Source organism: Plantactinospora sp. WMMB782 (assembly GCF_049179135.1).
GTDB lineage: Bacteria > Actinomycetota > Actinomycetes > Mycobacteriales > Micromonosporaceae > Plantactinospora.
This window is the reverse complement of the sequence record NZ_JBMHMC010000005.1, coordinates 1-98,285: the sequence shown is the minus strand read 5'-3', so window position 1 is coordinate 98,285 and position 98,285 is coordinate 1. Positions and strand designations below refer to the sequence as shown.

Annotated in this window: 175 protein-coding genes and 2 pseudogenes; 47 read left to right on the top strand and 130 right to left on the bottom strand. The window is 68.3% G+C overall.

The features are described from left to right. Positions 1 to 6: 6 nt before the first annotated feature. The 20 genes from ACN28A_RS01290 (at position 7) to ACN28A_RS01195 (ending at position 6,698) form a co-directional block, all read left to right on the top strand. Positions 7 to 237 (top strand): hypothetical protein, encoded by a 231-nt coding sequence (locus tag ACN28A_RS01290; RefSeq protein WP_421391581.1) that lies wholly within the window; start codon positions 7 to 9, stop codon positions 235 to 237. Between the two features lie 15 nt (positions 238 to 252). Continuing rightward, on the top strand, positions 253 to 429 hold the full coding sequence (locus tag ACN28A_RS01285) for a hypothetical protein (RefSeq protein ID WP_421391579.1): 177 nt from the start codon (positions 253 to 255) through the stop codon (positions 427 to 429). Positions 430 to 455: 26 nt separating this feature from the next. Then, positions 456 to 800, top strand: coding sequence for a hypothetical protein (locus ACN28A_RS01280; RefSeq protein WP_421391578.1), 345 nt, complete (start codon positions 456 to 458; stop codon positions 798 to 800). Positions 801 to 805: 5 nt separating this feature from the next. Beyond that, positions 806 to 1,168 carry a GNAT family N-acetyltransferase gene (locus ACN28A_RS01275; protein WP_421391576.1) on the top strand — a complete coding sequence of 121 codons (363 nt, stop codon included), beginning with the start codon at positions 806 to 808 and terminating at the stop codon, positions 1,166 to 1,168. Between the two features lie 2 nt (positions 1,169 to 1,170). Further along, positions 1,171 to 1,443, top strand: a complete 273-nt coding sequence (locus tag ACN28A_RS01270; RefSeq protein ID WP_421391574.1) for a hypothetical protein — start codon at positions 1,171 to 1,173, stop codon at positions 1,441 to 1,443. Positions 1,444 to 1,458: 15 nt separating this feature from the next. Further along, complete coding sequence (locus tag ACN28A_RS01265; RefSeq protein ID WP_421391573.1) at positions 1,459 to 1,671, top strand: hypothetical protein; 213 nt, start codon at positions 1,459 to 1,461, stop codon at positions 1,669 to 1,671. A 111-nt stretch (positions 1,672 to 1,782) separates the two neighbouring features. Further along, positions 1,783 to 2,085 (top strand): hypothetical protein, encoded by a 303-nt coding sequence (locus tag ACN28A_RS01260; RefSeq protein ID WP_421391572.1) that lies wholly within the window; start codon positions 1,783 to 1,785, stop codon positions 2,083 to 2,085. Positions 2,086 to 2,168: 83 nt separating this feature from the next. Beyond that, on the top strand, positions 2,169 to 2,462 hold the full coding sequence (locus ACN28A_RS01255) for a hypothetical protein (protein ID WP_421391571.1): 294 nt from the start codon (positions 2,169 to 2,171) through the stop codon (positions 2,460 to 2,462). Between the two features lie 407 nt (positions 2,463 to 2,869). Beyond that, positions 2,870 to 3,310, top strand: a complete 441-nt coding sequence (locus tag ACN28A_RS01250; RefSeq protein WP_421391569.1) for a hypothetical protein — start codon at positions 2,870 to 2,872, stop codon at positions 3,308 to 3,310. Positions 3,311 to 3,315: 5 nt separating this feature from the next. After that, positions 3,316 to 3,699 carry a hypothetical protein gene (locus ACN28A_RS01245; RefSeq protein ID WP_421391567.1) on the top strand — a complete coding sequence of 128 codons (384 nt, stop codon included), beginning with the start codon at positions 3,316 to 3,318 and terminating at the stop codon, positions 3,697 to 3,699. Between the two features lie 3 nt (positions 3,700 to 3,702). Further along, a complete protein-coding gene (locus tag ACN28A_RS01240) occupies positions 3,703 to 3,966 on the top strand; it encodes a hypothetical protein (protein WP_421391566.1) in 264 nt (87 codons plus the stop codon). 49 nt (positions 3,967 to 4,015) lie between these two features. Continuing rightward, positions 4,016 to 4,174 (top strand): hypothetical protein, encoded by a 159-nt coding sequence (locus ACN28A_RS01235; protein ID WP_421391565.1) that lies wholly within the window; start codon positions 4,016 to 4,018, stop codon positions 4,172 to 4,174. Between the two features lie 2 nt (positions 4,175 to 4,176). Beyond that, complete coding sequence (locus ACN28A_RS01230; protein ID WP_421391563.1) at positions 4,177 to 4,446, top strand: hypothetical protein; 270 nt, start codon at positions 4,177 to 4,179, stop codon at positions 4,444 to 4,446. 6 nt (positions 4,447 to 4,452) lie between these two features. Continuing rightward, on the top strand, positions 4,453 to 4,701 hold the full coding sequence (locus ACN28A_RS01225) for a hypothetical protein (RefSeq protein WP_421391561.1): 249 nt from the start codon (positions 4,453 to 4,455) through the stop codon (positions 4,699 to 4,701). A gap of 2 nt (positions 4,702 to 4,703) precedes the next feature. Beyond that, positions 4,704 to 4,985 (top strand): hypothetical protein, encoded by a 282-nt coding sequence (locus ACN28A_RS01220; protein WP_421391560.1) that lies wholly within the window; start codon positions 4,704 to 4,706, stop codon positions 4,983 to 4,985. Positions 4,986 to 4,995: 10 nt separating this feature from the next. Continuing rightward, positions 4,996 to 5,490, top strand: a complete 495-nt coding sequence (locus ACN28A_RS01215) for a hypothetical protein (RefSeq protein ID WP_421391558.1) — start codon at positions 4,996 to 4,998, stop codon at positions 5,488 to 5,490. After that, positions 5,483 to 5,800, top strand: a complete 318-nt coding sequence (locus tag ACN28A_RS01210) for a hypothetical protein (RefSeq protein WP_421391556.1) — start codon at positions 5,483 to 5,485, stop codon at positions 5,798 to 5,800. The genes ACN28A_RS01215 and ACN28A_RS01210 overlap by 8 nt, the downstream gene beginning before the upstream one ends. Next, on the top strand, positions 5,793 to 6,056 hold the full coding sequence (locus tag ACN28A_RS01205) for a hypothetical protein (protein ID WP_421391554.1): 264 nt from the start codon (positions 5,793 to 5,795) through the stop codon (positions 6,054 to 6,056). Before ACN28A_RS01210 ends, ACN28A_RS01205 begins: the two co-directional genes overlap by 8 nt. Beyond that, a complete protein-coding gene (locus ACN28A_RS01200; protein ID WP_421391553.1) occupies positions 6,049 to 6,249 on the top strand; it encodes a hypothetical protein in 201 nt (66 codons plus the stop codon). The genes ACN28A_RS01205 and ACN28A_RS01200 overlap by 8 nt, the downstream gene beginning before the upstream one ends. 146 nt (positions 6,250 to 6,395) lie before the next feature. Beyond that, positions 6,396 to 6,698, top strand: a complete 303-nt coding sequence (locus tag ACN28A_RS01195; protein ID WP_421391551.1) for a hypothetical protein — start codon at positions 6,396 to 6,398, stop codon at positions 6,696 to 6,698. Between the two features lie 8 nt (positions 6,699 to 6,706). Here the strand turns inward: ACN28A_RS01195 and ACN28A_RS01190 are convergent, their stop codons facing one another. From ACN28A_RS01190 to ACN28A_RS01180, 3 genes are all read right to left on the bottom strand, one after another. Further along, positions 6,707 to 6,913, bottom strand: coding sequence for a hypothetical protein (locus tag ACN28A_RS01190; protein WP_421391549.1), 207 nt, complete (start codon positions 6,911 to 6,913; stop codon positions 6,707 to 6,709). Between the two features lie 62 nt (positions 6,914 to 6,975). Next, the gene (locus tag ACN28A_RS01185) at positions 6,976 to 7,344 is read right to left on the bottom strand and encodes a hypothetical protein (protein ID WP_421391547.1); all 369 of its coding nucleotides are present in this window, start codon (positions 7,342 to 7,344) and stop codon (positions 6,976 to 6,978) included. 110 nt (positions 7,345 to 7,454) lie between these two features. After that, complete coding sequence (locus ACN28A_RS01180; RefSeq protein ID WP_421391546.1) at positions 7,455 to 7,823, bottom strand: helix-turn-helix domain-containing protein; 369 nt, start codon at positions 7,821 to 7,823, stop codon at positions 7,455 to 7,457. Between the two features lie 194 nt (positions 7,824 to 8,017). Here ACN28A_RS01180 and ACN28A_RS01175 point away from each other — a divergent pair, with 194 nt between their 5' ends. From ACN28A_RS01175 to ACN28A_RS01130, 10 genes are all read left to right on the top strand, one after another. Beyond that, a complete protein-coding gene (locus tag ACN28A_RS01175) occupies positions 8,018 to 9,115 on the top strand; it encodes a hypothetical protein (RefSeq protein WP_421391545.1) in 1,098 nt (365 codons plus the stop codon). Between the two features lie 152 nt (positions 9,116 to 9,267). Continuing rightward, positions 9,268 to 9,444: a hypothetical protein gene (locus ACN28A_RS01170; protein WP_421391544.1), complete on the top strand. Its 177-nt coding sequence runs from the start codon at positions 9,268 to 9,270 to the stop codon at positions 9,442 to 9,444. A 26-nt stretch (positions 9,445 to 9,470) separates the two neighbouring features. Further along, complete coding sequence (locus tag ACN28A_RS01165; protein ID WP_421391542.1) at positions 9,471 to 9,740, top strand: hypothetical protein; 270 nt, start codon at positions 9,471 to 9,473, stop codon at positions 9,738 to 9,740. After that, positions 9,740 to 9,943, top strand: a complete 204-nt coding sequence (locus ACN28A_RS01160; protein WP_421391540.1) for a hypothetical protein — start codon at positions 9,740 to 9,742, stop codon at positions 9,941 to 9,943. Before ACN28A_RS01165 ends, ACN28A_RS01160 begins: the two co-directional genes overlap by 1 nt. 137 nt (positions 9,944 to 10,080) lie before the next feature. Beyond that, on the top strand, positions 10,081 to 10,401 hold the full coding sequence (locus tag ACN28A_RS01155; RefSeq protein ID WP_421391539.1) for a hypothetical protein: 321 nt from the start codon (positions 10,081 to 10,083) through the stop codon (positions 10,399 to 10,401). Between the two features lie 5 nt (positions 10,402 to 10,406). Further along, a complete protein-coding gene (locus ACN28A_RS01150; protein WP_421391537.1) occupies positions 10,407 to 10,826 on the top strand; it encodes a hypothetical protein in 420 nt (139 codons plus the stop codon). Between the two features lie 2 nt (positions 10,827 to 10,828). After that, positions 10,829 to 11,839: a hypothetical protein gene (locus tag ACN28A_RS01145; RefSeq protein ID WP_421391536.1), complete on the top strand. Its 1,011-nt coding sequence runs from the start codon at positions 10,829 to 10,831 to the stop codon at positions 11,837 to 11,839. Positions 11,840 to 11,949: 110 nt separating this feature from the next. After that, positions 11,950 to 14,313, top strand: coding sequence for a hypothetical protein (locus ACN28A_RS01140; protein WP_421391534.1), 2,364 nt, complete (start codon positions 11,950 to 11,952; stop codon positions 14,311 to 14,313). After that, the gene (locus ACN28A_RS01135) at positions 14,310 to 15,041 is read left to right on the top strand and encodes a hypothetical protein (protein WP_421391533.1); all 732 of its coding nucleotides are present in this window, start codon (positions 14,310 to 14,312) and stop codon (positions 15,039 to 15,041) included. Before ACN28A_RS01140 ends, ACN28A_RS01135 begins: the two co-directional genes overlap by 4 nt. Positions 15,042 to 15,124: 83 nt before the next feature. Next, complete coding sequence (locus ACN28A_RS01130; protein WP_421391532.1) at positions 15,125 to 15,370, top strand: hypothetical protein; 246 nt, start codon at positions 15,125 to 15,127, stop codon at positions 15,368 to 15,370. 112 nt (positions 15,371 to 15,482) lie between these two features. Here the strand turns inward: ACN28A_RS01130 and ACN28A_RS01125 are convergent, their stop codons facing one another. Further along, entirely contained in the window at positions 15,483 to 15,692 is a 210-nt protein-coding gene (locus tag ACN28A_RS01125; protein ID WP_421391530.1) for a helix-turn-helix transcriptional regulator, read from the bottom strand. 76 nt (positions 15,693 to 15,768) lie between these two features. Here ACN28A_RS01125 and ACN28A_RS01120 point away from each other — a divergent pair, with 76 nt between their 5' ends. From ACN28A_RS01120 to ACN28A_RS01100, 5 genes are all read left to right on the top strand, one after another. Next, positions 15,769 to 16,992, top strand: coding sequence for an RNA-guided endonuclease InsQ/TnpB family protein (locus tag ACN28A_RS01120; protein ID WP_421391529.1), 1,224 nt, complete (start codon positions 15,769 to 15,771; stop codon positions 16,990 to 16,992). Between the two features lie 109 nt (positions 16,993 to 17,101). After that, positions 17,102 to 18,016, top strand: a complete 915-nt coding sequence (locus ACN28A_RS01115; RefSeq protein ID WP_421391528.1) for a helix-turn-helix domain-containing protein — start codon at positions 17,102 to 17,104, stop codon at positions 18,014 to 18,016. Between the two features lie 11 nt (positions 18,017 to 18,027). After that, positions 18,028 to 18,258 (top strand): DUF397 domain-containing protein, encoded by a 231-nt coding sequence (locus ACN28A_RS01110; protein WP_421391527.1) that lies wholly within the window; start codon positions 18,028 to 18,030, stop codon positions 18,256 to 18,258. A gap of 315 nt (positions 18,259 to 18,573) precedes the next feature. After that, positions 18,574 to 18,996 carry a hypothetical protein gene (locus tag ACN28A_RS01105; RefSeq protein ID WP_421391526.1) on the top strand — a complete coding sequence of 141 codons (423 nt, stop codon included), beginning with the start codon at positions 18,574 to 18,576 and terminating at the stop codon, positions 18,994 to 18,996. 233 nt (positions 18,997 to 19,229) lie between these two features. Beyond that, positions 19,230 to 19,430 (top strand): hypothetical protein, encoded by a 201-nt coding sequence (locus ACN28A_RS01100; protein ID WP_421391524.1) that lies wholly within the window; start codon positions 19,230 to 19,232, stop codon positions 19,428 to 19,430. Positions 19,431 to 19,943: 513 nt separating this feature from the next. Here the strand turns inward: ACN28A_RS01100 and ACN28A_RS01095 are convergent. From ACN28A_RS01095 to ACN28A_RS00950, 30 genes and pseudogenes are all read right to left on the bottom strand, one after another. Then, a complete protein-coding gene (locus ACN28A_RS01095) occupies positions 19,944 to 20,096 on the bottom strand; it encodes a hypothetical protein (RefSeq protein ID WP_421391523.1) in 153 nt (50 codons plus the stop codon). Between the two features lies 1 nt (position 20,097). Next, positions 20,098 to 20,472, bottom strand: a complete 375-nt coding sequence (locus ACN28A_RS01090; protein ID WP_421391521.1) for a hypothetical protein — start codon at positions 20,470 to 20,472, stop codon at positions 20,098 to 20,100. An 85-nt stretch (positions 20,473 to 20,557) separates the two neighbouring features. Next, entirely contained in the window at positions 20,558 to 20,899 is a 342-nt protein-coding gene (locus ACN28A_RS01085) for a hypothetical protein (protein WP_421391519.1), read from the bottom strand. A 97-nt stretch (positions 20,900 to 20,996) separates the two neighbouring features. Next, complete coding sequence (locus ACN28A_RS01080; protein WP_421391518.1) at positions 20,997 to 21,227, bottom strand: hypothetical protein; 231 nt, start codon at positions 21,225 to 21,227, stop codon at positions 20,997 to 20,999. A 33-nt stretch (positions 21,228 to 21,260) separates the two neighbouring features. Next, a complete protein-coding gene (locus ACN28A_RS01075; RefSeq protein WP_421391516.1) occupies positions 21,261 to 22,079 on the bottom strand; it encodes a hypothetical protein in 819 nt (272 codons plus the stop codon). After that, entirely contained in the window at positions 22,079 to 23,017 is a 939-nt protein-coding gene (locus tag ACN28A_RS01070; RefSeq protein ID WP_421391515.1) for a hypothetical protein, read from the bottom strand. Before ACN28A_RS01070 ends, ACN28A_RS01075 begins: the two co-directional genes overlap by 1 nt. A gap of 17 nt (positions 23,018 to 23,034) precedes the next feature. After that, positions 23,035 to 24,687 (bottom strand): hypothetical protein, encoded by a 1,653-nt coding sequence (locus ACN28A_RS01065; RefSeq protein ID WP_421391514.1) that lies wholly within the window; start codon positions 24,685 to 24,687, stop codon positions 23,035 to 23,037. Further along, complete coding sequence (locus ACN28A_RS01060) at positions 24,684 to 26,159, bottom strand: carbohydrate binding domain-containing protein (protein WP_421391513.1); 1,476 nt, start codon at positions 26,157 to 26,159, stop codon at positions 24,684 to 24,686. Before ACN28A_RS01060 ends, ACN28A_RS01065 begins: the two co-directional genes overlap by 4 nt. A gap of 384 nt (positions 26,160 to 26,543) precedes the next feature. Next, complete coding sequence (locus ACN28A_RS01055; RefSeq protein WP_421391512.1) at positions 26,544 to 29,891, bottom strand: phage tail protein; 3,348 nt, start codon at positions 29,889 to 29,891, stop codon at positions 26,544 to 26,546. A gap of 18 nt (positions 29,892 to 29,909) precedes the next feature. Beyond that, entirely contained in the window at positions 29,910 to 30,230 is a 321-nt protein-coding gene (locus tag ACN28A_RS01050) for a hypothetical protein (protein ID WP_421391511.1), read from the bottom strand. A 65-nt stretch (positions 30,231 to 30,295) separates the two neighbouring features. Further along, the gene (locus ACN28A_RS01045) at positions 30,296 to 30,730 is read right to left on the bottom strand and encodes a hypothetical protein (RefSeq protein WP_421391510.1); all 435 of its coding nucleotides are present in this window, start codon (positions 30,728 to 30,730) and stop codon (positions 30,296 to 30,298) included. Beyond that, positions 30,723 to 31,121 carry a hypothetical protein gene (locus ACN28A_RS01040; protein ID WP_421391509.1) on the bottom strand — a complete coding sequence of 133 codons (399 nt, stop codon included), beginning with the start codon at positions 31,119 to 31,121 and terminating at the stop codon, positions 30,723 to 30,725. Before ACN28A_RS01040 ends, ACN28A_RS01045 begins: the two co-directional genes overlap by 8 nt. A gap of 89 nt (positions 31,122 to 31,210) precedes the next feature. After that, complete coding sequence (locus tag ACN28A_RS01035; RefSeq protein WP_421391508.1) at positions 31,211 to 31,777, bottom strand: hypothetical protein; 567 nt, start codon at positions 31,775 to 31,777, stop codon at positions 31,211 to 31,213. A gap of 109 nt (positions 31,778 to 31,886) precedes the next feature. After that, positions 31,887 to 32,525, bottom strand: coding sequence for an HNH endonuclease (locus ACN28A_RS01030; protein WP_421391637.1), 639 nt, complete (start codon positions 32,523 to 32,525; stop codon positions 31,887 to 31,889). Positions 32,526 to 33,039: 514 nt separating this feature from the next. Beyond that, complete coding sequence (locus ACN28A_RS01025) at positions 33,040 to 33,429, bottom strand: hypothetical protein (RefSeq protein WP_421391507.1); 390 nt, start codon at positions 33,427 to 33,429, stop codon at positions 33,040 to 33,042. Between the two features lie 3 nt (positions 33,430 to 33,432). After that, positions 33,433 to 33,738, bottom strand: a complete 306-nt coding sequence (locus ACN28A_RS01020; protein ID WP_421391505.1) for an HK97 gp10 family phage protein — start codon at positions 33,736 to 33,738, stop codon at positions 33,433 to 33,435. Positions 33,739 to 33,747: 9 nt separating this feature from the next. Continuing rightward, a complete protein-coding gene (locus tag ACN28A_RS01015; protein ID WP_421391503.1) occupies positions 33,748 to 34,494 on the bottom strand; it encodes a hypothetical protein in 747 nt (248 codons plus the stop codon). A gap of 1 nt (position 34,495) precedes the next feature. Further along, on the bottom strand, positions 34,496 to 35,740 hold the full coding sequence (locus tag ACN28A_RS01010) for a hypothetical protein (protein WP_421391502.1): 1,245 nt from the start codon (positions 35,738 to 35,740) through the stop codon (positions 34,496 to 34,498). Between the two features lie 13 nt (positions 35,741 to 35,753). Beyond that, the gene (locus tag ACN28A_RS01005; RefSeq protein ID WP_421391501.1) at positions 35,754 to 36,107 is read right to left on the bottom strand and encodes a phage tail fiber protein; all 354 of its coding nucleotides are present in this window, start codon (positions 36,105 to 36,107) and stop codon (positions 35,754 to 35,756) included. Beyond that, a complete protein-coding gene (locus ACN28A_RS01000; protein ID WP_421391500.1) occupies positions 36,095 to 37,471 on the bottom strand; it encodes an NTP transferase domain-containing protein in 1,377 nt (458 codons plus the stop codon). Before ACN28A_RS01000 ends, ACN28A_RS01005 begins: the two co-directional genes overlap by 13 nt. Beyond that, positions 37,468 to 38,799 (bottom strand): FkbM family methyltransferase, encoded by a 1,332-nt coding sequence (locus ACN28A_RS00995; RefSeq protein ID WP_421391498.1) that lies wholly within the window; start codon positions 38,797 to 38,799, stop codon positions 37,468 to 37,470. The genes ACN28A_RS01000 and ACN28A_RS00995 overlap by 4 nt, the downstream gene beginning before the upstream one ends. Further along, a complete protein-coding gene (locus ACN28A_RS00990) occupies positions 38,796 to 39,734 on the bottom strand; it encodes a glycosyltransferase family protein (protein WP_421391497.1) in 939 nt (312 codons plus the stop codon). The genes ACN28A_RS00995 and ACN28A_RS00990 overlap by 4 nt, the downstream gene beginning before the upstream one ends. A 23-nt stretch (positions 39,735 to 39,757) precedes the next feature. After that, positions 39,758 to 40,258 carry a hypothetical protein gene (locus tag ACN28A_RS00985; RefSeq protein ID WP_421391496.1) on the bottom strand — a complete coding sequence of 167 codons (501 nt, stop codon included), beginning with the start codon at positions 40,256 to 40,258 and terminating at the stop codon, positions 39,758 to 39,760. A 2-nt stretch (positions 40,259 to 40,260) separates the two neighbouring features. Further along, positions 40,261 to 41,193 (bottom strand): hypothetical protein, encoded by a 933-nt coding sequence (locus ACN28A_RS00980; RefSeq protein WP_421391495.1) that lies wholly within the window; start codon positions 41,191 to 41,193, stop codon positions 40,261 to 40,263. 124 nt (positions 41,194 to 41,317) lie between these two features. Further along, positions 41,318 to 41,680 (bottom strand): hypothetical protein, encoded by a 363-nt coding sequence (locus ACN28A_RS00975; protein WP_421391493.1) that lies wholly within the window; start codon positions 41,678 to 41,680, stop codon positions 41,318 to 41,320. A 1-nt stretch (position 41,681) separates the two neighbouring features. Further along, positions 41,682 to 43,085 carry a head maturation protease, ClpP-related gene (locus tag ACN28A_RS00970; protein ID WP_421391492.1) on the bottom strand — a complete coding sequence of 468 codons (1,404 nt, stop codon included), beginning with the start codon at positions 43,083 to 43,085 and terminating at the stop codon, positions 41,682 to 41,684. Further along, complete coding sequence (locus tag ACN28A_RS00965; protein ID WP_421391635.1) at positions 43,085 to 44,296, bottom strand: phage portal protein family protein; 1,212 nt, start codon at positions 44,294 to 44,296, stop codon at positions 43,085 to 43,087. Before ACN28A_RS00965 ends, ACN28A_RS00970 begins: the two co-directional genes overlap by 1 nt. Before the next feature lie 135 nt (positions 44,297 to 44,431). Next, on the bottom strand, positions 44,432 to 45,484 hold the full coding sequence (terL, locus tag ACN28A_RS00960) for a phage terminase large subunit (RefSeq protein WP_421391634.1): 1,053 nt from the start codon (positions 45,482 to 45,484) through the stop codon (positions 44,432 to 44,434). A gap of 12 nt (positions 45,485 to 45,496) precedes the next feature. Continuing rightward, positions 45,497 to 47,113: pseudogene (locus tag ACN28A_RS00955) on the bottom strand (hypothetical protein); the annotation flags it as partial. Positions 47,114 to 47,425: 312 nt separating this feature from the next. Beyond that, entirely contained in the window at positions 47,426 to 48,031 is a 606-nt protein-coding gene (locus tag ACN28A_RS00950; protein ID WP_421391491.1) for a hypothetical protein, read from the bottom strand. Positions 48,032 to 48,282: 251 nt separating this feature from the next. Between ACN28A_RS00950 and ACN28A_RS00945 the strand changes: the two genes are divergently transcribed. Continuing rightward, complete coding sequence (locus tag ACN28A_RS00945) at positions 48,283 to 48,630, top strand: MmpS family transport accessory protein (RefSeq protein ID WP_421391490.1); 348 nt, start codon at positions 48,283 to 48,285, stop codon at positions 48,628 to 48,630. Position 48,631: 1 nt separating this feature from the next. Here ACN28A_RS00945 and ACN28A_RS00940 read toward each other — a convergent pair whose 3' ends face one another. The 8 genes from ACN28A_RS00940 to ACN28A_RS00905 all read right to left on the bottom strand — a co-directional run bounded on the left by ACN28A_RS00940 (position 48,632) and on the right by ACN28A_RS00905 (position 52,544). Then, positions 48,632 to 48,838, bottom strand: coding sequence for a hypothetical protein (locus tag ACN28A_RS00940; RefSeq protein WP_421391488.1), 207 nt, complete (start codon positions 48,836 to 48,838; stop codon positions 48,632 to 48,634). Between the two features lie 68 nt (positions 48,839 to 48,906). Next, positions 48,907 to 49,317: a hypothetical protein gene (locus tag ACN28A_RS00935; protein WP_421391486.1), complete on the bottom strand. Its 411-nt coding sequence runs from the start codon at positions 49,315 to 49,317 to the stop codon at positions 48,907 to 48,909. After that, complete coding sequence (locus ACN28A_RS00930; protein ID WP_421391484.1) at positions 49,314 to 50,096, bottom strand: hypothetical protein; 783 nt, start codon at positions 50,094 to 50,096, stop codon at positions 49,314 to 49,316. The genes ACN28A_RS00935 and ACN28A_RS00930 overlap by 4 nt, the downstream gene beginning before the upstream one ends. A 114-nt stretch (positions 50,097 to 50,210) precedes the next feature. After that, positions 50,211 to 51,083, bottom strand: a complete 873-nt coding sequence (locus ACN28A_RS00925; RefSeq protein ID WP_421391483.1) for a hypothetical protein — start codon at positions 51,081 to 51,083, stop codon at positions 50,211 to 50,213. A 276-nt stretch (positions 51,084 to 51,359) separates the two neighbouring features. Next, entirely contained in the window at positions 51,360 to 51,539 is a 180-nt protein-coding gene (locus ACN28A_RS00920; RefSeq protein WP_421391482.1) for a hypothetical protein, read from the bottom strand. After that, entirely contained in the window at positions 51,536 to 51,919 is a 384-nt protein-coding gene (locus tag ACN28A_RS00915) for a DUF6221 family protein (protein ID WP_421391481.1), read from the bottom strand. The genes ACN28A_RS00920 and ACN28A_RS00915 overlap by 4 nt, the downstream gene beginning before the upstream one ends. Then, positions 51,916 to 52,356 carry a hypothetical protein gene (locus ACN28A_RS00910; RefSeq protein ID WP_421391480.1) on the bottom strand — a complete coding sequence of 147 codons (441 nt, stop codon included), beginning with the start codon at positions 52,354 to 52,356 and terminating at the stop codon, positions 51,916 to 51,918. Before ACN28A_RS00910 ends, ACN28A_RS00915 begins: the two co-directional genes overlap by 4 nt. Beyond that, complete coding sequence (locus tag ACN28A_RS00905; protein WP_421391478.1) at positions 52,353 to 52,544, bottom strand: hypothetical protein; 192 nt, start codon at positions 52,542 to 52,544, stop codon at positions 52,353 to 52,355. The genes ACN28A_RS00910 and ACN28A_RS00905 overlap by 4 nt, the downstream gene beginning before the upstream one ends. A 325-nt stretch (positions 52,545 to 52,869) precedes the next feature. Between ACN28A_RS00905 and ACN28A_RS00900 the strand changes: the two genes are divergently transcribed. Next, complete coding sequence (locus tag ACN28A_RS00900) at positions 52,870 to 53,181, top strand: hypothetical protein (RefSeq protein ID WP_421391477.1); 312 nt, start codon at positions 52,870 to 52,872, stop codon at positions 53,179 to 53,181. 40 nt (positions 53,182 to 53,221) lie between these two features. Here the strand turns inward: ACN28A_RS00900 and ACN28A_RS00895 are convergent, their stop codons facing one another. The 13 genes from ACN28A_RS00895 to ACN28A_RS00835 form a co-directional block, all read right to left on the bottom strand. Beyond that, a complete protein-coding gene (locus ACN28A_RS00895) occupies positions 53,222 to 53,800 on the bottom strand; it encodes a dATP/dGTP pyrophosphohydrolase domain-containing protein (RefSeq protein ID WP_421391476.1) in 579 nt (192 codons plus the stop codon). Positions 53,801 to 53,852: 52 nt separating this feature from the next. Continuing rightward, positions 53,853 to 54,029 carry a hypothetical protein gene (locus ACN28A_RS00890; protein ID WP_421391475.1) on the bottom strand — a complete coding sequence of 59 codons (177 nt, stop codon included), beginning with the start codon at positions 54,027 to 54,029 and terminating at the stop codon, positions 53,853 to 53,855. Beyond that, positions 54,026 to 54,196 (bottom strand): hypothetical protein, encoded by a 171-nt coding sequence (locus ACN28A_RS00885; protein ID WP_421391473.1) that lies wholly within the window; start codon positions 54,194 to 54,196, stop codon positions 54,026 to 54,028. The genes ACN28A_RS00890 and ACN28A_RS00885 overlap by 4 nt, the downstream gene beginning before the upstream one ends. Before the next feature lie 65 nt (positions 54,197 to 54,261). Continuing rightward, positions 54,262 to 54,579 carry a hypothetical protein gene (locus tag ACN28A_RS00880; protein WP_421391472.1) on the bottom strand — a complete coding sequence of 106 codons (318 nt, stop codon included), beginning with the start codon at positions 54,577 to 54,579 and terminating at the stop codon, positions 54,262 to 54,264. A 44-nt stretch (positions 54,580 to 54,623) separates the two neighbouring features. Further along, complete coding sequence (locus ACN28A_RS00875; protein ID WP_421391470.1) at positions 54,624 to 54,815, bottom strand: hypothetical protein; 192 nt, start codon at positions 54,813 to 54,815, stop codon at positions 54,624 to 54,626. 349 nt (positions 54,816 to 55,164) lie between these two features. Next, on the bottom strand, positions 55,165 to 55,605 hold the full coding sequence (locus ACN28A_RS00870; protein ID WP_421391468.1) for an SsgA family sporulation/cell division regulator: 441 nt from the start codon (positions 55,603 to 55,605) through the stop codon (positions 55,165 to 55,167). After that, positions 55,595 to 55,993 (bottom strand): helix-turn-helix domain-containing protein, encoded by a 399-nt coding sequence (locus ACN28A_RS00865; protein WP_421391466.1) that lies wholly within the window; start codon positions 55,991 to 55,993, stop codon positions 55,595 to 55,597. The genes ACN28A_RS00870 and ACN28A_RS00865 overlap by 11 nt, the downstream gene beginning before the upstream one ends. Then, on the bottom strand, positions 55,990 to 56,220 hold the full coding sequence (locus ACN28A_RS00860) for a hypothetical protein (RefSeq protein ID WP_421391465.1): 231 nt from the start codon (positions 56,218 to 56,220) through the stop codon (positions 55,990 to 55,992). Before ACN28A_RS00860 ends, ACN28A_RS00865 begins: the two co-directional genes overlap by 4 nt. Beyond that, complete coding sequence (locus ACN28A_RS00855) at positions 56,210 to 56,653, bottom strand: hypothetical protein (protein WP_421391463.1); 444 nt, start codon at positions 56,651 to 56,653, stop codon at positions 56,210 to 56,212. Before ACN28A_RS00855 ends, ACN28A_RS00860 begins: the two co-directional genes overlap by 11 nt. Before the next feature lie 211 nt (positions 56,654 to 56,864). Further along, positions 56,865 to 57,650, bottom strand: coding sequence for a DnaB-like helicase C-terminal domain-containing protein (locus ACN28A_RS00850; RefSeq protein WP_421391461.1), 786 nt, complete (start codon positions 57,648 to 57,650; stop codon positions 56,865 to 56,867). 13 nt (positions 57,651 to 57,663) lie between these two features. Further along, positions 57,664 to 59,001 (bottom strand): replicative DNA helicase, encoded by a 1,338-nt coding sequence (locus ACN28A_RS00845; protein ID WP_421391460.1) that lies wholly within the window; start codon positions 58,999 to 59,001, stop codon positions 57,664 to 57,666. Then, positions 58,998 to 59,663 carry an ATP-binding protein gene (locus ACN28A_RS00840; RefSeq protein WP_421391458.1) on the bottom strand — a complete coding sequence of 222 codons (666 nt, stop codon included), beginning with the start codon at positions 59,661 to 59,663 and terminating at the stop codon, positions 58,998 to 59,000. The genes ACN28A_RS00845 and ACN28A_RS00840 overlap by 4 nt, the downstream gene beginning before the upstream one ends. Then, positions 59,650 to 60,516, bottom strand: coding sequence for a hypothetical protein (locus ACN28A_RS00835; RefSeq protein ID WP_421391457.1), 867 nt, complete (start codon positions 60,514 to 60,516; stop codon positions 59,650 to 59,652). The genes ACN28A_RS00840 and ACN28A_RS00835 overlap by 14 nt, the downstream gene beginning before the upstream one ends. 71 nt (positions 60,517 to 60,587) lie before the next feature. Between ACN28A_RS00835 and ACN28A_RS00830 the strand changes: the two genes are divergently transcribed. Beyond that, a complete protein-coding gene (locus ACN28A_RS00830; RefSeq protein WP_421391456.1) occupies positions 60,588 to 60,893 on the top strand; it encodes a hypothetical protein in 306 nt (101 codons plus the stop codon). Between the two features lie 2 nt (positions 60,894 to 60,895). Here ACN28A_RS00830 and ACN28A_RS00825 read toward each other — a convergent pair whose 3' ends face one another. The 16 genes from ACN28A_RS00825 to ACN28A_RS00750 all read right to left on the bottom strand — a co-directional run bounded on the left by ACN28A_RS00825 (position 60,896) and on the right by ACN28A_RS00750 (position 68,300). After that, positions 60,896 to 61,081 (bottom strand): hypothetical protein, encoded by a 186-nt coding sequence (locus ACN28A_RS00825; RefSeq protein WP_421391455.1) that lies wholly within the window; start codon positions 61,079 to 61,081, stop codon positions 60,896 to 60,898. A gap of 154 nt (positions 61,082 to 61,235) precedes the next feature. Beyond that, positions 61,236 to 61,835, bottom strand: coding sequence for a DUF5662 family protein (locus ACN28A_RS00820; protein ID WP_421391454.1), 600 nt, complete (start codon positions 61,833 to 61,835; stop codon positions 61,236 to 61,238). A 214-nt stretch (positions 61,836 to 62,049) separates the two neighbouring features. Next, positions 62,050 to 62,877 carry a hypothetical protein gene (locus ACN28A_RS00815; RefSeq protein WP_421391452.1) on the bottom strand — a complete coding sequence of 276 codons (828 nt, stop codon included), beginning with the start codon at positions 62,875 to 62,877 and terminating at the stop codon, positions 62,050 to 62,052. Then, positions 62,877 to 63,401: a single-stranded DNA-binding protein gene (locus ACN28A_RS00810; protein ID WP_421391450.1), complete on the bottom strand. Its 525-nt coding sequence runs from the start codon at positions 63,399 to 63,401 to the stop codon at positions 62,877 to 62,879. The genes ACN28A_RS00815 and ACN28A_RS00810 overlap by 1 nt, the downstream gene beginning before the upstream one ends. Position 63,402: 1 nt before the next feature. Continuing rightward, positions 63,403 to 63,888, bottom strand: a complete 486-nt coding sequence (locus tag ACN28A_RS00805; RefSeq protein ID WP_421391448.1) for a helix-turn-helix domain-containing protein — start codon at positions 63,886 to 63,888, stop codon at positions 63,403 to 63,405. After that, a complete protein-coding gene (dcd, locus tag ACN28A_RS00800; protein ID WP_421391446.1) occupies positions 63,885 to 64,463 on the bottom strand; it encodes a dCTP deaminase in 579 nt (192 codons plus the stop codon). Before dcd ends, ACN28A_RS00805 begins: the two co-directional genes overlap by 4 nt. Beyond that, positions 64,463 to 65,167, bottom strand: a complete 705-nt coding sequence (gene thyX, locus ACN28A_RS00795; RefSeq protein ID WP_421391444.1) for an FAD-dependent thymidylate synthase — start codon at positions 65,165 to 65,167, stop codon at positions 64,463 to 64,465. Before thyX ends, dcd begins: the two co-directional genes overlap by 1 nt. Beyond that, positions 65,164 to 65,379 (bottom strand): hypothetical protein, encoded by a 216-nt coding sequence (locus tag ACN28A_RS00790; RefSeq protein WP_421391442.1) that lies wholly within the window; start codon positions 65,377 to 65,379, stop codon positions 65,164 to 65,166. The genes thyX and ACN28A_RS00790 overlap by 4 nt, the downstream gene beginning before the upstream one ends. Continuing rightward, a complete protein-coding gene (locus ACN28A_RS00785) occupies positions 65,376 to 65,633 on the bottom strand; it encodes a WhiB family transcriptional regulator (RefSeq protein WP_421391440.1) in 258 nt (85 codons plus the stop codon). Before ACN28A_RS00785 ends, ACN28A_RS00790 begins: the two co-directional genes overlap by 4 nt. Beyond that, complete coding sequence (locus tag ACN28A_RS00780; RefSeq protein ID WP_421391439.1) at positions 65,633 to 65,905, bottom strand: hypothetical protein; 273 nt, start codon at positions 65,903 to 65,905, stop codon at positions 65,633 to 65,635. The genes ACN28A_RS00785 and ACN28A_RS00780 overlap by 1 nt, the downstream gene beginning before the upstream one ends. Further along, positions 65,905 to 66,228: a DUF4326 domain-containing protein gene (locus ACN28A_RS00775; RefSeq protein ID WP_421391437.1), complete on the bottom strand. Its 324-nt coding sequence runs from the start codon at positions 66,226 to 66,228 to the stop codon at positions 65,905 to 65,907. The genes ACN28A_RS00780 and ACN28A_RS00775 overlap by 1 nt, the downstream gene beginning before the upstream one ends. Then, on the bottom strand, positions 66,228 to 66,506 hold the full coding sequence (locus ACN28A_RS00770) for a hypothetical protein (RefSeq protein WP_421391436.1): 279 nt from the start codon (positions 66,504 to 66,506) through the stop codon (positions 66,228 to 66,230). The genes ACN28A_RS00775 and ACN28A_RS00770 overlap by 1 nt, the downstream gene beginning before the upstream one ends. Beyond that, positions 66,503 to 67,441 (bottom strand): DUF5131 family protein, encoded by a 939-nt coding sequence (locus ACN28A_RS00765; protein WP_421391435.1) that lies wholly within the window; start codon positions 67,439 to 67,441, stop codon positions 66,503 to 66,505. Before ACN28A_RS00765 ends, ACN28A_RS00770 begins: the two co-directional genes overlap by 4 nt. Next, positions 67,434 to 67,757 carry a hypothetical protein gene (locus tag ACN28A_RS00760; RefSeq protein WP_421391434.1) on the bottom strand — a complete coding sequence of 108 codons (324 nt, stop codon included), beginning with the start codon at positions 67,755 to 67,757 and terminating at the stop codon, positions 67,434 to 67,436. Before ACN28A_RS00760 ends, ACN28A_RS00765 begins: the two co-directional genes overlap by 8 nt. Next, positions 67,750 to 68,028 carry a hypothetical protein gene (locus ACN28A_RS00755; protein WP_421391433.1) on the bottom strand — a complete coding sequence of 93 codons (279 nt, stop codon included), beginning with the start codon at positions 68,026 to 68,028 and terminating at the stop codon, positions 67,750 to 67,752. Before ACN28A_RS00755 ends, ACN28A_RS00760 begins: the two co-directional genes overlap by 8 nt. Then, positions 68,025 to 68,300 (bottom strand): hypothetical protein, encoded by a 276-nt coding sequence (locus ACN28A_RS00750; protein ID WP_421391432.1) that lies wholly within the window; start codon positions 68,298 to 68,300, stop codon positions 68,025 to 68,027. The genes ACN28A_RS00755 and ACN28A_RS00750 overlap by 4 nt, the downstream gene beginning before the upstream one ends. Before the next feature lie 135 nt (positions 68,301 to 68,435). Between ACN28A_RS00750 and ACN28A_RS00745 the strand changes: the two genes are divergently transcribed. Further along, positions 68,436 to 68,657, top strand: a complete 222-nt coding sequence (locus ACN28A_RS00745) for a helix-turn-helix transcriptional regulator (RefSeq protein ID WP_421391430.1) — start codon at positions 68,436 to 68,438, stop codon at positions 68,655 to 68,657. A gap of 4 nt (positions 68,658 to 68,661) precedes the next feature. On the opposite strand, the gene ACN28A_RS00740 is transcribed toward ACN28A_RS00745, so the two are convergent. The 21 genes from ACN28A_RS00740 to ACN28A_RS00640 all read right to left on the bottom strand — a co-directional run bounded on the left by ACN28A_RS00740 (position 68,662) and on the right by ACN28A_RS00640 (position 77,930). Then, positions 68,662 to 69,072 (bottom strand): hypothetical protein, encoded by a 411-nt coding sequence (locus ACN28A_RS00740; protein ID WP_421391429.1) that lies wholly within the window; start codon positions 69,070 to 69,072, stop codon positions 68,662 to 68,664. Beyond that, on the bottom strand, positions 69,069 to 69,506 hold the full coding sequence (locus ACN28A_RS00735; protein WP_421391632.1) for a RusA family crossover junction endodeoxyribonuclease: 438 nt from the start codon (positions 69,504 to 69,506) through the stop codon (positions 69,069 to 69,071). The genes ACN28A_RS00740 and ACN28A_RS00735 overlap by 4 nt, the downstream gene beginning before the upstream one ends. A gap of 5 nt (positions 69,507 to 69,511) precedes the next feature. Then, complete coding sequence (locus tag ACN28A_RS00730) at positions 69,512 to 69,955, bottom strand: hypothetical protein (protein WP_421391428.1); 444 nt, start codon at positions 69,953 to 69,955, stop codon at positions 69,512 to 69,514. A gap of 154 nt (positions 69,956 to 70,109) precedes the next feature. Next, the gene (locus ACN28A_RS00725; protein WP_421391427.1) at positions 70,110 to 70,460 is read right to left on the bottom strand and encodes a hypothetical protein; all 351 of its coding nucleotides are present in this window, start codon (positions 70,458 to 70,460) and stop codon (positions 70,110 to 70,112) included. A gap of 113 nt (positions 70,461 to 70,573) precedes the next feature. Beyond that, complete coding sequence (locus ACN28A_RS00720; protein WP_421391426.1) at positions 70,574 to 70,753, bottom strand: hypothetical protein; 180 nt, start codon at positions 70,751 to 70,753, stop codon at positions 70,574 to 70,576. 10 nt (positions 70,754 to 70,763) lie between these two features. Next, a complete protein-coding gene (locus ACN28A_RS00715; RefSeq protein WP_421391425.1) occupies positions 70,764 to 71,297 on the bottom strand; it encodes a hypothetical protein in 534 nt (177 codons plus the stop codon). Then, a complete protein-coding gene (locus ACN28A_RS00710; RefSeq protein WP_421391424.1) occupies positions 71,294 to 71,812 on the bottom strand; it encodes a hypothetical protein in 519 nt (172 codons plus the stop codon). The genes ACN28A_RS00715 and ACN28A_RS00710 overlap by 4 nt, the downstream gene beginning before the upstream one ends. Continuing rightward, positions 71,809 to 72,207, bottom strand: coding sequence for a hypothetical protein (locus tag ACN28A_RS00705; RefSeq protein ID WP_421391422.1), 399 nt, complete (start codon positions 72,205 to 72,207; stop codon positions 71,809 to 71,811). The genes ACN28A_RS00710 and ACN28A_RS00705 overlap by 4 nt, the downstream gene beginning before the upstream one ends. Then, the gene (locus ACN28A_RS00700; protein ID WP_421391421.1) at positions 72,204 to 72,419 is read right to left on the bottom strand and encodes a hypothetical protein; all 216 of its coding nucleotides are present in this window, start codon (positions 72,417 to 72,419) and stop codon (positions 72,204 to 72,206) included. Before ACN28A_RS00700 ends, ACN28A_RS00705 begins: the two co-directional genes overlap by 4 nt. Continuing rightward, the gene (recT, locus tag ACN28A_RS00695) at positions 72,416 to 73,336 is read right to left on the bottom strand and encodes a recombination protein RecT (RefSeq protein WP_421391420.1); all 921 of its coding nucleotides are present in this window, start codon (positions 73,334 to 73,336) and stop codon (positions 72,416 to 72,418) included. Before recT ends, ACN28A_RS00700 begins: the two co-directional genes overlap by 4 nt. A 5-nt stretch (positions 73,337 to 73,341) precedes the next feature. Beyond that, entirely contained in the window at positions 73,342 to 74,310 is a 969-nt protein-coding gene (locus ACN28A_RS00690; protein ID WP_421391630.1) for a YqaJ viral recombinase family protein, read from the bottom strand. 11 nt (positions 74,311 to 74,321) lie between these two features. Next, on the bottom strand, positions 74,322 to 74,615 hold the full coding sequence (locus tag ACN28A_RS00685) for a hypothetical protein (RefSeq protein ID WP_421391419.1): 294 nt from the start codon (positions 74,613 to 74,615) through the stop codon (positions 74,322 to 74,324). Further along, positions 74,612 to 74,827 carry a hypothetical protein gene (locus ACN28A_RS00680; RefSeq protein ID WP_421391417.1) on the bottom strand — a complete coding sequence of 72 codons (216 nt, stop codon included), beginning with the start codon at positions 74,825 to 74,827 and terminating at the stop codon, positions 74,612 to 74,614. The genes ACN28A_RS00685 and ACN28A_RS00680 overlap by 4 nt, the downstream gene beginning before the upstream one ends. Next, positions 74,824 to 74,967 (bottom strand): hypothetical protein, encoded by a 144-nt coding sequence (locus ACN28A_RS00675; RefSeq protein WP_421391415.1) that lies wholly within the window; start codon positions 74,965 to 74,967, stop codon positions 74,824 to 74,826. Before ACN28A_RS00675 ends, ACN28A_RS00680 begins: the two co-directional genes overlap by 4 nt. Beyond that, positions 74,964 to 75,176 (bottom strand): hypothetical protein, encoded by a 213-nt coding sequence (locus tag ACN28A_RS00670; protein ID WP_421391414.1) that lies wholly within the window; start codon positions 75,174 to 75,176, stop codon positions 74,964 to 74,966. Before ACN28A_RS00670 ends, ACN28A_RS00675 begins: the two co-directional genes overlap by 4 nt. Continuing rightward, the gene (locus ACN28A_RS00665) at positions 75,173 to 75,403 is read right to left on the bottom strand and encodes a hypothetical protein (RefSeq protein ID WP_421391412.1); all 231 of its coding nucleotides are present in this window, start codon (positions 75,401 to 75,403) and stop codon (positions 75,173 to 75,175) included. Before ACN28A_RS00665 ends, ACN28A_RS00670 begins: the two co-directional genes overlap by 4 nt. Continuing rightward, complete coding sequence (locus tag ACN28A_RS00660; RefSeq protein ID WP_421391410.1) at positions 75,400 to 75,756, bottom strand: hypothetical protein; 357 nt, start codon at positions 75,754 to 75,756, stop codon at positions 75,400 to 75,402. Before ACN28A_RS00660 ends, ACN28A_RS00665 begins: the two co-directional genes overlap by 4 nt. Next, positions 75,753 to 75,986 carry a hypothetical protein gene (locus tag ACN28A_RS00655; RefSeq protein WP_421391408.1) on the bottom strand — a complete coding sequence of 78 codons (234 nt, stop codon included), beginning with the start codon at positions 75,984 to 75,986 and terminating at the stop codon, positions 75,753 to 75,755. Before ACN28A_RS00655 ends, ACN28A_RS00660 begins: the two co-directional genes overlap by 4 nt. Continuing rightward, positions 75,983 to 76,180, bottom strand: coding sequence for a hypothetical protein (locus ACN28A_RS00650; protein ID WP_421391406.1), 198 nt, complete (start codon positions 76,178 to 76,180; stop codon positions 75,983 to 75,985). Before ACN28A_RS00650 ends, ACN28A_RS00655 begins: the two co-directional genes overlap by 4 nt. A gap of 437 nt (positions 76,181 to 76,617) precedes the next feature. Then, complete coding sequence (locus ACN28A_RS00645) at positions 76,618 to 77,106, bottom strand: hypothetical protein (protein WP_421391404.1); 489 nt, start codon at positions 77,104 to 77,106, stop codon at positions 76,618 to 76,620. Then, the gene (locus ACN28A_RS00640; RefSeq protein WP_421391402.1) at positions 77,103 to 77,930 is read right to left on the bottom strand and encodes a hypothetical protein; all 828 of its coding nucleotides are present in this window, start codon (positions 77,928 to 77,930) and stop codon (positions 77,103 to 77,105) included. Before ACN28A_RS00640 ends, ACN28A_RS00645 begins: the two co-directional genes overlap by 4 nt. Positions 77,931 to 78,011: 81 nt before the next feature. On the opposite strand from ACN28A_RS00640, the gene ACN28A_RS00635 reads away from it, so the two are divergent. Further along, complete coding sequence (locus ACN28A_RS00635) at positions 78,012 to 78,209, top strand: hypothetical protein (protein WP_421391400.1); 198 nt, start codon at positions 78,012 to 78,014, stop codon at positions 78,207 to 78,209. 5 nt (positions 78,210 to 78,214) lie between these two features. Here ACN28A_RS00635 and ACN28A_RS00630 read toward each other — a convergent pair whose 3' ends face one another. The 15 genes from ACN28A_RS00630 to ACN28A_RS00560 all read right to left on the bottom strand — a co-directional run bounded on the left by ACN28A_RS00630 (position 78,215) and on the right by ACN28A_RS00560 (position 84,820). Next, a complete protein-coding gene (locus tag ACN28A_RS00630) occupies positions 78,215 to 78,394 on the bottom strand; it encodes a hypothetical protein (RefSeq protein ID WP_421391398.1) in 180 nt (59 codons plus the stop codon). Then, the gene (locus tag ACN28A_RS00625; protein ID WP_421391396.1) at positions 78,391 to 78,624 is read right to left on the bottom strand and encodes a hypothetical protein; all 234 of its coding nucleotides are present in this window, start codon (positions 78,622 to 78,624) and stop codon (positions 78,391 to 78,393) included. The genes ACN28A_RS00630 and ACN28A_RS00625 overlap by 4 nt, the downstream gene beginning before the upstream one ends. A 258-nt stretch (positions 78,625 to 78,882) precedes the next feature. Next, positions 78,883 to 79,185 (bottom strand): hypothetical protein, encoded by a 303-nt coding sequence (locus tag ACN28A_RS00620; protein WP_421391394.1) that lies wholly within the window; start codon positions 79,183 to 79,185, stop codon positions 78,883 to 78,885. Further along, the gene (locus ACN28A_RS00615) at positions 79,160 to 79,459 is read right to left on the bottom strand and encodes a hypothetical protein (RefSeq protein WP_421391392.1); all 300 of its coding nucleotides are present in this window, start codon (positions 79,457 to 79,459) and stop codon (positions 79,160 to 79,162) included. The genes ACN28A_RS00620 and ACN28A_RS00615 overlap by 26 nt, the downstream gene beginning before the upstream one ends. Further along, positions 79,456 to 80,001: a hypothetical protein gene (locus ACN28A_RS00610; RefSeq protein WP_421391390.1), complete on the bottom strand. Its 546-nt coding sequence runs from the start codon at positions 79,999 to 80,001 to the stop codon at positions 79,456 to 79,458. Before ACN28A_RS00610 ends, ACN28A_RS00615 begins: the two co-directional genes overlap by 4 nt. Then, positions 79,998 to 80,240: a hypothetical protein gene (locus ACN28A_RS00605; RefSeq protein ID WP_421391388.1), complete on the bottom strand. Its 243-nt coding sequence runs from the start codon at positions 80,238 to 80,240 to the stop codon at positions 79,998 to 80,000. The genes ACN28A_RS00610 and ACN28A_RS00605 overlap by 4 nt, the downstream gene beginning before the upstream one ends. Then, complete coding sequence (locus tag ACN28A_RS00600) at positions 80,237 to 80,458, bottom strand: hypothetical protein (RefSeq protein WP_421391387.1); 222 nt, start codon at positions 80,456 to 80,458, stop codon at positions 80,237 to 80,239. The genes ACN28A_RS00605 and ACN28A_RS00600 overlap by 4 nt, the downstream gene beginning before the upstream one ends. A gap of 123 nt (positions 80,459 to 80,581) precedes the next feature. After that, entirely contained in the window at positions 80,582 to 81,463 is an 882-nt protein-coding gene (locus ACN28A_RS00595) for a hypothetical protein (protein WP_421391385.1), read from the bottom strand. A gap of 47 nt (positions 81,464 to 81,510) precedes the next feature. Continuing rightward, positions 81,511 to 81,858: a hypothetical protein gene (locus ACN28A_RS00590; RefSeq protein ID WP_421391383.1), complete on the bottom strand. Its 348-nt coding sequence runs from the start codon at positions 81,856 to 81,858 to the stop codon at positions 81,511 to 81,513. Positions 81,859 to 82,137: 279 nt separating this feature from the next. Further along, on the bottom strand, positions 82,138 to 82,608 hold the full coding sequence (locus ACN28A_RS00585) for a hypothetical protein (RefSeq protein WP_421391381.1): 471 nt from the start codon (positions 82,606 to 82,608) through the stop codon (positions 82,138 to 82,140). Continuing rightward, positions 82,605 to 82,754, bottom strand: coding sequence for a hypothetical protein (locus ACN28A_RS00580; protein ID WP_421391380.1), 150 nt, complete (start codon positions 82,752 to 82,754; stop codon positions 82,605 to 82,607). The genes ACN28A_RS00585 and ACN28A_RS00580 overlap by 4 nt, the downstream gene beginning before the upstream one ends. A 162-nt stretch (positions 82,755 to 82,916) precedes the next feature. Beyond that, entirely contained in the window at positions 82,917 to 83,456 is a 540-nt protein-coding gene (locus ACN28A_RS00575; protein ID WP_421391378.1) for a hypothetical protein, read from the bottom strand. Then, complete coding sequence (locus tag ACN28A_RS00570) at positions 83,453 to 84,250, bottom strand: helix-turn-helix domain-containing protein (protein ID WP_421391376.1); 798 nt, start codon at positions 84,248 to 84,250, stop codon at positions 83,453 to 83,455. Before ACN28A_RS00570 ends, ACN28A_RS00575 begins: the two co-directional genes overlap by 4 nt. A 214-nt stretch (positions 84,251 to 84,464) precedes the next feature. Further along, positions 84,465 to 84,659 carry a hypothetical protein gene (locus ACN28A_RS00565; protein WP_421391374.1) on the bottom strand — a complete coding sequence of 65 codons (195 nt, stop codon included), beginning with the start codon at positions 84,657 to 84,659 and terminating at the stop codon, positions 84,465 to 84,467. Further along, on the bottom strand, positions 84,659 to 84,820 hold the full coding sequence (locus ACN28A_RS00560; protein WP_421391372.1) for a hypothetical protein: 162 nt from the start codon (positions 84,818 to 84,820) through the stop codon (positions 84,659 to 84,661). The genes ACN28A_RS00565 and ACN28A_RS00560 overlap by 1 nt, the downstream gene beginning before the upstream one ends. A 336-nt stretch (positions 84,821 to 85,156) precedes the next feature. Between ACN28A_RS00560 and ACN28A_RS00555 the strand changes: the two genes are divergently transcribed. Next, a complete protein-coding gene (locus tag ACN28A_RS00555) occupies positions 85,157 to 85,564 on the top strand; it encodes a helix-turn-helix transcriptional regulator (protein ID WP_421391370.1) in 408 nt (135 codons plus the stop codon). Here the strand turns inward: ACN28A_RS00555 and ACN28A_RS00550 are convergent. Then, positions 85,565 to 85,759 (bottom strand): annotated as a pseudogene (locus tag ACN28A_RS00550) (MBL fold metallo-hydrolase); the annotation flags it as partial. A 23-nt stretch (positions 85,760 to 85,782) separates the two neighbouring features. Here ACN28A_RS00550 and ACN28A_RS00545 point away from each other — a divergent pair. Next, complete coding sequence (locus ACN28A_RS00545; RefSeq protein ID WP_421391368.1) at positions 85,783 to 87,324, top strand: recombinase family protein; 1,542 nt, start codon at positions 85,783 to 85,785, stop codon at positions 87,322 to 87,324. Here the strand turns inward: ACN28A_RS00545 and ACN28A_RS00540 are convergent. The 15 genes from ACN28A_RS00540 to ACN28A_RS00470 all read right to left on the bottom strand — a co-directional run bounded on the left by ACN28A_RS00540 (position 87,286) and on the right by ACN28A_RS00470 (position 93,548). Further along, positions 87,286 to 87,714 carry a hypothetical protein gene (locus ACN28A_RS00540; RefSeq protein WP_421391366.1) on the bottom strand — a complete coding sequence of 143 codons (429 nt, stop codon included), beginning with the start codon at positions 87,712 to 87,714 and terminating at the stop codon, positions 87,286 to 87,288. The genes ACN28A_RS00545 and ACN28A_RS00540 overlap by 39 nt on opposite strands. A gap of 683 nt (positions 87,715 to 88,397) precedes the next feature. Continuing rightward, on the bottom strand, positions 88,398 to 88,805 hold the full coding sequence (locus tag ACN28A_RS00535; RefSeq protein WP_421391364.1) for a GntR family transcriptional regulator: 408 nt from the start codon (positions 88,803 to 88,805) through the stop codon (positions 88,398 to 88,400). Positions 88,806 to 88,944: 139 nt separating this feature from the next. After that, the gene (locus ACN28A_RS00530) at positions 88,945 to 89,124 is read right to left on the bottom strand and encodes a hypothetical protein (RefSeq protein ID WP_421391362.1); all 180 of its coding nucleotides are present in this window, start codon (positions 89,122 to 89,124) and stop codon (positions 88,945 to 88,947) included. After that, positions 89,121 to 89,354, bottom strand: coding sequence for a hypothetical protein (locus tag ACN28A_RS00525; RefSeq protein ID WP_421391360.1), 234 nt, complete (start codon positions 89,352 to 89,354; stop codon positions 89,121 to 89,123). The genes ACN28A_RS00530 and ACN28A_RS00525 overlap by 4 nt, the downstream gene beginning before the upstream one ends. Continuing rightward, complete coding sequence (locus ACN28A_RS00520; protein ID WP_421391359.1) at positions 89,347 to 89,547, bottom strand: hypothetical protein; 201 nt, start codon at positions 89,545 to 89,547, stop codon at positions 89,347 to 89,349. The genes ACN28A_RS00525 and ACN28A_RS00520 overlap by 8 nt, the downstream gene beginning before the upstream one ends. A 2-nt stretch (positions 89,548 to 89,549) precedes the next feature. Then, on the bottom strand, positions 89,550 to 90,155 hold the full coding sequence (locus ACN28A_RS00515; RefSeq protein ID WP_421391357.1) for a hypothetical protein: 606 nt from the start codon (positions 90,153 to 90,155) through the stop codon (positions 89,550 to 89,552). A gap of 165 nt (positions 90,156 to 90,320) precedes the next feature. After that, positions 90,321 to 90,635 (bottom strand): hypothetical protein, encoded by a 315-nt coding sequence (locus ACN28A_RS00510; protein ID WP_421391355.1) that lies wholly within the window; start codon positions 90,633 to 90,635, stop codon positions 90,321 to 90,323. After that, positions 90,628 to 91,245, bottom strand: coding sequence for a hypothetical protein (locus ACN28A_RS00505; protein WP_421391353.1), 618 nt, complete (start codon positions 91,243 to 91,245; stop codon positions 90,628 to 90,630). The genes ACN28A_RS00510 and ACN28A_RS00505 overlap by 8 nt, the downstream gene beginning before the upstream one ends. Positions 91,246 to 91,249: 4 nt before the next feature. Then, positions 91,250 to 91,501: a hypothetical protein gene (locus tag ACN28A_RS00500; protein WP_421391351.1), complete on the bottom strand. Its 252-nt coding sequence runs from the start codon at positions 91,499 to 91,501 to the stop codon at positions 91,250 to 91,252. Between the two features lie 281 nt (positions 91,502 to 91,782). Continuing rightward, positions 91,783 to 92,241, bottom strand: a complete 459-nt coding sequence (locus tag ACN28A_RS00495) for an AAA family ATPase (RefSeq protein WP_421391349.1) — start codon at positions 92,239 to 92,241, stop codon at positions 91,783 to 91,785. A 3-nt stretch (positions 92,242 to 92,244) separates the two neighbouring features. Next, positions 92,245 to 92,469 (bottom strand): hypothetical protein, encoded by a 225-nt coding sequence (locus ACN28A_RS00490; RefSeq protein WP_421391347.1) that lies wholly within the window; start codon positions 92,467 to 92,469, stop codon positions 92,245 to 92,247. 3 nt (positions 92,470 to 92,472) lie between these two features. Then, on the bottom strand, positions 92,473 to 92,757 hold the full coding sequence (locus tag ACN28A_RS00485) for a hypothetical protein (protein ID WP_421391345.1): 285 nt from the start codon (positions 92,755 to 92,757) through the stop codon (positions 92,473 to 92,475). A gap of 11 nt (positions 92,758 to 92,768) precedes the next feature. After that, positions 92,769 to 93,038, bottom strand: coding sequence for a hypothetical protein (locus tag ACN28A_RS00480; protein WP_421391343.1), 270 nt, complete (start codon positions 93,036 to 93,038; stop codon positions 92,769 to 92,771). 1 nt (position 93,039) lies between these two features. After that, positions 93,040 to 93,261 carry a hypothetical protein gene (locus ACN28A_RS00475; protein WP_421391341.1) on the bottom strand — a complete coding sequence of 74 codons (222 nt, stop codon included), beginning with the start codon at positions 93,259 to 93,261 and terminating at the stop codon, positions 93,040 to 93,042. After that, positions 93,258 to 93,548, bottom strand: coding sequence for a hypothetical protein (locus tag ACN28A_RS00470; protein WP_421391339.1), 291 nt, complete (start codon positions 93,546 to 93,548; stop codon positions 93,258 to 93,260). Before ACN28A_RS00470 ends, ACN28A_RS00475 begins: the two co-directional genes overlap by 4 nt. 113 nt (positions 93,549 to 93,661) lie before the next feature. Here ACN28A_RS00470 and ACN28A_RS00465 point away from each other — a divergent pair, with 113 nt between their 5' ends. The 3 genes from ACN28A_RS00465 (at position 93,662) to ACN28A_RS00455 (ending at position 94,836) form a co-directional block, all read left to right on the top strand. Further along, positions 93,662 to 94,042: a hypothetical protein gene (locus tag ACN28A_RS00465; RefSeq protein ID WP_421391337.1), complete on the top strand. Its 381-nt coding sequence runs from the start codon at positions 93,662 to 93,664 to the stop codon at positions 94,040 to 94,042. A 23-nt stretch (positions 94,043 to 94,065) separates the two neighbouring features. Next, positions 94,066 to 94,380: a hypothetical protein gene (locus tag ACN28A_RS00460; protein WP_421391335.1), complete on the top strand. Its 315-nt coding sequence runs from the start codon at positions 94,066 to 94,068 to the stop codon at positions 94,378 to 94,380. Positions 94,381 to 94,566: 186 nt separating this feature from the next. Then, on the top strand, positions 94,567 to 94,836 hold the full coding sequence (locus ACN28A_RS00455) for a hypothetical protein (protein ID WP_421391333.1): 270 nt from the start codon (positions 94,567 to 94,569) through the stop codon (positions 94,834 to 94,836). Positions 94,837 to 95,006: 170 nt separating this feature from the next. On the opposite strand, the gene ACN28A_RS00450 is transcribed toward ACN28A_RS00455, so the two are convergent. Together ACN28A_RS00450 and ACN28A_RS00445 are read right to left on the bottom strand one after the other, a co-directional pair. Beyond that, on the bottom strand, positions 95,007 to 95,321 hold the full coding sequence (locus ACN28A_RS00450; RefSeq protein WP_421391331.1) for a hypothetical protein: 315 nt from the start codon (positions 95,319 to 95,321) through the stop codon (positions 95,007 to 95,009). A gap of 102 nt (positions 95,322 to 95,423) precedes the next feature. Next, the gene (locus ACN28A_RS00445) at positions 95,424 to 95,702 is read right to left on the bottom strand and encodes a hypothetical protein (protein WP_421391329.1); all 279 of its coding nucleotides are present in this window, start codon (positions 95,700 to 95,702) and stop codon (positions 95,424 to 95,426) included. Between the two features lie 211 nt (positions 95,703 to 95,913). Here ACN28A_RS00445 and ACN28A_RS00440 point away from each other — a divergent pair, with 211 nt between their 5' ends. After that, on the top strand, positions 95,914 to 96,306 hold the full coding sequence (locus ACN28A_RS00440; protein ID WP_421391328.1) for a hypothetical protein: 393 nt from the start codon (positions 95,914 to 95,916) through the stop codon (positions 96,304 to 96,306). Positions 96,307 to 96,490: 184 nt separating this feature from the next. Here the strand turns inward: ACN28A_RS00440 and ACN28A_RS00435 are convergent, their stop codons facing one another. From ACN28A_RS00435 to ACN28A_RS00420, 4 genes are read right to left on the bottom strand one after another with little or no spacing between them, the layout of a single operon-like run. Next, positions 96,491 to 96,796: a hypothetical protein gene (locus ACN28A_RS00435; RefSeq protein ID WP_421391326.1), complete on the bottom strand. Its 306-nt coding sequence runs from the start codon at positions 96,794 to 96,796 to the stop codon at positions 96,491 to 96,493. Beyond that, positions 96,789 to 97,133: a hypothetical protein gene (locus ACN28A_RS00430; RefSeq protein ID WP_421391324.1), complete on the bottom strand. Its 345-nt coding sequence runs from the start codon at positions 97,131 to 97,133 to the stop codon at positions 96,789 to 96,791. Before ACN28A_RS00430 ends, ACN28A_RS00435 begins: the two co-directional genes overlap by 8 nt. Next, a complete protein-coding gene (locus tag ACN28A_RS00425; RefSeq protein WP_421391322.1) occupies positions 97,130 to 97,606 on the bottom strand; it encodes a DUF6292 family protein in 477 nt (158 codons plus the stop codon). Before ACN28A_RS00425 ends, ACN28A_RS00430 begins: the two co-directional genes overlap by 4 nt. Further along, the gene (locus ACN28A_RS00420; protein ID WP_421391321.1) at positions 97,603 to 97,830 is read right to left on the bottom strand and encodes a hypothetical protein; all 228 of its coding nucleotides are present in this window, start codon (positions 97,828 to 97,830) and stop codon (positions 97,603 to 97,605) included. Before ACN28A_RS00420 ends, ACN28A_RS00425 begins: the two co-directional genes overlap by 4 nt. 61 nt (positions 97,831 to 97,891) lie before the next feature. On the opposite strand from ACN28A_RS00420, the gene ACN28A_RS00415 reads away from it, so the two are divergent. Beyond that, positions 97,892 to 98,074, top strand: coding sequence for a type II toxin-antitoxin system Phd/YefM family antitoxin (locus ACN28A_RS00415; protein WP_421391318.1), 183 nt, complete (start codon positions 97,892 to 97,894; stop codon positions 98,072 to 98,074). A 3-nt stretch (positions 98,075 to 98,077) separates the two neighbouring features. Here ACN28A_RS00415 and ACN28A_RS00410 read toward each other — a convergent pair. Continuing rightward, the coding region (locus ACN28A_RS00410) for a hypothetical protein (protein ID WP_421391316.1) at positions 98,078 to 98,285 on the bottom strand (208 nt) is incomplete at its 5' end.

Genomic DNA, 98,285 nt, shown 5'->3' with positions numbered 1-98,285 from the left:
GCAGACATGCAGGGCATCGACATCAGCAACGCACCGGCCTCCCTCATCGAAGCCACCAAAGCAGCGATCCTCCGCTGCTGGACCGACTCCCGCAGCCTCGACGAAGCGATCCTCGAAGCCGCCTCCGACACCTACGACACCGCCATCGCCAAAGGCTGCAACAACGAGCAGGCCGAAGTGCTCGGCATGTTCGTCGTCACCGTCGGCGCCCACATGCGGTCCAACGCCCACATCTGACGAACGGAGAACCCCATGAGCGGCGAACTGGTCTACGTCGGCGAGGTCATCGACGGTGAACTGGTCGACGAGTGTGCCTGCGGCAACCCGGGCCAGTTGATGGCGGACCCGTTCGACGCGGACGTCAACAACGGCGACGCCGAGATCGTGCTCTGCGGCGACTGCGCCAACGACCTGTTCCTCGACATCTGACCGCCGCCGACGAGAGGGGCACTGCAATGTCCACCGACCTGACCTTCCCCGGCACGGGCGCCCTCACCGGCGATGTCCACGCCTCCCCGGCCAGCTCCTACACCTACGGCAGCGACCTCGACTGGGTGCTGGAGCAGATCGACGGCATCGACCCGGTCGACCTGGAGACCGTGGAGATCACCGAGACGATGCGGGTCGCGCACCGCGCCCTCGCGCAGGTGCGGGCCGAGATTCTGCGCCGCAAGGCCGTTCAGGCGGGATCGCAGCAGGTCGACTACTGCGGCGTGGACGGCGACTACGGCCGGGCGTGTGGGCCGGACTTGGGCCTGCCGTCGTGCGCCTACCACTCCCGTATCGCGATCGAAGGGTGACGCTGATGCTGACCGCCACCAACCTGCACACCCGGATCGCCGCCGAACTTGACCAGTGGGGGCGCGGCGAGTACGAGTTCGACGTCACCATCGACGGCTGCGAGCTGCGGATTGCCGATGACGGGCTCGCCTGCCACGTCGAACACATCGCGGTCCCCGGCAGCGCCGAAGGGCGGGGTTACGGGTCGGCGATGCTGTCGGCGGTGACCGCGTGGGCGGACCGGGAGCAGGTGACGGTCCGGTTGCACGCGTCGGAGGAGTTCGGCACCGACCGGGCGGCCCTTGCCCGCTTCTACGCCCGGCACGGGTTTGTGCCAGCCAACCGGATCGGCGGCATGGTCCGCCACCCGCACGGACAGGAGAACTGACCATGCCCCGCACGAAGAAGCCCGCCTACTGCGGCGACTGCTGCGCCGAGTTCGGCCCCAGCGTTCAGCCCGGCCGGATTCCCGGCCTGTGTGACGGCTGCTCCCCGCTGCACCTGGTGCACATCGCCCTAGCCGGTGACTTCGCCACCTACTGCGGCAAGCCGATGCGGGAAGTGAAGGACGACGACGTGCAGGACGTGGTGTTCGACGAGGTGACGAGCGACGTCAACTGCACCCGCTGCCACGACGCCTACAGCAACCGCAGCTCGTACTGACCCTTGGAGGATCTGATGGCGACCGCGACCGTGAACCTTGCCGACTACGTGATCGGCGACGGCCCGTGCACCGTGTACCGCTTCCCGAACGGGCACACCGCCTCCGTGCATCGTGCCAGCGCCGGTCGGTGGACCATCTGGCGCGAGGCGCTGGCCGACGACACCATGGTTCCGCTCAACGCGGACGGTGTGACCGGCCTGCTGACCCAGATCTACAACCTGCCCTGACCGTTCCGCACCCTTCGGGGCGCCGACCTCGGATCGTGTAGGCGCACCAGCGGGGTTCGACTCCCCGACGATCCGCTTCCAGAGACCATGCCGAGCAGCGAGGAGAACGATATGCCCGACCTCGACCCCTACGACCCGGACCAGAGCCACGACGACCCGGCCGTTCAGATCCTCATCCACGAAGGCTGGCTTGGCGTGTGGGACCACCCGATCGGCGTGACCGATCTGGAGAACGGCGTCCGGCAGGTCCGCACCGCTGACATCGTCAACGGCCGCACCGAGTCCCTCGTCGCGCTGGCCGAGTGGCTGGTGATGCTGGACGACCCCGAGGGCCCGGGTGCCGTCGCCCGACGCTCGGTAACGATGAACCAAATCATCCAGCGGGCTCGCGTCGCGCTGGACCGCAAGTCCTGACCACCTGAGCCCTCGCCCAGCCGTGAGGTGCCGGATCGAAACCGGCCGAGGGCGCCAACCCCGACCAGCCCAAGGAGATCGCGGTGTCTCAGTCTGTTGAGGTGACCGCCGTCGGTGTGACCGGACCGGAGGCGGTGGAGGTGCTGCACGCTCACGCCGACCGGGTGGACGCCCTACGGCGGCGGGCCGGAGTGGTGCTGGCCGGGATCGACCTCGACCATCCTGCGCGTGACATCGTGGCCGTCGACCAGCTCCGGCACGCGGGGGAGGCGGACGGGTTCGGGTTGGCGGATCTGATCGAGGCGGTGAGTTGGGCCGACCGGCAACCGCTGCCGGTTCCGGACGTGCGCGACCTGTGCTGGCAGGACGAGCCGTGAAGCCCGGAAGCGGCGCCTTGCAACTTTCGGGCGGTAACCTGTGCGGTATGCCAAGGAAGAATCGTGGTGCCAAGCTGACCGTTGCCGAGGTCGCCGAGCGGGTGGGGGTCACTCCCTCGACGTGGCGGACGTACCTGTTCAAGGCGCGTCAGGCTCGCGCTGCGGGCAAGGTGACGCCGAGCTTGGCGCCGGAGCCGGATGGGCAGTACGACGGGCGGACGCCGTGGTGGTGGGAGTCGACCATTGCGGAGTACATGAGTTCCCGTCGGGGGCAGGGATGGCGGGCGGGTTCCGCTAAGTAGCAGCAGCTCAGATGACGTTTATGCCACTATCCGAAACGCCTTGACGTTGCAACTTTATCGCCGTAACGTAGAGGATGAGAAGACATCGACCAGGGGAGCGGAATGATGACCGAGCAGACCGACACCGAGATCAGGGCCTCCGACGCCGCACCCGGCGATGTCCTGCTCCAACTCTCCTACCCGCAGTCCAGTGACGGCCAGCGAGCGCGCCTCACCATCACCGACCAGATGTCCGACGTCGTCCTCGCGAGCGTCAACCTGACCGCCGAACAGCTCATGAGCTTCATGTCGACGACCGCCACCCGGGTAGGCGGAGCCCACCTGCCGAGGCGCCCCGAGCTGATCGGCCGCCGGCAGGAAACCACCAAGACGAATGTGGACCGAAACAGCGACCGGACTGCCGAGCAGGTGCGTGACGAGTACATCGCCGCCGGCTGGGAGTCGGTGCAGATCCAGTCGACGAACTTCGGCTGCCGGGTGGTTGCCCGCCGGTGGGTCGCCGACGACGACATGGCCAACGCCCGACGTGTGGCTGAAGGGAAGTGACCCTGATGACCGAGACCGACTGGATCGTCAATGGCGCACGGATCGCTGTCGTCGTCGAGAGCGCCCGTGGTGACAGCGTCCGGTTCGACACCATCACCGGCCTCACCGAGCGGTACGTGACCACCGGGAAGTGCGGCAAGTTCCTACGTCGCAACCTCTGTCCCGTCGGGCAGGGTGAGTATGACCCCACCATCGTCCGCGTGCTGCCCCCGGACGACCCGTACGTTGCTCTCGCGCTGGCCCGGATCCGTGTTCGGAAGGTGGGGCGCATGGCAGACAAGGCCGCCAGTGGCTTCCGGGGTGACGGGGCCGAGGCACTGGCGGTGCTGGACGAGATCGAGCAGGCGGTTCGTGCCGCCCGTCAGGCCATCACCGGCAAGGAGGCGTGACCGATGGCGAAGAAGCTGACCCCCACCCAGATCGAGGTGCTGCGCCTCGTCGCCGTCGACAAGGTTTACCGCAGCGAGAAGACCGGCACCCTGTACAAGTCGTACCGGCGGGACAACCACCGGGACGTGAGCCGGCAGGTCGACGTGCTGGCCGAGTCCGAGCCGCCGCTGATCCGAATCGGTGAGCGGGGTCCGTGGTCGCGGCCGTGGCACATCACCAAGGACGGAACCGAACTGCTGACCGCGCTCGACGCGAAGAAGGCGTGACCGATGGACACCAAGTCTGCAAAGGATCTTCCCACTCGACCAGCCGCAGGTGCTCTACGTCGGCCACGACCGGCCCGACATCGCCGACCGGGACTGGTGGAAGCCACTCCTCGCCGCCGGACTGATCGCTCTACCGACACCGGGCCAGCAGCGTTGCACCGTCACCGACGACGGACGCGCAGCCATCGCCGCCTACGGAGAGGCGTAACCATGGCCGCCCTGACCGCCACCCCCACCCTCGCCGATGCTCTCCGCGCCGCTGACCGCAACGACCTGTGGCAGGAAGACGACCAGCGGACCACGCACGAGTACATCCAAGAGGTATTCGGCCTGTCCGACCCGTGGCAGGACGTCACCGAACAAGCCGACGCCGCCGCCCGCGACGGGCTGATCCGACTGCATGTGAGCAACCTCGGGGCGCGTCGGTGGGAGCTGACCGAGGCCGGTGCCAAGGTGCTCGCCGACCTGGACAAGGAGTAACCCGCCATGGCCGCCATGAATCCGCAGCCCGTCACGCTGTCGCCGACTCAAGCCCGGATCCTGCGGGAAGCCGCCGCCAACGGTGGACTGCTGCACATCGGCGAGTGGATGAAGCCGAAGGAGCGGAAGGCCGCCGACGGGCTCGTCCGCATGGGCGTGCTGTCTCCTGGCAGCGGGCTACGTGGCGTTTCGGCTCGGCACATCACTGGACACGGCCGGCGGGTGCTCGCCGACCTGGACGCGAAGGAGCAGTAGCCGTGGCCGCCACGACTGACGTCGCGTACACAACTGCCGCAGCGTTCCTTTCCGCCCACGGAGCCCCGCCAGCCAGCATCGACTTGGTAGCCGAACGCGTCGCCCGATTCGTTGCCGACATGTCACCCGACATGCTTACCCGCGTAGCCGAGATGCCCGTTTTCAGCCCGCTCACGGTCACCGCCGATGAGACCCGGCTACGCGGGATCGTGCCATCAACCGCGATGACCGCCGCCGCGATTCAAGCCGCCGCTGCCGCCGTCGCCGACACCCCAACCACCTGAGGAGCCAACCATGCCCGACACCGAAGCCCCACTGAACCTGACGCCCGGCAGGATTCGCCGCGAGGTGACCGCCATTGTCGAGCGAACCTTCCCCGTGCCGCGCGGCGAGAACTGCATGCCGGTCAGCGAAATGGAACGGGCACTGGTCGACTACGTCAACGACCTCGTACACGCCATCTACGCCGAGGAGAAGACCCGCCACGGTGACTACTCCATCGGCCCGGCCCGCGTCGAGTGGGCGGCCGAGGCGCACTACTACGACGGCACCGTAAAGCACTCCGTAGCCGAGGACGAGAACCACGCAGCCCTGCTCGCCGACAGTATCGCGACGCACCTCGCGAGCCTGAACGAGCCGACCCGGCGACACAACGGGGTCGAGTCGGTCGCGATCGTCAACCGCGAGGTCCGGGTGTTCGGCGACGGCACGCAGGTGATCTCGCCGTGGCGGAAGGTCCGCGACGGTCGGGTGCCGGAGTTCGGCGACGAGGAGGCAACTCATGCCTGACCAGACCGCCACCTTCGAGCCTGCCGCCAACTACTACGTCACCCGTCGCCACTACAGCTTCAACCTGGCCGCAGGAATCGGCAGCGGAAGGCGTGGCACAGCGATCTGCCGCCCCGGTGGACAACCCGTCGAGGTGTACGACCAGGAGTGGGTCACCCACAAAGACCTGCGGTACCGGCCGGGCAAGGCACCTCGCAGGATCGCGGACCTGCCGGAGTGCAAGGCGTGCGCGCGGGCCAAGGCGAAGCAGGAAGCTGAGGCAGCGGACCGGCTGATCGACGCGATCCTCGCGGAGGGCGACCGTGGCTGACCAGACCGCTACCCGTCTGCCGCTGGCCTGGCGTGCCGGGGACCCAGAGCCCGACAACCGGGTCACCGAGGTCCGCACCGGCTACGGCGAGACGTGGACCCGCGTCCGATCCGACCGCGAACACCCCGACTACCGGTGGTGGAACGGCGACAAGATCCGCACCTGGGACATGCTTACCCACAACCGGGGACCGCTGTACAACGCGGCGAGGTTGCGGCGGCTCCACAGCGCGTACCGGGGGCGTCGTCGTGGCTGACCGTCGCCTGCCGTACGCGCGCACGCTCGCCGTCCTCCGGGTCCTGTCCTGGCCCTACCGGTACCCGCCGCTGTCGTGGCTGTCCGCGTTCATCGACTGGATCGCCGGCAGCAAGCGACGGTTCGTCGCCAACATCATCGTGTGCCTGCTGGTCATCGTCGGCGCGACCGTGTGGGAGGTCACCCGTGGCTGAGCAGACCGTTGGTGAGCGCCCGGCCGCCGTCAACGACCTCGTCGGCCGGCTCGCCGCCGTCAGGACCAAGCACACCCCGGACCCACACCTGTCAAAAGAGTGACCTAAGCAGGCAACACAAGCGCACCGGCTACGACAATCCGTCGATGACCACGTGGACGTACGGCTACCTCGCCACCGTTGTGCTCTGGACCGAGGACGTTACCAATCCTCGCTATCGGTTCGTTGCGTTCATCGAAGACGGCGACGGCGTCCGGCCGCTACCCGGGAGCAACTTCCTGGCCGCCGCCAACGAGGCAGGCGCCGAGGGATGGATGCTGATGGACGGTTTCGGTCAGAGCGGGCATCCGCATCCGCATTGGTTGCCGAGCCAGGTGGGACAGCACTACTCGGAGACCCCCAGGGTTCATCAGTATTCGGCGACTTTCATGCGTCGACAGGTCTCCTGAGCCAACCGCTACTCGCATCCGTCGGTGTCGCCGCGCCCGTACCCCTCGCAGCAGTCCGGCTGATGCCCGTACACCCGCAACTCGGCGCCCTTGACCCGCTGGTAGTCGCCTGTCCGCTCATAGAGGCAGGCCCGCCACACCACCGTCGGGCCGGACGCCTCCACCTGCTGCCCGCCACCCGGACCACCCTGCAACACCACCAGCTCCCCGGCCATGCCGGGCAGGGTAGCGGGGTGGGCGACGTTTCCGCAGGTCAGGGCAGAATGTTTGTGATCTACTACTTGCCGGTCACGCGAAGGTAGTGCTTCGCCAACTCCAACGCCAACCCTTCCTCGTCGAGGAGCGGCGGCTCAACGAGGGTCTTCTGTGGCACCTTGTATGAGGGTCCGCGAGGGATTGGTACCTGCCAGGCGTCTGGATCGAGGTACTTGGTGACCTCGACGTAGATGTACCAGTCACCGAACGGGCCGAGGTAGTAAACGTAACCGTTCGGGAACGTTCCGATCATCCAGACACCCGAGGTCGCATCGGGTTTGACGCCTGCCTTCTCCAAGCGTTTCACATGCTCCTGGGTGATCTCCCGCAGGCGGACACGCTTCTCCGCTTCCTCGCGCGCCGCCGCGTCGTACTTGCTCCAGTCGACCACGCCATCCTCCCGCTGATAGTCCCGGTGACGGTAGCAACGCGAACCGTGATCACGAAGGCCACGACATGCGGCTGTCGGGAACGCGACCGGGGCGACTCCTCGTGGCCGAACTACGGCAGCTCGCCGGCCTCCCGGAGCCGTTGCACCTCGGCCTCAACAAGCGGGGTGACCACGGAGGCCATCGTCACGCCCCGCGCCTCGCAGTACCTGGCGAGCGCATCCCACGCCTGCCCGTCGGCATCGTGACGAGCCTGGTTCCGTAGCCGCAGCGCCTCCATCTCGGCGTCCCGCTCCGGCCCTTCCGGCATCTCCAACACCCGCGCCAACTCCCGCACCGACCCGGCGTCGTAGCGGCGATGCCCGCCGGGGGTGCGGGTCGTCCGCAGCAGGCCGCCCTTCGTGTGGGCGATCACCGTTGACGCGGACACGTCAAGCACGGCGGCAACCTCGTCGGTTCGTAGCCGTCCGCGCTCGCTCATGTCTCCTCGCCGTCCTGTCGGTCTTCTGGGTCCCACACAGCATGGCAGACCTGCTGATCCTTGCGCGACAGCCGAACGTGCAGATTCCATGAAACTTATTAAACCCCCTGTAGCTGTTGAACCTGTCAATCCTGTGGCACACTGTACGGAGGAACGCCCAACAACGCCACGTCCACGAGTGGAAGGGGATGCGAGTGACCGACCGGGCCAAGCTGGCAGCCGAGCTGGACGACGTGCGCCGCACCACGCGCATCGTCGGCCTCATCGTCTGGGCTGTCGCAATCGCCGTCATGGTCTACGGCATCCCGATCGTCTACACGCTCCTCGTCGACCACGACATCCCCCGAGGAATCGCCTGGCTCCTCAGCCCGATCGTTGACGGCGCCCTCGCCGTCGGCCTCGTCGCCACCGGCGTCCTCGCCCGCTACAACCTCCCCTACGGCTGGGTTGGTGCGATCCGCTGGGTTGCCGGCTTCACCACCTGGGCGCTCGCGACCGCCGGCCCGTGGACCCACCCCGGCGGCATCGACTGGCTCGGCGTCGGCACCCACTCTGCCGGCCCGATCATCCTGTTCTTCACCGTCGAAGCCGCCGCCCAGTTCCAGCACAAGATGGGCAAGGTCATCGCCGCCAAGGAGGCGGCGGTGAAGGCGCTCGACGACAAGGCGAAGTCGGAGCAGGCGCAGATTGCCGAACTCACCGACCGGGTCAAGCGACTCACCGCAGACCTCAAGGCCGCCGACGTTCGTGAGGCCGAGTACACCGAACGGGCCGCAACGTTGACCGCCAACCTTGACGAGTTGCGGATGGAGTTGGACACCGTCCGGACTGCCCTCAACGAAGCCAACGAACGAGCCGACGTTGAACTCAAGGCAGCCGTTGACGCGCTCAAGGTCAAGCACAACGAGCAGATGGCTCGGGTGCGGGCCGAGGCGTCAACGGTGAGCCTCAACAACTACCGGTCCAGCCGGTCCCGCAAGGCGGCGGACGCACCCAAGGTTGGTGGCCCCGGACGGCCCCGGCTTGATGACGAAGAAGCACTTCAGAAGCTCCTTGCGGAGCATCCGGAGCCCGACTTTCCGTGGTCTCAAGCGAAGGTCCGCAAGGTGCTCGGCGGCGGCGGTTGGGACATGGCCGCCCGGCTGGTTGAGGCCATCAACCAGCACCACCGCAAGGTGTCCGGCTTGAGCGGCGGCCGGGGTGCCGAGGGCCGCAACGTTGAGCCTCACGGTGACCTCTCCGACGACGACAAGGAGGACAGCCGTGGCCTCGCCGCAGCCCTCACCGGATGACGCGAACGGGATCCGCGAGGAAGCGAAGGCGTGGTTGCGGAGGGTCCTCGACGACCCGAACGAGCCGAAGAACCCGAGGAGGACGAGATGGACGTGACGTACGGATGTCCGTGGTCGGACCCGATGCCGACCGGGCCGAAGAAGGAGGAGATGTGACCACTACCGACCTGGTGCGGCGGCCGAGTGCCGCCGTGGACGTACCCCAGACCGCCCGCCAGACCGTGCGGGCGCCGATGCCGAAGCCGCGCCTGAGTGTCGGCATGTTCTTGGCCCTGTTCCTGCTGGCGCTGGTCGGCGTCTTCTTCGCCGGCTTCCTGCTCAGCGTGTGACCTGCGCAAACACTATGGAGACGACTGTGGCAGCCCAGATTTTCGAGATCAAACTCTATCGAGAAGGCAGGGAAGTTCGCGGCAGCGAGCCGTTCCTGACCGGGCTCGACCTGGACGCTGCTGAAGTCACCGCACCGATGCTGAACGGGCACCTGCTCGGGGCGGTGCTCCGCTCCGGTGGCCGCCGGGACCAGGTGCACATGTACCACCTGGAGGCGAAGCAGGTCGACCGGTACGGCAAAGGTGCAGGTCAAGTGCTGTTTCGGTGGGTGTTGCCGGCGCCGGAGGACGCGTGATGGCGACCCGGGCGCAGAAATCGCAGCAGCGCAGGCAGGCGTGGCATGAGGGCCGGATCGAGCAGGCGGACACGCCGAAAGCCCGGCTGTGGGCGGCGTGCGGCTGGCTGGTCGCGGAGGCGTGGCGGCGCGGCCGGATCGAGGAGGCGACGGAGGTCGTGTTGACCACGGTTCACGAGATCAGAGAGGAGCAGATGTCATGACCGCTACGGCTACGCGGAGTGAAATTCGATCCCCGCACAACGGGAGGGTGCCGGATCTGGACAGCCCGGCTGTGTCGACGCGCGCGCGCGCGAGAATACCGAACACGAAGAGTGACCGCAAATCGTCTCGTGTTCGGGTGTCCGGGCTGCTCGTCTCGGCCCGAATCGGTGCCCGCCGCTGGTGGGTGTGGACCGCCCGGCCGTCGTCGCTGCGGGCCGCGTGGCGGCTCTCGGCGGTCGACGAGAAGCGGATCCCCGGCAAGTCGGGTGCCCTGCGCACCCTGTGGAAGATCTCGAACTGGTCGGACCGGCTGGCCATGTTCGTCCTCGTGATGCTCGCCCCCACGTGGGTGTCGGGGCCGCTGCGGTGGATCGGCGCCCGGCCCACCCGTCGATGGGGGTTCTACATCGTCCTGGCGGCGGGTGCCGTCGCTATCTATCTCAACGGAAGGAGTTGATCGTCATGTTTGGAATCGGTGCCCGACTCGGCACCTTGGCCATCGCCGCATCCCTGCTGTACGTCGCCTACCTACTGCACCGGTCCCGGAAGCCTGCGGCTCGGCACGCGGGGGTCGCGATGTCGTTTGTCGCCGGCTTGGCGTTCCTGGTCACGTTCGTCGGCGAGTGGATGAGCAAGGCCGACTGGCTGGGTGGCTTCGCCGTCGCCGGTCTCATCGTCTGCCTCGCGATCGTCGCCGTCGACTGGCTGTGGGACAAGAAGCCCGACAAGCCGGCGTTCTGGGCGGCGTTCGCGCTGGCGCTGTTCATCGTTCTCGGCTCGACGAACATGAGCGACGTCGGCAGCAACATCTCCGACGGCGGGAAGCTCGTCGGTGAGCAACTGGAAAAGATTGACGACCAGCCCAAGCCGGCGGCGAAGTAGTCATGGGTTGGGACGTCGTCATCGGATGCGTCTTCGTCTACTGGCTGATGAAGGCTGGCCCGCAGATGGTCAGCGAAGCCATGGCGGAGTTCGCGTACGCCCTTCGGGGTGAGGAGTCTCCGACGGCGAAGGCCCGACGCGAACGCTTGGAGGAGGTCGGGGTGGACCCGGCATCCGGTGGGGCGTTCCGCCAGTATGCGGGGAACGCGTGGCGGAACTTCTGGCTGGACAAGGACGCGGATCGGCGAAAGGCCCGCGCCGAGCGTGGGGCGGCTGAGGCTGCGGAGGAGTCCCGGTCGTGGTGGGGGCGCATGCAGGATCGCCTGGACGACGAGGTGACCCGGCTCGCCGACCGGTGGCGTGCCCGGCAAGACGACGAGCCGACACCACCCGGGGCGGACAACGGCGGCAGCACCGGCGACGGTGGGGGTGCTGTGCCGCACGTCGACCCGCCGGCACCCGGGCCGACGCCGCCACCCCGGCCGACTGCCGGACCGGACGAGCCAGGCTGCGAGCAGTCCACCGTCCACGACAGCGACGAGTGCACCGACGGGCCGTTCGACCCGCCAACTCATGACCCCGAGCCGGAACCCGTCCGGCCTCCGATCCGGGTCACCGCGACCGTCGGTGACCCGCTCGACCGGCCCACCCGGGCCACAGCACCAACCGAACCAGCAGCAATCACAGCAGGAGGAACCATGACCATCGTTGCCCAGCAGGAAGTAACTGGTGTTGTCTCCGGCGCCAACGAGGCCCGCGCGATTCAGCGGCAGATCGAGGCCGCTACCGCCGAGTACGTCGCCCAGCTCGCGAAGGTCCGGGCGCGGATTCACGCGCTCGGTGAGCAGACGCTCGGCACTGTGCAGATGGCCACCTACTCGCAGGTGGTGGCGCTGACCGGGAACGCGGCCGAGTCGGCGGCGGCGGCGCAGGCGGCGGCGAAGTCGTGCAGCGCCGAGGTCGGCCCGCTGATGGGGTCGGTCGCGCGCGCGTTCGACCGGATCAACAGCTAACAGGAGGTTGTGAGGTGGCAGTGACGACACACCGCCCCGTGCCGCTGCCACACGCAACGGCGAAGGACGATCCCGTAGCCGTACTCCGGCATCAGGGACAGAAGAGGTTCGTGCCCGAGGGTGCGGCGAAGATGCAGCCCTGGTACATCGACGCAGCCGGCATGCGGCGCAGGATGCCGTACGAGGTGCCGGTCACCGCAGACGACGAGCGGACTGCGCATTTGCGGTGCCAGTGCCCGAAGACGCGGGTTGTCAACGGCGGTGGCCGGGAGCGGTGCGCCTATGTCGAGTGGTTGATGCCGGGCGTGACCCGGTACTGCCCCGACCACGGGGATGTGCTGTTGCCGCCGAAGACCGGTAAGGATGCCCGGTTCGGCGCTGTGCTGCGGGACGTGCGCCGCATGTACGGGCGGGCGGCGCTGCCGTGGACGGTGCCCGCCGCCGGGCTGGCCGCCGACGTCAGCATGTCGCTGGGCCAGGTTGCGGCGGTGGATGCGATCCTGGCCGCGCCCGCGCTCGCCGGGGCCGGCTACGTGGCGGCGAAGAAGATCCTGACAGCGCGGGCGGTGAAGGCGAACCGGATCGAGCGCCGGCAGAAGACGGGCCGCCGGGTGCGGGAGATTGAGCGCCGCGCCCGCCGCATCGCGGCTCTCGGCGGTGAGGTGTCGTTGTGGGCGGCTGCGCTCGCGGCAACGGATCTGTCTACGTGGCCGGGCCGGATCGTCGCCGCTGCCGGGATGGTGCGGTGGGCGGTCGGGTTCAAGCCGTGGTGGGATCGGGTGGAGGCCCGCAGGCTTCGTGACGTGCCCGCCCCGGTGAAGGTGGAGACTCCGGCGGCCGAGACGACGGAGGCGCCGGATCCGATCCGGTTGCGGGCGTTGACGACGTGGGCGACGCTGATCGGCTGCGCAGCCGGGCCGCTCGCCGGCACCGAACTCGTCGACTTTCAGCGGCTGCCGAATTGTGAGGTTCGGGTCGCCGAGCGGACCCTGTTGCCGAACTGGTCGGCGAAGGTCGTTGCGAAGATCCCCGGGTCGATCAACATGCGGGAGAACCGGCCGACGCTGCTGGGCAGGATCGCCGCCGCCTACCGGTGTACGTACGCGGACGTGTCGTTCGCCGCCGACGAGTCGGATCTGTCGGTGGCGTGGCTGCGGGTGCAGCCGGACAACCCGCTGGCGGAGACGAAGATGTGGGCTGGCCCCACCTCGTCGGACTGGCGGCGCGGTATCTCCCGGGTGGGCCGGTTCGACGACGGTTGGGACATCATCTACCAGTGGTGGACGAAGACCGGTGCCGCCCACGACCTGATCTCCGGCTGTACCGGGTCGGGTAAGAGCGAGTTCGTCGCCCAACTCCTACTCGCGTCCCTGCACTCGAACGGGCTAGTCCTCGACTGGGTCGGGGATCCGCAGGGCGGGCAGTCCTACGGGGCATTGAAGGACGCCGTCGACTGGTTCGCCCGCGACAAGTCAGAGATCACGCTCATGCTGCTGGCCGCGCTGAAGGAGATGCTGCGCCGCAACGACGAGCTGGCGAAACACAACATCAAGACGTGGCAGCCGACAAAGGCGATGCCGCTGCTGGTCATCACCCTTGACGAGGTGCAGTCGTACATCGACGACCCGGCGATCCTGGAGTTGGTGGAGAAGCTGGTCGGGCAGGGCCGCAAGTGTGGGATCAAGATGCGGCTCATCACGCAGATCCCGGCGGCGTACAACCTGGGCGGGTCGACGTACATCAAGGAGCAGTTGAAGGCCGGTCAGACGGTGATCTTCCGGGCGATGACGGATGTCGCCGGCCGGTCCGCCGTGGAGGGTGACTGCCCGGTCGACCCGACCGCCCTGCCGGAGCGGTGGGGCAAGAACACGTGCGCGGCGGGGGAGACGACCGCTGGTCTGATGTTCCTGCAAGGGATCAACGGCCGGGACGTGTACGGACGTGCTGATTTCACCGGCGACGACATGACGGTGTGGCTCACTGACGAGGAGGGCGCTTCGACGACCACGCCGGGCGGGTTCAGTCCGGCGGCACAGCAGGTGTCGGGCGTGTTGTGGGGGGACCGGAAGGAACGCGCCCGCCGACTGATCGAGGCCGGACGGTCGGATGAGGATCTACTTCGTAACGGTGCCGCTGTCGAGCTGATCGCCGCCGCCGCTGAGGCTGCCGCGTCGAAGACCGTAGTCCGCCTGTCCGGCCAGAGGCCACCAGAGGTCGACGCGAACGGCAAGGGTCCTCGGGCGCGGGATGTGGTGTTGGCTGCCGCGCAGGAGCACGCCGACGGGCGGGGGATGGTGGACCGGGAGGCGCTGGTTAAAGCGGCGGAGGGACAGATGGCGCCGGGCACCCTGAACAAGGCGCTGTCGGATCTTGTAGCGGACGGCGCCCTGCGACGGGTCAAGAACGGCCTGTATGAGGTGCCGGGTGCGGCGAAGGAGCCGGTTCCGGCCGAGGGTCAGGGGCGTCTGCTGTGACGTACTCGCCGGAGCGCCCCCGCCCGGCCGCCGAGGTGCGTCGTCGCGGCGCCGTGTACGGCATCCCGTGCTGGGCGGTCGACGAGCACGGGATGCCGATCGTCGGCCAAGTGGTCGTCGGCTATGTCGGCCAGTCTCGGCAGACGGTGAAGCAGCGGGAAGGGCAACACCGCGACTGCCAGCCGTTTTCCGACGTCATCGTCGGCGGCTCGTGGACGATCGAGGAGGGCCGGTGGACGGACGCGGAGATGGACGAGCGTGAGCGGTACTACATCCGCAACGGCGTGGTGCTCACCCCCGGTCAGGTGCCGCAGCGCCCGGTCTACAACTACGAGTTCAACACGGACAACCCGGGCCGGATCGAGATTTGGCGTGCGATCAAGCACCGGCAGCGGCGTGAGTCGGGCTGGATGCCGCCGCCGAAGGACAGCAGGGTTCCACGCCCGAGGCGTGCCGGCGGGCCGCAGGTGCCGGTCCGTGCTTCTCGGTCCCGGTTGGCCCGGTGGTGGGAGCGTCGCCGCTGGTGGGTGTGCGGCCTGGCCGTCCTCTGGCTGGCGTTCTTCGCGGCCGGGCTGCGCGGGTCGTGGCTGTTGTGGGATGCGGTGCGCGTTGGCCCGGCTGCCGTGACGGCGTCGGCGCCGTTTATGGCGGTGTGGGGGTCGATCGGCTATCTGCGGGTGCGCCGCTGGTGGCGTCGGGTGACCCGGCCGAGGCGGCGTCGCAGGTGAGCGCATGTCACGGGGGATCCACCGTTTGGGAGTGGCGGGTCCACGGCCGGCGCGGCGAAGTACACACGTACGGCACCCTGACTGTGCCCGGCACCCCGCAGGAGCAACGCGAGTGGGCCGAGCGGTTCGCGGTCGAGAAGATAGCCCTGCTGCTGTGGGACGTTGAGCCTGACTGGGAGCGGCTGGCCGGCTGGCGGGTTCGGGTGTGGTGCGGCGACGTGGAGGTTGTGTCGTCCGCCGACGAGTTCCTGGAAACGCTGCGGTCCGGGCCGCTGGCCCGGAGGCGTGACCGGGCCGAGCTGCTGCCGGTGCGGACAAGAAAGGCTTGAGGGACCCCGGAGACGCGTACCAGGGTCCCTCACCGTTGCGCTTCTTGCCGTGTCCTGCCGTCAAGGATAGCGGTAAATGCACCACCGATCTGACGCAAAGCGTGCTGCCTCCTTAGGAGGTGGGTGAATCACGTCGATGTCTACGACGGGCAGGGTGACGCTCCCGCCATGCGTCGAGACCCAAGACGGGCCAGAGCAATGTCCGCCCGACTCGGAGCGGCGCAGGGAAATCATCGCGGGTCTGGGCGAGGTTATAGAGGGTCTGCCTCGCAATGCCGAGATGCACGGCAGCCTCATCCGAGGTCAGATGCCCTTCAAGCATGAGCCGAGCATACCTCCTGTGGTAGCTCAGTTGTGATAGCCTTATAGTAAGTGAGTTACCCGAAGGGGGTGCTGGGGTGATCCGCAGGTATTCGTTTCGGCTCTACCCCACCTCCCGTCAACGTGACGCACTGACGGCGATGCTTGCCGCGCACTGCGAGCTGTACAACGCCGCACTTCAAGAACGCCGCGACGCATGGCGCAAAGCAGGCGCGACCATCCGGGCGGCACAACAGATGGCGCAGCTGACCGACATCCGCACGGCACGCCCCGACCATGCAGCGTGGTCGTTCACTTCGCAGCAGCAGACTCTCCGCCGCCTCGACAAGGCGTTCGCCGCGTTCTTCCGACGGATCAAGGCCGGCGAGAAGCCCGGCTATCCGCGTTTCCGGTCCGCGCATCGATTCGACTCGGTCGACTTCCGGCACGGCGATGGCATTAAGTTCAGCACCGAAAACTGCACGCCCGGCCACGCCGCCCTCCGCGTGCAGGGCGTCGGCACGGTCAAGGTGCGACTGCACCGGCCGATACCCGACGGCGCGAAACTCGGCCAGGTGTCCGTCAAGCGGGAAGGCTCCGGCCCGCATGCCCGCTGGCACGTCGTCATACCCATCGAGGTCGACTGCGATCCGCTTCCGAAGACCGGGCGCGCGGTCGGCGTCGACTTCGGCGTTGCGCACCTACTCACCGCTAGCGAACCTGTCCCCGGACTCACCGACCAGGACGGGCACGCCGCCAACCCCAGGCACACTGCAAGTGCAGCGGAACGCCTCGCCAACGCGCAACGTGCTCTGGCCCGCTGCAAGCGGGGGTCGAACCGGCGCAGCAAGGCCCGGAACCGGGTTGGCCGCCTTCATGCACTGGTTCGCCGGCAGCGCGTCGATACCGTCCGCAAAACCGCGCTCGCGCTCGTCCGGCACGCGGACGTGATCGTGCTCGAAAACCTGCGAACCGCCAACATGGTCCGCCGCCCCAAGCCCAAACCCGACGACGCTGGGGGTTTCCTGCCCAACGGGGCTGCCGCCAAGGCGGGCCTGAACCGTTCGATCCTTGACGCGGGTTGGGGGGTGTTGATCGGTGCGGTGCTTGCCAAAGCGGAAGAAGCTGGGCGGGAAGTCGTGCTGGTCGACCCCGCGAACACGTCCCGCCGCTGCGCCCGCTGTGGGCACACTGCGGCCGGAAATCGTGTCAGCCAAGCCAAGTTCCGATGTCAGTCGTGCGGTCACGTTGATCACGCTGACCGGAACGCGGCCATCAACATCCTTCGGGCAGGAACTGCCCGTCGCCAAGTGGACACTTGACGAAAAGCCCCCGCCTTCAGATGGGGGATGTTCACTACCTCACGGGCTGTACCCGTCGGTACGATGTGCGTTGCCCACGGGGGAATCTCCAATCGGAAACGGGGGTCTCATGGCTGGTAATCCTCTGTCCAGACGCATCCGACTCGCCCGCGAACTCGGCCGGCTGCGGGCCGAGCGCGGCCACACACTCGCGGAGCTTGCCGCCCTGTCGGGTGTCAGCAAGTCGCTGGTCGGCCGGTTGGAGCAGCCGGCCGAGAACCTGACCCGGCGAACGAACCTCACCCTCGCACGGAAGATCATTCGTGCGCTTGGGGTGGAACGCGGCAGCGACCTGTGGGATCTACTCGACGCGTGCGCCGAGGACGGCGCAGAGGGCGGCTGGTGGGATCGGCCGGAGTACGCGTTCATGGGCGGCCCGGACCCGGCGAGGAACCGACAGCGGCCGTTCGCGATGGCCGAATATCAGGCCGCTCTGATCCTGGACTACGGTGCGGCGCTGCTGCCCGGCCCGGTACAGACGGAGGACTACGCCCGCTACCGGGCGCAGGTCGGCACCGACGGGCAGAACGTGGACGTGGACGCGGTTGTCGCCGGCCGGCTCCGGCGCCAGCAAGACATCTTCAACGTCGTCGGCGAGAAAGAGCGGTACGCGGTGGTGTTGGAGGAGCAGACGGTTCGCCGCTGGCCGGTGCCGCCCGTCGTCATGCTCGACCAGCTTCATCACCTGCTCGACTTGGCGAAGCGCCCGGATGTGAGTGTTCAGGTGTTGCCGGTGGATGCGCAGGTCGCGAACGGGATCGGCGCGGCACCTCGATCTCCTTACACCATCTACTCGTACGCTGACCCAGACGATCCCACGATCGTCATCGTTGACACGGTGACGGCCGATCTTCTGATCACGGACGGCGCCGAGGTCGACGGGTATACGCAGTTGCATGAGCGGCTGCGCGGGGCTGCCCTGTCTGACGCGGGCAGTGTGGCCCTGATCGGTGAGGTGGCCGAGAAGTTGGCTGCCTTGGTCTAGGAGGTTGTGCCGTGTCCAAGTTCAGTAACACGAGTGATCCACGGTTTCGTCGCTGGGTGAAGGGCTCCACCTCGGGTGGGAGTGACGGGTGCCTGTTCGTGGCGTCGGCCGAGGACGGGTCGGGTGATGTGGCCATCGCCGACAGCAAGGCCGGTCCGGCGGCTGCGGTGCAGGTGTTCAACCGGCGGGAGTGGGCGGTGTTCCTCGCGGGGGCGAAGGCTGGCGAGTTCGACCACATCTGATCCGTTTCGCGTTTGAAGGTCCGGCGTCTTCGGGCGCCGGATCTTCCCTTTTTGCTGGCCAATAGCCGTGCGGCCACTTGTGACCTTGGTCGATGAGTGCCACTGTGGAATTGCCGGTGGGGGAATCCCCGGCAGATGGCGTGACGGTTCGCTGCCGGGGAGGGCGCGGACTGTTGCAGCCCCTCGATGGTGTGCGGCGGCCGGGTCATCCCCAGCACCCGGCCGCCGCACACCACACACTCTCGGGAGGTGTCCGTGGGCTGGTGGGGATGGTCGTGGCGGGCACATGTGCCGGCCGACCCGGGAGATGTGGCCGTGCCCGCCTCCAGCTACCTCGGCATGGCCGGCGCCTACGGCTCCAACCTCCCCGACCCGCTGCCCGACGACCAGCCGACCGAGCGGCGACGCAACCGGTCCCGGCGCTTCCCCGCCGAGCCGGGCGGGGACCGTGGACGTCCCGCCCACATCATTCCGTCGTCACCGGCGCTTCCGGACCCGCACCTGCTGGTCGGACGGCGGTTGTACCTCGCCCCGGGGGAGTGGTCACACGCTCAGGGCCGGATGCCGAGTGAGTATGTGCTGCTGCGGGTGGCGCGGGTGTTGCCGGATGAGCCGCGCGTGGATGACCGGATGGTGTGGCTCGCCGGCCACCGTGTCGGGTGTCGGGACTGCGCGGAGCCGTGCGTGGTGCTGCTGGCGTCGGTGGAGGCGTTGTGGAGGGCGGTGGGGGGTCGGTGACGTCGTGGACGGCGCTGCGGATCGGTGCGGATCTGGTGGTGGCGCAGCATGAGCCGGTGGCCCGGGTGTCGGGGTCGGGCCGGTGTGCGCAGTGCGGGCCGGACGGAGCCTGTCGGATGCTGACGTGGGCGGAGCGGACGCGGGCCGGGGAGTTGGTGCCGTATCCGGGCGGGCCGGTCACGCCGCTGGATCTACGGGCGGCCTGAATTGCACCTCGGCGGGTAGTCCCGTAGGTGCGTGTGTGGCTGACCCCGTACGACGTCGAGCGCTGCCGGTGGCGGATCGAGATCTGGCCGGACGGCCGGGTGCTGGTGTGGCGGGTGTCGGATTCGTGGGTCGCGTCGGCGCCGCAGCGTCACCCTCGGGACATCGGCGAGCTGGGGGAGTGGCTGGTCGAGCGCGGGATTGACCCGGACGAGCCGACCGCTCGCTGATCACTACTAGAGCCCGCTATCGCCTGGCCCGACGTCTCCACTCTCGCTCTCGACGCTTCCTCTTCGCTTCCCGACTGTTCGCCCACGGGCGGACGATCAAGACGGCGACGAAGACGGCCACGATCGGGCCGACGGGGAACGTCAACGCGAGCAGCGGCAGGCCCACGAACACGACGGCTACCGTCACCCCTGTCCAGAGCAGCACCCGGCGGCCGGTGAACCGGCGCGGTAGTGGCTGGCTGGCACCCCACGTGCCCCGCCTCGGCGGCGGCGGTCCGTTTCGATGGTTCACGCTGCCGCACCTCCCTGCCGGGCAACTCAACCCGCACCGGGCACGGCACGGGAGGGGCGTGTCGTGCTCCGGACACAGAAAGGCCGCCCCCACCCGCCTGCGTGGCCCCGATGGGGTAGACCACGGAAGGCGGGTGGGGGCGGTGGAGGGCGCCGTACCAGGCTGGGGAGCGAGGATTTCGGGCGCCGGTTTCCTCCCCTCGGGGGGTGTGAGGGGTGGTCTCAGACGGCCGTGAGGGCGGGTAGCGCCCACACGGCGGCGATGACACAGGCGACAGCGAGCCAGCCGAGATGCACCCGCCCGCCGGCCCCGAACGCGTGCGCTGCGGCGAGGATGACGGCGGCGACGAGCAGCAGCAGGATGACGACCGCCATGTCAGGCCGTCTCGCCGTCGATGGTGCGCGGTTGGGTGTTGGCGACGCCGTTGTCCGACACGGCCGGGGTCACACCCACGCCGAGGACCGTCAGGGCGGCGAGCAGCAGCGCGATCCACTCGTTCGAGTCGAGCCCGCCGAGGATCACCGTGGCGAGCACCTGCAACACGGCGAGGACGGCGGCGACAGCGGTCTTCGCCCACCGGTACTCAGGTACCAGCGGCACCAGATACACGCCGACAGCAGTGGCGGCGGCGATGGCGATCTGGACCGCCTCGTCCGGTTCGATGCGCTGGTCACCCGACAGGGCGCCGTAGGCGATGGTGAGCGCCGCACCAGCGACGGCGGCGAGGGCCTTACCGTACTTCTGGATCATGACCCCTCCTCGGGGGGAATGTAAGGAAACGGCCGGAAACTTGAATTCCGGGCCGGAGAATGCAAGGAAACGACAGAACCGCAGGTCAGCAGCGTTGCGACGGTGGTGACGGCAGCGGATTCTGACGCCGCTGCTCGTCCGACTGCGCCCGTAACTCCGTGTACTGGCGGATCTGCCCGAGCGCGGATCGCGGGTCGTCGGCGACAGCCCGGAACATCGCGTCCTGCGCCTGCCGGTCCTGCTCGGCCGCCTGATAGCGGGCGGCGGTCACCCGGTTGTTGGCCTCGTTGTACTCGGCGAGACAGGCCGTCAACTGTCGCTGCTCAATCCCGATATAGATCGACAGGAGGAGGGCGACGACGGCGACAAGCTGCACCGCCCGGGTTGCCGTCCGGCTGTCCAACGCGCCGACGATCTTCCGGCTCACCGGTCCTCCTTCCGGCCGCGAAGCAGCGGGCGGATCGCCAACCCGGCGGCGGCCAGTGCGGCGGACCAAAGCAGTGCCTGTAGGCCGTAACTCACGTTCACGGCGTTGTCTCCTCGGCTGCGGTGGCGGTGGCGGGGGGAGGAGCCGCCGCAGATGGCTCCTGATTGCTGCGATTCGGCAGCGGTGGTGCGAGAGCGAGCACAAGGAAAGCGGGCACACCCAAGATGGCGGCGTCAGGCAGCTTGCCCTGAAACAGGTAGGCGACGACGACGCCGACCCATGTGCCGAGCCCGACGAGCATCACCAGATTCCGGACCCACGACGACATGGTGACGCTCCCGTACGGTCATGGTGGTGGTGGTCAGCTCTGGGTAAGCTTGGCCAGCAGCTCCGGCAGCCGGTCCCCGAAAGCCGCCCGGAGTGCGGTGGCCGCGTCGTCGAGATCCCGGGACCCGAGCCCAGCCAACACCCCGTCGATGATCTGCTGCTCGTCGACCCAGTCCTCGCCGAGCAGCCGCTGCTGGTTGGCGAGCATGAGCTGCATGGCGGTGCCGATGCTCGGGCCGCTCTTGCCGAGCACCTGGTTGTGTACCGCCCGGCTGCTCGCCTGAGCGATCTTCGCGATGGTGGCGTCGTCCACGTCTTCCTCCGTCGGTTCTCCGAGCGCGACCGCGAGGATCCGCTCCATCAGCGACCGGTCGGCGCAGTGCCGCCGGTCCAAGGTCAGATGCCAGTGCCACAGATGGCTGCTGTCACTGGACGCAGCCCGGTCGCGGACGTTGTCCCACCCGTCGACCACCCGGTCGCCGTCCACGTTCCCGTAGATCGCGAGCACTTCGTTGAGCCGTCCCGCTTTCATCGCCGCGATCAGCCGCCGACACTGGGCGATCATCCGCTCGACGCTGCCGGGCGTGAAGTCGAACGCGGCGACGTGCCGCATCTGCGTCGCGGTCAACCCCGGCTGAACCGTGTACGTGCGGGATGTGCAGTAGCGCGACTTGAGGATCCACTCCTGCGACCGGTGTCCGCCGGACAGGTGGTAACGGTCGCCCTTGGTCCCGGCCGCTGCCCGGGGCCGTCCGGTGCGCCGGCACAGCTCGTCACCAAGCCAGTCCATCTCCGGGGTGACGACCTCCCGGCCCCACCACGACTCGGCCTGGAGTTGGGCGTATGTCGGCATCAGCTCACCCCCGAGTTCCGGGCGCAGAACAGCGCCGCCTGCGCCAGCCTGGTCAGCGGGTAGCCGCCCGGCGGATTAGTGATGAACGCGCTGGCCTCGGCCAACCACTGGTCGCCCAGCTCCCCCCAGAGGGTGATCGGGGATCCGTGGGTGCGGGACCATGACGCGACCCCGCCCGGTGTCGACACCAGCCGCATGTGCGCCAGCGGCGACATCGGGTCGTCCGGGTACGCGGTCGTCATCAGCTTGTAAATCGCCTCCCGGCCCACCCAGTACGCGATCGGGTACATGCTCTGCGCCGAGTACGCCTGGTGGTCGGGGTCCTGGTTGGGTCCGTCGGCGAGGTACGGCCACCAGATGTCGGCGGTCCGGTAGGCGTCGACCTGGTGGATGCTGATGTCGGTGATCAGCCGGTGCATGCCGGTCGCACCGAGACCGAGGGCTCCCGCCCGGTGCAAGAAGTAGCCGACGCCCGCGCTGACGTTGTGGACCTCGTAGCCGGGCTGCGCGTCGTCGGCCCGGGTCGAGTACGCGACACACTGCCCGCGATCCACGGGGACCCGGGGCATCGCCATCAGCATGTCGACGATGCCCTGCACGCGCGCCTTCGGGACGACACCAGCCTGGTAGCCGGCGAGGAGCGGCATGCCGACGTGGTCAGCCAGCGTGACCGTGTACGTCGTCTGCGGGTCGTTGACGCTGCCGTCGCCGAACGCGTCATAGGCCCTGCTCAACCCCCATCCGCCGTCCGGATTGCGCAGGTTGTAGACGGTGTTGAAGTAGGTGGTCGTCCACGTGTGGCCCCAGCCGTAGACCCGGCCGCACGCCTCCGCCATCGACGCGTACGCGTACGCCCCGGCGGTACCGTCGTCGGCCGCCCGGAATCGGGTGATGGCTGTCGTCGCGCGGGTCTTCCACGCGGTACCGCGAGTGCCCACGACGTCCTCCTGGATCGCTAGCGGCGGCGGGTTACGGGCCGGTTGAGCAGGTCGGCGAGCGCCCTCGCGGTCGACGGGGCGTACGAGTCGAGTTCCAACGTCGCGGTGGCGTCGCTGGCCCGAAACTCCGTCGATGCGATCTTGAAAACGGTGACGCCGTCCCTGGTCGTCGCGTTGAGCGCGTCCGGTCTGGGCAGCACCCCACGCACCCGGATCAGGTAGCCGGGCCGGACCTCCCACGGCATCACCCGGACGCCCGCGTCGAGGTCCAGCACCGGCCGCGCCAGGCGGAGCCGGCCGGCGTTCGGGGCCGCCCGATGCTCGGCCAGAAACTGCTGCCCGACCCGGGTCGCGTCCGCCACCGACCCGGTCTCATCCCCGAGGTCGATCGGCTTCGGTTCCCGCGTCAGCCCGGCGGCGGTCAGCGCGGGAACATCCTGGGTGACCCGGGTCGTGCGGGAGGCGCCGTCAATGTCCCGCCAGCGGACCGTGACCGCGTTGTAGAGCCCGTCCGCCGAGCCGGGCGCGTCGTAGCCGGCGTCCGACACGTCGGCCTCGTACCGGACGTCGGTCGGCCAGGCTCGCCAGTTGAAGCGGTGCTTGCCGGCCGAGTTCGACTCCAGCGCCTCCCACAGGTACGCCGGTTCGAGGCGCATCAGGTCATCGAGGACCCCGGCCGGATCGATGCCGTCGGGGTAGGCGAGCTGCTCGATCGTGTGCGAGGTGGCGTCAACGCGGGCGGTGGTGCCGTCGTAGAGGGGCAGCAGCCGGCCGAGGAGATCCTCCACCACGTCGGAGGCCAGCACGGTGCTGGTCACGTAGCCGCTGGTCTTCTCGGCACCGGTCTTGAGGTAGCGCGAGCCGAGGACGTGGGTGTTGGTGAGGTTGGTGTAGTACGTCGCGCCCGAGGTCACCGCGCTGGCGTTCCCCTGACGCAGCCGCAAATCAACCGCGTTGAAACGGTCGGTGTGCTCGTCCCCGTACCGCTGTAGCAGAGACTGCGAGCTGGTGGCCCAGTTGTCGGATTCCAGCGTCGCGTCGGAGCCGGTGCCGACGTAGCCGTTGAGACGGCGGGACACCATCTCGACCTTGAGCACCGAGGACGCGACGCCCTCGATGTGGGAGGTGCCCGCCCTGGCCACCCACTGGCCGGTGTCGACCAGCCGGCTGTACCGGGCCGTCAGCACGTGGTTGGGCTGCACCGACTGGCCGGAGTCCCACTGCAACCGCATCGTGGTCGCGTTGGAGGTCCCGTCTCCGGTGCCGACGCTGCCCTTGGACTGCGATCCGGTGAGGTCCGCCTGACGCCACGCCGTCTGCTCGATCTGCCGGTCGACGTAGATCAGCGGCACGTTGCGGTCCTTGGCGTGCGCGGCCGGGCCGACCGCGACGAGATCCCAGATCTGCCCGTCCGGGCCCGCCGACCTGCCGGGATCCTCCAGCCGGCCCTCGCACAACACCGCGCCGGTGCGCTGGTCGTAGACATACGCGCGGGCGTAGTACTGCAACCAGTCGGGCTGGTTGGTGATCGGCTCGTGCAGGCTCATAGTGATGCTGGCAAAGCCGCCCGGGGCAGTGATCCGAAACGACAGGTCGTGCAGTCGGCGGGTGATGTGTACGTCCCCGGCCGACGTGGCGAGCCGCACCGCCAGCGGCAGGGTCAGGCTCACGACGCCACCGGACGTACATAGAGGTAACGCGGCAGGTACTCGACGGTCAACGACGTCTGGTTGGTGATGTCGTCCAACGACAACGGCCCGACGCTCCGCAGCCAGTACAGCCGGTTCGGGGTGCCCGGGGAGGCGTACATCCATCCGGTGATCGCCGGGGGGATGCCCCCGCCGTACACCACCCCGTCACGGATGCCGTACACCGTCTCGGTGGTGGAGTCGATGACGACGTCGCCGCCACTGCTGTTCTCGATGTCGTTCCACTCGACCACGAGCAGCCGGTCATCGGCGGGCACGAACAGCAGGTAGTCGATGTCGAGGTTGCCGCTGCCACTCTGCCGGCGGGCGTCAAGGCGGAGGAACTGGCCCCGAGCCGGCAGCGGCACCCCTGTGAGCCCGTCCACGCCCGGGTCGGCGCCCGACGGGAACGAAATCAGGCCGAGGTCGACGATTCGCCACGCGGTCGACCCGGCGGTGCCGTCCCAGCCGACCGACGTCTCCGCCAGCCCGCCGATGTACGCGTTCAGCCCCCACCTGATCGTGGCGTAGATGACGTCGGTCGCGACCGTGGTGCGGATGCGGGCCAAGACCCGGTACCGGCCGCGCACGTCCGGGGTGTCCATCAGCGGCCACACGTCGCTGCTCAGACGCGGGTCCACCGACGCGAAGGTGCACCGGCTGTAGTTGCCGCCCGGCCCCGACGCGTCGCTGGAGTTGGTCTGGACCGTGGTCCCGCCGCCCTGCGTCAGCCACTCCGCCTGCAACAGCACCGGAGCCCCGGCCGGGGTACCCCGGCGGCGGACCGCCATCAGGCTCATCTGGTTGGTGTCGAGCAGGGTGCCGCCCTGCGGGATCGTGACCCGCAGCGGCGTTTCGACGTCGCCGAGGATGTCGGGCAGGTCGGCGTACATGCCGCCGCCAGCGCCGACGAGCCGGAGTCGGGCCTCGTCGATCCATGTGGTGTGCCCGGCTGGTGGGGTGCTGGACAGGCTGATCGCGATCCGGGCCTGGGTCGTGATCCCGGGGAGGTCGGGCGCGCTGCGCTCGAACTCGATCAAAGTCCAGGTGTTGGCGCTGACGGCGACCGTACTTGTCGGCGCGGAACCGTTGGTAGTGCCGAGTGCGGTGAGCCACACTAGGGCCAGGGTGATGTTGCGGGCGGACGAGCACCGAACCCACGCGCTCGCCCGGTACCGCTGGCCGACCGCGACCGGCACTATCTCCGACCGGGCCTCCACCGTCGCGGTGACCCCGTCCGGGGTCAGCAGCAGGCTCGCCGCTCCCTCATGGAACTGAGCGGTGGACCGGGCGACCGTCCCGCCGACACCAGTCCACGAACTTGCGTTGGTTTCGAAGTACGGGTTGGCGTTCAGGTCCGGCCCTGGCAGGCCGGGGTCGTTGTAGACCGTCAGCGCGCCGCTCGACTCCGGCAGCCCGACCGCGAACGGCTCGGCCGGGATTTGAGCGGTCACTATCCGCCGTGTCGCATCCCACACCACCGCAGACGGTCCCCCCCGGAAGGTGCGGAAGAAAACCGGTGCGGTAGTCCCGGGCTGGAACCGGAGGACGTTCTGCGGCCGATCCAGCTCACGGTAGAGCAGTTGCAGGGCAGCGGCGGTCTCATCAGCATCGGCGTCGAGAACCACAACCACCAACGTGATGATCCGGTTGTTGTACGCCGCTGCCGGATACCGCTCGCCGTCCGTCAGTAGCGTGCTTACTGCCGATCGGCGCAACTCTGGCATGCCAAATGTCGTGTCGGCGTGCACACGCAGTGGGGCAACCCGCAAATCGAGGCGGGTGTCGGCGGATGCGGATATCGAGTCAACGAACCGCAGGTCGACAGCCATGACACCTCAACTCCTTGCCAGGATTCCGGCGTCCCGACCTGTCAGGTAGCCGACGGTGCGACCGTCCATCTGCACGGTGACGCCCTGGAGTGCGGACTTGATCGCAGATGCCAACACCGCCGAGTCGGGGGAACGAGTGTCAACGACGGGGTCAGGGACGGCGAGGGAGGCCGAGATCGGGTAGTGGTCAAGGGTGAATGCGGTAGCGAGATCGGCTGCGGCTGCGGTGGCATCTGGCAGGCTGCTGCGGACACCTCCGGCCAACAATTTGACGATGGACTGGCCCGAGTAGTAAGGGTTCCCCCGTCCCGACAGTGGGCCCCGCTTGGCCGGACTGAACGGCCAGTAGTCCTTGACGAGTTGGGCCGCTTGACCCATGGCCCCCGCCAGCGGGCCGAACTTCGAGCGGATGCCGTTGATTAGGCCGTCAATGACGTTCCGGCCCGCGTTGTACAGGATTCTGCCTGTGTCACCGATCGCGGAGCGGATCTGCCCCGGCAGTGCCCTGACCGCGTTCTGCGCGGCGGCGGCCCCGGCTCGGATCGCGGCGCCCATCCTGCCTGCCGCTGCTGCTGCGGCGTCTAGTGGCGCCCTTAGCAGGTTGATCGCACCGACAATGAGACGAACTGTGTTTGTGGCGGCGACGATCGCCACCGTCATCACGATGATCGCGGACCGGAGGACACCGGAACTGATGGCAGCCTGCGCTACTAGCGTCGCGAGTTGGATCAGTGACGGCAGGATCGGGTACACGGCCGCCAGTAGTTGCACGAACGCGACGGCGAGCAGGATACCGCTTTGGATCAGCGACGGTAGATGCGGCAGCAGTTGCACGAGGGCGCTCAAGAGCGTTTGACCGAGGGTGGTGGCAAGCGATACGAGGATCGGCACTAGCTGCCGTACGGTTTCGATGATCGTTGGCAGGGCGGCGGCGAGCTGTTGGGCGAGGATCACCGCCACTTGGGCGATGACCGGGATCAGCGGTGCGAACGCCTCCGCGATCTGCACGCCGGCTTGCGCCAGGATCGGCAGCAGTTGCTGGGCAAGCTGGGAGAGGACTGGCAGCAACGCCTGCGCCATCGTCGTCGCGAGCGAGCTGAATAACTCGATCAGCGGAGTCAGTTCGGTGCCGACGACCGCGATAAGGCCGGCGGCGACCGTCAACACGTTCGCGAGTTGGGTGCCGAGGACGGGTAGCAGCGGTGCGAGCGCCCGGCCGAGCGCGCCCAACGCCTCACCGACCGGCTGTGCTGCCGGAGCCAACGCCCGCAACCCGACAACCAATCCGTCCACGAACGCGGTCAGCCCTGGTGCGGCGCCGACGACAAGGTCGACGAGGATGTCCGCGAGTGGTTGCAGACCACGGGATAGGGCATCAACGAGCGGGGACAGGGCGATGAACCCGGGCGCCAGTGATGCTAGGGCGGTGCCGAGGGACTGCACCAGCGTGACGAGTGTGGGCGCGAACGCCACAGCGATGTCCGCGATAGCCGCCGACACCGGGCCGAGGGCCTGCGCGACCGCGAGCAGTACGGGGGTGAGCGCCCGACCGACCTCGGCAAGGTTCGTGAACAAGGTGGACAGTGCCGACTGCCCCTGCACTGAGTTGACCAGCGTGTTGAGCTGGTCAAGTAGGGCAAACAGGCCACCGCCGACGGGGGCGGCGGCGAAGATGCCCTTGACGATTCCGAGCACGTCGGCGGCGGCGGCACCGAACTGCCGGATCGCCTCAAGTCCGTCGAGGATCAGGGTCCGTAGTTCGCCGGACTCCGCCATCTCCGACAGCCGGGCAGACACGTCGGCAATCAGACGACCCAGCCCGGTCGTCTGCTCCCGGATAATCCCGGCGCCAACCGCTGTGACGTCCGCGAGCGCCCGGATGAGGGGACGGACGGCAACGGTCAGGTTGTCGATCGCACCCTTCGCGTTCTCGAAGATCTCGGCCAGCCGGATGCGGGTGTTCGCCGTCGACAGTTCGGCCAGGGCGTCCCGGAGTTGGGTGTTGAGGACCCCGGCGACGTCGACGAACCCGGCCCGCAACGTCGGCAGCGTCAACCTCGACAGCCGGTGCAGGTCGTTGGCCACCTTGGCGAACAACGACTGCTGGACGGCGCGTTGCATTGCCTCCCACGCTGGCCGCAGCGCGACAACCTGTCGCACCAACTGCTGCGCCGACGGGGCTAGGTCTTTGACCACCTCGTTGAGGTTCGCGCCGTCTTCCGCTGCCGCCTTGAACGCATCAGACATGCCTGCGGCCGCAAGGGCCAGTGTGCCGACGCCGACGGCGGCGATCGACAGCCCGCCGGGCAGGGCGAGCAGCGCCCCGGATGCGGCGACCGCCGCCGCCGCCAACCCGGCCAGCAGTTGAATCGCCCCACCAGCGACCGACGCCAGACCCGCCAATGCGGTGGCTCCTGCCGCAACCGCGCCGCCGATCGCACCGAGCGCGCTAGCTACTTTGACGAGTCCGCCAGCCGTTTTGCCGAGTCTCGACAGGGTGGCGGTGGTGCTGCGCAACGACGACCGATCGACGTTGACGCGTACGTCCTGCCGGATTGGCGGCAGTGACCGCTGTACCGAGGCGAGCATCGCCCGCAACCGCGCCTCGTACGCCTGCCGGGCGCCCGGCTCCGTCGGCACCGTCAGCCGCGATTGCCGTTGGATCTCGGCCAGTTGCGCACCGAGACGACGACGTAGCCCGTCGGTGTCGGCGGTGACCGGGATGTTCGCCTGCACCGAACGGGCCAGCGTGGCGACTTGGCGGCGCACATCCTGCTGGAAGGCGTTCGTCAGCGGCTCAACCTCAACCGGCACCTTGACCGGCTTCGGTGGCTTGATCTCCGGTGCGGGCAGGGACAGGCGTACCCGCTCCGAGACTTGGACGAGCAGCGTGCGGAGGTTCCGCTCGTACTCTTGCCGGCCGGCAGGCTCGACCGGGATTTCCGCCTTCGCGGTCCGGCGCACCTCGGCGAGGGCGTCAGAGATGCCCTGCCGAAGCTCGTCGGTGTCCGGCTCAACCGGAATTTTGACGGCTTGGCGCGCGAGGGCGCGTAGCTGCCGCTGAACGTCCTGCTGGAATGCGCGGAGCAATGGGTCCGGGTCCGGCGCCTGGGTGCGCGGAGCCCGTGACGTCCGAGGGGCGCTCGGCGTCTGACTGGTCGGCGCGGTCCGGTCGTCAACGACAGGTTCAACCGGAACCTTGATTTTCCGCTTCGACAGGGCGTCAGTCAGCGCCTTGTCGATCCCGGCACCCTTGAACTCCTTGACCACCGAGTCGCGGAGCTGCTTCGCCAACCCCCGGGCCGAGGCTGAGACTTCTACGGCGACTTCACCGACGACGATGGGGGAGGTCAACGCGACCTCCCCCGACCGTCAGGATTCGTTCGCCAGCCGCATTTCGCGGGCAAGGAGTTCGTCTTCCAACGCCCGCTGAAATTCGGCGGCGGGCGGTGGTCGACCAGGTGGTGTCGGACCCGGGAGCGGTCCGGGGCGGCGTCCCGGTGTTGCCGAGATCAGCCCCAGGTTCCGCAACCTCTGCGCGGCTTCTTCGCCCCGCTCGGCCCGCGACTTCGCCGGCTTGGCACCCACACCGGGGATTTCGATCGACTTCGGCTTGGCGCCCTTGCCTCCGCCTCGCTGCCAGTTCGCTCCCGCCAGCCGGTGATCGAGCCGGGCGAGCAGCACCTCGGTCAACGTCCAGTCGGCGGCGGCACCTCGGAGCTTCCGCATCAACGCCGACTCGCGCGGCAGACGGTGGATCAGGCCGAGGAGGTGACGCGCGCTGAGCCGGTCTTCCGGGCGGCCGAAGAGCGCCCGCGAGAGCCGGATCCGGTGGTACTGCGAGAGGTCCGCTTCGATGCAGGCTCCGTGTTCTCGGAGGAGTCCTCGGAGCCCTGCGTTTCCCCCGGCTTCATCCCGGAGTGCGCCAGCCACCGCTGAAACAGTTGGATCATCGCCGGGGTCGGCTGCCGAACCTTCTCCCACTCCTCAGCCCGTTCGGGCGGGAACGCGAGTTGGAACAGCTCCTTGATCGCATTGATGTCCATCTCGTCGGCGAGGGACACGGCACGCCAGTCCATGTCGCCGAGGTGCGGCAGTTCCCAAGCGACGCCGGCCCAGCGAAAGCGGAACGGCGGCCGAACCTCTTCGGCGTACGCGGCATCGAGGTCGAACTCATCGGCGACGTCAGCCATTGACAGCCTCCGGCGTCCACCCGGGGATGCTCTCCCGAGGATCCCGATCGACGGTGCCCCACGTCCGGGTCACCTTCGGCTTCGGCTCGGCGGGCGGCTTCTGCTGGGCGAGCGTCGCCTGCACCGTCTCTCCGATCCGCTCGTCGACCAGCTCGCGAAGCCGGGCAGCGATCTCCTCCACCTCGCCGTCGTCGCCCTGGGCGCAGTCGATGGTGCGAGTGGTGCCGTACACGCCAGCCGCGCCAATTTCCTGCACGAACGCGTCGAGTTCGACACGCTCGTCGCCGGACAGTGGCCCGTCGAGTTCGTCGAGGACCAGGGCGAAGCGGCGCTCGAACTCCTCCGGACCGAACTGCCGGTCGGGTAGGTACAGCACTTGCAGTCGTGCCATGCGGGTTGCTCCTTGCGGGTTGTTGCGCGGGTTGGGGTAGGCGTCGGCGGGCCAACCCGCACGGAACTCCCGCCGACGCCGCTTGTGGGCTACGAGCCGGAGGCCAAGGATTCGTCGACGTAGTATCGATAAGCGACGTTATCCGCGTCGTCAAGGTAACCCGAGAGGGTCCATTCATACACGGTGATCCCGCCGGCCGACCAGACCACGTCGCCACGTTCGGTGACTTCTCCGAGCGGAACAACGATTCGCTGCGCGCGGGTGCCGTCGATGCCGTGGAGCACCCAGTTACGGATATCGGTTGCGGGCGGCTTCTCGGCGATTGTGACGCCTTCGGCGGTCTGCGTGATGGTCGAGCCCGCGAATTGGACCCCCAGTGTCACGAGGCTGGTCTCCGCTGCCGCAAATGTCCAAGTTTTGACGAATTGACCGGGAATGCGGCGGGCAAGTGCGTTGCCCTGCCAGATGAAGACGTCAGTCCGGTCTTGCGACGTAGCCTCGGTAACTCCGTCCTCGGAAAGAGCGCCAACCTCGTTGAAGTCTCCGGAGAGCGGGGTGGTGCCGTTCGTTGGGAGCACCAGGTTGCTCACGCCGAAGTCGCTACACGCGACCAATCCGTTCGTATAGGCCCTGATCAGGGTGATGTCGACCGCCACGGTCAGTCTCCTTTGCGCATGGCGAGGGCCCGGCGGTCGCGCCGGGTAACGGGTTCGGGAACGCCGGAGGCCCCTGCCAGTGACAGGGGCCTCCGAGTAGGGCTAGGTACTAGAACAGCGGGATTTGCTCACCCGCCGGAGCAACTGCGTCCTTCTTGCGTAGATTGCATCGGAGATGGGCAGCCTGACAGTTTGCTCTCGTATGAGCGCCGCCTTTAGACAGCGGCACCTTGTGATCAAGGCTTACGCTCATCGGATGCGGGTGCGCTAGAGAACGCCGAATCTTCGCGCCACAGATTCCGCACCGCCACCCGTCGCGCTCAAAAATTTCGGATGCGCTGAATTTCTCAACGGGTCGACTCAGCTTACGAGCGCGTCGAATGTGCCAATGCTTCCGCCCGTACACCTTCCATCGCAACCGCAACTGCTTCGCTGCGCACCCTGCGCAGCGAAGCGCAACCGGACCCTTCCGCTTCTGCGAAATCGATGCTCGGCAGTCGACGCAAGTCGTGTTTGCCCTACTGGGTGTCGCCGCTCGGAGGCGAGCGTGGACATCGTCGTGGTAACACTGGTAGCACAGGGCGGGCCGTTCGGATCGGCGTCGTGGTCGCTTAAGCGGCGAGGCGCATCGGTCGCACTGCGTAGCGAATTGGTCCGGAGAGTTGTGTCGAAGCCAGGTTCGACGTTCCCGCCTCTTGGCGTCATTGCGACGCCCCGCAACACGGCGCGCTACAGGAGTGCAGGTCATGCAAAACCGGGGCAGGCCCGACCTACCCCTGCGCTCAATCTGCCCGCCACACATCTCGCAGTGAAAGACACGCTCGGGTCTAGGGTTGGCCGCCCGCAACTGCCGTTGGTACTCCCGCGCCCCGGCCTTTCGGCATTCGTCGCAAACCTCGCGCTGCCTGCCGTGTTCGTTCCTCCGCAGCGAGACGTCGCAGCCTCGGCAAAACAGTTCTTGCGGTGCCGAACGGCACTGCGCGCGCTTGCGCTGGTGGTATCGGCGAGTGCTGTCCCTCCGACGGGTAGCCGCGCAATCCTCGCAGTAGAGCTTCGGGTTGCCTCGCCCGACGACCCTGCGGGTGATCGTGGCGCCGCAGTCAAGGCATGCGGTGGTGGTGGTGGTACCGTCGTCCATGTCGGCTCCTGGTTAGGTCAGGTAGTCGGCGGCCCGGCAGGCATCGCGAGTGCCTGTCGGGCGCTATTCGTTTATGTGTTCGATTCTATCGACCCGGCCGGTTCGGTGCCATTTTGAATGGCGCTCATAGGCCCGGGTTGTGCAGAAAGATCCGGTAGGTAGCGGAGCGGCGTTTGACCTTCGGGTCCGGTGTCCAGATCGGCGCCATCGTCGTCTGCGTGCCCTGCACCGACACCCCGTTCGAGGTTGTGTGACCGGGCAGGGTGACCCGGATCGCCTTCCGGATCCGCTCGGCGGTCGTGCGGGCGTTGTCGGCGTTCACCGCGTATACGTCGATGTCGACCAGCGCCGAATCGAGCGTCAACGCCCCGTCGCCTTCGCCTGGTGCGCGCAGGATGTGAGCGAGCGGCGCCTCATACCGCCAGCCCGGGTCACGGTCCGGATCAGCCCACGTCTTGATGTCCAGTGCGGCACCTAGCCAGGCGGCGAGGAACGTCTCAACGTCGGCGTACACCGGTCAGCCTCGCGCTGCCTGTAGCGCCCGGAGCATGACCCGCTGCCGGGGCGCCCCGAGCCGATTCCCGAACTCGACATACACCGAGTAAGGGGCGTTCGCGGTCACGCGGGCGTAGGCGCCTCGGGTGCGGGTGCCGGAGGTGACGGTCATCGACGCCCGGTAGCGGCCAGTGCGGACGGGTGCGATCTGCTGCGCGGTCCAGCGGACCAGTTCGGCCCGCCGCTCACATTCACGCCGGAGCATGTCGGAGCGGACTAGGTTGTTGATGCCTGCCCGGTCGGCTTTGAAGCGCACCTTGACCGCCACGCCAGCCTCCTACAGAAAATGCTCGTCGCCCCACGGAACCGGCGCGGGGAACGAGTAGACGGGGGACAGGTGGGTTTGCGGCACGTCTGGGTCTTCGTCGCCGGACGCGTCGTCGTTCGCGCCCACCAGGTCGGCGAGCATCTGGTCGAGACGCCGTTCAAGGTCGGTGGCCCGCTGCAAGCTGTTGTCGTCGTGCGGCCAGCCCCGCTCCACCGCTGCCGCCGCGTACAGGGCGACACACACCGATGCGGCGTCGTGGAGGCTGTCGTGGAGTGGCCGGGTGAGCCGGGTGGACACCCATGCGGCGCCGTCGGCGATCAGCCGGTCGACGGCCACCCCGGTCGGCCGCGTGGTGGAGTCGAACGTCAGCTCGTAGGTGTCGCCGGACTCGGTGTAGCTGGCCGGGGAGCGGACTAGGGTTCGCTGCGGCACGTAGTTCGCGACCCGACTCCGGCCGGGCCACCACGTCGGGCCGCCGGCCGTCGGTGACGGCACCACGTACACGGTGGCGTCTTCGGCCCCAGCGCCGAGGCCGGTTACCGTCCAGCGGAGCAGCCACCGACCCGGCTGGGTGAACGTGACCGGGCTGGCGGTGAGTCGCACCGCCCCGTCGGACGGGGTGCCCGCCGTGACGGCAGGTTCGGTGGTGGTGTCGTCGGGGGCGGTGACGGTCAGGACACCGGTGGTGCCGCCGTCCGCCGGACGCACGTCCAGGTACGGGGCTTCGATGTCGCCGACAGATACGTCGCTGGCCACGTCACCCCCTGATGCCGGCGGTCAATGCGGGCCCGGTGCTGCCCGGGGTGAGCGCGGGACGGTCACCACCGACGGTCAGGGCGGGCCGGCTGCTGCCCGGCGTGTGGGTGCCGGGGATGACCTGCCGCGTGGACGTCACCCCGACAGCGAGGGTGGTAGTGGCGGCGAAGACACCGGTCCGGCGGGTCCGGCCGGTCGCGGCGAGTGCAACACCGAACCCGATCGTGTCGGCGGCGATACCGCGTTTCCGGCCGACCGTGGCCGGGTCGACCACCAACCCGGCCGCTACGGTCGCGCGGCCCTTCCGGCGCCCGACCACGTTGGGTGCGATTGCGAGGCTCGCGGTCGTGGTCCCGACGGCGCGTTTCCGACCTGTCGCAGCCGGACCGAGGATCAGGCCGGTGGCGAACCCGCCGTCGGTCTGCTTCCGGCCCGACACCACCGGGGCGACAGTCACACCGACGTCGGCAGCCCCGGACGTCTGTTTGGCACCTGATCCGCCGACGGCAGGTGTGAGGCCGACAACGGCAACACCGCTCGTGTGCTTCCGTCCGCCCGCGCCGACCGTGGCAACGAGGCCGGTCGCGGCATCACCTGAGGTGGTTTTGCGGCCAGACCCGGCCGGGTCGACGGCCAGCCCGTAGGCGGCAGTCCCGGAGTGCTCCTCGGGTGCTGTCGCGTACAGGTTGATGTTGTCGATCTCGCCGTAGTTGTCCGACCCGTCGATTCGTTTGCACTCGATGAGCAGCGCCAGGTCGGGATCAGACGCCCACGCCGGGGTGGTCGCGGACCGGAGGGTTGTCCACGCGTCTCCGTCCGGGGACGCCTCCCACAGCAGGCTGCCGCCGTCCTCCCGTACCCGCAGCCACGCGTGATCCGTCGGGCTGTAGGCGACGAAGACGGGTGCACTGTCGGAGAACCCCACCCGCAGCAGGATGCCCATGAACCCCGACTGGACATCGATATTGAACCCCGCATCGGTGCCGGCAGTCGTCGTCGTGACGAAGATTGACATGTAGGCGGTGGTCGTCGCCCCAGCCGACGCCGGTGGCCAGAACCGGCCGCCGCATACCGACCCGGTCAGGGTGTAGGCGGCGGCACTCTTCCACCCCGACCAGTAGGCGACCGCGCAGTCGACCCGACCCCGGCCGCCGGTCTGCGAGATCCCGCCGTAGTTTCCTGGCCACTTGACGGTGTCGACCGAGGTGGCTTCGAAGTCGTCGGTAAGCGTGTCGATCAGCGGCACGACCGGCCCCGGGTCAGGTGGCGGTCAGGGTTGCGGCGGTCACCTCGTACACACCCTGTCCCGTGTACGTCTCAGACGACGCCAGCTCGTCGGCGCCGAGGAACGTGCCGCCAGTGACGGCCGTCCACAAGCCGATGTACGCGACCGTCGAGCCGGCCGGCACGTTGAACGTCTCCGTACCGGTGATCGCCGCCTCGCCGTCATCTGCCGCCGCCCACGACAACTGCTGCCGGGCGTACGCCGGACTGCCGCCGGACAGTTCGTTGGCGCCGTTGGAGCCGGGGTTGCCGGAGTGCAGCGACATGTAGGCGGCCAGGCCGGTGACCGCGTCCACGGCAGGGTTGAGAGCAGCCTCTACGAGCGCCACGTTCCGGCTCCTTCCTCGACGATCTCGGCCAGCAGCTTCCGCATGGCCCGCTTGCCGTCTTTGGCCGCGTACTGGTAGCGGACCAGCAGGGCTTGGGACGGTTGGCTGCCGACGTGCCGGTTGAGGCGCTTCTGCGGCTCATGCCAGGCGTGCCACAGTGGTGCGGTTCCCCGCCAGCGGCGGCCGAGAACAGTGCCGAGGGCGAGCGCCCACGCCTCGTCTTCGCCGCCCCAGCCGGCGAATCGGGGGTCGAGCGGCACCCGCTGGTAGGCGTGGCGGGTAAGAACAACAATGCCGCCGCCCTCGTAGCCCTGGTATGGACGCTGGGCGTAGCCGCCGAGTCGTGGCCCGGGAGTCGCACCGGCCACGACGGCAGCGGTCGCCTGCTCCGACAGCCGGTGGACGAGACCGTGCGGTACCGCCCACGGCGCACCGGCCCGAACCGCGTCCACGGCCAGCGTGAGCCCGTCGCACCACACGTCGGCGTCGGCGACGACGAGGATGTCTCCATCGGCGCGGGTGAGGGCGTCGTTGACGGCGTGGGCTTTCATCCACGGCCCGGACGGGCAACTGCCCAACACGACCTGCCAGGTGGGGTGCTGTTCGGCCCACCACTTCCGCAGCCACACCCACGCCCGGTCCCGATGCCCGCCGTCGCCCCGGTAGGGGACGAGGACGCTGACGTCGGTGTGCTGGCCGCGCCGGGCCACCCACTCGTCGTAGTCGGCGGGGCTGTCCAGGTCTTCGGTCCAGTCGTCGATGATCTGGTACTGCGGGTGCATCCTGTGCTTGCGGAGCCGGGCGTCGGGGACGCCGTGGATGGCTCGGGCGACTTCCCAGCCGCCGGACCGGTTGATGGTGCCGGCGGCGTGCGCGGCGGCGGTCCTTTCCAGCGCGGCGAGATACGACGCGTGGTGCTCCGGCCAGAACGTGACGGCGAAGCATTCGCCGTGGCGGCAGCCGGTGAATCGGGACGGCCCAAACCGGCACCAGTGCAGCCACTCCCGCCTCTCGTCGCCCATGATCCGGGCCATGGCGTCGTCGGAGAACCACACGTCCCCGTACAGGAGCACTGTCCGGTCGGTCGCCGACCAGTACGGGCGGGTGTTGAAGAACTTCGTCGCACCGAGGCCCGGGGTGTCGTCGGACAGGACCGGCGGGGTGTGGAGTTCGGCGCCCGGCACCCGGTAGCGGTCGTCGTCCGGGCCGAGCACCACAACCCGAGTGGCGCCGTTCGCTCGGGCGAGGCGAACACTGCGGTCGAGTAGGCGCTCCCCGGCAAGGACAGCGAGGTGCTTCGGCGTGCCGCCGTAGTTGGCCCACCGCTGCCCGGAACCGGCGGCCATGATGACCGCGACGGTCACCGGTCCGCCTTGATGAATGCCACGTCGCGGGTCTTGCCCTTCGGGTCGTGCCAGAACTCGGTGACGACCCTCCAACCACGTCCCTGCATCGAGGCAACCACCTCGTCGTGCAGCGGCGCACCCTCGTACATGACCTTGGTGTGGGTCTCCAGCAGAATCAGGTCCAGTTGGTCGAGCGGCGCCCCGTCAATCACGTCGAGTTCGGCGCCCTGCACATCCACCACCGCGACGTTGACCCGCTCATCGACGATGTCCGCGAGACGATGCACTGTGACCTTCGCGTAAACCTCCACCGACTTGCGGGTGGGTCGATAGAGCGAAGAGAACTTCATTTGCTCGGTGATGTGGAAGCGGCGCCAGCCGGGAGTCGAAGCGCATGCTCCCTCGATCACGGTTACGCGGGGCATCTTGCGCAACGCTTCGGCCAGCGGCGGGATCGGCTCCACCAGCACGATCGGCTCGAAGCCCACCTGTCGAAACAAGCCGACCTCTTCGCCCCGATGGGCACCGACCTGCACCACCCCGCGCGGCGTTACCTGTACGGCGGACAGCAGCCCGGGAAACGCGTCAGTCCACGCGACCGGCATACCCAGCCTTGCGAACATGCTCGGCAGGCTTGAAATCGGCTGGTCGGGCACCGGACCTCCTTCGGCGACAGCTCGCAGGGCTCGCACGTCTCGGCGAAGGTGGCCACGGTTGATGTACCGGCGGTAGGCGTCCCGGTCCCGCTCGTACTGGGCTCGGGAGTTCACCTGCCGGTAGCCGTCGTCTTTGACCGCTTTGCCGGCCCGGTAGTGCAGGTGCTCGATGACCGTGTCGGGCAGGTAGGTAATGCGGCGAAGTCGGCGGCCGACGGTCAGCCACCAGCGGTCGCAGACGAGATGCCCGAGGGTGGGTGGGGCCATGTAGCCGAGGGTCCGCACAACGGTGGAGGTCATCGCCACGGCGGTCGGAAGGTCCGCCCTCCGGTGCAGGTCGTTGCCGTAGGCGAACCCGACCGGGCCGTGCCGGTCGAGCGCGTCCAGCAGCGTCCGATCCCATTCGGGAGTGCGGGGGCAGTGGTCGTCGCCCCAGAACGCCAACGCGTCATAGCTGTCGGCGTGCTCGACGGCCCGCTGGTTGAGGGTGCCGATCATGCCCTGCCACCGGGCGTGCACCACCCACGGCGCACCCGTCGCCACGTAGGCGCCAAGGTTGGTCGGGTCGCCGTCGACCGCTACGAGCAGGTCAGCGTTTCCGCTGCTCGTCGCACGCCACGCCTGCCACAGCCGGGTAATGTTGTGCGGCCTGCCCCGGGTCGGAACGATGACCAGCAGTCGAGCGTTCACCGGACACCGCAGACGCGGACGATCTCCGGCAGCCGGTGCCGCCACAGATGCCGGTCCAGGACCGTCATGGCGCCAGCGCCCCGCATCCACGACCGGCGGATCGGGTCGTCAAGCAGCCCGTCAACAAGGTCGCCGAGAGCGGTCAGGTTGCCGCGTGGCCACGTCCCGACTGCCGCACCGTATTGGTCGGCGAGCCCGTCCACCTCGGGATGCACGAGCACCCCGCCCATGCCGAGCGTGTTGCTGACCCTGTCCGACCAGTAGTACGGGTTCGGTACCGAGTCGCCGAGGACGACCTTGGCGGACGCGTACAGGTCGGCGAGATCCTGGCCCCAGATCCCGGCCCGACCGCCCCGACCTAGCCAGCGGAACCGGCTGCCGTACCGGTCTGCGGCCCAGTCGAGCATTCGCCGCCGCACCTGATCGTGTGCTCGCCCGCACGAGCCGACGAACACCACATCGCAGGCCAACTCGGTGCGGTACCGGCCCGGGTGGGCGTACCGGTCGGCGGCCGGCGGCACCAGCCAGTGATGGTTGACCCCGCGCCGCTCGAACAGAGCGCGGTGCTCCGGGTTCCCGTCGGCGGTGAAGGCGTGCTGCGCCCGCCACCACGGATCCCGGCCGATCTGCGCCTGCCGGTGCGGCACACCCCAGTACAGGTCCAGATGCACCGCCGCCGTCTTCGTGCCGCCGGCTTCGACGGCCCGCCACATCGACTCCACGTCCCCGCCCGGGGAGTGCCCGTGGGTGCGCGCCCACAACAGCAGGTCTGCGCCCTCGCATGCGGCGACAACCCGGCCGGCGTTGACGGCGTCATCCTGTAGCACCTTCACATGCCAGCCAAGCCCCAGCGCGGCATGAACGAGACAGTTCTTCCAGGACCGTTCCAGGCGCGGGTTACCGAGGACGACCAGGCGGACGGGGGTGCCGGGCACGGACGGCACCCCCGACATCGCACCTACTGCTGCTGGTTGCGAAGGAGGTCCATCAGCTCCGGCTTCGCCGTGCCCCGGGCGGCCTCGTAGGCGTAACCGCGCGCAACAGCCGCCTCCACCCACACCGCGTGGGCGGCCCGACCGTCCGGGAGGCTGCCGTCGGTGGGCAGCTTCGACCTGGCGGCGGTCCGATCCGGGTCGTCGAACGGTGTCTCGGACCCTTCCGTCCCGCCGCCGCCCTGCGGCCCGCCTCCGCCGTTGTCGTCGGTGTTCCCGCCGTCGGTGTCCGCGTCGTCGGCCGACTCCTGGCCGGCGATCGGCGGGGGAAGCGCGGCACCGGGCAGGTCCGAACCGCCGACACCGCCGAACGGGGCGATGAGCTTCACCGACAGCAGGTGCCGGATCTGCTCCGGCGACACGTCGTCCGGCAGCAGCGACCCCTTGTACAGCAGCCGGGTCATCGGACCCTGCGGCGACTGGGTACGTACGTGGGCGACCTGGCCCACCACCTGATACTGGGTCATGGTCAGGACCCGGCCGTGTTCGTAATCCGGATCGCCGCGCCCGGCTCCTGCACCACCGGGACGGTGATGCGGCGGCCCCACAGGTCCCAGCCGTCCCGCTTCGCGATCCGCTCCGACTGGACCTGGATGCCCATCTCGGCGACGGTGTAGCCGGGGTCGACGTCGGTTTCGTCGGCCATGCCGCCGAGCTGCCGGGAGTCGAGGATCCACACGTCGTCGGTCGGCAGGTTCCCGGCCGAGGTGGTGACGACGTTGAGGCCTGCGATGACTTCGATCTGGCCCGAGTAGACGGGGTTGTCGCTGGTCTCCCGCCGCCGCAGGGTGGCGATCTTGTCGTCGGAGACGAGGAGGGCGTACTTCTGCGTCGACATCATGATCGTGTCGGGCATGTAACCCATGTCCAGGTCGGCGATCTCCGCCTTCGCGAGTTCGATGTCACGGAGCATCTGCGCCCCGTTGCCCTCCCAGCCGTCCTGGGCGGGCTGGGTGGCGGTGACAGCGGACGCGACGGCGGCGATCGTGATCCGGTCCACCTTGCGGATGACAGTGTTGACGACCTTCCGCAGACTGCGGTCAACCTCCGTGCCGCCGAACACGTTCCGCTTGATCGACTCGTCGGAGAGGAAGACCGCCTGGCCCCACTTGGAGACGGCGGCGGTCGCGGCCTCACCACGGACCGGCGTGTCACGCGGGTACTCACTGCCGGGGGCGACGGCTTCGATCTCCCGCTCGTTGAAGATCGGCTCCGAGATCTCGTACAGGACCGCCCCACCACTGGAGCGGAAGCGCTGGGTGAGGATCTGGTCGGCAACGAACCGGAGATCGCCGAGGGTCTGAAGCCGACGCCGGATCAGCGTCGGCGACTTCAGCAGCCGATCGATCGTCAGCAGGTCACCGGCCAGGGTCGGCGCCGCCGGGGGGTAGGCAACGGGCATTACGTGTCACGTCCTCTCAAGAGGGTTGCCCGTCTCCCGGGCATGCGAAAGGCCCCGACGCGTGGCGTCTAGGGCCTGAAGTTGGGGTGCGCGGGTTGGGTTGTGTCAAGGTCCGACCGGACGGTCAGAACTCCATCCACTCGGCCTTCTCGCCGCTGCCGGCGGTGGTCAGGAACACGCCGAGGATCGGGTCCGAACCGCCGTCGTCGTCGACCGTCCCGGCCGCGCCGGCCGACACACCGGCACCGGCGACGACGGCACCGGCGGTGGTGGTGACGTGCACCTTGCCGCGCGGAAAGTAGCTGACCTTGGCGTTGGATGCGGCGTCCATCGCGGCGACACCAACAACGGTGATGTCGGCGGCATCACCGGCCGGGCCGACGGTCCCGTTGCCGGACACGACGAGCACCTGACCGCCGGTGATCGTCGCCGATGCGGTGGAGGTGATCTGGTCGGCGTACAGGAACTTCGGGGCGTAGTCGGCCATCTCAGTTCTCCTTGCTCGCCGAAGCGGCCTCGGGCGGGAAGATGCGGGCGAACTCGCGGTCCCAGTCGGCGTCGGAGTCGCTGGTGTCCGGGTCCGTCGCCTCGCCGTGCGGGGTCACCGGAACGGCGGTGCCGGGCGCAATCCGCGCCAGCATGCGAGTGACGGCCTGCGGCGCCTCGTCGTAGTCGGTCTCCCACTGGGCGCGGTCGGCGGGCCGGAACTTGCCCTGCTTCTCGGCCTCATCGAGGACGGCCTTCTTGGTTGCGGCAGCCTTCTCGGCCTTCGCCGCCGACAGCTCGTTCGTGACGGCTTCCATACGGCTGTTGAGCAGGTCGACTTCCTTGCGCAGGGCGGTGTTCTCCTCCGCCTGCGCCTTGATCGCCTTCTCCTGCTCCGGGTCCGGGGTCGGCTCATGCGGTTCCTCGGCCTTCGCCTTGAGCGCGTCGAGCGCCGCCACGATGGCGGTTTCGTCGGCGTCGTCGGCCAGGCCGAGCCGCGACCGGAGTTCGGTCAGGTCGGACACAGGGTCCTCCTTCGGTTCGGTTGGTTGGTCCGGCTCGGCGGCCGGGGGTTCGGGGTCTGCCTTCTCGACAGTCGGGGCGGTTGTCGACATCTCGCTGGAAGCGACAGGTGGAGTCGTCCACGTCGTGTCGTCGGACGCGGACTTGGTCTTTGTCATCGCCTGTCGTGCGACCCGGTCGGCGAGCCCGAAAAACTCCAGCACGTACCGGTTCATCGCCGCCGCGTCGTCGTCCCCGTTGTCAGGGGTGGTTTTCTCCGCGTCTTCCTGCACCTCGTGCATGAGGCCCGCGTCGACTGCCTCGTCGGCGTCGTACCACGTTTCGGCCCGCATGACCTCCAGCCAGTCATCGACGGTCGCATCCGAGGTGGAGCGGTTGGTGTAGACCTTGGCGAGGGTGCGAGAAATCCGGGCAAGGTCGTCGCGGGTCTTCTCCATGTCGTCGTCGTTGCCGATACAGAGTCCCCACGCCTTGTGGACCATCAGTTCGGCGTACGGTGCGACAACCCGGTGGTCGCCGGCCATCGCGACGACGGAGGCGGCGGAGGCGGCGAGCGCGTCAACGTAGGTAACGATCCGGGCCTTGTGGTTCCGGAGCGCCTGGAAGATCGCGTTGCCGTCGTAGACCGAGCCGCCGACGCTGTTGATGTGGACGTTGATCTGCTTCGCGTCGATGTCCCGGAGTTCGCGGACGAAGGTGGCGGCATCTACGCCGGACCACCAACCGCCGATGACGCCGTAGACGTACACGTCCACCTCGTCGGCCGACTTGCCCGTCTCCGCAGCCTGCGCGGCGGGTTGAATCCGGTACCACTGGCGCGGCCCGTCCGGGTTCGCTGAGGCGAGCGGCGATGGAAGCTTCGCCAGCCAGTCGTTGGTGTTCATCACGAGGCTCCGATGGGTAGCGCGAGCTGGTCTGGTGAGGTCTTGGGGGCACGTCGGGTGCGGGCCGTCGGGGGCGACTCTGCCGGCGGTGGGGCCGGGACAGCGCTCGTCGGCGTTTCACGCTCGGGTAGCCGGTATTCGCGCCGCACCCACGCCTCAAGTGCCGGATCGGCGGCCAGAGCGCCGGACGACAGAAGGAGCTGCAGGCTCTCGGCGGTCACCTCGCGCCGCGACCCGACACCGGAGATGGTGACGGTCGGGACCGGTTCGTCGTCGCCGAAGTTCCATTCGACGATCCGGGCGGCGATCTGGCGGGTTGCGGTGTCGGCGATGTTCTCGGCGATCGACTCCAACGCGAGAGTCCACGAGTCGAGGAATGCCTGTCCGAGCGCCCGACTGCCGCCGTTGCCGCCCTGGCCGAGGTCAAGATGCGGCATCAGGGCGCTGCTGGCCATCTCCCGGTTCAGCCACTCGATGAACCCGAGCGTGTCCGGGACACTGCCGGACAGGCCGACAATCTTGGCCGTGAAACCGGGCGGCACGGCGGCCCCGGCCTGGTCTCCAGCACGAGCGGCGGACATCATTGCCTGGGCCTCGGCCATTTGTGCCGGGGTTGGGTTGGTGCCTGCGAGTGCTTCGGCGACCGGCACGCCAGCACCCCAGCGTCGGTTGCTGATGGCGGCGACACGGATCATCTCGCGTTTGATCAGCCATGCGGCGTACGACGGCCGTAGCAGGGACACACCCTGCCAGGCGGCGCCTTCCCGTTCGTGGCAGTACCAAGCAAGCCGGCCTGCGGGTATCTGCGGACTGTTCTTCGGCCCCCGGATCGTCGACTGGTCCACCCCGAGCAGCGCGCCGGTCTTCGGGTCGGAGTGGATGCCGGCGATCGACTGCGGTAGCCGTTCCGCGAGGGTCGTCAACCGCGCCCGGCCGTCGGTGATCTCGGCAACCAGTTCGAACCCGAAATGGCCGAACGTCAGGTGCCCGAGCGCGGCCCGCAGGTGCTCACTCCAACTGACGCCGTGCCGCTTCGCCCCGGTCGGCTTGTCCCTCCCCGCCACGTTGAGGCCGAGGCCGTCGGCAACAAGCTGCACCACCTCCGGCCGGCAACCGGCGCCGTCCAACTGCCACTGCGCCCGCCGCAACTGCAACGTGTAGCCGTTGAGGACGGCGGCGAGCCGGCCGTCCCGCCGCATCGTCGAGTACACCTCGACGGACAGCGGGTAGTGCAGGTCCGGGATGTTCTCGTAGACGTCGGCTACCAGGGTGCCGTACTGGTGGGAGTCGACGACGCCGATCGGACGGGTCGGGGCGGTTGGGGAGGTCACAGCCACCCCCAGCCGTTACAGCGGCACCGTGTTGAAGTCGGGCCCGTCGTCGCCGCCCGACTCCTGTCGTGGCCGAGTTGGTGGCGGGCTCCACCTCGTCACCGCCACCCGGACGGCGAGACTGCCCGTGTCAACGGTGTCGTCGTTGCGGGCTGCCGGGAACGAGGCGTGTTCTTCAACCCACGTGTCGAGCCACATCGCCCCGGCGGGCAGCCACACCCGGCCCGAGGACACCCACGCCGAGTACGGCAACGCCCGTGAGAACTTGTCCTGCTCCGCCTGAATCGCCGTGATCGGGGTGCCGGAGTTTGCCGCCTCACGGACCAGTGTCGTCCCGTACTGCGAACCCTCAACAAACACGGTGTCGAGCTGCCATCGCTCCACCAGCGGACGCACCTGGGCGAAGTGCTGCTCGTCGCCGATCTTCGCCCGGACCATGTCCAGCAGGACGAGGTCACCGTCAACAGTGCGCGCCCAAGCGGCGATGACGGTGTAGTCGGCGGAGGTGCGGGTCGAGTTCGCAAGGTCGATTGTTGCGAACCGCCAACAGTCGCGTAGGTCCGCGACCCGGTTGCCGAGGTGAATACGGTCGCCCAGCCGGGAGTAGTAGCGCCACCAGAGGCGTTTGAACAGGCCGCCCTCGGCGGGTGCAGGTCGTTGCTGATACAAGCTGGACCAGACGTACTCCCCGACGCCCTTGCGGATCGCCGCCCAATCCCGTTCACCGCGAGCCGACACCATCGGTTCGCCGGGCCGTCGACCAAGGGGGTCATCGTCGTCCTCGGCAATGGCCGGAATAGAGACGACCCTCCACCTGCCGCCGTTGCGCGCGTCACCGTCATGCGCGAGCAGCCGCCCGGCGAAATCGTCTTCGTGCCAGCGGGTCTGAATGACCACAGCCTTCGCGCCGGGGCCAAGCCGAGGAACGGCGACTGCCTGCCAGAAGCGCCAGGCTCGCTCCCGGTACACCTCGGAGCGGGCCTGTTCGAGGTCCTTGATCGGGTCGTCAACGATCAGGCAGTTGTGGACGAGAACTTCTTCTGCAAAGAAGTTGCCGTTTCCTTCCACCTGGATGTCGTAGACAGTGTCGCGGACGCCGTGTAGGTGGCGAACCACGGAAACGGTGTCGTAGCCGACTTGTGGTGGCGCATGTGGCAAGGGCTGCACAGGGTGATCAGGTTCTCGGGGCGATTGTCCTGCGGAAGCTCGTTCAGGTGATGAATCACGAGGTTGGATTTCCACTGGAACGCATCCCTGCGCCCCGTCGGAACGAGCCTGTTCGGTATCGAACACACTCGGCACTGGTCCCCGTCGCGTTCCAGGATCAGTGGACGCATCTGCCGGAAGTGCTCGGCGTAGCTGTTGCCGTCCTTGTAATGCGAGTTCCCCTGGCCGATCATGCGCTCCGAGTGCGCCTGGTTCGCGCATATCCGGTCGCAGTACACCTGCCGCGACGAGATCGGCACGTACAAGACTCCGCATTGCGGGCACGACCGGGACTTCGATGCCCGCCGAGCATCCCGAACCTCGATCCGGCACTTCGGGGAGCAGTACCTCTTCGAGCCGTCGATCTTCATCGGCCCACCGCAGTGCTTGCAAGTCCCCGACGGATGCTCCCGCATCCACTGATGATGGCAGGGGCTCCCGCAGTAGAACCGGGTCTGCCCGTCGCGCAACCGCTTCTCGTGCTCTGCGCGCATCACCCTGAATTCGGCCTGGCATTGCGTGCAGCTCAGGTTGAGGTACGTCGAGGTGCGCGCCTGCTGCCAGCACGGCCGGCACATGACTGCCGTGCTCTTCCGAACCTTCCCGCAGGCCACGCACGGTCGCTTCCGGTTCACGCCATCCGACAGTGCTGCCGTTACGGGATCGTAGTACCGACGCCGGCCGGTTCCCGTTCGGATCATGTCCTGTGTCACGAAGTCCGCTGGCTCGGCCGAGGTCTCCGGCAGCAGCGAGAGTGCCCGACTCTCGGCCTTCGCGGACTCTGTCGCATGAAAACACACCTTGGTACAGAAGTGCCGCGTGAGACCGTTGCGCTCCGCCTTCTCTACCTCGCAGCGGAGCTTGGTGTACGACTGGCCACAACCCTCGCAGGTTAACGTCACCTGCGCGCTCGCGTACTGACACGCCTTCGAGCAGTGTAACGGCGTGCCGATTTTCACCCGCCACAGACTGGAGCGGGCCTTGGTGAACAGCGCTCCGCATCTCGCGCACTTGACCGCCACCACAGTCGGAAGCGATGAGTCGTTCCCCGGGGCGAAGGTCAGCGGCAGCGACGTACCCACGCTCGACGGTGTGAACCCGATGGTCGGGGGTGCAGGTGAGGCGTCGCCCGGAGGTGGTGACGAGTTCAACAAGGGGGCGTGCGCCGATGGAACGAGTAGCGATGATCCGTCGCCACTCGGCGCGTCCGGTTTGGTGATTGAAGCTAAGGACTCTCGGGAGAGGTCCAGTTGCATCACAGACTCGACGGATGGGGGCATACCCATATTCTGTCAAAATCTGCGTCTCGCCGTGGACGCAATCGACGGGTTTTCCTGTGAGGCTTCCCGCAATTCCCACACAGTAGACGCCACCGCGATGTCCCTCGATCTGCCAACGGCCAGCAGCTTTACTGTCCGCTCGAAGCTTGATGCCAAGTTCGGGGTGGTCCTCCAGGTCTCGCTTGATGTCGGCACCCCAACGCCGCGCCATCTCGTCGGAGTAACTGACGATCGCCACCCGAGTATCGGGATTGTTGACGAGGAGAAACATCGGGAACCGGCGCGATGCCCGCTCGCTCTTCCCTTCCTGCGGCGCGACCGCCAGGATTAGTCGGTCGTTCCGGCCGTCAGCTAGGTCCACCAACTCGCGATCGATCAGGTCCAACGTCGGAGTCTGGATCGTGGTCGGATCGAGGTCCTGCGCCATTACCCCCGGCGTCGCCCACCGCCGTCGTTTCGGCTCAAACGCTTGGGCCGCCAACTCCCACGGCGACAGCGAGGCGAGCGTCATCACGCCCTCCCGTCACGAAACCGACCGCAGATGGCGGGGAACAACCTCGGACACCCGCGACTGCTGCTCCGGCGTCAACCCAAGATCGGCGAGAATCCGACGGATCACATCCGCCAACAGGGCGCCCTGCGACTCGGCCAGGCGCACCCGGCGCTCCTCGATCCCGGCCGCTATCGCCGCCTTGCACACATCGAGCAGGTGCTTCCGCTCCCGCTGGTACAGGTCAAGCAGTACGGGCGGAACAGCGGAGTGCGTGACATCGACGCCCGGAAACTCGCCGGAGTCCTTCACCACCTCGGACGTCTTGCCCCAGTCGAGGGCGGCGGTTTCCATCTCCTGAATCCGGTCGCGGAGCCATCGGACGTGGCCGGCGGTCCACTTCACCTCGTCGAGAAGAGCGTCGGTGGGGGAGATGTCGACGGGCAGGCCGTACGTCTTCACGGCGGCGCGAAGGTCTTGCTCCGCTAGACGCGCCTCGGCGGCGGCTTTCGCCTGCGGGCTTGCGCCACCGTGGTTGCGGCACACTTTCTGGCCTTTCATCGGCCATTTCCCGCAGCGTCCTTTGCCGTTGCTGCGCTTACCGGTGCACTTCGGCTTGTCTGACTTGCCTGAATCCATGGGTTGTCCACCTCCAGGGCGGGTCCATGGGTGTCGGGTTGGCGACTGTGGGTTGGTCTGGTTGGTGGACGTGCCACACGGCGATCGATCGTCATCATGTGCGGATGCATCCTGACCCGCGCAGTGAGCAGACCCGGTTGCCGACGTCGCAGGATCCGTGGCAGACCACCCGGCATGCTGCGGGGGTGCCGACGCAGCCTCAGCAGTACGGGCCGCCTCCGGTGCCGCCGGCCGGGCGGTCGAATCGGGGTTTGCTGGTCGGTATCGCCGTGCTCGGCGGACTACTTGCCGTCGGGGCGGTGGTGCTGCTGGTGATGGTGTCGGCGAATCCGCCGACCGCGCACACGGTCCGGTTTGAGGTGTCGGCGCCGTCGGGCAAGGTGACGTTGGTCAACTGGTCGACGGTGGAGGATTCGGCGCTGGTGCGGAATCCGGTGTCGCCGTGGTCGCACGAGGTCGAGCTGGAGTCGGCGACGGGGATTGTCGGCGTCAACGTGTCCGGAACCGGAACGGTGGCGTGCAGGGTGTGGGTTGACGGGAAGCTGGTCGACGAGGGGGAGTCGTCGGGTGCCGTGCACTGCGGGGCGACGGTCCGGTAGGTCAGCCCTGTTCGGCTTGAACCTCTGCGACCTGTGAGGACGTCAACAGGTTCGCGGCTTCGATGACGATTGCCAGCCATGACAGTGACAGGACGAACGGTGGTTCGCCGCGCGCCCAGGTGAGCATCGAGATCGGCCAGCCGAGTGTGGAGCCGGCGAGGAGGATCCAGGCTGCGATGGTTCGGGCTCGGCGGATCCGGGGCGACATCGGCACCCCCGGGGCGTGGTCGTTTCACACGGGCGGAGATTCCGAATCTAACCGAAGAGACACTTCGGCTATGGCGCGGAGCGTAACTGTTGCGCCTGACCTTGGTCAACTACGGTGCGTGGCCGGGCGTGTTGAAGGTTTCGGAGATCGGCTACGAGGTAGCGCCATCCGTCTGCCGTGTGGTGTCCGTTGAGTCGGCCGGCGAGGCGTAGGCGGCGGATGTTGGCGGTGGAGGTGCAGAGGAAGTCGGCGGCGTCTGCCGGGTCCAACAGGTCGTCGTCGAGGGCGGTGATGACTTTCGGGGCGACCCAGGTTTCGCCGAATTGGTGGGCGGTGGCGTCGGCTTCGTCGCAGGCATCGGTGTCGAGGGCGCGGAGGCGGGCCCGGTACATCTGGGCAATCTTCCGGGCGCGGACGAGTGGGGTGTCGCCGGGGAAGGGCCAGCGGGTGCGGCCCTGCTCGTTGCGGTCGGGATTCATGCGGGGGTCCGGGCAGGCCACACGAGCATCATCACGTACTGGTCGTACTCGCCGGTCGTCCAGGTGGTGCCGCAGTCGTTGCAGTAGACGTCGCAGGGGTCTTCGGGGTAGCGGGGTTCGTCGCGGCGTAGCTCGTCCAAGCCGCAGCCGGAGCAGGTGCCGGGTAGGTGGGTGACACGTCGTGTCCAGCCGAGCATGGAGCGGGCCCGGTGGCGAAGGTGTTGCAGGTGGTGGATCGCTTCCCAGCCGGCCATGTCCTCAGGGGTGCTGTCTACGCCGGATGGGAAGACGGTGCGCGGGCTGAGTGCGGCGAGGTCGTGAAGGCGGGGGGTGAGGGTGTTGACGGCTTCCTGAACCTCGGTGCCGGGAAGCCTGCGGGGTGGGGGTGGCGGGTTGCTGCTGGTGGTGTGCCACGCCCCGACGAGGTAGGCCCGCTGGCGGTTGTGGAGTCGGTGTTCGCGGCGGAGTTCGTCGGCCCACAGGGTGGTGACGTGGTGGATCTCCGCCTGTAGTGCTTCCGGTTCGCCTCGCAGGGGCATCGGTGGGGCGGCTTTGGATCGGGGTTGAGTGTCCATGGCCTGAGACAGGGTGGGAATTTGGAGCTGGGCCAGGTCGATGTAGTCGTAGACGAGGGTTCGGGTGTCTCGGCCGGCGGCGGTGAGGCAGGCGTCGCACAGGTAGGCGGGGCCGACGTAGGCGGGTTGGCGGGTCAGGTGGTCGTAGGCGCGGCATCGTTCGGCGGAGGCGCAGAGGTGGTCGGTGGGGGTGGTGGTGGCCATCGGGCTGATCTCCTCCGGTGCAGCGTGCGGCTACTGTCGTTGGTGGATCAACCCGTGTCGTGTCGTGGGGGGATCGGTAGGGGCGTCTGGGCTGGCGGGCCGGGCGCCCCTCCGCTATCTGCGACGTCGGCGGCCGTCGAGACGGTCTGGTGGCGGTCCGGTGTGCCGGTGGCGGCGGGCGTGAAGGGCACGCTCCCTCGGGTCCTCGGGTGGTACGGGTGCGATCAGGCAGGCGGCGGCGAAGGCGTCGACCAGGGCGGCCATGGCCGGACGCAGGGAGTCGCAGAGCGTCGACATGGCCTGCACGCCTTCGGCAACGCGTGCCCGGATCTGCTCTTGCGCTTCTTCGCTCAGTTCGTGGCGCTGGTGCGCTATCCGACGCTGCCGAGTCGGGGGATCGTCGACGAGTAGGCCATCTTCCGAGAGGTGCCCGATATCAACCCAGCCGTGTGGGGCGTTGGGTTCGGTTCCAGCAGGGGCGACGAAGACGCCGATAGCGGCTTGCCGGCGGTCTAACTCATCCGACCATGAGGTGCTGTCGACCGGTTCGGTGTGACGCGGGTTGACCAGCTCACGTTCTAGTCGCTGCCACGTGTCCAGCACCCGTTCCACTGTCTCGAAGCTGATGCGACCGGGTTCCTCAACAACCTCGGCCACATCCACGCCGACGAGCCGGTGACCGTCGTCAAGCCGCAGATGCAGCAGGTCCGGGTTCGATCGGCGCCGGAACACGGTGGCGTTGTACCGGCCGGTGTAGCCGGTTCGTGGGGCGTCGACCGGTATCAGGTCGGAGTCGTCGAGATCGGACACCAGGTCGGGCCGCCAACGCATCGGGGTGGCGAGGTGACCGGACTCGCGCTGGTCGGTGTCGTCGGAGATGTGGGTGGGGCGGCAGTCGTCGGAGCAGTACGCCGAACCCTCGGCCGGTGGGGCGCCGCAGGGGCAGAGGCCAGCCGTCACCCGATCGATCTGGTCAAGGATCGTCACCGTTGAGCCTCCCGGATCTGCCGCAGCCGCTCGCGAGCTACCGCCACCCTCTCGTGTGCCGCAGCCGCTCGCTGATGGGCGTCTTCGGCTCGGCGCGCCTGTTCGTCGGCGACCCTGGCGGACTCGGCGGCTTGACGTGCGTAGCGGCCGGCCATGTACGTGACTATCGTGTCGCGGTGATAGGCGCCGCAGGGCACGCACTGTGCCCGACGCGTGTAGCCGCCATCCAATGAAACCGACACCCAACGAGGCGACCCGCAACGGGGGCACGTTGGGCTAGTCTGCGTCGTCATCGACGGTCACCTCCCGGGCATACCGTGCCTGCTGGGTCAGCCTTGCCGCCAAGTCGTCAGCCTCGTCCGGGGTGAGGGCGACGGCGAAGCGGTAGCCGTTCTGCTCACCCCAGACGGCGACCGTTTCAGCGCCGTGGCCAACTTCGATACTGAACACGCTCATGTTGGCCTCCACTCCTCGCGGTAGCCCTCACGGTCGGCGTACGGCAGAGCAAGCAGTCGAACGGTCGAGCACGGAGCCGGGCCGGTCGGAATCCCGTCGCCACCCTGACAGGTGCCGCAGTACTGGATTGGTACGTACTTGCTCGGTCCTTCTGTCGGGTGCTCGGCAAGGATGCGACGCTTGGCGTCCACCTCGGCCTGCCACCGCTTCGGGCTGACGAAGATGTCCACGCCCGCGAGCCAGTTCGGCGGGTAGCTCTGGAAGATCGGGGCGGTCCTGGCGCGCTCCGCTTCGCGCTCCATGGCCGCGACCTTCCGCTCGTCTTCGTCGAGCTGGGCGCGCACAAACGCCAGGATCTCTACTGGGTTAACCGTGCTCACACCGACCACACATCCCTGTCGCAGGTTAGGCAGTGCACTCGCCGCCAACCGAGAATCGACTCCTCCGCCTGCGTCTGATGCGTGATGTGAGGGCGGAGGCTTTCCTGCATCTCCGCAGGAAGGTTCGCCATATGCAATACCAGTGACACCGGCAGTAGGTGGGTGTACAGCTTCACCTGCATGGGCGGCTTCTCGGCTGCGGGCTTCGTAACTCGTTCCCCGGTGGCCATCCGCCCGGACAGCGCCAGATTGACGGTTGTGACACCGGGCACTCGACGAACCATGACGCCAACCTGTACGTCTTGGACCGGGGTTTCGATTCGCTCGGTGACCTCCACGGGCCAGCGTGGGTCGCCTGCCAGTTCGTATGTGGTGGTGACGTCGCCTCGCCGGATCTCGACCCGTACGTAGTCGGCGGGGGTGCTGTCGGTAGTCACGGTCGCCATCCCCTCTTCCAATGCCGCAGCGCGAACGCCAGCAGGATCCGGATCATCTCCGACCGGTTCGGTCTGCCGTCCGCCTCCCGCACGTCTTCGGTCCGGGCGAGGTCGTCAATGACGCCGACAGCCGTCCACGACATCCGCGTGTTGACGTTGCGGCGGCCTTGTCTCCGGACGGTGGGCACACCCAGCATTTTACCTGCTAGATGTGCGTTACGGCCTGGCCGGGCATTGCCCGTTCGGACAATTCTTTGCCTATTCTTCCGCGCTATTAGACGCTTCGTAGTCGCGCCATTCCAGCAGGTTCGGTCCGTCGTCCGCCGCGTCCCTGACCGGCCGGGCCACGCGCACCGCACGCGGCACAAGCCCCGCCTCCTCCGCACACCGCCGGCCGAGCCCGCCGTAGACCGGACCACGCGGAATCGGGCGGTGGCAGTTCCGGCAGCGACGCGGCTTCCCGGCCGGGATCAGGGCGTCACCAGACTGGACCACGACCGTCATCCTGAACCCATGAGGTCAGAGCGGCACAACAGCCGGAGTCGGTTCACCCGCGACGTTGCCGTCAACGTCCTCGCCAACCTTGTGGCTGCCGCCATCATCTACATCCTCGCGGTCGTCGGGGGATACCTTCGCGCCAACAACCTCATCGTCGACTGGGCGCTCGCGGTCATCTGGGTGGCGGCGGTGGCCACAGTGGCCGCCGGTTTGGATGAGCTGTCGCATCGCCTGCGTTGGCGCTGGTGGTCGTTTGAGAAGGCGCTGGCGGTGGGCCTGGTGGCTACCGGGGTGTTCGTGTTCGTCGTCGACATCAGGCTTTGGTAGCCGGGCGAGGTGGTCGTCCGGCCGCGTCACGGTGGCGAGGTCAGTCACAGCTACGGTCGTGCTCGATCGCGCGGTTGGGGTCGGCGGTGCGCCAGTCCGGCCACGTCCGCGATTCATTGCGGGTCTGCTTCGCCACGATCGCGTCGATGATCTGTTGCGGTTCGTAGCCCGCGCGCCATGCGCCGTCGAATGCCAGGATCAGCACGTCAACCCACTCACCGACATCGGTCGGGTCAGCCTCAATCTCGGCCAGCTCCTTGCGGATGTGGTCAAGCACGCCGACGGTGCGCGGACCCGGTCCGAAGGTGCGCTCCGAGAACGCGCGCTGTCGGGCAAGGTGCGCGGCATCGACCACCGCAACAGGGGCCACCAGCGGCTGGCCAGCATCCGCGAGGGCCTCCTTGGCGGCGTCCACATCATTGCCGTCGGCGTACGGGTCGGCGGCGACCTCGCGCACGGTGTCCCAGTCGGCGGCGAGGGTCGCGTAGACCAGCGCCTGGGCTTGGCCGGCGGCGTAGTGGTCCGGCCCGCCGGCCTCCATGACGTGCGGCGGGTACTTGCCCTCGACTTCGGCGCGGGCCTTGCGGATGTACTCAGGCAGGTCGGCTGTCTGGGTCATCTCTGGTCTCCTCTCTAGATCAATCGGTACCAACAGAACAGTGCTTATGTGGCTACGGACGGTCGTCCTCGACTTCGGGCAGGCGATCGTCGATGTCGTTGTAGTCGGTGGCGCAGAGGTCGCCGTCGCGATTGGTCACGAACAGGTGCTCGGCGCAGAACGGCTCGCCGCACCTCGCGCAGCGAAGATCGGTTTCGACCGAACAGCGCGGCTCTGTACAGGAGGTCATCGGTCGGCTCCCGGGTATCGGTACGAGACCTGGTCCCCATCGGGGATGTGCTTCTCGGCGGCGAGGTCGCCATCCCCGGCGCGGGTGCTGCCGCCGTGGCCGCAGTCGCACTCCCACTGGTCCCGGCCGTCGCTTTCCCACATCTCGACGACGTGCTTCTGGCCCATCTCTCCTCCGTTGATCTTGGTCTTAAATGGCTGCTTACGGCTACGTGCGGTCGGGCTCGACGAGGTCAGGCGTCGCCCCACAGCGATGCACCACAGTCGTGCCCGGACTTGCCACGGTCGGGGCAGCAGAGTCGCTGGCCGCCGTTGATCACGCACTGCGGGATAAAGCAGTCCGCGTCGTGTGGTTCGTTCCGAGGTGCCTGGCAGAACCTGCACAGCCCGTCAACTCGATCTGTGGCGCTGTCGTCTGCAAACCCGGCCGCCTCAAGGGCATGGCACACGCGCAGCACCAGGTTCTCGTTGAAGTCCCAGCCGGCCAACGTGGGGCGGTTAAGCCAGTCAACTTGAAGCAGTTTCAGAGCGATCTCTGCGGGAGTGGTCATGTCGGTCTCCTTCGCTGGTTGCGGGATCGTGGCCTTGTCGGAAGTCAGGGCTCGCTGACCAAGGTCGGTTCGCCGAGGTTGCACACCTCGCGCCATGTGCGGGCCTCTCGGGCGGCGTACTGATCGGTCTTGGAGAACATCTCGACGACGACCTCCTCAGACGTGGGGTGCGGGTCGTCGAGAACCTTGGCCGCGATGAGCACCCACTGGCCGGGCTGCGGCTTGGCAACCATCACGCCATCTCAGTCGACACGGGCAGCGGAGCACGGCGGTTCGGGTCGTTGGGGGCAATCCGGTCGGCACACGCGTCGCAGCGAGGTTCGCCATCGACCAGAATTGTCGCTACCGGATAGTGGCCGAGCCCGCCGGTCCGGCACCGGACCGGCCCGCTCTCCTCGCCAACCATCCGCAGCAGGTAGTGGGCGTACCTGCTGACTTAGGGTGCAACCGAATGCGAGGTCCCAACGAGCGGCGGTGGGCTCCTGGTCGACATACGGCAGGTACGGGTCACGCTCGTCGTAGCGGGGGTCGGCGCCGACGGGGCGGGTCGGCTGCTCGGTTGTTGTCTGGGTCATGCGTTCCTCCTCAGGGGGTTTCGGTTAGCAGTCGTGCTACCAGCCCATCAAGGTTGATCAGGTCGGCCTCGATGCCGCGTGGCACCTGGCGGTAGGCACGGTTCAGGAAGCGGCGTACCTCCGGGGCGGGGAACTCCAGCAACGCCCAGTAGTCCGGGTCCTCCGGGGTCGCCAACACCACGTTGACCACGTCGCCGGCCGTCGTCGACAGCGGCCACACCCGCACATCCCCGTAGCCGGAATGCCCGCCGAGGCCGTCCGCGAGCAGGTCCCGACCGATGTGCCACGCGTTCGCCTCCTGCTCGTTGAGGACCATGCGCAGCATCAGCGGGTCGGCGGGGTCGTAGACGAGGGTGGCGGTCGCGTCCGGTGTGGTGTCGATGCCGGAGACGCGTACCCGTATCCGCATGCAGGCGGACACCCGGCGGGCGACACGTCCGTCAACGAACATGGGTGCCTCCGATCCGGGCGCCACGCCGCTTGCCTTTCGGCCAGCCCTTCGGCTGCCGCTGCACACCGGCGCGAGTCAGGATGAGGTACACGGTCGACTCTGATATCGACAGGGCGTCGGCGATCTGCGGCGCCGACTGGCCCTGCTTGGTGTACCGCTGCACGACCTCGGCCTCGTGCAGGTTCCCCAACCGGCGGGGACGACCCCTGCCGGCGGGGGTGCGGCATCCGGGGCACAGGTCCCGGCCCTGCCCGCCAGTTCGAACCTGCCAACCGTCCCCGGCTGCTGCCGTGCGAATCGCAGACGGCGAGTCGATGACGTCCGGGGAGGCCTCGTAGACGGTGCCGTCCCGGTCACAGACGAGCTGGGCAACGATCAACACGCTCACGGTTTCACCTCGATTGGGGTCGCCGCCGCGATCAACGCGTCAAGTTCGGCGCCCGCGCACGTCCAGCACCGCAGCCGGTCCGCCCACGCCGGAAGTTGGGCGTGGTCGATCCGGAACGAGACGCGGACCGACGACCTCGACACCGTCACCACACCCGGACGGGTGCAGTCGCCGTTGGTGCACAGTCCGTGGGCGGCCTTCACGTCCGGGGGAAGGTCATCGGCCACGATGCCTCCTTGACTGCATCGGCGACACCGAAGCCACCTCGTCCAGCTCGGGCGCGTCGTCGGCGTCGGCGACGTCAAGCCGGGACACGCCAGCGAACAACTCCTCGGCACGGTGCGCGGCGGCCAGGAACGCCAACCCGATCTGCCGGGCATCCTCGATCCGCAGGCACTCCCAGTCGCCCGGCACACCCCACCGGTAGGTGATGTCGTTGCAGTCGTGGTCGACGTACACGAACCCGGCGCTGTCGGCGTCTTCGACGGTGCGAATCCGCCAACCCTTCTGCGGGTTCCACTCGCAGCCGGGATGCTCCTCGCGCTTGCCGTGCACCTTGTCGGGGCGTGGCAATGTCGCGGTGTCGATCTGCGACAACAGGGCGGCGACCTGGCGACGCAGCAGGTCCAAGGCCACCGGCGCAGGTGGTTCGGCGCTCACGCCTGCTCCTCGCCGTACCGGTCGGTGAGGTACGCCAGCATCCGCCGCCGTTCACCGGAATCCGCCCGCTCGAACACCGACACCAGCGTGCCCAACCCCAACAGCTCCACCTGCGCGGCTGTCGGCGTTGGTTCCGGGGCGGGGCCGGTCGGTACCGGGGGTAGACCGGCAGGGCGAGGAGACGGCGGCAGAGGGCCGCGAGACGAAGTGGTCACGCCGCAGCCCGACCCGACGCCTCGAGCGACGTGAACCTCGAGAAGGACAGTTCAGCGGTGACTGACACAGTTCCGGGCGGCCCCTGTCGGCTCTTCACCACTCGCAGTTCGGTTTCACCGCTCCGCGAGCCGGTGGCGTACAGCTCCGGCCGGTGGATGATCACGAACTGGTCGGCGTGGTTCACCAGCCCCATCGCGGTGTCGACATGCTCTAGACTCGGCCACCGCTCCGACTCGGCCGTGTGACGCAGTGGGTGCGACACCACCACGGTCGCGTCCAGTTGGCCGGCGAGCTGCTTCAGCCTGATCGACAACTGGTCAAGTTGGGCTTGCTGGTCGCCCTCGAGCCCGGTCAGGTACCGGATGCCGTCGATGACGATGAGCTGTGGTCGGGGTCGGGTAAGCATTGCCATCGACCGAATCTCGTCAACCGTGAACGGACCCGGGCCAGCGAGTTGGATCGGCGACGCGTGCAGCAACGCGCGGGCCGTGGCGACTGCGGCAGCATCCGACCCCTCAAGGTGCCCGAACCGGCGGTGGTCGACGCTAGCCTCACCGGCAAGGAGGCGGGCGGCGATCGTCGCCGGTGAGGTCTCGAGGTCAACGAACAGGGTCTCGACACCCTGGTTGACAGCGGCGTTCCGGGCGACGGTCAGCAGCATCGTCGTCATCCCGGACTGGGAGATTCCAGAGAAGACAACCAGGCGCTTCGGTCCGAGCGGGCCGATCAGGTGGTCGAAGGCGGCGAGGCCGGTTGTGAAGCGGAGTCGGTTCTCGAGCATCAGGATGCTCCTCTCAGACGATGGCGGTGGAGACGAATCGGGAACGGTGGAGCTGGGCGGCGACAACCAACGTGTCCTGCCGGCCGTGCCGGTTCTTGGCGATGATCACGTTGCATTCGCCGGCCTTCGGTGACTCCGGGTCGTCGGCGTCCTCGCGGTGCAACAGGATGACCTGGTCGGCGTCCTGCTCGAGCGAACCGCTTTCGCGAAGATCACCAAGCTGTGGGCGCTTGTCCGACCGCTGCTCAGGTCCCCGGTTGAGCTGGCAGGCGGCGACGATGGGGCACTCGAGTTCCTTCGCCAGCAACTTCAACCCTCGCGACAGCTCGCCGACCTGTTCCTGCCGGCTCGCTCGAGGATTCGGTGGCGGCATCAACTGCAAGTAGTCGACGATCAGCAGGTCGAGAGTGCCGTGCTCCTCACGGATCCGGCGACCCATGGCCCGGATGTGCGCCAGCCCAGCCTGTGGTGAGGCGTCGATGTGCAGCGGGGCGTCAGCGGTGTCGGCGAGGTACTTCGCGAGCTTCGCCCAGTCGTTGTCCTCGAGCGTCTTCGCGAGCCGGATCCGGGTCAGCGGCACGCCGGTTCCGCTCGAGAACATGCGGGTGGACACCTCGGACTCGGACATCTCGAGCGACGCCAGCGCCACTCGCTTGCCGAGCTTCATCGCCGCATGCTGGGCAATGTTGAGCAAGAGCACGGATTTGCCCACTCGAGGTCGCGCGGCAACAAGGGTGAGTTGGCCGGGTCGCAGCCCCTCAAGTACTTCGTCCACGTCATGAAGGCCAGTCGGGATACCAACTGGTCCGTCGGGCGCATCAGCAATCTCACCGATCTCTTCGAACGCCCGCCCGGCAGCTTCTTGCCACAGTGCGTCTGTCCGCTTCGACGACGCGACCGTCAGGTCCGCGAGCCAACCTCGGGCCTGCTCGAGGATCGTGTCCGCGTCCGAAAAGTGCCCGGCTTGGGCGGCGGCGGCGATGCGGCGACCTTCTCGCTCAAGGTTGCGCAGCGCCGCGTGCGCGGCAACGATCTTCGCGAAGTGTCCGGCCTGCGCGCCCGTCGGTACGGCGGTCATGCACTCGTGCAGGTACGGGGCGCCACCCACTCGGGTTAGCTCGCCGGTACCCAGCAGGTGAGTGGCGAGGGTGATCGGATCGGTGGGCTCTTCCCGGTCCCGTAGCTCGAGCAGCGCCCGGTAGATGACCGCGTGCTGGCCGCGATAGAACCCTTCACCCTTACCGAGCAGCGGCTCCACATCGACGAACGCCCGGTCAGTGGTCATCAGGCACCCCAGCACCGCCTGCTCGGCCGGCAGGTTGAACTGAGGGCTGCGGATGTCGTCGGTCACGGACGAATCTCGCGGTTGAAGCGCCGGTCCAGGCCGTCCAGCTCGACAAGGGTGGCGTCGGCGAGTCTCGAGACAACTCGCTCGCCAACGACCTTCTCGAGCGAGTCGACGTCGAGGTTCGTCGTGTACACCGTCGGCAACCGTCGCGACCAGCGATGGTCGACGAGGCGGGTGATGTTCTCCTCGGTGAACTCCGAGCCCTTTCCGGCGCCGACGTCGTCGAGGATCAGGAAGTCGACCTCGAGATACGGGTCGAGTGCGTAGGCGTGGGACTCGTCCGGCTTCGGCCGCAGAGCTGCGTTCAGGTCGGCGTGGGTGACGATGAGCCAGCGGAAGTTCCGGTTCGCTCGAGCCGCGTGTCCCACCAGGTGGCGCAGCACCCCGTAGGCGAGGTGGGTTTTCCCGGTGCCGGTGTTGCCGGACAGAACCAGCCACGGGGCAGAGTTCGGGTCCGCGAGGTGACGCTCGAGCCACGCCCGTACCTCGGGGTGGTCCGGCTGTGCGTCGCGGAACGTGGCAGGGGTGTCGACGGCGAGGAGGGCGGCGTAGTGCTCGAGCCGCCAGGCGATCGGATCAAATGGCGGTTCGTCGGCGACGGGCCGGTTCGGGTCGATGCCACGGCGGGCGAGTAGTTCACGCAGATCCGGGCTACTGCTGGGCATGCTGCTGCCTCCTTCGATCCCAGGAGCGCTTGTGCGCGCCCGGCTCGTCGTGATTGACCTTCTGTGAGCGGTAGCCGTTCGAGTTGGCTTGGTCGGTGCCACGCAAGAGCTGCATGTTCAAGTCCCGCCAGCCGTTGCGACCCATTTCGCGAGCGGCGTTGATCAGCACATCGTGTGGCACCTCGCCTTGGGCGAGGATTCGTTTGGCCGTCGCGCCAACCTGCTTGATCAGGTCTCCGGTGACGGTTCGCCTTCGTTCGCGCGCGCCGTCGATGAACGCGGCAACGATCTCTTTGGCGTTCGGCTGCTCGTCCCCGGGTGGCGTCGATGGTTTACGGGGGCGGGGCGTCTTTGGAGGGGCGTCAACGACGAAGAGCGTTTCGGCCTCGGTCCTCTCCGTAGGAGAGGAAGGTTCGTTGGTAGATAGGTTCGGTACTTCGTGTCCCGCTCTGGGACTAGTCGAGTCTCGCTCTGGGACTAGTTCTGGTCCCGCTCCGGGACTAGTCCCGCTCTGGGACTGGTCTCCCTCCGGGACTAGTCTCTCTGCGGGACTAGTCGAAATGGGGATCAACAGGGCGTAGCTGTTGGTCTCCTTGTCCTTCCACGCGGCACGCTTCGACGGAGCCGACTTCTTCACCCAGCCGGCCTCCTCGATCAACGGCATGCGGCGCGCGACCGTCGAACGACCGAGCCCGGTCATGCCGGCAAGGTCGGTGAGGCTCGGCATGTACCGGTCCGGGATGACGCCGGTTGTGGGTTCGGCGAGCGAGGCGAGGGTCAGCAGGATGTGCCGGTCCGTGTGGGGCAGGTTCGACCCACGGATCGCTCGCATGATGGCCCACACATCTGGCACTGGTACTAGCTCCTAGCCGTCGACTGTCGGACACGCTGGATTGTAGCCACAACAGTAGCTACTATTGTGGCATGGATCAAGGACGACACAGAGCCATCTCGAAGGCACGTCTGTTGCCACAGATCAACTCGGCCACCTACCCTGTGGGCGTGGCAGCCGGTGACGACATCCGCCGTCTCCGTGTAGAGCAGTCGTTGTGGGACGCCTACACGGAGATCGTTGGCGACGGCGGACGATCGGCCGACCTGAAGGCGTACATCGAGTGGCGGGTCGACAACCCGACCACACCACTGCCCGGCAAGCGTCGCGGACCGGTCAAGAAAGAGCGGCGTCGTTCGTCCGACAAGCCCGCCGAGTCCGCCACCAGCGCCGACTGACCTCACGCCGCCGCCTGCCTTTCAACGGGCCGTACCAGCCGCCGTACCGCCCCCTGCTGCCGCAACCGCAACGCCCTCGGGTCATGGTCGCCGCAGTACCAGCCGCCCAGATGCAGCCGGCCCGGCTTCCCGCACGGGTTGGCGCCGCCCCAGATGCACGGCTTCCCGGCCGGCTCGGCGGCGGTCACGGCCGCACCTGGCGGCGACGTGCCAGCTCCCGTGCCACCGTTTCCCCGTCAGCGGGAACCAGCCAGCAGGAACACGGATAGGCGACGGCGAGCCCGCCGAGGACGCTGCGGGCGGTGTGGACCGGGGCACGGCAGGCGGGACACGGGGGAGGGTTCACCACTCCACCACGCCGCCGTCGAAACGACCATCCGCGTGCTTCCCGCCGTCGACATGCCGGCCGGCGAAGTCCACGGGCACGTTGCACACCATCCGGGTACCGTCCGGCGCGGTCCACTTGGAGCCGCAACCGGGGCTCAGCCAGCCGTATTGCACGGCGGTGTTCCACAGGACGCCAGCCAGTTGGTCGGAGATCCCGAATCGCTCCTGTTGGATCTTCAGGCTGGCGCGAAGGTCGCCGTTGGTGTGTCGCTCGGTGGCGGCCTTCCAGTCGGCCAGCATCTCGATGAGGTCGACCAGCGTCATGCCGTTGATACCGTCGGCGCCGAAGTGCTCGGGGTGGTGCCGGTTGTGGGCGTAGTGGTGGGCCAGCGCCTCGCCCATGCCGGCCAGATGTGCCTTGTACTCGTCGGAGCCGTAGGTGGTGGTCTTGAGTTTCGGCGTGTACTCGTTGAAGATCGCCAACTCGGGGTCTTCGGTCTTGCTCAGGTCATGGCGGACGGACCGGTCGGTCAACTCCTTGATCGGCTCGGTCATCAGGGCGCCGACGCGGATGCTGTGCTTCAGGGTGTCGGCGGTGCTGTCGTAGTCGGTCATGCGGCGTACTCCTCGGGGATGTCGGTGCCGAACTCGGCGGCGATCATCTCGGCCAGCCAGCCGGGTACGGCGGTGGTGTCGGGCATGGCGGGTAGACCACCGTCGGGCCAGCAGACGGCGCAGGCGCGGCCGTGGGCGAGGTGGCGACGCCGGGCCCCAGACGTGCCGCACGGAAGCAACTCGTTGGGGCCCGGACGGGTCATCGGTGTGTCCATCACGCCACCAGCTCGTAGCCGGCTGGGAGAGGTTCAGCGGCTAGCGTCTGAGCGGTCGCGTGTGAGATGTGCAGCCGACCCGCGAGTGCCGTAAACGACATCCCGCGACCGGCACCGACATGGACTGCGTGATGCCGTTCCAGCGAGGTCAACTGCACACGCTCACCCGCAAGTGCCTTGTCGACCCGCACCATGTCAACGAAGTCGACGCCGTCGTACGGCTTGGCGTCCGGGTCGTCGATGTTGCTCCACGCCTCCGCCGGCAGCCAGCCGTGCCGTTCGGCCATCCGGCGGGCGCGAACCGACCCGCCAGGCCGTAGCAACAGCTCGTCGAACAGGGCCACCACCCGCCTGTCGGTCTCGACCGACACGGCGGTGAGCCGCCCCCGGGCGAGCGCCCACACCTGCTGGAGGCGCTTCCCGAGACGGACGGAGATCTCCGTCAACGTGTACCCACCCGCAACCATTGCCTGTACCCGCCGCTTCGCGCCGACCGCCGAGACTTGCCCCGCCCTGTCGGTGCGCTGCGGTTGGACCGCGAGGAGCGCCGCCGCGACCGGGCCGGTGACCGTCTTCGGCGACTCGTTCACGATCGTCTGCACGGTGCTGTCAGGAAGGTCGGCGACGCGGGCGATCCCGACAACGGTCATCCCGGCGCGTCGCAGCGCGTCAATGTGGGCCAGGACCACATCAACCGGCACGGGATGCTGCCAGGTGCCGTTGGCGATGGCGGCCTCACGCTTGCGCTTGTACGCGGACGTGATTCGTCGGCACGCCGGGCAGCCAGCCTGGTAGTGCTTGTGACTGCCACACCCTGAGCCGGCCATCAGAACGGGGGCTCGTCGTCGAAGCTGCCACCGCCGGACGAGCGCGAGGAGGCCGGAGCCGCCGTGGCCCACGGGTCGTCGAAGTTGCCTCCGCCGCCACCCCCCTGGCCACCGCCGCCGCCACCACCGGAGGCGCCGAACCCGCCGCCGCCGCCGGAGCGCGACATCTTCTGCACCTTCGCCGTGGCGTACCGCAGCGACGGGCCGATCTCGTCGACCTCCAGCTCGATGACGGTGCGCTTCTCGCCCTCACGGGTCTCGTAGGACCGCTGCCGGAGCCGGCCCGACACAATCACCCGGGCGCCGCGCTGTAGCGACTCGGCGACGTGCTCCGCCGGCTGCCCCCACACGTTGCATTGCAGGAACAGCGGCTCCCCGTCCTTCCACTCGCCGGAGGCCCGGTCCATGAACCGGGGGGTGGATGCGACGCGGAACTTCGCCACCGCCTTCCCCTGCGGGGTGAACCTCAACTCCGGATCGTCGGTGAGGTTCCCAATGACGGTGATCGTCGTGTCTCCGGCCATGTCAGGCCACCTTTCGGTCGGTGCGGCCTGTGGCCGCGTGAGTGTCGGCTTTGGTGCGGGTCCAGCCCTCGGCGGTGCGGACCGCGCGGATCGTGGACGGGCTACGGCCGAGGAGTCGCGCCATCTCCGCCTCCCTGATCCCGGCAAGGTGCAGATCCCGAACGCGCCAGCGAAACACCCGCCTCGGATCCGGGATCGGCACGTCCGGCACCCGGCAGCGACGACAGTCGGTCGGCTGTCCGCCGAGGTAGTCGTCCTGCGGGTAGCCGCACCGGCAGATCGGTAGCCGCCGTCCGGTGTCGGAGTAGGCGATCCCGGCGCGGATGACGCCGTGCGGGTGCGGGTCCGGGATGCCGGCGGTGCAGGTGTCACCGTCCCGCGTGGGGCACACACCGCAGAGGGCGAGGGCGAGCCGGTTGCCGTCGTCGCCGGTGTCCCACCAGTCGGCGGGCTTGCCGTGGCATGCGGGACGGTGAGCGGCGGTCATCGTGACGCTCCGGTGGGCCAGGTGTGCCATCCGATGTGCGCCCGTGACGGGGTGGGTCCGCGCTGATTCTGGTAGTGCGAGCCGGCCCCGCTCGCGCCGTACACCCGCTCGACCTTGCCGAGCATCGGCATGGCGCATAGTTGCGCGATCCGCATCCCCGGCCGGAGCAGGATCGGACGTGGGGCGTGGTTAACGAGTTCGAGGGTGATGTGGCCGGCGAACCCGGGATCGATGAAGCCGGCGGTGATGTGCGCGGCGAGGCCGAGGCGGGCCAGGCTCGACTTGCCCTCAACCCTGCATGCGAGGTCGACAGCCAGCCGCACCCACTCGACCGTGGAGGCGAGCGCCATCCCGCCGGGGCTCAGCGCGAACGTGTCCCCGTCCGCGATCTCGAACCGGCGCATGTGTGGTTCCTGAGCGGGGTCGATCGCATGCCCGTCGAGTGGCCACAGCAGTAGGTGCCGGTCCAGTCGCAGGTCGATGCTCGACGGCTGCACCAGTTCCGGCTCGTACGGGTCGATGCCGAGCCGGCCGGAATGGATGGCGTGGCGAAGGTCCCGGTCAGACAGCAACATCAGGCACCGGTCCCGAACGGTTCGGCCGGGAAGTCCTGGAACACGTTCGGCGCCACCTGTCGCAGCTCGGCGAGGATGAGGCCGGCGAAGCGGCGGATCTCCGCGTCGGCGGCGACGTGCCAGCGGCGGCGGAGGATGTCACGCCACCCGCGTAGGTTGGCGGTGACGACGAACCGGGTTTCGGTCATGTTCGGCAGCACCGCGCGGGCCGCTTCCCGGGCATGCTTGCGCTCCAAGCCTTCCTCGGTGAGGACGGTCACCATCGCGTTGTAGACGCTGCGGGCGTCTGCGGCGATGTTGCCGAGGCCAGCCTTGGCGGTGAAGTGGTCGGTGACGGCCGGTGGGAGCACCATCGCAGCCTTGGACTCGTCCACGTACCGCTGCGACAGCACCGACAGGGAGATGTGCCGATGCCGGGACAGTTCGGCCAGCAGGGAACGGGACACCCCGGTCACGTAGAACGTGGCGCTGCCGTGTTCAAGGACGGACTCGTGCTGCTGCCGGAGGATGTTCGCGAGGTAGCCGACGTTGCTGGCCGTCGCCGGGTTGGGCTTCCGCCACGACTGGTAGCAGGCACGGCCGGCGAACTCGGCCAGCGCCTGCCCGTCAACCGCGTCGGTGGTCCAGCCGGTCAGCTTCTCGGCGACGGTGGCGTTGAAGGTGGTCCAGCCGAGCAGGTGAACGGCGGGGGTCACGAACGTCATTCGGTGTCCTCGGTCGGGTCGTGGGAGAGAGGTTGAACGTCGGCACGCCGGCAGCGGCGACAGACCTCGTCGTCCGGCCAGTTCTTCTGCACCAGCGGGATGTAGGCGAGCGGCTGCCCACAGCAGGCAGTGTTCGGGTGAAGTCGGGCCACCCAGTGCGGCGTGGTGCCGGTGTCCGTGTAGCCCGACATCGGGTACGTCTCGGTGCTCATGCCTGATGTGCTCGCAGGACCCGCAGTCCGCCACGCCGCTTGACAGCACGCCGCTCCTCCTCCGACATGCCGCCGAACACGCCGTGGTCCTCCCCGCTGGTCAAGGCGTAGTCGAGGCATTCGACGATGACCGGGCAGCGGCGACATACGGCCTTGGCCTGCTCGATCTGTAGCAACGCCGGGCCGGAGGTCCCGACCGGGAAAAACAGCTCGCCGTCGACATCGCGGCAGGCCGCACGCGCACGCCAATCCATCACTTGCCTCCCTCGTTGAGCCCGAGCGCGTCGAGCAGTAGTTCGCGGTCCGCCTTCGCGGCGGCGTACGGCCGGTACACCTCACTGGGTACGGCGCTTCCGTCCTCGGCGTCCTTCGCTGCCCACGCCCCCGGGTGTCGGTTCGTTGCGTCGATCGATGCCAGGCGCCGGACGGCGGCGGCCCGTTCGGCGATCCGCTGTTCGTCCTCTTCAGTGATGGCGGTCGGGACCCGGTTGGTGGCGTTGCCGCCACGGAGGCTCTGAATGCCCATCACCGACCACCGCCGCTCGCGAGCTGCTGAAGCAGGTCGATCCGGGCAATCAGCGGATCACCGTGACACGGGCCGTCGTAGTTGCAGGCACACGCCAGGTCGTAGCCGGCGAGGTCCCGCACAATCTCCTCATCCGATGGGTAGCTCAGTTCGGGATGCTGGGACCGGTCGGCGAGGAACAAGTCGAACCGGTGCACGCACTCCTCGCGGGTGCCGTCCCGGCCGACAACCCACGGGTTGCCGAAGCGGCCGGGACGCATGATGGTCTTCGTGTTGGCGGGTAGCGGGCCGTCGAACCGGTTCCAGCGGATACGCTTCGCCATCACGCCACCTCCTCGCGCTTACGGACGGTGGACGTCCCATCGGCGGCACGGCGGGCGAGGCGAGCGGCAGCCAAGGCGATCGGCAGGTTGGCCAACGCCCAAATCAGTGCGATGAACCAGTCGTTGGCAAGGTCGCCGAGCGCGTTGAGGAGGACCGCCGCCGCGACCCCAACGTTGATGGTGGTGAGTGTTGCTCGCCGTTGCAGATTGGTTGTCAGCGAGGCCAGGGCGATCACGATGAAGGCGACACCCCCCACGAGCGAGAGGAACGGGATCACGACGCCACCGCCACCCGGTCGGCGGGGTACTCCCGGATCCGCAGATCCTCCGGCCATGCCGTCCAGTCGCCGCCCTTGCCCGAACCCGCCCAGCGGAGACCGAGCTGCTTGACGAAGACGGCCGTGTCAGCGTCCCGGGCCATCGAGATCAGTTCCCGAACCCAGCCGAGGTCCATCGGGCGCGAACCGGGGCCACTCTCGCCGCCGATGATGATCTGATCGATGCCGGTCAGGTCGAGCGACGGCAGCGGCCCCAACAGCGGCTCAGCGGAGATGAACCGGACGGCGGCCGGCGTTGCCCGGAGGGCGTCAGCTCGGTCGACGTGCTTGTCCAGCTCAATACTTGTGCCCACCCATACGTTCGGCAGCGGCCAGGTGATCCGGTGGTACAGCCCGGGTTGCATGCCAGGCACATACGTTGGGCTGTGTGGGGTCGATGCCCAGTCCATCGCCGACCGGAAATGCACACCCGGCGCATGCCCGCTACCGCACCGGCATTCGTCGTTGAGGATCCGGGCCATCCGCTCCGGACGCTTCGAGAGAATCTGGTACACATGCTGCGGCGTGGCGGCCATGACCGCCCACACCTGAGCCACGAACTCACGGGAGATCCGGGCGTGCCCGAGGTCGCTCATGCTGTTTACGAAGACGGTGCGTGGGTCACGCCATTTCAGCGGCTGCGGCAGCACGTCCGTGTGCATGGTGACGCCAAAACCGGGACCGGAGGTCCGGGGGTCGCCGTCGTTCTGGTACTTGGCCTGTCCCATGGCCTTGAGTCGCTTGGCCATCGCCATCGCGTAGCAGCCGCCGGTGTCGTCGCCGGGGAATCGGGGCAGCCCGCAGCCGGCTGAGATCTTGTCGCAGCCGGTGGATGGATTCCATGTCACGCCCTTGGTACCGGGGCGCTGGGTCCACTCGATCGAGGTCTCAGCCACGGACCAGCCCTCCCAACTCCTGCACCTTCGCCGCGCTCCAGCCGTTGACGGTCACGCCCGGCGCGGCAGCCTTCGCCAGCTCGAGCGCCTGCTCCAGCGGGAACCGGTGGGCTGCGATCCATTCGTCGGTCCGCTCCGACGGAATGGGTTCGAACTCCCACTCACCGTCGGCGCCGAGGCACCACCGGTTCCGGACGACTGCCCAGCCGGCCGGGCCGCGCCGTTCGACGGTGATGGCGTAGAGCGTGTATTCGTCGGCGGTTTCCGGTAGCAGCGACACGGTGTAGGTCGTCGCCTCAACGGTCACGTCAGCCACGAGGCACCTCCGGCAGCAGGCCGACGAGCGTGCAAACGGCGTGCATCTGCGCGTCATTCGGCTCATTGGCCAGCGTCAGCCGGACGTGACCGCCCTTGCCGCCAGCGTGGACCTCCGTCCACCGCCCCGACCGGTCGATGGCGACGTTGTGATTCACCTCGTCGGCGAACCACACCCAGCACCGGCGGTGCCGGTCGCCGAGGCGGACCCCGTCCGGGTAGGCGAATCGGGGCTCGCCGAGGTGCGCGATGACCTCTTTCAGCCAGTTCATCGGGCCGCCCCGCTGGCCGGGCGACGCGAGAACACGTCGTCCTCCGGGTGCGCCGACACCTTGGACCCGTTCGCGCACCCCGAAGCGTCGACCGGCTCGACGGTGAACGCCGACACCTTGACCGGCGCCGTGATGTGAAGCGCGGAGGTGATCCGCACCCACTCGTCGCGGTTGTGGACCTTGCAGTAGGACTGAATCTCGTAGCCCTCTTCGATGTTCCGGGCCAGCCGGTATCGCTCGGGAAGGGCGCGTCGTGTGTTGGTTTCGGGCATGAGGCATCAGCTCCAGAGGCGGAAGGGATCAGCAGGTCGGGCATGGAGACGGCCACTGAACCTGTGTCCATCAACCTTAACCCAACACTCTTGGGGTAAGCTAGCCCTTAGGCTGTTGGGTTTATGGAGGAGTACATGACTAGTCGCGAAGCCGCCGACCTGCTCGGCGTTGACATCAAGACCATGTACACCTACCGCCGCGACGCCCACGAGAACGACTTCCCCGCACCCCGCCAGTTCGGCCGAACCCTCATGTGGGAACGCGAAGCGCTCCTCGAATGGCGCAAAGCCCACCCCGCCCGCCGTCGCCGGAAGGTCGACACCCAACCCGAGCCGGACGAAGGGTCCGACGCCTGACCAGCTAGTCACCGGGCACCTCGGGCCGGATGTTGGACTGTTCCGGGACGGGCACCAGATGCCCCACATACGTCCGCACCTGCTGAGCCATCGACCGCGCCCACCGACCCATCTCGTCATCCGGGCCAATCTGCGCGGCGACGGACAGGCGGTTCGCGGCGTCGAGCAGTCGAAGCACCCGCCGCGCCTGCGGAGACGACGCCGTGTACTGGACACCGTTCCGCTCCGCCCGCCGGGAAGCGGCCTGGATCTGGTCGCCGAGCTTCCGCGCCCCCTCCGGCGTCTGTCCCACGGTGACGTTCCAGCCGTCGTCCGGGGTGTCGCGGTGGGGGAACCATTCGGTGCGCTGTCTGCGGCTCGGCAGACCGGCAGGTGTCGTCGCCGGGGCGTTGGCCGTCGTCGTTTCGGTGCTCACGAGAGGTCTCCTGTCAGGTTGGGATCGGACATACGGCGGACCAGGATCACGGCGCCCGACGACTCACCGGGCAGGCAGTGGCGCTTCCGGCCGCGAATCTCAACCACCCGGGAGTCATCGGCGATCACCCGGCCGTCCACCAGGGCGTCGAGAAGGTTCCGGGCATGCTTGTCGATGTCGCCGGACGAGCGGGTTGCTGGCCAGGTGATACGTCGCTTCGGTGCGCTCTTGGGTGGGGTGATGCAAACGACGAACGTCACGGCGACTGGCTCGGCGATCGGCGGGCCGGAGTGTTGTTGTCGGGCGGCCCACGCCACCCGCTGACGCCATGTACCGGAGCCGGCGACCTGCTCAACGAGCCTGCCCCGGCCGATGTGCTTGAGGCTTCCCTTCGGTTTCGGGTCGCCGGAGACGATGATGCGAACGGCGGTCATGGTGGTCACCGGGTCACCTCGATGTCGGCGTACTGCGCCTCAACCGCAGCGAGCACGTCGGCGGGCGGCGTCCACAGGCCGAGAGAACCCCGGCACGGCACCGGCCGGGGCAGTCGGCGGACGTTCGTGAGCTTCCAATGCCGCTGCCCGGCCATCGCCCACGGCCCGCACTGGCACGGCCAGCCATCGCCGGCGGCCTCGGCCGAGCAAACGTCATCCAGCTCGGCGATGCCGACAATGCCGGTCGGGTGGTCGTCCTTGAAGACGGGCATGCCGACCAGGGCGTCCGGATCGGCCATCGCGGCGAACGGAATCGCGTCCTTCGCCCACGACTGGGCGGCGTGCAGGAAGAACGCACCTCGGAACTTGGTGTCCCAGGTGCGGTTCTCCACGTCCTTGCCCCGAAGGATCAGCTCAGCCCACGGGCGGGTGATTGACAGAGCCTTCATCGGCTCACCGCCCCGTACAGGTCGACCGCAGTCCGTGACCCCTTACACGGATTCGCCCTCGGGCCGTGAGGTGTAAAACGCTCGTCGGCACGGCTGACCGCAGTCAGTCGGCAACAGACGGGGCACGGGCGCTTCGGTGCGCGAGGCATGGCCATCAGCGGGTCACCGCCTCGGGCAGCACCCCGGCGGCAACCAACATCCACATCTCCGACGACACCGACCAGGGCCGCCCCCACAGCACCGTGTCCCAGCCGACCGGATCCTCCGACACCCGCTGCACAGCGAGAGTCCGGCCGTCCCACGTGACCCGCTGCGCCTTCGCGGGCGGACGGGCGAACCGGGGCCAGTCGACGGAGTACCACGACCACAAGCCGTCGCGGCGCTTCCCTGCCCAACGGATGACCCAGTCGTCACGGCGAGCCCGGTACAGGACGTGCCGGAGCAGCATCCGGTCGGCGGCAGGCACGACCGTGACCGACGGACGGTCGAGAAGGTTAGCGGCCATAGAGGCTTACCGCCCCCCACGTGCAAATCAGCACCAGCGTCACCAGCGCGAGGCAGATAACAGCGCAGCCAGTGACCTCGGGCCACGTCGTCTGCTGGTGGGGGTCGCGGTTGTCAGCCACGGCGCACCTGCTGGGCGTAGTAGTTGAGGAGATAGGCGATGCGGTCCGCCTCTTCCGGCGTGAGGTCGGCGAACGCGACGCCCGCGATGGCGAGGCGGATAGGCCGCTCCTCGTCGGCAGCCTCTCGCTTGGTAGGTAGATGCACTCGTATGCCGCGAACCGTTTCAGCCATGTTGGACCTTTCAGGAACAGGAAGTGAGGGAGCGCAGCGTCACCGTCTGTCGCTCCGGATCGAGGTGGATGATCGGCAGGCCGCGCCGGTTCGCTTTCTCGACCGCGCTCGCTGTGCCGCCAGTGGTTTGTGATCGCTTCCACACCGCCACCACGGCAGCGGAAACATCGAGCATCCCGTCGTTGCGGGCATGCAGAGTGCGCACGTCGTACCTGCCGCCGTACGTCTTGAGGCGCTTCGCGACACGGCACAACCGATGCCACTCCGCGTAGGCGTCAGGGTTTCGCGCCTCCCACGGGTTCGGCTGCTGCGGGAACGGCACGTGCGCCCACAGGTCCACCCCCGCATCGACGAGGGCGGCGGCCCACCACAGGTCGGTGCCGATCGCCATCCCAGACACTCCGCACGTCATGCCGCACTCGTCGCGGAGCTTGACGACGATCCGAGCCAGCTCGCCGCGCACCCACAACCGCTCGGCAGTGGTGAGGTGCTGCGGACGGTGGCCGGTCGCGCACACCGTCGCCCACGTCGGCTGGCCGGTCACGCCGCACCCGCCGAGTAGTCGTGTACCTGGCCGGCGTCATCGAGCCACACCATCCGACCCCGATACAGCACCGACACCTGCGTAGGCTCCTGACCCTCCCGCAGCATCCACCCCGCCGAGTACGCCTCAGCCGGGTTGGCGTGCGTGTGCGAGTGGCAGCGGCGGCAGGCGTGCATGAGCCCGGACAGCCGGTCGGCGGCAGCCTTCGCCGCACCCTTCCGGCCGCCCATGCCCCGCTTCAACCGGTGCGCCGGATCGGTCGCCGTGCCGGTACAACCCGGTATGGCGATCTCGCACCGCCCACCGGACCGGACCGCCAACGCCACCTTGACGTTCACGGGGACAGCCGGGACGTACCGGGCACGCTTCATCGGCTTCGACAGGCTCTCCGTCGGCTTCTCGTCCAACGTCGAGAACCGGTTGCCGCCGTCGGCCGCCTTCTTCTCCGACACCCGCCGCAGCGGCGTCTTCCGCACCAGCGGTGTGAACGTCTTCAACGGGGCGCCGCGCTTCACCGGGCACCAACCACGCCATAGGTCTGCTGCACGTTCTTCGCCAGTGCCGACAACACCACCGACTGCGAGTTCAGCGTCCGCAGATGATCCTGAGCGCCTTCCTTCGCCACCGACGCCAGCTCGTACGCCTCACGCTCGGCGGCGGTCGCCTGGTCGATATACGCGTCCCGGTCCGCGACCGTGTGACCGCCACGGGTTGGCTTTGGGCAGTCCGCGTTGAAGAACGCTCGCCGCCTTGCCGCCTCGTAGGCGTGCTTCGCGGTCACTTCCTCGTCGCGTAGCAGCCGTAGGCTTTGGGAGGCGTCGTGCATGGCGCGCAGCACCCAGCGGAGGGCGTTCTCCGCGTCGACCGGCGTCCACGGCTCGAACTGCGCGTTCTCCCATGGGCTGGTCACGGCAGCCCGCCCAGCAGGTAGGCGGCAACCCGCCGCCGGTCTTCCTCGCTGAGCTGTACCGACGGGCCATCGTTGTCACCAGGCGGGGCGATCCAGGCAGCAATGCTGCCGTCGTCCCACCGCTCAACGACCAGCGAAGCGCCGCGCTCGTCCCGAACCGTCAGCCCGTCGTCCGCGTAGATCGTCGCGTCGACCACGCCGTCGCCGGTCACTTGCTGGTCCCGTTCGGCTCTGCGGCGACGGGCGCCTCAGCCTGAGAAACCTCCGTGGGCGAGTTCTCGACGAAGTCACCATCGACGTCGTATTCCGGGCGCTCCGTCGCCTCCTCCGGGCCGGTCGTCGGCGTCAGATCCACGCGGATGCCCTCGTCGGCGGCCAGTGCAGCCGCAAGCTCGGCGCTCTTCGGCATGAACTTCGCCAACTGGCGAACACAGGTCTTGTGGGCCATGCCCTCGAAGTGATCCACCCACGGGCCGAATACCTTGCCCTCGCGGGTCTTCGCCGTGGCGTGCCGATCCCGGTACTGCTCCATGTCCCGGTGCGACATGACGTAGAACGCGTACCCGCCGCCCTGGAACTTCGCGACCGCGTAGTAGGCGATCGGCGCCCCCCGGTCAGCAAACAGATTCGGCTTGTGCACGAGAGTGTCGGCGACGCCGTAGTCGACCTCGAACTCGTCGTTCTCGTGCACGGTCCGAGCGATCAGCGAGGCGATCCGGCCGGACCGGTGCGCCAGTTCGATCAGCCCCTGGTAGCCGATGACGAGTTGCGCCTTGTAGCCGCCGATCCACTTGCCCTTCTCGTCCTGATGGTGCTTGCTTGCCCAGAACGGCAGCAGCCACGCGTGGCCGAGGACTCCAGGACGCAGACCAAGTTGGGCGCACGTCATCAGCGAGCCGAGGACCGACGGGGTGTCGCATTTGCCGAGGTTCCGGGTCATCCGCAGGGCGGTCAGCGCGTCCCGGATGAGCTGGGTCGCTTCGGCGCCGCGCGGCATCGCGACCTGGAACTCCTTCTCCATCTTGCGGATTTCGTTAGCAAGGGAGTTCTCGGCGACGCCGCCGTTCTCGCGGCGTTGGGCGAGCGCGGTGCGGGCGTCGGGCTGGGTCTTCGAGGCAGTTGTCGTCATAGGGCTCACGCGCCTTTCACGTTCAGGGATCGAGTGGAGGGCTTGCGGTACGCCTCCGGGTTCGGGGCGGGAATCGAGTGCTTCTCGACCAGTTCGGCGACGAGCGCCGGCCAGTCCACGGCGCCCTTCTTCTCCGACCAGGTGGCGATCAGGTGGTCATCAACGGTCGCGCGGTCGTTGTCACCAAGGAGCTTTTTTAGCGACGCCCCGGCGGTCTCCTTGTCCCGCTTCGCCGCCGACTCGCGGGCGCGGGCATCCAGGTACGCCTGACGCAGTTCGAGAACGTCCGGGTGGTCGGACAGGTCCACCGACCGGCCGTTGGAGCGCGGGAAGAGGCGGGCCATCGCCTCGTTGTCGACCGCACCCAGCGCCGGTTCTTCGCCGCCGAGGATGTGCCGCTCGTACCAGTCGGTCACCTGGCCGACGAGTTCATGTTCGATCGCGACGTCCCGGACGATGGTCCGGTGAACGAGGCCAACCCCGGCAACGAGGCCGATGACCTCGGCGACATCGGCGTCCATGACATGCATCGACCAGCGAACCTGGAACTCGTAGCCGAGCGGTGTACCGCCGTCAGTCCAGCCGGCCGGGGTGCCGTATCCGGATGCCAGGCCGGCGGTCTTGAACTCGCAGATGCGGCGGCGGTCAATGATCCCGTCGGGGGAGCAGAGCCGCCACGAATGTTCGGGGTGCTGGTAGGTGCGGTACTCCGACCGGTGGACCGGCACGCCGAGAATCCGAACGGCTTGCTCCATCAACCACGGTTCCAGGTCGCGGCCAAGGTCAGCGGCATGTGAGCCCTGGTCCTGCCACGACCGGACACCCTTCTTCTCGGCCCACACCTCCCACGGGGACTGATAGGTGGAGAAGCCGAGGACGGCGAGGATGTCGGAGCCACCGAGGCCGAAGCGGCGGGCGTACAACCACTCGTCTTCGGTGGCGTCCCACCCGATCGCCGGAACGGGGCCGGTCATGGTGGCGGTCATCAGAGCCCCGCCTGCTCGATTGCTTCGGCCAGAGAGATCCGCCGAGCCGTGTGCGTGTCGTCGGTGTGTTCGTGGTCGATGTCGCAAACGAACGACGAGTAGCACCCCCGGGTGGCGACGTCGAAAGTCCACGCCTGCCCGTCCTGGTCGAGGTACAGGTAGCCGCGTGTGTCACGGTGCTTGTAGTGCTGGATCACCCGGTCGCCGTCGGTGCGGGCGTACATCCACATCCAGTCGGCGCACTGGTCGAGCGGCAGCACCTTCTCCAGCGGCTTCCAGTTCGGCTCGTTCACAGGTCGGCCAGCCTTTCCATTTCGCGGTCGGCGTCGAGGTAGGCGGTCCGGCACGCCGGGTCGCCGCAGTGCCCCGCCAGCAGCCCGGCCGGACGCGTCACGCAGTACGGGCACGCGTGGTGGAACGGCACCGGGTACGTGGCGCCTTGCAGGTCGACCGGCAGCGGAGGCAGGTCGAGCGCGGGAAGCGAGCCGAGGTCCAGCACGGTCACGACCGTCCACCCCGCCCGTGCCGGTCAGCCGGACTGTCCCGGGACACAAGCCAGCCGAACAGGAATGGCGACGCGACCCCGAACAGGATCACGGCGAGGGTCAGGATCAGCTTCCATCCGTCGCTCAGTTCCCCGCTCATGCCACACCCCCGTACAGCCGCTCCCGCGCCTCGTCAGTCATCGGCGTACGCCACACCCCGTCCCGCTCGACGTAGCCGAACCCGGCAGGGTCGAGACAGGCGGCGTCCTTGCGGTGGGCGTCGAATCCGGTCACTCCGCCGAACGTGCGGTGACAGGTGGCGCAGTGCGCCTGCGCGGGCGTGGGCGGACGGCAGGTGGCGCAACTCATGCCGCCACCTCGCAGTACTCGCAGCCGTCGCAGGTCTCCCGGTGCGCGTCCAGCCACACCGCACGCTCCATCGCCGCCTGCTGCCGGGCGAACCCGTCCCACGACTGCCGGCACTGACGGTCGTGCTGTTCGGCCCGTACCACGTCACCGGGCAGGGGAGTGCCGTCGTCGAGGCGGTTGACGGCGTCCGGGTCGGCCAGCGTGCGCGGCGGAAGAACGACGGTCACCACGGCACCTCCGGTCCCGGAACTGCCGGCGACTCCGCGTTGAACACGCTGACGGCGGCGACAAGCCCGTTGAACTCGTCCACGCCGCCGGGGTAGACCACCCGACGCGCGGCCTCGACCACCGGACGCAGCCGGGCAACCTCGGCCTCAGCGATGGCCAGTCGGGCATCCTCGCTGTCCTCGTTCGCGGCCAGGTCCCGGCGCAGCGCCCGCACCTCGGCGACCAGCGCGGGCACATCGGTAACGGCGATGTGGCACCCGACGCAATCCACGACGTCTGCCGGCAGCTCGGCAGCGTGCCCCGTGACGTCGGTAAGGATGCCGTCCAGGTCCAGCGGCTCCCGGGCGGTCACGACGCCACCGACTTCCGGCCGATCGTCGCGGCAATCGCAGGGGTGAGAATCAGCGGCAAACTCTCAGCCGCACACTCCCGGCAACTCTCGGTGCACCGCTCGACGAAGTGAGTCAGCCGGTAGCAGCGGTGACACAGCAGCTTGTCGTGGGACGAGCAGCAGGTGCCGGCGGCAGGGGTGTCACCGCAGCGCCAACAGTCGACGGCGACGATGTTCGGCAGGGCGGTCACGACGTCACCGCCGGAGACTCGGCGGGCAGCGGCTCGTACTTCTTCCAGAAGTTCTCCAGCCGCACGTGCGTCAGCCGGGGAGACCGAACCGACACGCTGTCGTTCCACTCGCTTCCGGTGCAGCCGGTCACCGTGACCTCGGCGTTATCCTTGAGTCGGCGATAGCGGCCCGGGTCGGGCTGGACGTAACTCATGGTTGATCAGCTCCGTTCGGTCGGAAGGGAAGAAGAGGGCGACCACTCGGGGCAGCCGACGATCGGACCGGGCCTCACCGCACGCCCGTCGCCGACGTGACACGTCGTGGTTTCAGAGGTGCAGGGCCGCTCGCCGCCCTCGCTGGTGTCGGTCCAGCCGGACCCACCACAGGCCGCGCACTCCGGGTGCCCGGACAGGTCCACGCCGACCGCACACGACTCGGCGATCGACTGGCCGCTGTTGCCCCAGTTGCAGCCGGGCGTACAACCGCACGCATCGTGCTCGGGTTGGAAGTGCGCGCACGTCTTGCAACCCCGGGCGCCCGGGTTGTACCAGCAGCGGCCCATGTGTTCGACCGTCCTGGCCTTGCTCGACCTTGAGAAGCGGGTGCAGTGCGGGCACCGGTACCGCTTCACTGTCAGGACGGTGGGCTGGTTCACGCGGCGGCCCGCTCGCAGATCTCGCGAATCGACATGCCCTGAGTCAGGCCCGGCAGCAGGTGATTACTCTTCTGCCGCCACTCGTCGTACGCCTCCTGAACGGCGCGCATGTTCTCGTACTTCTTCGCGTCGTGGCGAACCCACTCGGCCATCCGCATGTCGCCGAACGCGCACCGGTCACCGGCACCGAGCGCAAGGATCGCGTCAAGGTCGTACGGCAGGGCGAATGGAAGCTCCTGCTGCATCGGGTCCGCGTCGCGGATCTCGTACTCCCCGGCCTTGACGATCGCGTCGTCGGCGAGGTTGAACAGCATCTCGGCGAGCTGGTCCCAGTCGTCGGGGGCGGACGTGGCCCGGAGGAAGCCGATGACGTCAGAGCGGAGGTCGCCCCACGCCTCCTTCTTGCTCCATACGCCGCTTCGCTGGGACGCCCAGGTGCGGTACAGGTAGACAACGTGGTCGAAGGCGGGGGTACGACGCTTCATCGCTTCCTCTTCCAGTCCTTGGCCAGGGCGAGGATCGCCTCACCGGCCTTGCGAATCTCTTCGGTGTTGACCGCTCCGGACGGCGGCATCGGGGCGTGGCCGAGGTGGTCGGCGTACAGGTCGACGGCGCGGGCGCGAAGCTCGGGACTGCCGAACGTCTGCGCGAGCGTGATCAGCCGTCGTACGTCGTCGCTGACGCGGGCGGCGTGCGCAACTCCGCTTCCCTCGGCGGCCGGTCGAGCGATGTCCTCGGCGACGGGCCACGGAAGTGCCGGACCGGTGGTTTGAGCGCCGGGGGAGGTGGCGTCGTTGCGAAGGTTGCTTTGCGACAAGTTCCCTTTCATCCCGGACGCCACCTCCCCCGGCATAGGCCCCGACCGGTCGGGCCGGGTTTCGGCACTGGACGCGAACGCGTCAGCACCGGTCGGGGGGTTCGTGGGTTGTTCGCGCTCGCGGCGGACCTCGGCGATCGCGGCAGCAGTTGGGCGCCCCTCGGTGCGTTCCTGAACCTCGCGCCACACCTCGGCGCGCTCGGGCTCGGGGACGCGACTGAGTTCTCGCGCCTGACCCTCGTTTGCGACCGGAACAATTGTTCCGATCTCGGCGGCGTCGATGATCTGGCGAGCGCGCCGATCGGTGAAGCCCCACCGGCTCATGCAGTACGCCTCGAAGGTGCCGAACTCGGCTCGGTAGAGACGGTTGTCCCGGATCGTTGCCAGGGCGGTGCCGACCTCGACGAAGGTTTGAAGGCCGGCGGCGATCTTCTGTTCGCAGTCGGCAAGACAGTCAGCCTCGGCTCGGGTCAGCAGGACAACGTCAGTCATGCAGCGACTCCAAGGTCATCGGGATGCGCCGGCAGGTAGCCAACTGGCGCCATCGGATGTATTCACTCTACCATCATATGTATGCGCACTACGATCAGCAATATGGCGGAGCGACCCACAACGGTTCGGTTCAGGGCAGACATCAACGCGGCCATCCGAGAGGTGGCCGATGAGATGGGCGTGAGCTTCAATGCGGCCCTGTCCGTGCTCGTGACCGAGGCGCTGCGTGCCCGAGGTCGACACCCTGGCAGGCGAGAGCAACCGCGCGATGACGCCTGACCGCCTCATCGGGGATCACCTGACCGCTGCTGCAACCGGTCCAGATCCCCGGCGCCGTCAAACAGCAACCCAACCCCGCAGCCGACCGTCAACCAGCATGCCGGCCACCACCAGCCCAGCACGGCGGCAACAACCCCAAGTAGCACGAGGACCAGGCCGACAACCAGGCAGTCGATCGGGTTCACCGGCCGAGCGCCTTCACGCACGACCGGCACTCCCGCAGCCCGGCAACCGTCTCGTACTCCACTTGACTGCCGGTGCCCAACCACATCGACGCCGGCAGCACATACAGGCCACACATCGCCGCGCAGTCATCAGCCCGGGTCAGGGCGTGCTTGACCTGAGACTTCGGCAGGTAGCGCCACTCGACGTGCGCCGGCTGGGTGGGCTGGGCGAGCGGCCGGGGCTCAACCATGGCCACCATCCCGCATCCGGGCCATGACCGCCGTAGCGTCGACATCCCCGGCCGTGCTCCGGTACACCCCGGACACACGCGGCGGCACCAACCCCGACGGCGACACCGCAGCCGACCCCTGCCGGTAGGTGACCCACCGCTGCGCCACGCGAGCACGCCGGGCGCGACGACCCCGAACCCGCCGGGCCGACAACACCACCAGCAGACCGGCGCCGACGACCATGAGCCCTACTCCCAGCCACATCCACCGCTCGCCGATCACGACTCGTCACCACCCATGCGGATCACAACCGTCGGATCGTCGGCGGACACCGGCCGGACACCGGGCACATGCACGGTCCCCGTGTGCGGCCGACGGCGAAGGCCGCGCCCGACCCTCGGCGCCCGGATCTCCGCCCGGCGGTCGACGTCATCCACCGACTCCGGCTCGACCGGGCCGCGCACCGCCCACGCCGTCACCCCGACCGCCACCGCCAGCAGCAGCACGCCGAGCAGGAACGCGCCCCCGATCTGGGCGGCGGTGACCGGAACGACCTCAATCCCGGACGGCTGCGGAGACACGCTCCACCTCCCCGCCGGAGGCGTGGGCCAGCGCCCAACGCAACTCGTCAACGTCACGATCGAGCCGGATGTTCTCCGACCGCAGTTCGGCATTGGTCAGCCGCATCGACGCCATGACCTGCCGGTGCCCTTCGTCGATCTCCATGAGCTGCCGGTTGTGCTCGGCCTGCTTCGCGTCGAGCAGGCGGCGAAGACGAATGACCTCGGCCCGCAACGCCTGCTGGTCGACGAACCACAGGCGGAGGGAAGAGAGCCACCGCACCAACCGGTTCACGGGGTGACCTCCGCCCGGATCGGCGGGAGCATGCCGGTGTCCTCGGTGTTCGCCGCCGCTTCCATCCGGCCCCGGAGAACGTCGTCTATGACGTCGCGTTCCTCCCACCGGTCTTGGCGCGGCACCCGGGCCGCACCGACGGCCGGGTTCAGTAGCGACGGCACCGTGTTCCGGTCCCGTACCGGCCAGGCCGTGACGGTCGGCTGCTCGACCACGCTCAGCGGCGGCGGAGGCCCGTACCCCTTCGGCTCGGCTGGCTGCCCGTGCGCAACCAACGTCCGCGCCCAAGCCGGTAGCCGCCACGGGGCGCGATGCGACGCCGGGGCGATCGACCTACGTGACGTCACCCCGCTCAGCAGTTGCGTCCCCCACTGCCAACGCAGCTTGTCCTGCTTCGGGTCCAGCGCCGCATGCGCCTGCCGATCCCGATGGATCTCGCGGGGGATGACGACGGCAACGAGCACGACCAGGCCGAAAATCGCTACCGTCAAAAGGGCGAACCCCACCCCGATCCCGTAGTCCTCGCCAGTAACTACGCTCACCGGGACTCACCCCCCGGCACGATCGGGGCCTGAATCCGCAGCGGGGCGACGATCGCCTCGAAGCGGGCGTACAGCTCCACCTGCTCCCCGTCACTGAGGAACGGGTACGCGTCGACCTGCACCGGCCGTCGCCTTCTGATCCGCCGTCGTCGACCCATCCCGTCGGCGACCATCAGGCCAACGAACGTGATCGCCGAGAACGCGTATATGCCGAGGACGACTGCGGCTGCCGGGCTCACAGCGCCACCTCCGGCGACCGGTAGCGCGGACCAGCAGACCGGTTCCGGGCTTTGATGTCCCGACGGCGGCCGACGTACCCCGACGACTCGTTCAGCGCCGCACGCGGCAGGCCGACCGTCGGCTGGTCGTCCTGCGGAGGTACGACGGCCCGTCCGATGGCAGCAGCAGGGCGGGTGTTGGTCACAAGGTCCCGTAGATAGGACTTGATGAATCCCATGAGATCTCCCGTCGATCTGGTGGTGGTCTACGAATGGCGGGACGGTGGGCTACGACACCCGCACCGGCTGAACCGGCCGACCCGAGCCCGGCGAGGGTTGCCGCCCCCGCCGGGCCGAACACGTCAGACCTCGAAACGGGTCCGACGACGACGGGCCAGCACGAACAGCAGACCGCCGACCGAAACCAGCAGCAGAGCGGCGCCACCGATCCCGAGCACACCCGCACCCGTCAGCGGCAAATCGCCTCCACCGCCACCGGCGGCCGGCGACGGCGAGAACGTCGGGTCCGGATCCGCCGACTCAGACGGACCGGCGGTCGGCTCTGACGTCGGCTCACCGGTCGGGGAAGCCGTCGCGGTCGTGGTCGGCTCCACCGTCTGGGTAGGCGTGGCCGTCGCAGTCGGGGATGCCGTCGCAGACGCGGTCACCGTCGGCGTCGCCCCCGGCGGGGTGCCGAGCTTCACCCGCTTCCCGGCGAGGGTCAGGTTCTTGAACAGCGCCTTCGCGTTCTTGCCGGCGGCGTTGTCGAACACCAGCCCGACCTGACCCAGCGGCGTCCCCTGATGCGCCACCACAGCCGCCGCCCACGACGCGTAGTTCGTGCCACCCGACCACCACGACAAGTCCGCCGCCGACACCGTCACCCAGTCGGACGCGGCGACCGGGCACGACATGACCTGCCCGTACAGCAGCCCGCCGAGCAGATACACGCGCGGCGCCCCACCACCACACGACGCGTCCGCACCGTCGAGCCGGAACGTGAACGAGATCGGCAGCTCGGCGTGCACGTTCCCGGCGACGACCCGTTCCAGGCTCGTCCCCGCCGACGTGCCCGACTGGTCCATCACCAGCACGTTCACACCGTCGACCGCCTTCACGGAGGTGCCGACGTTCGCCGTCCAGCCGTCGATCGTCGCCGCCTGCGCGGCGCCGGTGAACGCCAGCACCCCGGCGACCATTACGGCCAGCGCACCAACACCGCTGGCCAGAGTTCGGATTCTCAATGGATCTCCTTGGAGGGATAACCCCACACCCGGGCGGGCGGAGGGAGTCAGGGAAGCCGCTCGCACGACGGCGGCAGATACACGTACGGGCGTCCGTGCGGGCGGCCGTCGACCATCACCTGCACCTCGCCCGACGTCAGCTCGTAGCCGACCGACCCGCCCGGCTCCACATCGCTAGCCGGGTCGTCGTTGAAGCCGACCAGCACATACCGGGCCTCGTTGACGTTCGTCACGTCCACCCGGGCCGGCAGGCCGTCACACGTCGGCAGCGTGAACCGGACCCGAGGCGGCACCGGATCAACCGACGGAGACACACCACGGCGCACATCGGCCACACCGACCGCGAAACACGCCGCCCCGACGAGCGCGACCACGACAGCACTACGCAGACGCACGAGATGCCTCCCTTGCCGACCGGGAATCAGGGGAGCGGGTCGAGCGGTAGCCGGCTCCGTTACCGAAGCCGTGCGGATCCCGGACCGCCGCGTGCAGGCGCTCCTGAGCGTCCCGAGCCGACTCCTCCGCCCGGCAGAGCTGCCGAAACACGAGACGGTCAAGAGTCAGGAACGCGGTCGCAGCGTGGAGCCACGTCGCACGCACACCCCGCCGGTAGCCGACGAGCTGGCCGATAGCGGCACCGACCAGCAGGCCGGCGGCGCCGAACACGAGGGGAGTCACGACGCCACCGCCTCGGTGCGTACCGTCGCCCCGTCCCGGACCACAACCGGTGGCCGGTCCTCAACCTGCGGACGGGGACGCTCACCCCGCCGCACCTTCCGCCACCGCTCGGCAACCTCGGCGGCGAACTCCGGCGACCACTGCTCCAACACCCTCACGCCGCCACCCCGCCACGACGACTCCGACCCGGCAGCTTCCCGCCGATGCCCCGACGAATCCGCACACTCCGGGGACGGCATTGCGCACTGCGGGCACACGCCCGACTGCGGGCAGAAGTCGCAACCCCAGATCGGCTGCGGGTGCGCCAGGTCGTGCGCGGCCGGGTCAACGTGTCGCTCCCGGAACAGGGCGATCCGCCACACCGTTGACGGGTCCTGCCAGGCAGGCGACGACGGTCCCGGCAGCGGCACCGCCTCGCGGGTCTGGTCGACGGTCCGCAGCAGGTTCGGCGGCAGGGTCGCGGTCACGCGGCACCGGCCATCGGAATGTCTGCCGCCCGCAGATACGTCTCCACGGCGGCGAGCGCTTCCAGGGGCCGGTACCCGGCACCCGGGCTGATGCCCTGGTCCTTTAGCCACACCTCCAGCTCGGCGGCGAGGTGGACCGGGTCCACAGGTGCCGCAGGTGGCCGGGCAGGGGAGGCGGTGACAGCCGTTCGGGGGACCTGATGTATCGTCGAAATAGCCATTTGCCGATGTCCTCCTAGTCAGAGATCGGTAAGAGGCGGAGCGATCGAGCGCTCGTCGGAGGCAGACCGGCGGGCGCTTCGCTTTGGTCAGGCGGCCTCGGCAGGCCGGGCCAGGTAGGTCTGTAGGTCAATCCCGAGTTGCCGCGCCGCCTCATCCGGCGAGGCCGAATCTGGACACAGCACCCGCAGAGCCAGCAGTCGGTCGTAGTGCGCGACCTTGTCGTCATAGGTCCGCCGCGCGCGGATGGCCTCGGCCCGCTTGTCCTCGATCTGCGCCCACGGCCACAGCTCGATCAGTTCGCGCTGAAACACTGTCCGGCCGTCGTCGACCTGTACCCGCCGCGCCTGCTTGGCCGGCATGCTCAGCACTCGTCCGTCATGCGCAAACATCACTCGGTTGCGGTCCTCGTAGCGGCGAATCTCCGCGCCGAGTCCGTCGCGCAGGCACGCTCGCTCCACCTGTCGAGCCCAGAACCGCTGACCCTGGACGGCGTCGTTCAGCAGCGCCTCGGCGAGATCGATCCGCTCGGCACTGTCGGTGGTCCGGCCGCAGATCTCGGCCAACATCTGCTCGAACTCTTCGCGGTCCTCAGGTGACCACGAAGCCCGATCAATTGCGTACTTCACTGCGCCCTCCGAAATGGCACGACGTTCGGTTGAGAGCGGGCGATCTCGTCAGCGACGGTCTGGGCAAACTCGCCGAGTAGGCGTGCGCACCGGTACAGCTCACGAACGCACTCGTCGTCGCCGCGATCGACCACGGTCGTTGGGGCATGACGCATCACCACATGAACGGCATGCACCTGCCCCAGAAAGTCCCGCCGCCACTCCCGATGGACGGCGTGAGGGTCGGGCGCGTGGATGTCGAGCGCCGCACGAACGCTGGCGGCAGCAGCAAGGTCGCCGGGCGTTGCCGGAGTCGAGTCGGGGCCGTGCCGGACGTCGACCTCTTCCGTCGACCGCTCAGGGGGACACGGGTGCTCCGGCCCCGATCGGTCCGGTCCGGGCGACGCCTCTACGACGTTGATCGGGGATACTGGAGGACTCGAACGAGTGCTGGCGTACGTCTTCCCGTCAGCACCCTTGATCTCCTCAGGTGATGCATCTGCATCACCTCGGCGGAGGTCCCGGATCACGGTGGCCTGGTCGACCCCGAGGGCCGAGCCGATGGCGCGCTGGCTCATTCCTGCGAGCCGAAGCTCGGCGACCGCCTTCTGTCGATGTTCGGGCGAAAGTTTCAGTCGGTGCTCGGAGTACTCACCATCGACGTACGCCTGCCAGTCGGCATAGCCGAGCGCCCGCCAGTCCTGCTGTGCGTACGCGGCGGCAATGTCGGCAAGGGTGGCCAAGTAGGCGCCGATACCGGCTCGAATGCGGGCGGCGCGGGCGCGGGCGAGTTCCGTCGTTGCGACAGCGGTCACGGCCGGACCTCCCCACATGCGCGCCCCGGCAGGGCTGGGGCGGCAGACGCTGACCGCAGGGGCTCGAGCCCGGCCAGGGAGTCAGGGATGCCCAGTTCCGCCCGAGCGGTCGCCCGGTCCGACACCCAGTACGGCGCATCGCGGCGATCGATCACCCAGCCGCCAGACAGCAGCGGCGTGGCGATACCAGCGGGGGAGGTGAGGTTGCGGACGCTCATGCGGCCCGCCGCCCCGGGACCTGGGCACGCCGACGGCGGCGAACCTTGACCGGTTCGACCGGCGGGGCGAGCAGCGGGGCGAGTTCGGCGCGCTGTTCCTCCGACGGTGCCGGCCAACCGGCGGCCGTCTCGGCGGCGAGGGTTCGCATCGCCTGGTCGAGTGCCGGGTCGTCGAGCCGGTAGGCGGGCATCAGGCCGCCGCCTTGTCGGTCAGGGAGCTACGGCGGCGCTTGGCGGGGCGGGGGAACATGTCGTCGAGGGACAGGCCCAGCATCTCCTGCATTTGGAGGACGGTTTCGATGCTGGTCGCCGCGCTGCCGTAGCGGAGCCGGTCGAGGGTGCGCGGGGCCATGCCCATGATTCGGGCGGCGTCGCGGTTGGTGCGTGCTCCGAGTTCGGCGCAGCGGGCCCGGATGAGGGGCCAGTTGAGACGTGCGGACGCGCTCGGTATGGCGCGTACATCGCTGGTCTGTGCGTCGGGCATGGCGCAAGAATCTCATGAGCCATATATGGCGCGCAACCCCTTGCGACACCCTGTGCTAGTTGTCTTAATCGATGAGTGACGGCATCATGACCGAATGAAGCTGGGGAGCTTACAGGCAATTTACGGCGGTGCGTCATGAGTGACGCACGACGCATGCCACATCTGGCGCACGATCATGCACTGACCAGCCTTTACAGTGCCCTCATGTCACAGCCAGGCCGCAAGGACGCCTTCGCCAACCTGATCAAGCAGGGGCGGCAACGACGCGGCTGGCGACAAGAAGACCTAGTAGCCGCATCAGGCGTCAGCCGCCGAACACTGACCAGATGGGAAGGCGGCGACGCCGAACGACCCGACCTAGACCAAGTCAGGGCAGTCTGCATCGCACTCGGCATCCGACCCATCGACGCCGCCATCGCCCTCGGCCTACTCGAAGCCGACGAAATCGACCAACCCCCACCGCCGCCCGTCGACCCTCGCGCCGACGAACTCCTCGACGTCCTCCAGGACGAACGCATCCCGAAGGCGGCGAAGGAGGCGCTACTCACCCTGCTACGGCAACTCCGCAACCAACCCGACGACGGCCCCACGCCAGAGCGGGAGGCGGTCTGACTACCAGCCCCGGGCCCGCCACTCCGGCACCGACGGACGCTCGACACCCAACGTCGAGTCCTTGCCGTGCCCCGGGTAGAACCACGTGTCGTCCGGCAAGACATCGAACACCTTGGCTTCCAAGTCGTCCATGATCTGCGCAAACTCGACAGGGTTAGTTGTCCTCCCAGGACCCCCAGGAAATAGCGGGGGACCACCACGGGCAATAGGATGCCGGCATGGCGTTGTACGAGGACTACCTGTACGCCCGCATCTCCGACGACGAGCTGGCAACCGAGAAGGGCGTCACCCGGCAGCTACGAGACGGCCGTGACCTGTCCGCCCGGCGGGGCGGGCACGTCGCGGGCGAGTTCAGCGACAACGACATCTCCGCGCTGAAGGGCGCCCCGCGACCAGACTTCGACAAGCTCATGAACGCCGTCGCCGCACCCAACCCAACCGGCGTGCAGCGCCGTATCGTCTGCGTCCACACCTCCCGACTGTGGCGGAACCGGGTCGAGCGTGCGCAGGGCATCGACACCCTCGGCAAGCTCGGGATCATCATCCTGTGCACCAACGGCCCTGAACTTGACCTACGGACCGCCAGCGGCCGGATGATCGCCGGGATGCTCGGTGAGACCGACACCGGCGAGTCGGAGACGAAAGCGGAGCGGGTCTACGACGCGGCGAAAGAGCGGGCTGAGGAAGGCCGCGCCAACGGTGCCGTCCTGTACGGCTGGTCCCGGATCTACGAGTACGACCGTCGGGGCAAGACGGCCGGGAAGGTGATCGGGTTCCGGGACGAGGAGAAACACGCTGAGGCCGATGTCGTGCGGTGGATCGTTGACGAGCTGCTCGCCGGTAAGTCCCTCGCCGCTGTCCGCGACGACCTGAACCGGCGACGTGTCCCAGCGCCGGGGGCGGGGCACCGGCGGACGCGGCGGGCGAAGGGCCAGGCCGACGACGGAAGTCGGTGGGGGAAGACGTCGGTGAAGAAGCTCGCGATCCGACCGGCGAACATCGGCCTGCGGATCTACCACCGGGGCCGCCCCGACGAGGCGTTGATCCCCGCCGCCTGGCCGAAGATCGTCGACCCGGACAAACATGACCGGGTTGTCGCGCTCCTCACCGACCCCGGCCGGACCATCGAGCGTCCCGGCTCCCGCCAGCACCTTCTGACGTGGGGCGTCGGCGAATGCGGAGTGTGCGGGGCGCACCTGCGGGTGGCGATGCGCGGCAACTCCCGGCACGGGCGGAAGCAGCAGTTGTACGTGTGCGAGGCCAAGGCGTGTGTGGGCCGGAACCTGGCGGCGGTGGACCGGTACGTCGAGCATCAGATGGTGGCCCTGATGCGGCGCCCGGACGTCGCCGACCTGCTGTCCGGGTCGTCGGCGAAGGCGGCGGAGGCGTTGACGCGGGTGACGACGCTGCGGGCGCGCTTGACGCAGGCGGCGAACGACTACGCCGACGGGCACATCGAAGCCGCCCAGTTGCGGATCATCACGACCCGGTTGAAGCCGCAGTTGCAGCAGGCGGAGGCAGAGGCGAAAGCGTACCGACCGTCGCCACATCTTGAGTTGGTGATGGCGACGGTCGGTGACCTGGCCGAGCGGCGGTGGGGGGCGTTGGATCTCAACCAGCGGCGGGCGGTGATGCAGGCGTTCGGGGTGCGGGTGGTGGTTCTGCCTGCGCAGCGGCGGGGGCCGGGGTTCGATCCGGCGTCGGTGCGGTTCGTGCCCCGGTCAGCCGACGTTGCCGTTGCGGCGCCCGTCCCGAACTAGCTTGATCACGTCGGCGGGGTTGGCCAGGTTTTCGATGTCTTGCCTTGCCCCTGCTGCGATGCCGCGCCAGTAGCCGGCCTCGTTCGCCGCTTTGAGTGCGTCCTCGCTGGCCCGCTCGACGAGGGCTTCGAGCCGGTTGATGCGGTTGAGGATGGGCCGGGCGGCGACGTCTGCGCACCACAGGCCGATGGGGACGAGGGCGAGGAGGATGACGACGACGGCCCAGATCGGGGACAGGCCGTGTGGCGGCTCACCGAAGGTGCCGGAGCTGACGAGTGCGTAGTAGATGAGGGCGCCGACGGTGACGAAGAGGGCGAGTGAACCGCAGGCCATGCCTGCGATGAAGTAGCGCGGGACGGATGTGCGGGTGCTGGTCTGTTCGGTGCTCATGGGGCTGACTCCAAAGCTTTGCCGGAAGGATTGGAGGCGGACGGTGCCTCTCCGCCGCGTGGGGTTGGCGGCGGTGACTCGACCATCATCGGTGGCCGGTCGGGGTGGTGCGAGGGGTCAGCGTGGAGGTGGGGTGGGGGGTGCGGCGTTGGTGAGGGCGGGGGTGCGTCCTCGGGTGGTGCGGGGTGCTGGGTGTCGCCGCACTGGTGGTCACCTCCGTGATGGTGTGGTGTGAGCCTCCGAGACTGCCTCGCCAGTAATGATCTAGCAACGGTGAGTGAGTCTTGAGCGTCAGGGCTGGTCGGGCGTAGGTGGATGCCCGTTTGGATGGCTGTTAGGTCAGCCTTGGTCGGATTCAGGTGATCTGCTGCGGAGGTTCGGTGATCCGTTTCGGGCTCGATCGGTGTCGATAGCCGACCCGGCGGTGAACGGGGCTGGTCTTCGAGGTGACCTGCGGGTTGATTGTCGACCGGCAATCATGTGGGAGCGTGCCCAAGGTGCGGATGGAACGGCTGCTCGTATGACGTATTGACAGACGCCTGCCCGCGACGCGCGCCGTGGAAGTTCCATGACCTGCTGACAGGGACCCGACAGTCCCGCCGATCGGACCGCACATGGTGAAAGATCTTCCACTTTCGGTCGAAACCGCAGTGATCAGTCAGCCGGGCAGAGAGCGGACCCCCTCATCCCACCCGCAGCCGGTACCGGTCCGCCGGATACACCTGACCCGTCCCGTCCGCGTCCACGACCACGAACACCGGAACTCCCTCCGGTAGCTCCCATGCCTCCACCTCGGCCGGGGACGGCATGCGGATGTCGACAGTCGAGCCGGGGCCGGCGGGCACGTCCTCTTTCTCGCCGACCGGGCGCACGACGACACCATAACCGACGACGTGTGTGGCGAGCCCTTCGTTGCGTAGTGCCCGGACCGCCTTGGCAACGGTGCCCCGGGCCAGCCCGTACGTCTGACGGAGTGTCTGCTCCGACGGGATCAGAGCACCGGGGGCGAGCTGCCCGGACATGATTTGCTCCCGCAGCAGGGCGGTCAGTTTGGCGGCGGTGTCGATACGCGGCCCGCCCGGAACGATCACAGGCGGAGGTTATGTCCCGGCGTGTAGACGCCTACCGGTGTAGCCGACTAGACGACCGCTACTCGCCGGTCACAAGGCGGCCGTCGGCAGCCAGCGCAACGGGAAAGCACCTGAGGGTCGACCGGACGAACCCGCGTACTCACGACGGATCCCCGAACTCGGCCGGCGTCAAAGCGGCATCGACAACGACGGGCGAGCCGTCGGGCCACAGGTCCGGACCTTCCCCGTACGCGTCCGGGTGGACCACCCGCAGGTGATCGAGGACGTCGGCGTCGGGGATCTGGTTGTCGTCGGACGGGCACAGGTGGCAGGTGCTCATCGGGGTGTCTCCTCAGGTGCGGTACGGGCAACCCACCGAGTCGCGAGCGGCTCCCAACCCTCGGCCGCGTCCCAGCCGCCGGCAGCATCTCGGCCCTGCCGCTCCACGTCGGGGAACAGCTCCATTACCGAGTCAGCGAGGTTTCGGTAGAAGTCGTCCTCGGGGCCGTCGCAGCCGCAGTCGTCGGCGTGCATTTTGGCGGCGATCAGGTCGCGAAGTTGATCACGCATGCGGTGTCTCCTCAGGGGTGGAAGGAACCGGCGGATACGGCCGGTAGCGGATGACGCCGACAGACCACGGCCCGAACCGGACCAGCCGGCGGTACGTGGCCGCGTAGCCGCCCCGGACCGTGGTGTGGCGGAAGATCTCGGCGGCGGACCGGCGTTTGCTCCAGCCGGCGAACCACCAATGCGACGGCAGCACGATCAGCTCTCCTTGGTGGGGGTGGAAGGAACCGGACGCCACGGACCCGTCGAAGTGATCACAGTCCGCTGGACGACCTCGGCGGAAGCGATTCCATGCGGGCCTTCGGCCCGACGCTTCGCGTGGAACGCCACCACGTCCTCAGCACGCCCACGGTCGGACTCCCAGAACGTCACATCACCGGTGTCCCAAACCACCTTCGCCGCGTACTCGGTGCGGGTGTCGGTGTCTGAGGGAAGCAACCGCCCGGCCTCCGCGAGCGCCATCGCCATGCCCTCGTAGTCGGCGTTGAACAGCAGCGGCACCAGGTCCGGCGACTCCCGGGCGATGTACTCCCGGAGGATGTCGGCAGCGGTGTTGATTGTGGCGGACCACTGCTCGACGTCGGCGGGGTTGGGGGCGGTCACTGGCTCGACCGCGTGGGCGGCATCCCAACGGGCGCGAGCAGCAACAGTCACTGGCACGCCCTTGCACGAGTGGATCGCCGGCCACACGAACTTGCCACACCGGTCGCACTCGCTGCGACCGTCGTCCGGATCGGTGTGCGGGTGGTCAGCCGGTCGCCGCTCGAAGTCCGGCTTGCTCGGCGCGGTGTCGTACTCGCTCACCGGTCGGCTCCGTGTTCCGCGAGGCGCCAGTTGTATGCGTCGACCGCCTCCGCCAGTACACGTGACGCCCGCGCCTTGGTCGGTGCTGCTGTTACCGACCGGTTGGCGTGGGCTCGCCGCCACTCCACGGCGGCACGAATCAGGTCGGCAACCTCTTCGGGTAGATCACTGGGCATGGTTGGCTCCGCTCTCTGCCACACGAGCAGCCACGTCGGCGCAGTAACCGTTGAGCACAGAAGCATCGACCGCCCGGATGTCTGCGGCTGCTGCGGTACGACCAGCAGCCAGCCCAGCGGCGTACGCGGTCTCGATAGCAGTAGTGATGCGGCCTCTGGCCGGCGGCTCCGCCGCGTGATACGCGCGCCACGCGGCCTGTCGCGCTTCGCCGGGCATCGGGATTACCTCGATGTCGCCGTATGCCTCCTCGCTCAGCACCGGCTCCTCGTACGGGGCGTCGGTGGTCGGGGTCTGCTCAGACATCAGAACCCTCCTCGGTGCGTCCGGAGATGTCGGCGACCGGGTCACACGGACCGCTATGTCCAGTCGGGCGCTCACACCAACGACCACAAGCTGCGCCCGTGTCAAGCGACAGGATCGGGCGGGGTCGGACCAGGGCGTCAATCTGTTGGCGGGCCTGATCCCGCACCACAACCGGATCGGCACCCTGCTCCCGCAACCATGTGTCGGTGACCGGATCAGGGCCGTATGGCCACGGCAGCCGACCCACGCTCTGCGGAGCGGGTTGGGGTAGTCCGGATCCCTCGACGGGAACAGCCGACCCCGCAGCGACGCTCTCGGCAGGCGCAGCAGCGTACTTCCGGGCGACCTTCGCCGCGTCGTTCAGGGCGTACACCCGGGCCGCGTCAGCGGTGTCCCAAAAGCTCCCTGCCGACGGCCGCTCGACTTCGATCGCACGGGCGATCTCTTCGGCGACCTCGGCACGGACCCGAGCATCCCGGGACGGCAGATCCAGCGCGTCCAGGACACGGCCGGTGGTTTCGTAGTGCACGGTCGTAGCACCGGCGCCGGCAGCAAGCGCAGTGACGATCGCGGTGACTTCGGGGGTGGGGTGGGTGTTGGGGATACTCACCGGCTCACCAGTCCAGCTTCGGAACGAACGGCTCGGCCGCCGGCTTCCGGTACAGCGCCAACGTGGCGTGCACCTGCGCTTCGGCCAGGTAGACCATCGCGTCCTGCCGGGCGTCGGCCGCTACCGACGCCCGGATCTCCCGCTCCTCGGCAGTCGGCGACTCGGCGTCGTCGTAGCCGCCCTCAGGGTTCATCCAGTGCTCGACGGCCAGGGCGCGAAGTCGTTCCGCTTCGGCGTAGTGCTCTTCCGGGGACATCAGGTCACTCCTTCTCGTCGGTGCGTTCTTTGCTCTTCAGGGCTTGCTTTGCTGCGATGTAAGCGGCTGACGGTGGGTCTCCGTGGTCGAGAGACCGCCACGGCCAGCGCGGGCCGCGAACTTAGCCCGCAGTCGGGCCTCAATCTGCGCCTTCGTCGGCTGCTCCCAGCCATGCCAACTGCGGCCAGGAACCCACAGTTGGACGTGCTCACGTTTGTCAACACCGCACCAGCGGCATCCCAACGGCGGAGGTGCCGACTCGTGACGGACACGAAGCGTCTTCACGCCGCCGCCTCGGACTGCTCGGCCAGGTGCCGCTCCCACATATCCCGGATCGCCTGCTCGCCGACCCGTGCCGTACCGGTCCGCCGGGCGTCACGCTCGATGCACAACTCGATCGGCACGTCCCGGAAGTCGACGACCTCGAACCCGGCGTTGGCCCGGTCGGCGAGCCGCCGCAGGCTGTGCAGCGTCTTGTCGGGGAGGCAGGTTTCGTCCACGATCACACCCACGCCGCGCCGCAACAGGGACACGATCATCGCGTTCCGGGCGGCGACGACGATCCGCTCCGTGCCCAGCGAGGTCTTCGACGCCTTCACGTGCGTCGAGTCGTGGCCCATCGCCCGGAGGTCGTCCCGGTTGACCCGGTAGCGGCCGGTCGGGTTCTCGGCCACCCACGCCCGCGCGAACGTCGACTTGCCGGAGCCGGGTAGGCCGCGAGTCACCAACAGTCTTGCCATCGGTCAGCCCTGGCCAGCGCACTCGTCAACGACCTCCACCTGAACTTCAAGTGGTAGGTCGTCCATGAACTGCGCGTCGCCGACCCGGGCTGCCTTGGCGCTGTACGCCGCCTCCTCATCCTCGCCGAGCGGAAGCCACGACGCGGAGCACCACGGGCCTTCCGGCGCGACGAACTTGTGCATGCGTCCGTGACTGAAGCACCACGCGTAGGTGGTCGTCGGGTCCATCAGTCAGTTGTCCTTGCCGAGTCGGCCGACCAGCGACCCAAGGTTGTAGACCTCGTCCGCGTACTTGAGGTACTGGTGCAGTTCCATCGCGTCCTCGTCGCTGGCACGGAACCAGTGCTGGCCGTCCGGGTCGCCGCCGCCAGCCCATCGGCGGGCCTCGGCGTCGTCACGCCAGATGACCTCCCACTCCGGCTCGCCGTGGAAGGTGGACTTTCGGAGAACGAGGGTGCTGCCGTCGGCCGGCTCCGTCTCGAAGACTGCCGACGTGGTTTCGCGGGGGTGTTCCATGTGATCTCCGTTCAGTTGGTTTGGCGAGCCCGGAACGTCACCGCCAGGCGTTGGAAGTACTCGGCGAGGGCATCCAGGTGGTCCGGGTCGGTCACGTCGATGCCACCCACCTGAATCACTCCGCCGAGGTCGATGACGGTCAAGTTCCGCTCGTTGGTTCCGACGAGTAGAACGTGGCCCTTGCTGGGGTAGACGCCGGGATCGAGACGGTGTTCCTCTCGGGTGTGCGAGTCGTCGGCAATGCCGTCTGCCAAAGTGCCATCGGCCTTGATCAGTTCCACGTCAGTCCTCCTCGGGTACGCAGATGAGGCAGTCCACGGCCGGCGTGTCCGGGTGGTCGACGCAGCGGATCAGCGCCTCGTAGCCGGGGCCGAGGTGGTCGGCAACGTAGTCGGACGGGTTTACGCCGTCCGGAACCGGCACCTCGCGGCCCTGCCGGTCGATGACGATCAGCGGCATGCCGGCGTCGCCGCACCGGTCCTGGTGCTCCATGCTGCGGTTCACTGCGACTCCCTGGCTGGTTGGGTAACGCGCGGGTGGTCGGCGGGCACGAGACGGAAGACCACGGCGCTCGCGGTAATGAGCTGCCTGTCACGGCTGCCAACCTCGTTGCGTCCGTTCCTGTAGCGCCAAAACCGACGCCCGCTGTCGGTGAAGACCATCGCCTTGGTGACGCGGACGACGGTGACGAGGTGGGACTCGTAGCGGCCCTGGCCGAGGTAGGCGAGTTCGGCGACTGGCTGCCCGACGGCGTACCAGGCTTCGGCTGCCTCGCGACCTCGCAGTGTCATGACACCTACGGTAGCATGGTGTCATGACACCATCAACTGACCGAACCGCCGAACGTCATGACACCCCGTACAGTTCCCGTCATGACACCCCGGCACCCACTACGGTGATCGCCGTGACCCGGAAAAGCGGCAAGGGTAAGCCCCGCCAGACGATTCGCGCCGAAGAGGACCTGTGGCTCCGGTTCGATGAGTCGACTGCCGCCGCCGGATCAGACCGGTCCGAGGTGTTGCGCGAGTTCATGCGCTGGCACGCAGGTGACCCCAACGCCAGGCTGCCTCGGCGTCCGGCCAACGCCGTTCGGTGGACCGGGAAGAACTTTGACGAGGTCAAGGCGATTCGCCCAGATGCGCGCCTCGCCGAAGTCGACGACCCGGAGAGCCAGGTGGTCGCAGGCGACCTACTGATCGAGCGGGTCAACGAGCCCGGCACGTGGGTGGTCGTCGGTCGGAACTACGTCGTTTACCGCCGGGAGTCGGTCACCGGCGAGACGTGATCCGGTCGGGCACACTCAACCTCGTGACTTCAAGCGCGGAGCAGAGACTGAACGACCGGGGCCTGAGCCTCGACGACGAGACCGGGTTCGGGCGAGAAGACGAACCCGACGTGAGTGGCTACCTCGTCCTGCGACCCAACGATGATGGCGCCGAGGTGATCGCGCTGGTCCGACCGGGCATTGAGGCATGGCAGCGGGAGATGTTCGCGGAGTGGGTTGAACAGCGCATGGACCGGTTCTTCGAGCACGGGCCGGAGCCGGACGGATGGCAGAAGCGAAAGAGCGACAACGGATGGCAGTTGTGGGCGCGGATGGTGGACTTACCACCGCTTGACTGACCGCAGGCACACAGAGCCCGGCGCCTCACGACGAGGGCCGGGCTCCGTCGTACCGGCGACGGTAGATCATCCGACCGTCGCCGACTGTGGGCGACCAGCCGACCCCGCACCGCCCCCGAACCCGAGGCCAGCACACGTCACACCGGGGTAGACAGGAAGGCACGCCGCCGATCGAGGGGGATCGCGATGCCCGTCCACATGCTGCCCGACCCGGAACAGACCGAGTACTTCATGAAGCAGGTCACCAACCTGCACGGCCGTGGCTGGGCGATGGGCTGGATGCATCGCTGGACCATCGAAGCGTCCCGGGAACACGCCGCAGCCTGCCGGGACGAGGACTGCGGAACGTGCCGGAACTTCGTCAGCGCCCTGTCGTTGTGCGCTGCGGTGGCGACCACGATGCCGGACACTCCGGGGCTGCGGGAGACGTTGAAACGGCTGCACCGAGACGGTTAACGCGGCTCCCACAGTTCGCGCCCGTCGAGCGTGTGGTGGATGACCAGCCACCCCATCGACCCGTCCGGGCGGGGTACCGGCTCGGTTGTCGGCCCGCACGGGCAGTCGTCAACCTCGTGGTCGATCAGATCCGCCCGGGGCATCACATGCGCGTCACCGTCGCCCACGGGTCAACTCGCCGCCGACCTGGCTGCGCTCAGCCACTCGCCGAGGTAGGCGTGGATCCGCTCCACCTGCTCCCGGTCGAGTACCACGGTCGCGTCCCCGCCCGGCCCGTGCAGCGACAGGCGCAGCCACGGCCACACCGTACGCTCGTCGTCCGGCGAGTCCCGGCCGTTGAGGCTGATGTGGCCGGGGATCTGACACAGAAGCAGCACACCATCCCGGGCGTCGCCGTCGGCGGGTAGGACGTGTGAGCCCTGGTAGACGATCGGTGCCGGCTGCTCGTCGCCGTCGAGCGGTAGGGCGGTGGCGTAGATGGACACACGTCCAGTGTGCCGCCCTGTCAGACCCGGCACCTACCGTGCCTATGGGTGGCCCCGGCATCCCCACGTCATCACCCACAGTCGGGGCCACCCCCGACCCGTTCAGGCGGCGAGCTGCGACGCGACCGGCCGACACACCTCGGCGGCGACACCATGCCCCCAGCCGAGGCCGACGATCGCATCCCAGAGCAGGATCCCGTGCAGCGGGTGCAGGCACGGCAGGGTCAGCCAGTCCGCGTCGCGGGTGCCGGCCGGAAGCGGTCCGGGTGGGGTTTCGTGCCGTTCGAGGACGGGGGCGCCGTGGGTGGTGACGAGGCGGGCGAGGGCGGTCAGGTCTGTGCCGCAGTGGGGGCACCTGCGGCGGTGCAGGTTCGCGTCCATCGCCCGAGTGTTGTTCGCGCCCGTCGCCGCCGGTACCGGTCGGTAGCCTGCCGCTCACGAACGGCCGTTCAGGGTGGGGTCGGCCAGCAGGACTATCCCCGCACGCGAATAGCCCGAACACCCGACCAGCACCTCCAACATCACGACGGGAAGCTGTCGTGTCGCCGACAGTGAACAGACCTCACGTTCCGTCCAGCCGCATCATCTGCCAGTGGACGACGACACCGAACCAGACGACCTCGACCAGACGGACGACGACGGGCCGCCGACACGGATGCCGTACCCGGTGAAGGTCGGAGCCTTCCTCCTCGGCGCCTTGGCCGTGCTGACCGGGTTCGGGGCGGTCGCCAACGCCGTCGGTGACACTGGCCGCACCCATGCCGTTGTGTTCCTCGGCAGCGTCGCATTGGTCGCCGTGGCAGCCGTCGTCGGCCTGGTTCGTGCCCGGCGGTGGGGAAGCTACCTCGGGTTCGGTGTGGCGCTCCTCGTAGCCCTCGCGACACTCCGCAGCGTCGGAGCAGCCGTCGTCGGGATCGGCTTCCTCGCCGCGATCATGGGAACGCTGATGACCCGCAGCGCGAAGAACTGGCTCGGGTTCGCGTGACCTACCGGTCCGGTAGCCACCGTAAGTCGTCCGCGTGCGCGGCAAGTTCTCGCCACACCTGCCGAGCATCCCGGCCCTTCATGCGGCGCACGTATGGAGGGGCATCGACCACCTTGCCGCCGTTGACAACCAGGCCGACGGTGGCGCGGCGCAGGACGCAGTAGATGAGACCCTCGGTGGGCATTCAGGACGACCGGGACGACCGGAGGGCTTCAATGCGAGCCCGCAGCCGGTCAGGGTCGTCGATGCGCGGGTTCGGATTCCGGCGGGCGTCGGCACCGGCCAGGATTTCCGCCACCTGGGCGGCGTACGGGTCGACACCCTGACGGGACGGGCACTCGCGCTCGTGCTGGGCGTCAGCCCACATGCCGACAGTCTCCACCTGTGTCCACGCCCGCAGCTCGACTTCCGACGCGACCGGCAGGACGTAGGCGCACCGGCTGGGGCAGTCGTAGGTAACCGTCACTGGAGCCGAAGCCTGATCACTCACCGGGCCACCTCCGAGACTTCGTGACCCGACGCCGCTTCCCCTCGGACGCGGCGGCGAGGTACGGGTACAGCTCGTCCATCGAGATGCAGGCGCCAACGACCTCGACGAGAATTGTCGCGTCCTTCGGGATCTCCTGCTCGCGGCCTTGCCGTCCGTCAAGGTGGCCCGCCATCGCGCCACGCACGTAGCCCATGACGGCCGCCTCTCGCACAAGGCGACGTTCGAACGGGCTGAGTGTGGCCAGCGCCCGGTTGACCGTCTCGGCGCGCTGCCGTTCCCGGGCGGCGAAGTAGTCCAGCAGTCCGGGTGGGAAGTCGGAGGACGTCGTGTCGGTCATCGGGGACCTCCTTCCGCGTACCGGCGTAGCGCCAGCTCCAACGGGATGTTGTCGTCCTCGAACGTGTGCTCCGGCCAGTCGAGATCCGGGAACGAGTCACCCGGCGGGTCGGCGGTGATGCCCATGTGGTCGGCGAACGCCCGCACCACCGACTCCGGTGAGAAGACGGTGCCAGCGTCGAGGTCGCGGACCCAGCGGGACGGCTCCCGGCCCTCATGCTCCTCGATCAGCAGTACATACCAGCGGCGCTCCTCCTGCCAGCACACCCAGACTTCGTCGTAGTCGAGGCCGAACGTGTTGACCCGGATCGCCCCGTCGCGGGGGTCGTTCGGGTCGGCGTACCAGTTCAGCACCTTCACCCCGGACGCGGTCAGGGCATCGGCAACGGCGCGAATGTACGGCTCGTGCGCCTGGTGGTAGCCGGCACCGCCCGGGTACAGATCTTCCATCGTCGGCATGGCTGCCTCGGTCATCGCTGACCCACGCCTTCCCGGCCGACCGCGTTGAGGCCGGCGATCACCCCACGCAGCTCGTCCCGACTGGCCTCGGCGATCGGGTACCCAAGCTGGGCTTCGATCTGAGCGACCGTCGCGGAGATGCCGGCCTCGTTGAGTCGTTGCACCTGAAGCTTGACCTCGATCGTGTGGATGCTGTCGGCGCCGCCGGTGAGCCGGTCGGTGACCTCGAAGATGTCCATCCCTCTCCTTCCGTCGTGTACACCAGTGTACGCCACAGAACAACAGGTAACATCCATGGACATGACCAAGAAGGAGCGGCATCCCACCGAGGAACGGAGCGTCCGAGACGCCCGGGAGCACTTCGCCGACGTGCTCTACGCCGCCGCAGCCGGACGGGTCACCTACATCACGAGCCGGGGCCGGCGGATCGCCGCCGTGGTGCCGCTCGCCGTCGCCGACGACGCGGTGGAAAACTCGGAGTAGCAATCAGGGACGAGCGGGCACCCATCGGTAGACGAACGGCGGCCCGCCCCCGGCGACCGGCTCCAGCTCGTACACCCCGGCCGTGTCCGCATCCCACAGCTCACTGCCGTACGACGTCCACAGCCACGACTCGTCCAAGGTCAGGGGCGGGAACCCGTCGTCGTCGAGGAGCACGGACAGGGAACGACCGTCGACCGGACCGCCGACCGCC

Bases quoted from the DNA above. Each gene is read 5' to 3' on its own strand.
- ACN28A_RS01290 (WP_421391581.1), top strand. From the start codon at position 7: ATGCAGGGCATCGACATCAGCAACGCACCGGCCTCCCTCATCGAAGCC.
- ACN28A_RS01285 (WP_421391579.1), top strand. From the start codon at position 253: ATGAGCGGCGAACTGGTCTACGTCGGCGAGGTCATCGACGGTGAACTG.
- ACN28A_RS01280 (WP_421391578.1), top strand. From the start codon at position 456: ATGTCCACCGACCTGACCTTCCCCGGCACGGGCGCCCTCACCGGCGAT.
- ACN28A_RS01275 (WP_421391576.1), top strand. From the start codon at position 806: ATGCTGACCGCCACCAACCTGCACACCCGGATCGCCGCCGAACTTGAC.
- ACN28A_RS01270 (WP_421391574.1), top strand. From the start codon at position 1,171: ATGCCCCGCACGAAGAAGCCCGCCTACTGCGGCGACTGCTGCGCCGAG.
- ACN28A_RS01265 (WP_421391573.1), top strand. From the start codon at position 1,459: ATGGCGACCGCGACCGTGAACCTTGCCGACTACGTGATCGGCGACGGC.
- ACN28A_RS01260 (WP_421391572.1), top strand. From the start codon at position 1,783: ATGCCCGACCTCGACCCCTACGACCCGGACCAGAGCCACGACGACCCG.
- ACN28A_RS01250 (WP_421391569.1), top strand. From the start codon at position 2,870: ATGACCGAGCAGACCGACACCGAGATCAGGGCCTCCGACGCCGCACCC.
- ACN28A_RS01245 (WP_421391567.1), top strand. From the start codon at position 3,316: ATGACCGAGACCGACTGGATCGTCAATGGCGCACGGATCGCTGTCGTC.
- ACN28A_RS01240 (WP_421391566.1), top strand. From the start codon at position 3,703: ATGGCGAAGAAGCTGACCCCCACCCAGATCGAGGTGCTGCGCCTCGTC.
- ACN28A_RS01230 (WP_421391563.1), top strand. From the start codon at position 4,177: ATGGCCGCCCTGACCGCCACCCCCACCCTCGCCGATGCTCTCCGCGCC.
- ACN28A_RS01225 (WP_421391561.1), top strand. From the start codon at position 4,453: ATGGCCGCCATGAATCCGCAGCCCGTCACGCTGTCGCCGACTCAAGCC.
- ACN28A_RS01215 (WP_421391558.1), top strand. From the start codon at position 4,996: ATGCCCGACACCGAAGCCCCACTGAACCTGACGCCCGGCAGGATTCGC.
- ACN28A_RS01210 (WP_421391556.1), top strand. From the start codon at position 5,483: ATGCCTGACCAGACCGCCACCTTCGAGCCTGCCGCCAACTACTACGTC.
- ACN28A_RS01195 (WP_421391551.1), top strand. From the start codon at position 6,396: ATGACCACGTGGACGTACGGCTACCTCGCCACCGTTGTGCTCTGGACC.
- ACN28A_RS01190 (WP_421391549.1), bottom strand. From the start codon at position 6,913: ATGGCCGGGGAGCTGGTGGTGTTGCAGGGTGGTCCGGGTGGCGGGCAG.
- ACN28A_RS01180 (WP_421391546.1), bottom strand. From the start codon at position 7,823: ATGAGCGAGCGCGGACGGCTACGAACCGACGAGGTTGCCGCCGTGCTT.
- ACN28A_RS01160 (WP_421391540.1), top strand. From the start codon at position 9,740: ATGGCGACCCGGGCGCAGAAATCGCAGCAGCGCAGGCAGGCGTGGCAT.
- ACN28A_RS01150 (WP_421391537.1), top strand. From the start codon at position 10,407: ATGTTTGGAATCGGTGCCCGACTCGGCACCTTGGCCATCGCCGCATCC.
- ACN28A_RS01145 (WP_421391536.1), top strand. From the start codon at position 10,829: ATGGGTTGGGACGTCGTCATCGGATGCGTCTTCGTCTACTGGCTGATG.
- ACN28A_RS01125 (WP_421391530.1), bottom strand. From the start codon at position 15,692: ATGCTTGAAGGGCATCTGACCTCGGATGAGGCTGCCGTGCATCTCGGC.
- ACN28A_RS01115 (WP_421391528.1), top strand. From the start codon at position 17,102: ATGGCTGGTAATCCTCTGTCCAGACGCATCCGACTCGCCCGCGAACTC.
- ACN28A_RS01095 (WP_421391523.1), bottom strand. From the start codon at position 20,096: ATGGCGGTCGTCATCCTGCTGCTGCTCGTCGCCGCCGTCATCCTCGCC.
- ACN28A_RS01090 (WP_421391521.1), bottom strand. From the start codon at position 20,472: ATGATCCAGAAGTACGGTAAGGCCCTCGCCGCCGTCGCTGGTGCGGCG.
- ACN28A_RS01080 (WP_421391518.1), bottom strand. From the start codon at position 21,227: ATGTCGTCGTGGGTCCGGAATCTGGTGATGCTCGTCGGGCTCGGCACA.
- ACN28A_RS01075 (WP_421391516.1), bottom strand. From the start codon at position 22,079: ATGCCGACATACGCCCAACTCCAGGCCGAGTCGTGGTGGGGCCGGGAG.
- ACN28A_RS01045 (WP_421391510.1), bottom strand. From the start codon at position 30,730: ATGGCTGACGTCGCCGATGAGTTCGACCTCGATGCCGCGTACGCCGAA.
- ACN28A_RS01040 (WP_421391509.1), bottom strand. From the start codon at position 31,121: ATGGCACGACTGCAAGTGCTGTACCTACCCGACCGGCAGTTCGGTCCG.
- ACN28A_RS01030 (WP_421391637.1), bottom strand. From the start codon at position 32,525: ATGACCTGCACTCCTGTAGCGCGCCGTGTTGCGGGGCGTCGCAATGAC.
- ACN28A_RS00985 (WP_421391496.1), bottom strand. From the start codon at position 40,258: ATGACCCAGTATCAGGTGGTGGGCCAGGTCGCCCACGTACGTACCCAG.
- ACN28A_RS00980 (WP_421391495.1), bottom strand. From the start codon at position 41,193: ATGCCCGTTGCCTACCCCCCGGCGGCGCCGACCCTGGCCGGTGACCTG.
- ACN28A_RS00975 (WP_421391493.1), bottom strand. From the start codon at position 41,680: ATGGCCGACTACGCCCCGAAGTTCCTGTACGCCGACCAGATCACCTCC.
- ACN28A_RS00970 (WP_421391492.1), bottom strand. From the start codon at position 43,085: ATGAACACCAACGACTGGCTGGCGAAGCTTCCATCGCCGCTCGCCTCA.
- ACN28A_RS00950 (WP_421391491.1), bottom strand. From the start codon at position 48,031: ATGGATTCAGGCAAGTCAGACAAGCCGAAGTGCACCGGTAAGCGCAGC.
- ACN28A_RS00940 (WP_421391488.1), bottom strand. From the start codon at position 48,838: ATGTCGCCCCGGATCCGCCGAGCCCGAACCATCGCAGCCTGGATCCTC.
- ACN28A_RS00935 (WP_421391486.1), bottom strand. From the start codon at position 49,317: ATGAATCCCGACCGCAACGAGCAGGGCCGCACCCGCTGGCCCTTCCCC.
- ACN28A_RS00930 (WP_421391484.1), bottom strand. From the start codon at position 50,096: ATGGCCACCACCACCCCCACCGACCACCTCTGCGCCTCCGCCGAACGA.
- ACN28A_RS00920 (WP_421391482.1), bottom strand. From the start codon at position 51,539: ATGAGCGTGTTCAGTATCGAAGTTGGCCACGGCGCTGAAACGGTCGCC.
- ACN28A_RS00900 (WP_421391477.1), top strand. From the start codon at position 52,870: ATGAGGTCAGAGCGGCACAACAGCCGGAGTCGGTTCACCCGCGACGTT.
- ACN28A_RS00895 (WP_421391476.1), bottom strand. From the start codon at position 53,800: ATGACCCAGACAGCCGACCTGCCTGAGTACATCCGCAAGGCCCGCGCC.
- ACN28A_RS00890 (WP_421391475.1), bottom strand. From the start codon at position 54,029: ATGACCTCCTGTACAGAGCCGCGCTGTTCGGTCGAAACCGATCTTCGC.
- ACN28A_RS00885 (WP_421391473.1), bottom strand. From the start codon at position 54,196: ATGGGCCAGAAGCACGTCGTCGAGATGTGGGAAAGCGACGGCCGGGAC.
- ACN28A_RS00880 (WP_421391472.1), bottom strand. From the start codon at position 54,579: ATGACCACTCCCGCAGAGATCGCTCTGAAACTGCTTCAAGTTGACTGG.
- ACN28A_RS00870 (WP_421391468.1), bottom strand. From the start codon at position 55,605: ATGTTCGTTGACGGACGTGTCGCCCGCCGGGTGTCCGCCTGCATGCGG.
- ACN28A_RS00850 (WP_421391461.1), bottom strand. From the start codon at position 57,650: ATGCTCGAGAACCGACTCCGCTTCACAACCGGCCTCGCCGCCTTCGAC.
- ACN28A_RS00840 (WP_421391458.1), bottom strand. From the start codon at position 59,663: ATGCCCAGCAGTAGCCCGGATCTGCGTGAACTACTCGCCCGCCGTGGC.
- ACN28A_RS00830 (WP_421391456.1), top strand. From the start codon at position 60,588: ATGGATCAAGGACGACACAGAGCCATCTCGAAGGCACGTCTGTTGCCA.
- ACN28A_RS00820 (WP_421391454.1), bottom strand. From the start codon at position 61,835: ATGACCGACTACGACAGCACCGCCGACACCCTGAAGCACAGCATCCGC.
- ACN28A_RS00815 (WP_421391452.1), bottom strand. From the start codon at position 62,877: ATGGCCGGCTCAGGGTGTGGCAGTCACAAGCACTACCAGGCTGGCTGC.
- ACN28A_RS00810 (WP_421391450.1), bottom strand. From the start codon at position 63,401: ATGGCCGGAGACACGACGATCACCGTCATTGGGAACCTCACCGACGAT.
- ACN28A_RS00805 (WP_421391448.1), bottom strand. From the start codon at position 63,888: ATGACCGCCGCTCACCGTCCCGCATGCCACGGCAAGCCCGCCGACTGG.
- dcd (WP_421391446.1), bottom strand. From the start codon at position 64,463: ATGTTGCTGTCTGACCGGGACCTTCGCCACGCCATCCATTCCGGCCGG.
- thyX (WP_421391444.1), bottom strand. From the start codon at position 65,167: ATGACGTTCGTGACCCCCGCCGTTCACCTGCTCGGCTGGACCACCTTC.
- ACN28A_RS00790 (WP_421391442.1), bottom strand. From the start codon at position 65,379: ATGAGCACCGAGACGTACCCGATGTCGGGCTACACGGACACCGGCACC.
- ACN28A_RS00785 (WP_421391440.1), bottom strand. From the start codon at position 65,633: ATGGATTGGCGTGCGCGTGCGGCCTGCCGCGATGTCGACGGCGAGCTG.
- ACN28A_RS00780 (WP_421391439.1), bottom strand. From the start codon at position 65,905: ATGGGCATTCAGAGCCTCCGTGGCGGCAACGCCACCAACCGGGTCCCG.
- ACN28A_RS00775 (WP_421391437.1), bottom strand. From the start codon at position 66,228: ATGGCGAAGCGTATCCGCTGGAACCGGTTCGACGGCCCGCTACCCGCC.
- ACN28A_RS00755 (WP_421391433.1), bottom strand. From the start codon at position 68,028: ATGAACTGGCTGAAAGAGGTCATCGCGCACCTCGGCGAGCCCCGATTC.
- ACN28A_RS00750 (WP_421391432.1), bottom strand. From the start codon at position 68,300: ATGCCCGAAACCAACACACGACGCGCCCTTCCCGAGCGATACCGGCTG.
- ACN28A_RS00745 (WP_421391430.1), top strand. From the start codon at position 68,436: ATGACTAGTCGCGAAGCCGCCGACCTGCTCGGCGTTGACATCAAGACC.
- ACN28A_RS00735 (WP_421391632.1), bottom strand. From the start codon at position 69,506: ATGACCGCCGTTCGCATCATCGTCTCCGGCGACCCGAAACCGAAGGGA.
- ACN28A_RS00730 (WP_421391428.1), bottom strand. From the start codon at position 69,955: ATGAAGGCTCTGTCAATCACCCGCCCGTGGGCTGAGCTGATCCTTCGG.
- ACN28A_RS00725 (WP_421391427.1), bottom strand. From the start codon at position 70,460: ATGGCCGCTAACCTTCTCGACCGTCCGTCGGTCACGGTCGTGCCTGCC.
- ACN28A_RS00720 (WP_421391426.1), bottom strand. From the start codon at position 70,753: ATGGCTGAAACGGTTCGCGGCATACGAGTGCATCTACCTACCAAGCGA.
- recT (WP_421391420.1), bottom strand. From the start codon at position 73,336: ATGACGACAACTGCCTCGAAGACCCAGCCCGACGCCCGCACCGCGCTC.
- ACN28A_RS00690 (WP_421391630.1), bottom strand. From the start codon at position 74,310: ATGACCGGCCCCGTTCCGGCGATCGGGTGGGACGCCACCGAAGACGAG.
- ACN28A_RS00675 (WP_421391415.1), bottom strand. From the start codon at position 74,967: ATGAGCGGGGAACTGAGCGACGGATGGAAGCTGATCCTGACCCTCGCC.
- ACN28A_RS00670 (WP_421391414.1), bottom strand. From the start codon at position 75,176: ATGAGTTGCGCCACCTGCCGTCCGCCCACGCCCGCGCAGGCGCACTGC.
- ACN28A_RS00650 (WP_421391406.1), bottom strand. From the start codon at position 76,180: ATGAGTTACGTCCAGCCCGACCCGGGCCGCTATCGCCGACTCAAGGAT.
- ACN28A_RS00645 (WP_421391404.1), bottom strand. From the start codon at position 77,106: ATGAAGCGTCGTACCCCCGCCTTCGACCACGTTGTCTACCTGTACCGC.
- ACN28A_RS00640 (WP_421391402.1), bottom strand. From the start codon at position 77,930: ATGACTGACGTTGTCCTGCTGACCCGAGCCGAGGCTGACTGTCTTGCC.
- ACN28A_RS00635 (WP_421391400.1), top strand. From the start codon at position 78,012: ATGCGCACTACGATCAGCAATATGGCGGAGCGACCCACAACGGTTCGG.
- ACN28A_RS00625 (WP_421391396.1), bottom strand. From the start codon at position 78,624: ATGGTTGAGCCCCGGCCGCTCGCCCAGCCCACCCAGCCGGCGCACGTC.
- ACN28A_RS00600 (WP_421391387.1), bottom strand. From the start codon at position 80,458: ATGGGATTCATCAAGTCCTATCTACGGGACCTTGTGACCAACACCCGC.
- ACN28A_RS00565 (WP_421391374.1), bottom strand. From the start codon at position 84,659: ATGCCCGCCTACCGGCTCGACGACCCGGCACTCGACCAGGCGATGCGA.
- ACN28A_RS00560 (WP_421391372.1), bottom strand. From the start codon at position 84,820: ATGGCCCCGCGCACCCTCGACCGGCTCCGCTACGGCAGCGCGGCGACC.
- ACN28A_RS00555 (WP_421391370.1), top strand. From the start codon at position 85,157: ATGTCACAGCCAGGCCGCAAGGACGCCTTCGCCAACCTGATCAAGCAG.
- ACN28A_RS00545 (WP_421391368.1), top strand. From the start codon at position 85,783: ATGGCGTTGTACGAGGACTACCTGTACGCCCGCATCTCCGACGACGAG.
- ACN28A_RS00540 (WP_421391366.1), bottom strand. From the start codon at position 87,714: ATGAGCACCGAACAGACCAGCACCCGCACATCCGTCCCGCGCTACTTC.
- ACN28A_RS00530 (WP_421391362.1), bottom strand. From the start codon at position 89,124: ATGAGCACCTGCCACCTGTGCCCGTCCGACGACAACCAGATCCCCGAC.
- ACN28A_RS00525 (WP_421391360.1), bottom strand. From the start codon at position 89,354: ATGCGTGATCAACTTCGCGACCTGATCGCCGCCAAAATGCACGCCGAC.
- ACN28A_RS00510 (WP_421391355.1), bottom strand. From the start codon at position 90,635: ATGTCTGAGCAGACCCCGACCACCGACGCCCCGTACGAGGAGCCGGTG.
- ACN28A_RS00500 (WP_421391351.1), bottom strand. From the start codon at position 91,501: ATGTCCCCGGAAGAGCACTACGCCGAAGCGGAACGACTTCGCGCCCTG.
- ACN28A_RS00495 (WP_421391349.1), bottom strand. From the start codon at position 92,241: ATGGCAAGACTGTTGGTGACTCGCGGCCTACCCGGCTCCGGCAAGTCG.
- ACN28A_RS00490 (WP_421391347.1), bottom strand. From the start codon at position 92,469: ATGGACCCGACGACCACCTACGCGTGGTGCTTCAGTCACGGACGCATG.
- ACN28A_RS00485 (WP_421391345.1), bottom strand. From the start codon at position 92,757: ATGGAACACCCCCGCGAAACCACGTCGGCAGTCTTCGAGACGGAGCCG.
- ACN28A_RS00470 (WP_421391339.1), bottom strand. From the start codon at position 93,548: ATGACACTGCGAGGTCGCGAGGCAGCCGAAGCCTGGTACGCCGTCGGG.
- ACN28A_RS00455 (WP_421391333.1), top strand. From the start codon at position 94,567: ATGCCCGTCCACATGCTGCCCGACCCGGAACAGACCGAGTACTTCATG.
- ACN28A_RS00445 (WP_421391329.1), bottom strand. From the start codon at position 95,702: ATGGACGCGAACCTGCACCGCCGCAGGTGCCCCCACTGCGGCACAGAC.
- ACN28A_RS00430 (WP_421391324.1), bottom strand. From the start codon at position 97,133: ATGACCGACACGACGTCCTCCGACTTCCCACCCGGACTGCTGGACTAC.
- ACN28A_RS00425 (WP_421391322.1), bottom strand. From the start codon at position 97,606: ATGACCGAGGCAGCCATGCCGACGATGGAAGATCTGTACCCGGGCGGT.
- ACN28A_RS00420 (WP_421391321.1), bottom strand. From the start codon at position 97,830: ATGGACATCTTCGAGGTCACCGACCGGCTCACCGGCGGCGCCGACAGC.
- ACN28A_RS00415 (WP_421391318.1), top strand. From the start codon at position 97,892: ATGACCAAGAAGGAGCGGCATCCCACCGAGGAACGGAGCGTCCGAGAC.